Source organism: Variovorax sp. CAN15 (assembly GCF_030462475.1).
Taxonomy (GTDB): Bacteria; Pseudomonadota; Gammaproteobacteria; order Burkholderiales; family Burkholderiaceae_C; genus Variovorax.
Genome location: NZ_JASMRZ010000009.1, coordinates 1 through 114,930, shown reverse-complemented (window position 1 = coordinate 114,930; position 114,930 = coordinate 1). Strand labels below are relative to the sequence as shown.

At 66.4% G+C, this 114,930-nt stretch carries 100 protein-coding genes, 1 other RNA gene and 2 pseudogenes (1 of these 103 only partly in view); 68 read left to right on the top strand and 35 right to left on the bottom strand.

From position 1 onward, the window contains the following. Positions 1-265, bottom strand: the start of a protein-coding gene (locus QMO14_RS09780) for a ferredoxin--NADP reductase (RefSeq protein ID WP_301506508.1). It extends 509 nt beyond the left edge of the window; the window shows 265 of its 774 coding nt (coding positions 1-265); the start codon lies at positions 263-265; its stop codon lies off the left edge, out of view. Positions 266-589: 324 nt separating this feature from the next. On the opposite strand from QMO14_RS09780, the gene QMO14_RS09775 reads away from it, so the two are divergent. The 28 genes from QMO14_RS09775 (at position 590) to QMO14_RS09640 (ending at position 36,248) form a co-directional block, all read left to right on the top strand. Beyond that, entirely contained in the window at positions 590-2,203 is a 1,614-nt protein-coding gene (locus QMO14_RS09775) for a 6-hydroxynicotinate reductase (protein ID WP_301506506.1), read from the top strand. A gap of 2 nt (positions 2,204-2,205) precedes the next feature. Then, positions 2,206-3,123 (top strand): UPF0280 family protein, encoded by a 918-nt coding sequence (locus QMO14_RS09770; protein ID WP_301506504.1) that lies wholly within the window; start codon positions 2,206-2,208, stop codon positions 3,121-3,123. A gap of 21 nt (positions 3,124-3,144) precedes the next feature. After that, a complete protein-coding gene (locus tag QMO14_RS09765; RefSeq protein WP_301506502.1) occupies positions 3,145-3,786 on the top strand; it encodes an amino acid synthesis family protein in 642 nt (213 codons plus the stop codon). Positions 3,787-3,943: 157 nt separating this feature from the next. Beyond that, on the top strand, positions 3,944-4,531 hold the full coding sequence (locus QMO14_RS09760; protein WP_301506501.1) for an amino acid synthesis family protein: 588 nt from the start codon (positions 3,944-3,946) through the stop codon (positions 4,529-4,531). A 79-nt stretch (positions 4,532-4,610) separates the two neighbouring features. Continuing rightward, positions 4,611-5,816 carry an ABC transporter substrate-binding protein gene (locus QMO14_RS09755; RefSeq protein WP_301506499.1) on the top strand — a complete coding sequence of 402 codons (1,206 nt, stop codon included), beginning with the start codon at positions 4,611-4,613 and terminating at the stop codon, positions 5,814-5,816. 148 nt (positions 5,817-5,964) lie between these two features. After that, positions 5,965-7,905 carry an ABC transporter permease gene (locus tag QMO14_RS09750; protein ID WP_301506497.1) on the top strand — a complete coding sequence of 647 codons (1,941 nt, stop codon included), beginning with the start codon at positions 5,965-5,967 and terminating at the stop codon, positions 7,903-7,905. Next, complete coding sequence (locus QMO14_RS09745) at positions 7,902-8,690, top strand: ABC transporter ATP-binding protein (RefSeq protein WP_301506495.1); 789 nt, start codon at positions 7,902-7,904, stop codon at positions 8,688-8,690. Before QMO14_RS09750 ends, QMO14_RS09745 begins: the two co-directional genes overlap by 4 nt. Beyond that, the gene (locus QMO14_RS09740; RefSeq protein WP_301506493.1) at positions 8,687-9,421 is read left to right on the top strand and encodes an ABC transporter ATP-binding protein; all 735 of its coding nucleotides are present in this window, start codon (positions 8,687-8,689) and stop codon (positions 9,419-9,421) included. Before QMO14_RS09745 ends, QMO14_RS09740 begins: the two co-directional genes overlap by 4 nt. A gap of 28 nt (positions 9,422-9,449) precedes the next feature. Further along, complete coding sequence (gene pncA / locus QMO14_RS09735) at positions 9,450-10,175, top strand: bifunctional nicotinamidase/pyrazinamidase (RefSeq protein WP_301506490.1); 726 nt, start codon at positions 9,450-9,452, stop codon at positions 10,173-10,175. 53 nt (positions 10,176-10,228) lie between these two features. Further along, positions 10,229-11,389 carry an ABC transporter substrate-binding protein gene (locus tag QMO14_RS09730; RefSeq protein ID WP_301506488.1) on the top strand — a complete coding sequence of 387 codons (1,161 nt, stop codon included), beginning with the start codon at positions 10,229-10,231 and terminating at the stop codon, positions 11,387-11,389. Further along, positions 11,367-11,867 (top strand): (2Fe-2S)-binding protein, encoded by a 501-nt coding sequence (locus QMO14_RS09725; RefSeq protein ID WP_301506486.1) that lies wholly within the window; start codon positions 11,367-11,369, stop codon positions 11,865-11,867. Before QMO14_RS09730 ends, QMO14_RS09725 begins: the two co-directional genes overlap by 23 nt. Before the next feature lie 139 nt (positions 11,868-12,006). Beyond that, complete coding sequence (locus QMO14_RS09720; RefSeq protein WP_301506484.1) at positions 12,007-15,771, top strand: molybdopterin cofactor-binding domain-containing protein; 3,765 nt, start codon at positions 12,007-12,009, stop codon at positions 15,769-15,771. Positions 15,772-15,861: 90 nt separating this feature from the next. Further along, a complete protein-coding gene (locus tag QMO14_RS09715) occupies positions 15,862-17,043 on the top strand; it encodes a fumarylacetoacetate hydrolase family protein (RefSeq protein ID WP_301506482.1) in 1,182 nt (393 codons plus the stop codon). Between the two features lie 152 nt (positions 17,044-17,195). Then, positions 17,196-18,293, top strand: coding sequence for a type VI secretion system protein TssA (tssA, locus tag QMO14_RS09710; RefSeq protein ID WP_301506480.1), 1,098 nt, complete (start codon positions 17,196-17,198; stop codon positions 18,291-18,293). Between the two features lie 84 nt (positions 18,294-18,377). Then, positions 18,378-18,947 (top strand): type VI secretion system contractile sheath small subunit, encoded by a 570-nt coding sequence (gene tssB, locus QMO14_RS09705; RefSeq protein WP_184640478.1) that lies wholly within the window; start codon positions 18,378-18,380, stop codon positions 18,945-18,947. 30 nt (positions 18,948-18,977) lie between these two features. Then, positions 18,978-20,486 (top strand): type VI secretion system contractile sheath large subunit, encoded by a 1,509-nt coding sequence (gene tssC, locus QMO14_RS09700; protein ID WP_301506476.1) that lies wholly within the window; start codon positions 18,978-18,980, stop codon positions 20,484-20,486. 50 nt (positions 20,487-20,536) lie between these two features. Continuing rightward, the gene (locus QMO14_RS09695; protein ID WP_301506474.1) at positions 20,537-21,019 is read left to right on the top strand and encodes a type VI secretion system tube protein Hcp; all 483 of its coding nucleotides are present in this window, start codon (positions 20,537-20,539) and stop codon (positions 21,017-21,019) included. Between the two features lie 137 nt (positions 21,020-21,156). Beyond that, on the top strand, positions 21,157-22,020 hold the full coding sequence (locus tag QMO14_RS09690) for a type VI secretion system accessory protein TagJ (RefSeq protein ID WP_301506472.1): 864 nt from the start codon (positions 21,157-21,159) through the stop codon (positions 22,018-22,020). 8 nt (positions 22,021-22,028) lie between these two features. Continuing rightward, entirely contained in the window at positions 22,029-22,556 is a 528-nt protein-coding gene (gene tssE / locus QMO14_RS09685; RefSeq protein WP_301506553.1) for a type VI secretion system baseplate subunit TssE, read from the top strand. Further along, positions 22,557-24,428, top strand: a complete 1,872-nt coding sequence (gene tssF, locus QMO14_RS09680) for a type VI secretion system baseplate subunit TssF (protein ID WP_301506470.1) — start codon at positions 22,557-22,559, stop codon at positions 24,426-24,428. Continuing rightward, positions 24,425-25,672 carry a type VI secretion system baseplate subunit TssG gene (gene tssG, locus QMO14_RS09675; RefSeq protein WP_301506468.1) on the top strand — a complete coding sequence of 416 codons (1,248 nt, stop codon included), beginning with the start codon at positions 24,425-24,427 and terminating at the stop codon, positions 25,670-25,672. The genes tssF and tssG overlap by 4 nt, the downstream gene beginning before the upstream one ends. A gap of 124 nt (positions 25,673-25,796) precedes the next feature. Next, entirely contained in the window at positions 25,797-28,544 is a 2,748-nt protein-coding gene (tssH, locus tag QMO14_RS09670) for a type VI secretion system ATPase TssH (RefSeq protein ID WP_301506465.1), read from the top strand. Positions 28,545-28,564: 20 nt separating this feature from the next. Further along, positions 28,565-30,934, top strand: a complete 2,370-nt coding sequence (locus QMO14_RS09665) for a type VI secretion system Vgr family protein (RefSeq protein ID WP_301506463.1) — start codon at positions 28,565-28,567, stop codon at positions 30,932-30,934. A gap of 14 nt (positions 30,935-30,948) precedes the next feature. Then, a complete protein-coding gene (locus QMO14_RS09660) occupies positions 30,949-31,377 on the top strand; it encodes a hypothetical protein (RefSeq protein WP_301506461.1) in 429 nt (142 codons plus the stop codon). Between the two features lie 19 nt (positions 31,378-31,396). Next, a complete protein-coding gene (locus tag QMO14_RS09655; protein WP_301506460.1) occupies positions 31,397-34,108 on the top strand; it encodes a DUF2169 domain-containing protein in 2,712 nt (903 codons plus the stop codon). Next, entirely contained in the window at positions 34,105-35,154 is a 1,050-nt protein-coding gene (locus QMO14_RS09650; protein ID WP_301506458.1) for a pentapeptide repeat-containing protein, read from the top strand. Before QMO14_RS09655 ends, QMO14_RS09650 begins: the two co-directional genes overlap by 4 nt. A gap of 53 nt (positions 35,155-35,207) precedes the next feature. Further along, positions 35,208-35,852, top strand: a complete 645-nt coding sequence (locus tag QMO14_RS09645; protein ID WP_301506456.1) for a DUF3540 domain-containing protein — start codon at positions 35,208-35,210, stop codon at positions 35,850-35,852. A 15-nt stretch (positions 35,853-35,867) separates the two neighbouring features. Then, positions 35,868-36,248: a DUF4150 domain-containing protein gene (locus QMO14_RS09640; RefSeq protein ID WP_301506454.1), complete on the top strand. Its 381-nt coding sequence runs from the start codon at positions 35,868-35,870 to the stop codon at positions 36,246-36,248. Positions 36,249-36,263: 15 nt separating this feature from the next. Here QMO14_RS09640 and QMO14_RS09635 read toward each other — a convergent pair whose 3' ends face one another. Genes QMO14_RS09635 through QMO14_RS09625 form a run of 3 tightly spaced genes read right to left on the bottom strand, consistent with a single transcriptional unit; the run spans position 36,264 to position 39,487 of the window. Continuing rightward, on the bottom strand, positions 36,264-37,070 hold the full coding sequence (locus QMO14_RS09635) for a PP2C family serine/threonine-protein phosphatase (protein ID WP_301506452.1): 807 nt from the start codon (positions 37,068-37,070) through the stop codon (positions 36,264-36,266). After that, a complete protein-coding gene (gene tagH / locus QMO14_RS09630) occupies positions 37,063-39,129 on the bottom strand; it encodes a type VI secretion system-associated FHA domain protein TagH (RefSeq protein WP_301506449.1) in 2,067 nt (688 codons plus the stop codon). Before tagH ends, QMO14_RS09635 begins: the two co-directional genes overlap by 8 nt. A gap of 58 nt (positions 39,130-39,187) precedes the next feature. Further along, positions 39,188-39,487, bottom strand: coding sequence for a TssQ family T6SS-associated lipoprotein (locus QMO14_RS09625; protein WP_301506447.1), 300 nt, complete (start codon positions 39,485-39,487; stop codon positions 39,188-39,190). Between the two features lie 249 nt (positions 39,488-39,736). Between QMO14_RS09625 and tssJ the strand changes: the two genes are divergently transcribed. From tssJ to QMO14_RS09590, 7 genes are all read left to right on the top strand, one after another. After that, on the top strand, positions 39,737-40,255 hold the full coding sequence (gene tssJ / locus QMO14_RS09620) for a type VI secretion system lipoprotein TssJ (protein ID WP_301506445.1): 519 nt from the start codon (positions 39,737-39,739) through the stop codon (positions 40,253-40,255). A 172-nt stretch (positions 40,256-40,427) separates the two neighbouring features. Then, positions 40,428-41,807 (top strand): type VI secretion system baseplate subunit TssK, encoded by a 1,380-nt coding sequence (gene tssK, locus QMO14_RS09615; protein WP_301506551.1) that lies wholly within the window; start codon positions 40,428-40,430, stop codon positions 41,805-41,807. Between the two features lie 8 nt (positions 41,808-41,815). After that, complete coding sequence (locus QMO14_RS09610; protein ID WP_301506443.1) at positions 41,816-43,219, top strand: DotU family type VI secretion system protein; 1,404 nt, start codon at positions 41,816-41,818, stop codon at positions 43,217-43,219. Next, positions 43,219-46,881: a type VI secretion system membrane subunit TssM gene (gene tssM / locus QMO14_RS09605; RefSeq protein ID WP_301506441.1), complete on the top strand. Its 3,663-nt coding sequence runs from the start codon at positions 43,219-43,221 to the stop codon at positions 46,879-46,881. Before QMO14_RS09610 ends, tssM begins: the two co-directional genes overlap by 1 nt. A 130-nt stretch (positions 46,882-47,011) precedes the next feature. After that, positions 47,012-47,725 carry a type VI secretion system-associated protein TagF gene (tagF, locus tag QMO14_RS09600; RefSeq protein WP_301506439.1) on the top strand — a complete coding sequence of 238 codons (714 nt, stop codon included), beginning with the start codon at positions 47,012-47,014 and terminating at the stop codon, positions 47,723-47,725. Positions 47,726-47,807: 82 nt separating this feature from the next. After that, positions 47,808-49,829 (top strand): serine/threonine-protein kinase, encoded by a 2,022-nt coding sequence (locus QMO14_RS09595; protein ID WP_301506437.1) that lies wholly within the window; start codon positions 47,808-47,810, stop codon positions 49,827-49,829. 205 nt (positions 49,830-50,034) lie between these two features. Next, positions 50,035-50,259, top strand: a complete 225-nt coding sequence (locus QMO14_RS09590) for a hypothetical protein (RefSeq protein ID WP_301506436.1) — start codon at positions 50,035-50,037, stop codon at positions 50,257-50,259. A 36-nt stretch (positions 50,260-50,295) separates the two neighbouring features. On the opposite strand, the pseudogene QMO14_RS09585 reads toward QMO14_RS09590, so the two are convergent. Further along, positions 50,296-50,904: pseudogene (locus QMO14_RS09585) on the bottom strand (ATP-binding protein); the annotation flags it as partial. 590 nt (positions 50,905-51,494) lie between these two features. Here QMO14_RS09585 and QMO14_RS09580 point away from each other — a divergent pair. Beyond that, a complete protein-coding gene (locus QMO14_RS09580) occupies positions 51,495-52,310 on the top strand; it encodes an HNH endonuclease signature motif containing protein (RefSeq protein WP_301506434.1) in 816 nt (271 codons plus the stop codon). Between the two features lie 69 nt (positions 52,311-52,379). On the opposite strand, the gene QMO14_RS09575 is transcribed toward QMO14_RS09580, so the two are convergent. Continuing rightward, on the bottom strand, positions 52,380-52,583 hold the full coding sequence (locus tag QMO14_RS09575) for a hypothetical protein (RefSeq protein WP_301506432.1): 204 nt from the start codon (positions 52,581-52,583) through the stop codon (positions 52,380-52,382). 147 nt (positions 52,584-52,730) lie between these two features. On the opposite strand from QMO14_RS09575, the gene QMO14_RS09570 reads away from it, so the two are divergent. Further along, complete coding sequence (locus QMO14_RS09570; RefSeq protein WP_301506430.1) at positions 52,731-53,273, top strand: hypothetical protein; 543 nt, start codon at positions 52,731-52,733, stop codon at positions 53,271-53,273. A gap of 231 nt (positions 53,274-53,504) precedes the next feature. Here QMO14_RS09570 and QMO14_RS09565 read toward each other — a convergent pair whose 3' ends face one another. The 5 genes from QMO14_RS09565 to QMO14_RS09545 form a co-directional block, all read right to left on the bottom strand. Further along, entirely contained in the window at positions 53,505-53,681 is a 177-nt protein-coding gene (locus tag QMO14_RS09565) for a hypothetical protein (protein WP_301506427.1), read from the bottom strand. A 142-nt stretch (positions 53,682-53,823) separates the two neighbouring features. Next, complete coding sequence (locus tag QMO14_RS09560; RefSeq protein WP_301506425.1) at positions 53,824-54,588, bottom strand: hypothetical protein; 765 nt, start codon at positions 54,586-54,588, stop codon at positions 53,824-53,826. 3 nt (positions 54,589-54,591) lie between these two features. Further along, positions 54,592-55,080, bottom strand: a complete 489-nt coding sequence (locus QMO14_RS09555) for a hypothetical protein (RefSeq protein ID WP_301506423.1) — start codon at positions 55,078-55,080, stop codon at positions 54,592-54,594. Then, the gene (locus QMO14_RS09550) at positions 55,080-56,393 is read right to left on the bottom strand and encodes a nucleotidyltransferase (RefSeq protein WP_301506421.1); all 1,314 of its coding nucleotides are present in this window, start codon (positions 56,391-56,393) and stop codon (positions 55,080-55,082) included. Before QMO14_RS09550 ends, QMO14_RS09555 begins: the two co-directional genes overlap by 1 nt. Positions 56,394-56,465: 72 nt before the next feature. Further along, positions 56,466-56,630 (bottom strand): hypothetical protein, encoded by a 165-nt coding sequence (locus tag QMO14_RS09545; protein ID WP_301506419.1) that lies wholly within the window; start codon positions 56,628-56,630, stop codon positions 56,466-56,468. Positions 56,631-56,888: 258 nt separating this feature from the next. On the opposite strand from QMO14_RS09545, the gene QMO14_RS09540 reads away from it, so the two are divergent. The 4 genes from QMO14_RS09540 (at position 56,889) to QMO14_RS09525 (ending at position 61,339) form a co-directional block, all read left to right on the top strand. Further along, positions 56,889-57,590, top strand: a complete 702-nt coding sequence (locus tag QMO14_RS09540) for a response regulator transcription factor (RefSeq protein ID WP_301506417.1) — start codon at positions 56,889-56,891, stop codon at positions 57,588-57,590. Further along, on the top strand, positions 57,580-59,730 hold the full coding sequence (locus QMO14_RS09535) for a sensor histidine kinase KdpD (protein ID WP_301506415.1): 2,151 nt from the start codon (positions 57,580-57,582) through the stop codon (positions 59,728-59,730). The genes QMO14_RS09540 and QMO14_RS09535 overlap by 11 nt, the downstream gene beginning before the upstream one ends. 164 nt (positions 59,731-59,894) lie before the next feature. Next, positions 59,895-60,335, top strand: a complete 441-nt coding sequence (locus QMO14_RS09530) for a DNA-binding transcriptional regulator (RefSeq protein WP_301506549.1) — start codon at positions 59,895-59,897, stop codon at positions 60,333-60,335. Positions 60,336-60,592: 257 nt separating this feature from the next. Beyond that, entirely contained in the window at positions 60,593-61,339 is a 747-nt protein-coding gene (locus QMO14_RS09525) for a hypothetical protein (protein WP_301506414.1), read from the top strand. Between the two features lie 225 nt (positions 61,340-61,564). Here QMO14_RS09525 and QMO14_RS09520 read toward each other — a convergent pair whose 3' ends face one another. Beyond that, the gene (locus tag QMO14_RS09520; RefSeq protein WP_301506412.1) at positions 61,565-62,035 is read right to left on the bottom strand and encodes a hypothetical protein; all 471 of its coding nucleotides are present in this window, start codon (positions 62,033-62,035) and stop codon (positions 61,565-61,567) included. A 65-nt stretch (positions 62,036-62,100) separates the two neighbouring features. On the opposite strand from QMO14_RS09520, the gene QMO14_RS09515 reads away from it, so the two are divergent. Then, complete coding sequence (locus tag QMO14_RS09515; RefSeq protein WP_301506410.1) at positions 62,101-62,346, top strand: helix-turn-helix domain-containing protein; 246 nt, start codon at positions 62,101-62,103, stop codon at positions 62,344-62,346. A 246-nt stretch (positions 62,347-62,592) separates the two neighbouring features. Here the strand turns inward: QMO14_RS09515 and QMO14_RS09510 are convergent, their stop codons facing one another. From QMO14_RS09510 to QMO14_RS09480, 7 genes and pseudogenes are all read right to left on the bottom strand, one after another. Next, the gene (locus QMO14_RS09510; protein WP_301506407.1) at positions 62,593-62,811 is read right to left on the bottom strand and encodes a hypothetical protein; all 219 of its coding nucleotides are present in this window, start codon (positions 62,809-62,811) and stop codon (positions 62,593-62,595) included. Positions 62,812-62,889: 78 nt separating this feature from the next. Then, entirely contained in the window at positions 62,890-64,515 is a 1,626-nt protein-coding gene (locus tag QMO14_RS09505) for an anti-phage dCTP deaminase (protein ID WP_301506405.1), read from the bottom strand. Between the two features lie 234 nt (positions 64,516-64,749). Further along, positions 64,750-65,064: a hypothetical protein gene (locus tag QMO14_RS09500; RefSeq protein WP_301506403.1), complete on the bottom strand. Its 315-nt coding sequence runs from the start codon at positions 65,062-65,064 to the stop codon at positions 64,750-64,752. 91 nt (positions 65,065-65,155) lie between these two features. Continuing rightward, positions 65,156-67,141: a hypothetical protein gene (locus tag QMO14_RS09495; protein ID WP_301506401.1), complete on the bottom strand. Its 1,986-nt coding sequence runs from the start codon at positions 67,139-67,141 to the stop codon at positions 65,156-65,158. Next, complete coding sequence (locus QMO14_RS09490) at positions 67,141-68,847, bottom strand: hypothetical protein (protein ID WP_301506399.1); 1,707 nt, start codon at positions 68,845-68,847, stop codon at positions 67,141-67,143. The genes QMO14_RS09495 and QMO14_RS09490 overlap by 1 nt, the downstream gene beginning before the upstream one ends. Further along, positions 68,829-70,070 carry a site-specific integrase gene (locus QMO14_RS09485; RefSeq protein WP_301506397.1) on the bottom strand — a complete coding sequence of 414 codons (1,242 nt, stop codon included), beginning with the start codon at positions 70,068-70,070 and terminating at the stop codon, positions 68,829-68,831. Before QMO14_RS09485 ends, QMO14_RS09490 begins: the two co-directional genes overlap by 19 nt. Positions 70,071-70,300: 230 nt before the next feature. Next, positions 70,301-71,245, bottom strand: a pseudogene (locus QMO14_RS09480) (YifB family Mg chelatase-like AAA ATPase); the annotation flags it as partial. A gap of 215 nt (positions 71,246-71,460) precedes the next feature. Here QMO14_RS09480 and QMO14_RS09475 point away from each other — a divergent pair. Beyond that, complete coding sequence (locus QMO14_RS09475; protein ID WP_301506395.1) at positions 71,461-72,339, top strand: TorF family putative porin; 879 nt, start codon at positions 71,461-71,463, stop codon at positions 72,337-72,339. A 157-nt stretch (positions 72,340-72,496) separates the two neighbouring features. On the opposite strand, the gene QMO14_RS09470 is transcribed toward QMO14_RS09475, so the two are convergent. Continuing rightward, positions 72,497-73,507, bottom strand: a complete 1,011-nt coding sequence (locus tag QMO14_RS09470; RefSeq protein WP_301506393.1) for a tripartite tricarboxylate transporter substrate binding protein — start codon at positions 73,505-73,507, stop codon at positions 72,497-72,499. A 139-nt stretch (positions 73,508-73,646) separates the two neighbouring features. Here QMO14_RS09470 and QMO14_RS09465 point away from each other — a divergent pair, with 139 nt between their 5' ends. The 3 genes from QMO14_RS09465 (at position 73,647) to QMO14_RS09455 (ending at position 76,720) form a co-directional block, all read left to right on the top strand. After that, positions 73,647-75,317 carry an MBL fold metallo-hydrolase gene (locus QMO14_RS09465; RefSeq protein ID WP_301506391.1) on the top strand — a complete coding sequence of 557 codons (1,671 nt, stop codon included), beginning with the start codon at positions 73,647-73,649 and terminating at the stop codon, positions 75,315-75,317. Then, complete coding sequence (locus tag QMO14_RS09460) at positions 75,314-76,033, top strand: RNA pseudouridine synthase (protein ID WP_301506389.1); 720 nt, start codon at positions 75,314-75,316, stop codon at positions 76,031-76,033. Before QMO14_RS09465 ends, QMO14_RS09460 begins: the two co-directional genes overlap by 4 nt. A gap of 144 nt (positions 76,034-76,177) precedes the next feature. Beyond that, complete coding sequence (locus QMO14_RS09455) at positions 76,178-76,720, top strand: hypothetical protein (protein WP_301506387.1); 543 nt, start codon at positions 76,178-76,180, stop codon at positions 76,718-76,720. Here QMO14_RS09455 and QMO14_RS09450 read toward each other — a convergent pair. The 7 genes from QMO14_RS09450 to rnpB form a co-directional block, all read right to left on the bottom strand. Then, positions 76,710-77,939, bottom strand: coding sequence for a multidrug effflux MFS transporter (locus QMO14_RS09450; RefSeq protein WP_301506385.1), 1,230 nt, complete (start codon positions 77,937-77,939; stop codon positions 76,710-76,712). The two genes, QMO14_RS09455 and QMO14_RS09450, sit on opposite strands and share 11 nt — an antisense overlap. Beyond that, positions 77,936-79,411, bottom strand: a complete 1,476-nt coding sequence (locus tag QMO14_RS09445; protein ID WP_301506383.1) for an efflux transporter outer membrane subunit — start codon at positions 79,409-79,411, stop codon at positions 77,936-77,938. The genes QMO14_RS09450 and QMO14_RS09445 overlap by 4 nt, the downstream gene beginning before the upstream one ends. Continuing rightward, complete coding sequence (locus tag QMO14_RS09440; protein ID WP_301506381.1) at positions 79,408-80,349, bottom strand: HlyD family secretion protein; 942 nt, start codon at positions 80,347-80,349, stop codon at positions 79,408-79,410. Before QMO14_RS09440 ends, QMO14_RS09445 begins: the two co-directional genes overlap by 4 nt. Positions 80,350-80,365: 16 nt before the next feature. Beyond that, positions 80,366-80,572: a DUF1656 domain-containing protein gene (locus tag QMO14_RS09435; protein WP_019658367.1), complete on the bottom strand. Its 207-nt coding sequence runs from the start codon at positions 80,570-80,572 to the stop codon at positions 80,366-80,368. Next, complete coding sequence (locus QMO14_RS09430; RefSeq protein WP_301506375.1) at positions 80,569-82,695, bottom strand: FUSC family protein; 2,127 nt, start codon at positions 82,693-82,695, stop codon at positions 80,569-80,571. The genes QMO14_RS09435 and QMO14_RS09430 overlap by 4 nt, the downstream gene beginning before the upstream one ends. Continuing rightward, positions 82,696-83,163 (bottom strand): MarR family winged helix-turn-helix transcriptional regulator, encoded by a 468-nt coding sequence (locus QMO14_RS09425; protein ID WP_301506547.1) that lies wholly within the window; start codon positions 83,161-83,163, stop codon positions 82,696-82,698. Between the two features lie 158 nt (positions 83,164-83,321). Then, an RNA gene (gene rnpB, locus QMO14_RS09420) (RNase P RNA component class A) lies at positions 83,322-83,650 on the bottom strand. 100 nt (positions 83,651-83,750) lie between these two features. Between rnpB and cysK the strand changes: the two genes are divergently transcribed. The 4 genes from cysK to QMO14_RS09400 all read left to right on the top strand — a co-directional run bounded on the left by cysK (position 83,751) and on the right by QMO14_RS09400 (position 88,093). Continuing rightward, positions 83,751-84,671: a cysteine synthase A gene (cysK, locus tag QMO14_RS09415; RefSeq protein ID WP_301506373.1), complete on the top strand. Its 921-nt coding sequence runs from the start codon at positions 83,751-83,753 to the stop codon at positions 84,669-84,671. Positions 84,672-84,743: 72 nt separating this feature from the next. Beyond that, complete coding sequence (locus tag QMO14_RS09410; protein ID WP_301506371.1) at positions 84,744-86,423, top strand: NAD(P)/FAD-dependent oxidoreductase; 1,680 nt, start codon at positions 84,744-84,746, stop codon at positions 86,421-86,423. A 65-nt stretch (positions 86,424-86,488) separates the two neighbouring features. Further along, a complete protein-coding gene (locus QMO14_RS09405; protein WP_301506546.1) occupies positions 86,489-86,986 on the top strand; it encodes a VUT family protein in 498 nt (165 codons plus the stop codon). A gap of 120 nt (positions 86,987-87,106) precedes the next feature. Next, positions 87,107-88,093, top strand: a complete 987-nt coding sequence (locus QMO14_RS09400) for a ProQ/FINO family protein (RefSeq protein WP_301506369.1) — start codon at positions 87,107-87,109, stop codon at positions 88,091-88,093. A gap of 114 nt (positions 88,094-88,207) precedes the next feature. Here QMO14_RS09400 and htpX read toward each other — a convergent pair whose 3' ends face one another. From htpX to QMO14_RS09370, 6 genes are all read right to left on the bottom strand, one after another. Then, on the bottom strand, positions 88,208-89,083 hold the full coding sequence (gene htpX, locus QMO14_RS09395) for a protease HtpX (RefSeq protein ID WP_301506367.1): 876 nt from the start codon (positions 89,081-89,083) through the stop codon (positions 88,208-88,210). A 184-nt stretch (positions 89,084-89,267) separates the two neighbouring features. After that, positions 89,268-90,029 (bottom strand): DUF3025 domain-containing protein, encoded by a 762-nt coding sequence (locus tag QMO14_RS09390; RefSeq protein ID WP_301506365.1) that lies wholly within the window; start codon positions 90,027-90,029, stop codon positions 89,268-89,270. Then, entirely contained in the window at positions 90,026-90,841 is an 816-nt protein-coding gene (locus QMO14_RS09385) for an NYN domain-containing protein (protein WP_301506363.1), read from the bottom strand. The genes QMO14_RS09390 and QMO14_RS09385 overlap by 4 nt, the downstream gene beginning before the upstream one ends. After that, complete coding sequence (pyrC, locus tag QMO14_RS09380; protein ID WP_301506361.1) at positions 90,838-91,869, bottom strand: dihydroorotase; 1,032 nt, start codon at positions 91,867-91,869, stop codon at positions 90,838-90,840. Before pyrC ends, QMO14_RS09385 begins: the two co-directional genes overlap by 4 nt. Beyond that, a complete protein-coding gene (locus QMO14_RS09375) occupies positions 91,866-92,408 on the bottom strand; it encodes an RNA polymerase sigma factor (RefSeq protein WP_301506359.1) in 543 nt (180 codons plus the stop codon). Before QMO14_RS09375 ends, pyrC begins: the two co-directional genes overlap by 4 nt. Positions 92,409-92,411: 3 nt before the next feature. Further along, positions 92,412-92,630, bottom strand: a complete 219-nt coding sequence (locus tag QMO14_RS09370; RefSeq protein ID WP_301506357.1) for a DUF2892 domain-containing protein — start codon at positions 92,628-92,630, stop codon at positions 92,412-92,414. A 218-nt stretch (positions 92,631-92,848) separates the two neighbouring features. Here QMO14_RS09370 and QMO14_RS09365 point away from each other — a divergent pair, with 218 nt between their 5' ends. The 6 genes from QMO14_RS09365 to QMO14_RS09340 are packed head-to-tail and all read left to right on the top strand — an operon-like array spanning position 92,849 to position 99,705. After that, the gene (locus tag QMO14_RS09365) at positions 92,849-94,510 is read left to right on the top strand and encodes an ABC transporter substrate-binding protein (protein WP_301506355.1); all 1,662 of its coding nucleotides are present in this window, start codon (positions 92,849-92,851) and stop codon (positions 94,508-94,510) included. A 10-nt stretch (positions 94,511-94,520) separates the two neighbouring features. Further along, on the top strand, positions 94,521-95,474 hold the full coding sequence (locus tag QMO14_RS09360; protein ID WP_301506353.1) for an ABC transporter permease: 954 nt from the start codon (positions 94,521-94,523) through the stop codon (positions 95,472-95,474). Positions 95,475-95,514: 40 nt separating this feature from the next. Then, positions 95,515-96,420, top strand: coding sequence for an ABC transporter permease (locus QMO14_RS09355; RefSeq protein ID WP_301506351.1), 906 nt, complete (start codon positions 95,515-95,517; stop codon positions 96,418-96,420). Positions 96,421-96,439: 19 nt separating this feature from the next. Then, positions 96,440-97,480 carry an ABC transporter ATP-binding protein gene (locus tag QMO14_RS09350; RefSeq protein ID WP_301506349.1) on the top strand — a complete coding sequence of 347 codons (1,041 nt, stop codon included), beginning with the start codon at positions 96,440-96,442 and terminating at the stop codon, positions 97,478-97,480. Between the two features lie 11 nt (positions 97,481-97,491). Next, complete coding sequence (locus QMO14_RS09345; RefSeq protein WP_301506544.1) at positions 97,492-98,493, top strand: ABC transporter ATP-binding protein; 1,002 nt, start codon at positions 97,492-97,494, stop codon at positions 98,491-98,493. A 33-nt stretch (positions 98,494-98,526) separates the two neighbouring features. Then, positions 98,527-99,705, top strand: coding sequence for an amidase (locus tag QMO14_RS09340; protein ID WP_301506347.1), 1,179 nt, complete (start codon positions 98,527-98,529; stop codon positions 99,703-99,705). Between the two features lie 10 nt (positions 99,706-99,715). Here the strand turns inward: QMO14_RS09340 and QMO14_RS09335 are convergent, their stop codons facing one another. Continuing rightward, the gene (locus tag QMO14_RS09335) at positions 99,716-100,243 is read right to left on the bottom strand and encodes an ureidoglycolate lyase (protein ID WP_301506346.1); all 528 of its coding nucleotides are present in this window, start codon (positions 100,241-100,243) and stop codon (positions 99,716-99,718) included. A gap of 91 nt (positions 100,244-100,334) precedes the next feature. Between QMO14_RS09335 and QMO14_RS09330 the strand changes: the two genes are divergently transcribed. From QMO14_RS09330 to QMO14_RS09315, 4 genes are all read left to right on the top strand, one after another. Continuing rightward, positions 100,335-100,682, top strand: a complete 348-nt coding sequence (locus QMO14_RS09330) for a Rieske 2Fe-2S domain-containing protein (protein ID WP_301506344.1) — start codon at positions 100,335-100,337, stop codon at positions 100,680-100,682. A 128-nt stretch (positions 100,683-100,810) separates the two neighbouring features. Then, positions 100,811-101,413 carry a YbhB/YbcL family Raf kinase inhibitor-like protein gene (locus QMO14_RS09325; protein WP_301506343.1) on the top strand — a complete coding sequence of 201 codons (603 nt, stop codon included), beginning with the start codon at positions 100,811-100,813 and terminating at the stop codon, positions 101,411-101,413. 85 nt (positions 101,414-101,498) lie between these two features. Beyond that, entirely contained in the window at positions 101,499-103,001 is a 1,503-nt protein-coding gene (locus tag QMO14_RS09320) for a GGDEF domain-containing protein (RefSeq protein WP_301506341.1), read from the top strand. A 45-nt stretch (positions 103,002-103,046) separates the two neighbouring features. Further along, the gene (locus QMO14_RS09315) at positions 103,047-103,358 is read left to right on the top strand and encodes a hypothetical protein (protein WP_301506339.1); all 312 of its coding nucleotides are present in this window, start codon (positions 103,047-103,049) and stop codon (positions 103,356-103,358) included. On the opposite strand, the gene QMO14_RS09310 is transcribed toward QMO14_RS09315, so the two are convergent. Then, positions 103,334-104,248, bottom strand: coding sequence for a LysR family transcriptional regulator (locus QMO14_RS09310; protein ID WP_301506337.1), 915 nt, complete (start codon positions 104,246-104,248; stop codon positions 103,334-103,336). The two genes, QMO14_RS09315 and QMO14_RS09310, sit on opposite strands and share 25 nt — an antisense overlap. Before the next feature lie 141 nt (positions 104,249-104,389). Between QMO14_RS09310 and QMO14_RS09305 the strand changes: the two genes are divergently transcribed. The 8 genes from QMO14_RS09305 to QMO14_RS09270 form a co-directional block, all read left to right on the top strand. Further along, entirely contained in the window at positions 104,390-106,528 is a 2,139-nt protein-coding gene (locus tag QMO14_RS09305; protein ID WP_301506334.1) for a 3-hydroxyacyl-CoA dehydrogenase NAD-binding domain-containing protein, read from the top strand. A gap of 31 nt (positions 106,529-106,559) precedes the next feature. Continuing rightward, a complete protein-coding gene (locus QMO14_RS09300; RefSeq protein WP_301506332.1) occupies positions 106,560-107,750 on the top strand; it encodes an acetyl-CoA C-acyltransferase in 1,191 nt (396 codons plus the stop codon). A gap of 134 nt (positions 107,751-107,884) precedes the next feature. Continuing rightward, positions 107,885-109,102 carry an acyl-CoA dehydrogenase family protein gene (locus QMO14_RS09295; protein WP_301506330.1) on the top strand — a complete coding sequence of 406 codons (1,218 nt, stop codon included), beginning with the start codon at positions 107,885-107,887 and terminating at the stop codon, positions 109,100-109,102. Positions 109,103-109,267: 165 nt separating this feature from the next. Beyond that, entirely contained in the window at positions 109,268-110,410 is a 1,143-nt protein-coding gene (locus QMO14_RS09290; RefSeq protein ID WP_301506328.1) for an acyl-CoA dehydrogenase family protein, read from the top strand. Then, positions 110,407-111,219, top strand: coding sequence for an oxepin-CoA hydrolase, alternative type (locus QMO14_RS09285; protein ID WP_301506326.1), 813 nt, complete (start codon positions 110,407-110,409; stop codon positions 111,217-111,219). The genes QMO14_RS09290 and QMO14_RS09285 overlap by 4 nt, the downstream gene beginning before the upstream one ends. 72 nt (positions 111,220-111,291) lie before the next feature. Then, positions 111,292-112,500, top strand: a complete 1,209-nt coding sequence (locus tag QMO14_RS09280; RefSeq protein ID WP_301506324.1) for a CaiB/BaiF CoA-transferase family protein — start codon at positions 111,292-111,294, stop codon at positions 112,498-112,500. Between the two features lie 40 nt (positions 112,501-112,540). After that, entirely contained in the window at positions 112,541-113,542 is a 1,002-nt protein-coding gene (locus QMO14_RS09275; RefSeq protein ID WP_301506322.1) for a tripartite tricarboxylate transporter substrate binding protein, read from the top strand. A 43-nt stretch (positions 113,543-113,585) separates the two neighbouring features. Continuing rightward, a partial coding sequence (locus QMO14_RS09270) for an AMP-binding protein (RefSeq protein WP_301506320.1) occupies positions 113,586-114,930 on the top strand: 1,345 nt, incomplete at its 3' end.

The window sequence follows — 114,930 nt, the reverse complement described above, 5'->3', positions numbered from 1 at the left end:
TGGTGTCGCCCACCTGGATGTGCTGCAGCTTCGAGGTCAGCGGGCCGTCTTCCACCTTGATGCTCAGGAACTCGAGATGCTCCTCGTAGTTCGGGCTGACGATGCTGTAGGCGCGCAGCAGCGGCTTGTTGTTGACCTTCAGGCCGATCATCGTGAAATGACCGTTCGAGAAGCGCAGCGCCGGGTCGCGCGTGGTGGTGAAGGTGAACAGGCGATCGGTCCAGTGGTGGACGCTCAGGACGCGTTCTTCGCTGAATGCACTCATACGGAACTCAAGAGTTGGTTGGTAACAGGGGAGGTTGGCTGAGCCTGGGTGCACGCCTTTGGGGCGCAAGCCGCCGGCCGGCTCCGAACCCTCCATTGTCGTTGGTCGGAGAAACCCCGATGCACACCGCGAGAAAACACCATTGCAAGCATCGGGCCCGTTTGCTACATTGACCTTTGATGTAGTGAATGCAACATGAAAGTGTAGGGAATGCTACACAAACGGCAGTCGATGCACAAGCAGGCGGGCGGCACGTTTGTTGCAAACCCCGGCAGCCTGGATCTGCCCCCTTGCACACCACCGAACGCCCACGAGATCGCCCCGATGACAGAACACACCAAGACAGATGGCCTCCCCGGCATGGACATGCCCGTGGTGGCCGAAGCCGGCAGCAGTGCCTTCGGCAAGGCGCCGCTGCGCAACGAGCGCATGAGCACGGCGAAGGTCGAGTGCAACGCCTGCCCGGTGCTGTGCCAGATCTCCGACGGCCGCACCGGCGCCTGCGACCGCTATGCCAACAAGGAAGGCGTGCTGGTGCGCGTCGATCCCGTCGTGCTGCTGCGCCGTACGGTCGAAAGCGAGAAGCCCGCGCTGGTTCCCTTCAACCGCCCCGGCGCCGAGGAAGCCCCCGCCAGCCCCGACTGGAACGGCGACCTGCTGCACGCCGACGAAGTCTTCGTCACCGGCGTGGGCTCTTCCACCACCTATCCCGACTACAAGCCCGCGCCCTTCATCGTGGCTTCCAAGGCCCAGGGCGTCGACATGGTCACCGTCGTCACCGAAGGCATCTTCAGCTACTGCAGCTTCAAGGTGAAGATCGATACCGACCGCTTTCTCGGCCCCGAGCAGGCGAACGTGCGCTACCGCGGCGAGGTCGTGGGCCATGTGACCACGGCCGAATACGGCTCGCAGATGCTCTCGCTCGGCGGCGTGCACCACCTCACCGGCGGCAGCAAGAAGGAAGGCCGCATGACGGCCGAGCTGATGCAGCTGCTGGGCAACAAGAAGGCGGTGGAGTGCACCATCGACGGTGGCTCCACCCTCGTCATCCAGGCTGGCAGGGCGCCCATCGTCAACGGCGTGGAAGAGCAGCGCATGCGCGTGGGCTGCGGCTCGGCCGCGGTCGGCATCTTCGCGCGCCAGTTCGCCGGCGTGGCCGACGAAGTGGTGGTGGTCGACGACCACATCACCGGCGTGCTCACCGAGCACCAGGCCGGCCGCTGCCTCGACATGGCGCCTTCGGGCATCCAGATGCTGGGCCGCAAGTCCACGCCGGGGCGCTACTTCCAGGTGGCGAATCCGGGCAACGGCTGGGGCGGCACCGACATCGCCGATCCGCTCGCGATCATCGAAGGCTGGGAAGAGGGCGTCGCCCGCCCCGGCCTGCGCCTGCTCATGACGTCGACCACCGGCGAGCACGCGCAGTGGTACGTGCTCGACGATGCACTGAAGCCCGTCGAACAGCCCATGCCGCCGGAAGTGAAACGCATCGTCGACCGCATCGGCGAGAACTGCGAACCGTCGCTGTGCACCGTGCTGTTCCTCGGTGGTGCGGGCGGCAGCCTGCGCGCGGGCGTCACCGAGAACCCGGTGCTGCTCACGCGCGCCATCAAGCGCGCGCTGGTCAATGTCACCTGCGGCGGCGCGCCGGCCTATGTGTGGCCCGGCGGCGGCATCACCGTGATGGCCGACGTCATGCGCATGCCCGACAACAGCTTCGGCACCGTGCCCACGCCGGCCATCGTCGCGCCCATCGAGTTCAGCATGCGGCGCGACGACTACGAGGCGCTCGGTGGCCACATGGAACACATCTTCCCGCTCGAGCAGGCGCTCGCGCGCGGTGCATGGCAGGAAGACGGCGCGCCGCTCGCGCGCCAATGGCTCGCGGTGGACGACTCCAACCCGTGGCCCCTGGGCCACGCCCCGATGCTGGGCTGATCATGTCCGCCCAACGCAGTGCGCTCGACAAGAGCCGCTGGCACTTCAGCCACGGCCCGATCGACATCGTGGCCGAGGCGCACGGCGATCCGTATGCCGTGGGTGCGGCGCACGACGCGGCATGGGCGCGCTTCGTCCACGTGCTCGATGAACTGGTGCGCGAGCTGCCGTTGCTGCGCCTGCCCGTCACCGACAGGATGCGCCCGCGCAACGTGGTGGCGCGCCGCATGTGGGACGCATGCGCGGCGTTCTCGCCGACCTTCATCACGCCGATGGCGGCGGTGGCCGGCTCGGTCGCGCAGGAGCTGATCGCGTTCTACGAACGCCCCGGCATCGAGCGTGCGTGGATCAACAATGGCGGCGACATCGCGCTGCATCTCGCGCCCGGCCAGTCCGCGCGCGTGGGTGTGTTCGCCGACATCGCGCGCTTCGACCTGCGCAGCCATCTGGCCGGCGAGGGCGGCATCCTCACCACCGACGGCCAGTTCGAGCTGCGCGCAGACCAGCCCGTGCGCGGCGTCGCCACCAGCGGCTGGCGCGGGCGCAGTTTCTCGCTGGGTATCGCCGACAGCGTGACGGTGCTGGCCGCCACCGCAGCGCAGGCCGATGCCGCCGCGACAGTGATCGCCAACGCCGTCGACGTGGACGACGAGGCCATCGCGCGCCGCCCCGCGAACGAGTGCAAGGACGACAGCGACCTGGGCGACACCCTCGTCACCGTCGACGTGCCCACGCTGGCCCCCGCGCAGGTGCGCAGCGCACTCGATACGGGCGCGATATGCGCCAAGGTCCTGCAAAAAGGAGGGCTCGTGTGGGCCGCTCTACTCGTTTGCCAGGGGCAGTGGAGACTTGTCGAGCCCTTATGCTCGAAGGCGCTCGATGCAGAGTCGCCGAAATCCGTTGGTTCAGTATTTGCTTAACGAAAAGCAAGGTTCTTTTTCATGATCGAAATCCGCCGCGTCTTCACCCAGGTCGAGCACATCCACCACGAGTTCGGACCGCGCGCCGACACCCCGCTGGTGCGTGGTGCCATCGGCGCGGTGCTGACCAATCCGTTCGCCGGCCGCTACGAGCCCGACATCCTGCCGATGATGGCGCTGCTCGACCCTGTGGGCGTCGACATGGCGCACCGGCTGCACGCCGCCATGGACGTGCCGCTGGAGCAGATCGCTACCTACGGCAAGGGCGCCATCGTCGGCGCCGACGGCGAGCTGGAGCATGGCGCGCTGTGGCACGTGCCCGGCGGCTACGCGATGCGCGAACTGCTCGGCTGGAAAGGCAGCCGTGCCGCGTACACCGCTGGCAAGGCTGAAGAGAAAACCGGCCAGCCCGGCAACGCGCTGTCGATCGTGCCCTCGACCAAGAAGGTCGGCCCGCCCGGCGCCGCGCTCGACGTGCCGCTGACCAACATCAACGCCAGCTACGTGCGCGGCCAGTTCGATGCCATCGAGGTGCGCGTACCCGGCGCGCCGGCGGCCGACGAGATCGTCTTCATCCTCGCGATGAGCACGGGCTATCGCATCCATGCCCGCGTGGGCGGCCTGCTCGCGAAAGACATCAGCAAGTGGGACGGCCTGCGCTGAAAAAAAGGACTATGACCATGACCAACTCCTCGCAAACCAACCTGGGCCTCATCGATTCAAGAACACCGCGGAACCGGCTTTACCGGGCCGCAGGTGTTGCCCCCTGCAAGGGGGTTGGCGTAGCGACACGCAGTGCGCGCAGCCTGGGGGTGTGCCAATGACTACCGCCAACATCCGCAAGCTCGTCATTCAGGTCGATGAAACCCGCAAGGAAATGGGCCAGGACATCACGCCGCCCACGCGCCGCGCCGTCGCCATCGCCGTCATCGAGAACCCCTATGCCGGCCGCTACAGCGAGAACCTCGACGAGCTCATCGCCATCGGCGAGGAACTCGGCGCGCTGCTGGGCCAGAAGGCCGTGAAGGCGCTGGGCATCGAGCCCGGCCAGGCGCAGAGCTACGGCAAGGCCGCCATCGTGGGCGAGCGCGGCGAGCTCGAACATGCCGCCGCCATCCTGCATCCCAAGCTGGGCGCACCGTTGCGCGTGGCGGTCGAGAAGGGCGCGGCGCTCGTGCCCTCGGCCAAGAAGCAGGGCACATTGGGCACCGCCATCGACGTGCCGCTGGGCCACAAGGACGCCGCCTTCGTGCGCAGCCATTTCGACGCGGTGGAAGCCCGCGTGAGCGACGCGCCGCGCGCCAACGAGATCGTCGTGGCGGTGGCCGTCACCGACAGCGGCCGTCCGCTGCCGCGCATCGGTGGCCTGCAGGTCTCCGAGATCAAGGGCGAAGATGGACTGCGCTGAGTAGCGCCGCATCGTCCAGCCAGAGCCTCGCGCCCATACAACTCGAATTCTTTCTGCCTTAACCCCTAGGAGCTTCTCGATGAATCCATTGCGCCATGTTTTCTGCGCCGCTTCCGTCGTCACGCTGGCCACCGCCCTTGTTCCCGCGCATGCGCAGGGCGTGATCAAGATCGGCGAAATCAACAGCTACAAGGCGCAGCCCGCCTTCCTCGAGCCCTACAAGAAGGGCATGGAGCTCGCGGTCGACGAGATCAACGCCAAGGGCGGTATCAACGGAAAGAAGATCGAGCTCATCAGCCGCGACGACAACGCCAACCCCGGCGACGCGGTGCGCGTGGCCGAAGAACTCATCTCGCGCGAAAAGGTCGACGTGCTGGCCGGTGCCTTCCTGTCGAACACGGGCCTGGCGCTGACCGACTTCGCCAAGCAGAAGAAGTTCTTCTATCTCGCCGCCGAGCCGCTCACCGACAAGATCGTCTGGAGCAACGGCAACAAGTACACCTACCGCCTGCGTCCCTCGACCTACATGCAGGTCGCGATGCTGGTGCCCGAGGCCGCCAAGCTCAAGAAGAAGCGCTGGGCGCTCGTGTACCCCAACTACGAATACGGCCAGTCGTCGGTCGCTACCTTCAAGACGCTGCTGAAGGCCGCGCAGCCCGACGTGGAGTTCGTCGCCGAGCAGGCTCCGCCGCTGGGCAAGGTCGATTCGGGCAGCGTGGTGCAGGCCCTGGCCGACGCCAAGCCCGACGCCATCTTCAACGTGCTCTTCGGCGCCGACCTCTCCAAGTTCGTGCGCGAAGGCAACACGCGTGGCCTCTTCAAGGACCGCGAGGTGGTGAGCGTGCTGACAGGCGAGCCCGAGTACCTCGACCCGCTGAAGGACGAGGCGCCCAACGGCTGGGTCGTCACCGGCTACCCGTGGTATGGGGTGAAGACGCCCGAGCACAAGGCCTTCCTCGATGCCTACCAGGCCAAGTTCAAGGACTATCCGCGCCTGGGCTCGGTGGTCGGCTACAGCGCCATCCACTCGATAGCGGCCGGCATCAAGAAGGCCGGCAGCACAGACACCGAAAAACTCGTGGCCGCCTTCAAGGGCCTGCAGGTCGACACGCCCTTCGGCAAGATCAGCTACCGCGCGCAGGACAACCAGTCCACCATGGGCGCCTACGTCGGCAAGACCAAGAACGACGGCGGCAAGGGTGTGATGGTCGACTACGTCTACCTCGACGGCGCGAAGTTCCAGCCGTCCGACGACGAAGTGAAAAAGATGCGCCCAGCAGACTGAGCGCAAGCCAACCCCTGACACCTATACCAAAGCGGACCATTCCAGGAATACCGCGGAACCGGCTTTGCCGGGCCGCAGGTATTGCCCCCGGTAGGGGGTGGGCGGCCACACGAAGTGGGCAAGCCTGGGGGCGAGCAAAGGATCTTTGATGAGTTTTTCAGGTTTTGTTGTTCAGTTGCTCAACGGGTTGGCCGGCGCGTCCTCGCTCTTCTTCGTGGCGGCCGGGCTCTCGTTGATCTTCGGCGTGACGCGCATCGTCAACTTCGCCCATGGTTCGTTCTTCATGGTGGGCATCTATCTCGCGTACACGCTCGTCGACAAGCTGGGCTCGAGCCTGGGCTTCTGGCCCGCGCTGCTGATCGCCGCGCTGGCGGTGGGCGTGCTCGGCGCCATCATCGAGGTGGTGCTGCTGCGCCGCATCTACAAGGCGCCAGAGCTGTTCCAGCTGCTGGCCACCTTCGCGCTGGTGCTCGTCATCAAGGACGCGGTGCTGTGGCTTTGGGGCCCCGACGAACTGCTCGGACCGCGCGCGCCAGGCCTCAGGGGCTCGGTCGAAATCCTCGGGCGGCAGTTTCCTTCCTATGACCTGTTCCTGATCGTCGTCGGCCCGGTGGTGCTCGGCCTCGTGTGGCTGCTGCTCACCCGCACGCGCTTCGGCACCCTGGTGCGCGCCGCCACCCAGGACCGCGAGATGGTCAGCGCGCTGGGCGTCAACCAGGCCTGGCTCTTCACGGCCGTGTTCGCGCTGGGTGCGCTGCTCGCGGGCCTCGGCGGCGCGCTGCAGCTGCCACGCGAACCCGCCACGCTCGAGATGGACCTGAACACCATCGGCGCCGCTTTCGTGGTCGTGGTGGTGGGCGGCATGGGCTCGCTGCCTGGTGCCTACATGGCCGCGCTGCTCATCGCCGAGATCAAGGCCGTGTGCATCTGGCTCGGCGTGGTGCAGATCTTCGGCATCGACGTGTCGTTCTCCAAGCTCACGCTGATGGTCGACTTCCTCGTGATGGCCATCGTGCTGGTGTGGCGCCCGTGGGGCCTGTTCGGCCGGCCGCAGGCGCCCAGCCGCTACGTGGGCATGCAGGAAGAGCCGCTGCGCCGCCCGGGCAAGGCCTATGTGGTGGCCGCCGCCGTGTTCGCGCTGGTGCTGGCGGTGCTGCCGTTCCTGACGGTGAACTCGCCCTACACCACGGTGCTGATGATCGACCTGATGATCGCGGCCCTGTTCGCCGCCAGCCTGCACTTCATCATGGGCCCGGCCGGCATGCACTCCTTCGGCCATGCCGCCTACTTCGGACTCGGCGCCTACGGCGCCGCGCTGCTGGTGCGTGCGCTGCACCTGCCGATGGAGCTTGCGCTGATCGTCGCGCCGCTGGTGGCCGCGCTCGGCGCCTTCGTCTACGGCTGGTTCGCGGTGCGGCTGTCGGGCGTGTACCTTGCCATGCTCACGCTGGCCTTCGCGCAGATCACCTGGGCCATCACTTACCAGTGGGACAGCTTCACCGGCGGCAGCAACGGCCTGACGGGCGTTTGGCCCTCCGAGTGGCTTTCCGACAAGCAGGCCTACTACTGGCTCACGCTGGTGCTGGTGGGCGCGGGCGTGTGGTGGCTGCGGCGCGTGCTGTTCTCGCCCTTCGGCTACGCGATGCGCGCGGGCCGTGACTCGGTGCTGCGCGCCGACGCCATCGGCATCGACGTCAAGCGCATGCAGTGGGTGGCGTTCATCATCGCCGGCACCGTAGCGGGCCTGGCGGGTGCGCTCTTCGCATTCTCGAAGGGCAGCATCTCGCCGGAGACGCTATCGGTCGGCAAGTCGGTCGACGGCCTCGTGATGGTGCTGCTCGGCGGCATCCAGACGCTCGCGGGCCCGGTGGTCGGCGCCGTCACCTTCACCTGGCTGCACGACACCGTGGCGCGCAACACCGACTACTGGCGCGCGATGCTCGGCGCCATCATCCTGATCCTGGTGCTGCTGTTCCCGCAGGGCATCGCGGGCTCGATCAAGCAGCTTGCCGATCGCTGGCGAGGGCCCAGGGCCGAAGACGAGGCAAAGGCCGAAGCCAAGGCCAAGCTCGAGGAGGTGAAGGCATGAGCACGACGCTCCTCAAGGTCGAGAACCTCGGCAAGTCCTTCGGCGGCGTGAAGGCGGTGGACGGCATCAGCTTCGAGCTGCCGCCCGGCGAGCTGCTCGCGCTCATCGGACCCAACGGCGCCGGCAAGTCCACCACCTTCAACATGGTCAACGGCCAGCTGAAGGCCGACCAGGGCTCCATCACACTCGACGGCCAGGAACTCGTGGGCCGCAAGCCGCGCGAGATCTGGCGCATGGGCGTGGGCCGCACCTTCCAGATCGCCGAGACCTTCGCCTCGCTCACCGTGGTCGAGAACGTGCAGATGGCGCTGCTGTCGCACGACCGCAAGCTCTTTTCCACCTGGCGCCGCGCCGCCGACCACAAGCGGGAGGAAGCGCTGGCGCTGCTCGACCAGGTCGGCATGAAGTCGCAGGCCGACCGGCCCTGCAGCGTGCTGGCCTACGGCGACGTGAAGCGCGTCGAGCTCGCCATCGCGATGGCCAACTCGCCCAAGCTGCTGCTGATGGACGAGCCCACCGCCGGCATGGCGCCCAAGGAGCGCAACTCGCTCATGGCGCTGACCAAGGACCTCGTCATCCAGCGCGGCATGGCCGTGCTGTTCACCGAGCACAGCATGGACGTGGTGTTCGCATATGCCGACCGCATGATCGTGCTGGCGCGCGGCCGGCTCATCGCGCAGGGCAAGCCGCTGGAGATCCGCGACCATCCCAAGGTGCAGGAGGTGTACTTCGGCACGGGCAAGACATTCGAGAAGAAGGCAGCAGCCGTTGGAGAAGCCGCATGAGCACCCGGGAACCCCTGCTGCAGGCCAAGGCCCTGTGCGCCTGGTACGGCGCCGCGCAGATTCTTTATGACGTCGACCTCGACGTGCGTCGCGGCGAAGTGGTCGCGCTCATGGGCCGCAACGGCGCGGGCAAGTCGACCACGCTGAAGGCGCTGATCGGCATGCTCGCCAAGCGCCGCGGCGCGGTGCGCTTCCTGGGCCACGACATCTCCAAGAGCGAGCCGCATCACGCGGCGCGCCTGGGCCTGGGCTTCGTGCCCGAAGACAGGCGCGTGTTCACCGACCTCACGGTGATGGAGAACCTCGAAGTCGGCAAGCAGGCAGCGCGCCGCTGGGCCGACGGCACCGACGCGCCGCTGTGGACGCCCGAGCGCCTGTTCAAGCTGTTCCCCAATCTCGGCGAGATGCCCAATCGCCCGGGCGGGCGCATGAGCGGCGGCGAGCAGCAGATGCTGACCGTGGCGCGCACGCTGATGGGCAACCCCTATCTCGTGCTGCTCGACGAGCCTTCCGAAGGCGTGGCGCCGGTGATCGTCGAGCAGATGGCCAACATGATCCTGGAGCTCAAGGCGCAGGGCGTGAGCATCCTGCTGTCGGAGCAGAACATGCATTTCGCCGAGCTGGTGTCCGACCGCGCCTATGTGCTCGAGAAGGGGCAGATCCGCTATCACGCCACGATGGCCGAGCTTGCGGCCAACGACGAAGTGCGCCGCGCTTACCTCAGCGTCTGATTTTTCTTCAACCCCTGGAGTCCACGCCATGCATCGCAGAACCCTCGTGAAATCCGCCGCAGCCCTCGGGCTGGCCGGCGGCCTCGGCAGTGTCGGTTTCAACGCCTTCGCGGCGGGCAAGATCAAGCCCGGCGACAGGGCCGCGCTGATCGTGGTCGACGTGCAGAACTGCTTTCTCGACGGCGGCACGCTGGCGGTGAAGGGCGGCAACGAAGTCATTCCGGTCATCAACGCGCTGGCTCCCGCGTTCCAGAACATCGTCGTCACGCAGGACTGGCACACGGCGGGCCATGCATCGTTCGCCAGCACCTACAGCGGCAAGAAGCCCTTCGAGACCACCAAGCTCAGCTACGGCACGCAGGTGCTGTGGCCCGACCACTGCGTGCAGGGCACCGACGACGCGGCGCTCGGCAAGGAGCTGAAGGTGCCCACCGCGCAGCTCATCATCCGCAAGGGCTTCCACAAGGACATGGACAGCTACTCGGCCTTCGAGGAAGCCGACCACAAGACGGCCACGGGCCTCGCCGGCTACCTGAAGGCGCGCGGCATCAAGACCGTGTTCGTCACCGGCCTTGCCACCGACTTCTGCGTGGCGTGGACCGCCATGGATGCGCGCAAGGCCGGCTTCGAGGCCTACGTGATCGAAGATGCCACGCGCGGCATCGACCTCAACGGCTCGCTGGCCGCGGCCTGGAAGCAGATGACGGCCAAAGGCGTCAAGCGCATCCAGTCGGCGGACATCCAGACCGCCTGAGCGCGCATCCGCGCAAGTCGGAAAGAGCAACAAGAATACGGAACCCACGACGCATGAAGCCCTCGATCTCAAGGCGTGCCATGGTGGCGAGCGCCGCTGCCCTTGCACTCGGCCCCGGCCTGCTGCGCACGGCGCGCGCGGACAACGGTGTGACCGACACCATCATCCGCATTGGCCAGTCGGCCGTGTTCAGCGGACCGGCCAAGGACTTCGGCATCGACTACCGCGCGGGCATCAAGCTCTACTTCGACCGGGTCAACAAGTCGGGCGGCGTGAATGGCCGCAAGATCGAGCTGGTCACCTACGACGATGCCTACGATCCCGCGAAGACGGCCGTCAACACCGCCAGGCTGATCGATGAAGACAAGGTCTTCGCGCTCACCGGCTACGTGGCCACCGGCAACCTCGCGGCGGCGATGCCGCTCGCGGAAAAAGCCGGCGTGCCGATGTTCGCGCCGCTGGTGGGCACCACCTCGTTCCGCACCAAGGTCAACCGCTACCTGTTCCACGTGCGCGCGGGCTACGACCTGGAGCTGCGCAAGATCATCAGCCACCTCTCGACCATCGGCATCCAGTCGATCGCGGTGGTCTACCAGGACAGCGCCTTCGGCAAATCGAACCTCGCCACCTGCGAGGAGCTCGCCGCCGACTACAAGGTGAAGGTGCTCAAGACCTTCCCGCTGGCCATCGCGGCCGAGGACGCGAAGCAGGTCGCCACCGGCCTGGCCGACGCGAAGCCGGGCGCGGTCGTGATGATCATGGCCGGGCGCATGGTGGAAGTGTTCATGCGCGACTACCGCGCGAACGCCGTGGGCGCGCCGCTGTACACGCTCTCCGTCGGCATCACCGACGCGGCAGGGTCCGCCAAGCGGCTCGAAGGCAAGCTCGCGGGACTGGTCACGGCCAGCATCGTGCCGCCGCCGCAGGCGCTGCGCGTGCCCATCGTGGCCGACTACCAGCGCGACCGCGCCGAGTTCGGCGAGAAGATCGACAGCTACACCGCGCTGGAGGGCTACATCGTCGCGCGCGTGATGGTCGAGGGCCTGCGCCGCGCGGGCAAGACGCTCACGCGCGACGGCTTCATCGCCGGGCTGGAGAGCATCGGCAGCACGCGTTTCGGCGACTTCCCCATCGAGTACAGCGCGAAGAACCACAACGGCTCGACCTTCGTCGATCTGGAGATGTACACCCGTGACGGCCAGCTGCGGCGCTGAGCCGCTGCGCCTGCTGGTCAACGGCCGGGCGCAATCGATAGCAGGCGTGCCGCGCGAGGCGACGTTGCTGCACCTGCTGCGCAACGACCTGGGGCTGAACGGCCCCAAGTACGGCTGCGGGCTGGGGCAGTGCGGCGCATGCACCGTGCACGTCGACGGCGTGGCCGCGCGCTCGTGCGTGATTCCCGCGCACGGCGTGGCGGGGCGCGCCATCACCACGCTCGAAGGGCTGGGCTCGCGCGGCGAGTGGCACCCGGTGCAGGCCGCATTCGAGGAAGCGCAGGCTGCGCAGTGCGGCTACTGCCTCAACGGCATGGTGATGCAGGCCGCCGCGCTGCTCGCGCGCGACCCGCAAGCCAGCGAGGCGCGCATCCGCAGCGAGCTGTCGGGCAACCTGTGCCGCTGCGGCACGCACATCGAGATCCTCGACGCGGTGCAGCGCGCGGCGGTGCGCATGCGCGAGGAGCCGAACCCATGAGCCGCTGGTCTTGTCCCCTCTCCCGCTCGCGGGAGAGGGCCAGGGTGAGGGCATCGGCCTTCGCAAGAGCACAGCTCCAACCGTCGCTGCCGGCCCTCGCCCCAACCCTCTCCCGCAGGCGGGAGAGGGAGCAAATGCCATGACGCGCCGCGCAGATCTGCCTCAGACGCGCGCCGAGTTCCTTGCCGCCACCGGCGTGCTGCTGGTGCTGCGCGAGACGCCGCCACCACCGCCGCCGGCCAAGGGCCAGCCTGCCTTCATCGCCAGCAACCCCGCCGAAGGCGACGAGGTGCTGCTCGCGGTGTGGGACGACGGCAGCGCCTCGGCGCTCAACGGCCACGTCGACCTGGGCACCGGCATACAGACCGCGCTCGGCCAGATCGTGGCCGAGGAGCTCGACCTCGGCATGCCCTGCGTGCGCGTGATGCTCGGCGACACCGCCCGCGCGCCCAACCAGGGTGCGACCATCGCCAGCGCGTCGATCCAGATCCACGCGCAGCCGCTGCGGCTGGCCGCGGCGCAGGCGCGCGCATGGCTGCTGGCGCGTGCGGCCGAGCGGCTGGGCGTGACCACAGATGCGCTGCAGATGCGCAATGGCGTGGTGCGCGTCGCCGAGGCGCCGGACCGGCACCTCAGCTATGCCGAGCTCGTGGCCGGCCAGCGCACCGTGCTGCGGCTCGATCCGCAGGTGAAGCCGAAAGACCCGGCCGACTACCGCGTCGTCGGCACGCGGCAGGCGCGCGTCGACATCCCGGCCAAGCTCGCGGGCGAGCTCGTGTTCGTGCACGACATGCGCGTGCCCGGCATGCTGCATGGCCGCGTCGTGCGCCCGCCGTATGCGGGGGCGGACCACGGCGAGTTCATCGGCAACACGCTGGAGTCGGTCGACGAATCGTCGATTGCGCACATACCCGGCATCCGCGCGGTGGTCGTCATCCGCGACTTCGTCGGCATCGTGGCCGAGCGCGAGGAGCACGCCGAGCAGGCGCTGCGCGAACTGCGCGTGCAGTGGAAGCCATGGCCCGGCATGCCCGACCTCGGCGACCTCGCCCAGGCCCTGCGCGACAACCCCTCGACGCAGCGGCTGCTGGTCGACGAGGGCGACGTTGACGGCGCCATCGCGTCGGCTGCGCAGCCCATGCACCGCACCTATGTGTGGCCCTACCAGATGCATGCGTCCATCGGCCCGTCGTGCGCGCTGGCCGATTGGCAGCCCGCCGACGGCAGCGGCATGCAGCTGCGCTGCTGGACCGGCTCGCAGAACCCGCACGTGCTGCGTGCCGATCTCGCCAAGCTCATGGGCGTGGCCGACGTGCAGGTCGACGTGGTCCGCATGGAGGCCGCGGGCTGCTACGGCCGCAACGGCGCCGACGACGTGGCCGCCGATGCCGCGCTGCTCGCGCGTGCGGTCGGCGCGCCGGTGCGCGTGCAGCTCACGCGCGAGCAGGAGCATGCGTGGGAGCCCAAGGGCGCCGCGCAGCTCATGGAGATCGACGGCGGCCTCATGGCTGACGGCAGCGTCGCCGCCTACGACTTCGAAACCTCGTACCCGTCGAACGGCGCACCCACGCTGGCGCTGCTGCTCACGCGCACCATCGAGCCGGTGGCGCAGGCCTTCGAGATGGGCGACCGCACGGCGCGCCCGCCCTACAGCTACGACAACCTGCGCGTGATGGTCAACGACATGGCGCCGATCGTGCGCGCCTCGTGGCTGCGCGGCGTGTCGGCGTTGCCCAGCTCGTTCGCGCACGAGTCGTACATCGACGAACTGGCGACGGCGGCGGGTGTCGACCCGGTGCAGTTCAGGCTGCGGCACCTGGAAGATCCGCGCGCCGTCGAGCTCGTGCAGGCCACCGCGCAGAAGGCCGGCTGGCGCATGCGCACCGGGCCGCAGGAGAACGCCGACGGCGGGCTGGGCGAGGGCGGCGACATCCTCTTCGGCCAGGGCTTCGCGTACGCGCGCTACATCCACAGCAAGTGGCCGGGCTTCGGCGCGGCGTGGGCCGCGTGGGTGGCCGACGTGGAGGTCAACCGCAAGACCGGCGAGGTGCATGTGCGCCGCGTGGTGGTGGGGCACGACGCGGGGCTGCTGGTCAATCCGGCGGGCGTCGAGCACCAGGTGCACGGCAACGTGATCCAGACCACGAGCCGTGCGCTGAAGGAGCGCGTGCAGTTCGCGCCGCAGCAGCAACAGCAACAGCAGCAGCAGGGTGCGACGACGGGTGCGCAGCTGCCGGGCGTACTGCCTTCCGGCGTGGTCGCGAGCCGCGAGTGGGGCGGCTACCCGATCATCAACTTCCGCGAAGTGCCGGTGATCGAGGTGATGCACATGCCGCGGCCGGGCGAGCCATCGCTGGGGGCGGGCGAGTCGTCGTCGGTGCCGGGCACGGCGGCGATCGCGAATGCGATCTTCGATGCGACCGGGGTGCGGTTCAGGGCGCCGCCATTCACGCCGGAGACGGTGCTGGCGGAGTTGAACAGGGGTTCGCTTCCTCCGGCGCCTCCGGGAGATGGTGGGGGAGGCGAGCTGCGTGGGAATGGTGATGCCGTCGTGCCCCCATCCCAGCCTTCCCCCAGTGGGGGAAGGAGCAATGCGGTCTGGCCTCGGCGAAAGGGGCTGTGGGCCACCGGTGCGGCGCTGGTCGTCGGCGGCGTCGGCGTCATCGCTGGCCTGCTTGGCTGGCGCTCGGCCATCGCGCCGGTGTCTCTCACCGCGCCGGTCTACAGCCAGGCCACCATCGAGCGCGGCCGCGTGCTCGCCGCAGTCGGCGACTGCGCGGTGTGCCATACCGCTCCCGGCGGCACGGCCAACGCTGGCGGCCGCGCCATGGACACACCCTTCGGCACGCTCTACACCACCAATCTCACGCCGGATGCAGAGACGGGCCTCGGCCGCTGGTCCTTCAGCGCCTTCCAGCGCGCGATGCGCGAGGGCGTCTCGCGCGACGGCCACTATCTGTATCCCGCGTTCCCGTACACCGCCTTCGCGAAGACCAGCGACGACGATCTGCAGGCGCTGTATGCGTACTTCATGTCGCTGCCCGCGGTGCGAGCGGAAACGCCGAAGTCCGAGCTCAAGTTCCCGTTCAGCATTCGTCCGCTGATGGCTGGCTGGAACGCGCTCTTTCATGACCCGACGCCGATGCAGCCCGTGGCCACGCAGAGCGCGCAATGGAATCGCGGTGCCTACCTGGTCAACGGCCTGGGGCATTGCGGCGCTTGCCACACGCCGCGCAATGCGCTGGGCGCGGAGCAAGGCGGCAGCGCCTTCCTGTCGGGCGCGATGGTCGATGGCTGGGAGGCGCCCGCGCTCACGCAGCTGGCGTCGAAGTCGGCGGTGCCGTGGGATGCCGACGAGCTGTACCGCTACCTGCGCAACGGCCACACGCAGCGCCACGGCATCGCGGGCGGGCCGATGGCCGAGGTGGTGCGCGAACTCGCGCAGGTGCCGGATGAAGACATCCGCGCGATGGCCACATATCTGGGCTCGTTCAATCCTGTGCCGGCTGCGGAGCCCTCCGTCGTTGCGCTGCAGGTTGTAAGCAACGCGGCGCGCACGCAAGGGCAACTGCTCGGCCCCGCGCAGCGCATGTTCGACAGCGCCTGCGCGTCCTGCCATCACGATGGCAACGGCCCCACGCTGCTCGGTGTCAACACGCCGCTCGCGCTGAACAGCAATCTCACCAGCGCGCGGCCAGACAACCTGCTGCGCACCATCCTCGATGGCGTGCGCGAACCAGCGAGCCGCGACATCGGCTTCATGCCCGGCTTCCGCGAAGTGCTCGACGACCGGCAGATCGCCGAGCTTGCCGGCTATATGCGCGCACGCTTCGCGCCGCGGGAGCCCGCGTGGACCAACCTGCCGGCCGAAGTGGCGCGCGTGCGCGCGGCGCCGGGTCACTGAAGGCCACAAGAGAAGAACCGGCCGCGTCGTCTTCCCCGTGCGCCGCTACGATGCAACGTAGCGCACACATTCACCACGGAGACACACGCCATGCCGCTCGATCTTTCCATCTCTTCCAGCCTGCCCCGCGATGCCGGACGCGCCACCCTCGTCGGCCGTCTCTGGCAACCCGGCGTGGGCCCCGTACTGGTCGCAGTTCACGAAGGTGGCCTGCACGACCTGTCGAAGCTCGCTCCCACCATGAGCGATCTGCTCGAAGGCAACAAGCCGCCTGCGGAAGCGGTTCGCAGTGCATTGAAGAACGCACCGCGCATCGCCGCGCTCGACGAAGCCCTTGCCAACAGCGACGAGACCACGCGCGACACGGGCAAGCCATGGCTGCTCGCGCCATGTGATCTGCAGGCCATCAAGGCCAGCGGCGTCACATTTGTTGCGAGCCTGCTCGAACGCGTGATCGAGGAACAGGCGCGCGGCGATGCATCGAAGGCCGAAGCCACGCGCGCGGCCATCGGCAGCGTGCTCGGCGACAACCTCGCGGACATCGTGCCGGGATCGCCCGAGGCGATGAAGGTCAAGGAAGTGTTGATCGCGCAGGGCGCGTGGTCGCAGTACCTCGAGGTCGGCATCGGCCCCGACGCGGAAATATTCACAAAGGCGCCGGTGCTTTCGGCCGTCGGTACCGGCGCGGATGTCGGCATCCATTCGGGCTCGGTGTGGAACAACCCCGAGCCGGAAGTCGTGCTCGCCGTCAACAGCCGTGGCGAAACGCTGGGCGCGGCACTGGGCAACGATGTCAACCTTCGTGACTTCGAAGGCCGCAGCGCACTGCTGCTGGGCAAGGCGAAAGACAACAACGCCTCGTGCGCGATTGGTCCGTTCATCCGGTTGTTCGATGAACACTTCGCCATTGCGGACGTGCGGCGCATCACCGTCGTGCTGGAAGTGACGGGGCCTGAGGGCTTCAAGCTGGAGGGATCGAGTTCGCTGTCGAAGATCAGCCGCGATCCGCTCGACCTCGTCGCTCAAACAGTAGGAAAAAATCACGGTTACCCCGACGGATTCATGTTGTTTCTTGGAACGATGTTCGCGCCGACACAAGATCGTCATGGACCGGGACAAGGATTCACCCATGTGGTGGGAGACCGCGTGCGCATTGCTGCACCGGAACTCGGTGCGCTGCTCAATCGCGTAGTACATGCCGACAAGGCGCCGATGTGGACTTTTGGTATCAGTGCGTTCATGCGCAATCTGGCTGCTCGCGATTTGCTGTGAACGATGTGTAGTCGTTCCGTTTGAATTTCAAAAGAGGTTGTACTTCTTAGTAATTCATACGCTTCGTGTTGCACTCTGTTGCTGTTGACCGCATCACTTGTTCCCCTCAAGATTGCTGTTGTTAGGAAACGTTTGAACGAGGGGAGTAGAGGTTGGCGCAGACCGAGATCGATCTATTGCAGGAGCCCGTTGAAGGCCCGTTACCTTGCGGTGAAGACCTGGAGTACGACCCCGATTTCATGGCGTTGCATCAGGCAACGGCGGGTAAGCGCGAACAGCAGTTCGGCTCGACGATCATCCCCGCGGAGCCGCCCGACTGGGCCCGCGTGGAGCGCATCGCGAAGCAGCTTTGCGCTCGCACGCGCGATCTGCGCGTGCTGGTGCCACTCACGCTGGCCTGGACCGAGAGCCGCGGCTTGCCCGGCTATGTCGAAGGCCTGCAACTCGTCGACGTTGTGCTTCGGAAATTCTGGGACGACGTGCATCCGCGCGTTGTCGACGACGGCTTCGAAGACCCGTTGCCGCGCATGAATGCGCTGGCCGCACTGGCCGAAGCCGAAGGACTCGGACGCAGCGTGCGCGATGCGCGGCTGCTCGACGAAGGCGGCGCATCGATGAGCCTGCGCCAGGTCGAGGCCTTGCTCGATTCGAGCAAGACAGATCATCAGATCGATTACCCGGGCGGTATCGGCCGGCTGAAGGACGCGGTGCGGCGCGCGCAGGAAAAGGCGGCGCCTCCGGTGGTGGCATTGCGCACGGCGCTGGAGTTGCTGCAGCGCATTCGCGAGACGAGCGAGCGCGCACTCGGCCAGAGCTGGGCGCCCGACTTCTCGCGGCTCGAACGCTCGCTGCGCACTGTTGCCCAACTGTTGCCGGAGCAGGTGCAGGCTGAAGAGGCGGCAGCAGGTGAGGCCCAGTCCGGAGCCGATCCGCAAGGGGGGAGCGTCGGCGGGGCCGTGGCGAATGGCGCTGTTGGTGGTACTGCAGCAAATGGCGGTACCGGCCTACGTCAGGTGCTTGTTAAGGATATTGAAATATCGAGCCGTGAAGATGTCCAGGTGTTGCTCGAAAAGGCTTGCCAGTTCATGGAGCGCACGGAGCCCAGCCATCCGGCGCCCATGCTCATACGCAGAGCGCAGCGGCTGCTGGACCTCAACTTCTTCCAGATCATCGAAGAGCTCGTGCCAGAGGGATTGCAGAAGATAGAGAGCCTTGCGGGACGTCCGTTGAACGGGGGCAGCGCGGAGTAGCAGGCGAAGGCCGTCGCGGGCCCCGCGAGCCGAGAGGCCGGCCGGGGTCGCACCCACACGCATTACAGATTCAAGAGGAAGCTTATGGCAGACAACCGTGTCAGAAACAGTGGTCAGAAGTTCATTGCGCGCAACCGCGCGCCGCGTGTGCAGATCGAGTACGACGTCGAGATCTACGGCAGCGAACGCAAGATCCAGCTGCCCTTCGTGATGGGCGTCATCGCCGATCTCGCGGGCAAGCAGATCGACCCGATGCCCGACCTTGCCGAGCGCGAGTTCATGGCGGTGGACATCGACAACTTCGACGAGCGCATGAAGGCCATCAAGCCGCGCGTCGCCTTCCAGGTGCCCAACACGCTCACCGGCGACGGCCAGATGAACGTCGACATCACCTTCGACAGCATGGATGATTTCTCGCCCGCGCGCATCGCCCGCCAGGTCGGCGCGCTGCAGCAGCTGCTCGAAGCACGCACCGAGCTGTCGAACCTGCTTTCGTACATGGACGGCAAGAACGGCGCCGAGCAGCTGATCGCGCAGGCACTGCAGAACCCGGCACTGCTGAAGTCGCTGGCGTCGGCACCGAACCCGGCCGTCGCCAAGGCGGTGGAAGCCGCGAACGAAAAGGCCGGTACGCCCGGCACGTCTTCCGAGTAAGCGCGAGCAGCAGCAAGGACCGCCATCATCATGAGCACCGCCCCCAAACAGACCACCGCGCGCGCACCGGCCTCCATCGAGACGCTGGAGCCGAACGAGTTCTCGAACCTGCTGCAGCGCGAGTTCAAGCCCAAGACCGACCAGGCCCGCGAGGCGGTGGAAAACGCCGTCAAGACGCTGGCCGTGCAGGCGCTGGAAAGCACCGTCACCGTCTCCAACGATGCCTACCGCACGGTGCAGGCCATCATCACCGAGATCGACCGCAAGCTCTCCGAGCAGATCAACCAGATCCTGCACCACGAGGAGTTCCAGCAGCTCGAAGGCGCGTGGCGCGGGCTGCACTACCTCGTGAACAACACCGAGACCGACGAGCAGCTCAAGATCCGCGTGATGTGCGCATCGAAGCGCGAGGTCGCGCGTTCGCTCAAGCGCCACAAGGGCATCGGCTGGGACCAGAGCCCGCTGTTCAAGAAGATCTACGAAGCCGAATACGGCCAGTTCGGCGGCGAGCCCTTCGGCGCGCTGATCGGCGACTTCCACTTCGACCACAGCCCGCCCGACGTCGAGATGCTCGGCGAAATGGCCAAGATCGCCGCGGCCGCGCACTGCCCCTTCATCGCGGGCGCGTCGCCCACGGTGATGCAGATGGATTCGTGGCAGGAACTGTCGAATCCGCGCGACCTGACCAAGATCTTCCAGAACACCGAGCACACCGCGTGGCGCTCGCTGCGCGACTCGGAAGACGCGCGCTACATCGGCCTGGCCATGCCGCGCTTCCTGGCTCGACTGCCGTACGGCGCGCGCACCAACCCGGTCGACGAATTCGAGTTCGAGGAAGAAACCGATTCGGCCGCGCACAACCGCTACACCTGGGCCAACTCGGCCTATGCGATGGGCGTGAACATCAACCGCTCGTTCAAGCAGTACGGCTGGTGCACGTCGATCCGCGGGGTTGAATCGGGCGGCGCGGTGGAAAACCTGCCCACGCACACCTTCCCGACAGACGACGGCGGCGTGGACATGAAGTGCCCGACCGAGATCGCCATCAGCGACCGGCGCGAGGCCGAGCTCGCCAAGAACGGCTTCATGCCGCTGGTGCACCGCAAGAACTCCGACTTCGCGGCCTTCATCGGCGCGCAGTCGCTGCAGCTGCCGGCCGAGTACTACGACGCCGACGCCACGGCCAACGCGAACCTCGCGGCACGCCTGCCGTATCTCTTCGCATGCTGCCGCTTCGCGCACTACCTGAAGTGCATCGTGCGGGACAAGATCGGTTCGTTCCGCGAGCGTGAGGACATGGAGCGCTGGCTCAACGACTGGATCATGAACTACGTCGACGGCAGCCCCGGCACCTCGTCGCAGGACACGAAGGCAATGAAGCCACTGGCGGCGGCGGAAGTCCAGGTGGAAGCCATCGAGGACAACCCTGGCTACTACGCCGCCAAGTTTTTTCTCCGGCCGCACTATCAGCTCGAAGGGCTGACGGTGTCGTTGCGGCTGGTTTCGAAGCTGCCATCCAACAAGAAGGACAGCAGCTAATTCAACAGCGTTCCGGAATCGGGCGCAAATAACTCTGGGGGTTTCAAATCATGGCAGTAGACATGTTCATGCGCGTTGAAGGCGCAAACGGCGAATCGAAAGACTCGAACCACAAGGAGTGGACGGACATCAAGTCGTTTTCGTGGGGCGCAACGCAGCCTGGCAACATGGTCAGCGGTGGTGGCGGCGGTGTTGGCAAGGCCAGCTTCAACGACCTGCAGGTTCTGGCGCGCATCGACAAGGCGGCCCCGTCCGTCATGAAGAACTGCGCGAGCGGCAAGCACCTGAGCAAGGTGGAAGTGTCGGTGTGCAAGGCCGGCGGCTCGCAGATCGAGTACACGCGCGTCACGCTCGAAGAGGTGCTGGTCACCTCGGTGCAGTACACGGCCGAGCAGGGTTCTGACGCCGTGTTCGTGCAGTACGCCTTCCAGGCCGCGAAGGTCAAGCAACAGTACTGGGAACAGACCGACAAGGGCGGCAAGGGCGCCGAGACGGTCCTGGCCTGGAACATCAAGGAAAACAAGGAGTCCTGATCTCCTTTTCCCGATGCGCGGCCGGCCTTTCGGGCCGGCCGCGACGTTTTTCCCGACGGCCTCCACGGCCGTCCTTCGCACAGCGGCCTTCTCGACAGAGTTCGCGCCGCGTGCCAGCCAGTCAGCGAGGAAGCTTCATGGGCGATGGGTTTGCAGTGCTGGGCGAGCGCTCGGTGGCCGAGCACACCGAATGGGTACAGCGGCAGATCCGCTCCAATCCCCAGAATGCAGGCCTGCGTCTTGCCTTGTGCCACTTCCTCGCGTTGCGCGGCGAGTGGCAGCGGGCTGAAGACCAGCTCAAGCTCGCTACCAAGCTGGACCCCACTTTCACACCCGCCAGCGTCACCTGTTCGATGGCGCTGTCGGGCGAACGCCACCGCAGCGAATTCTGGTCGGGCGGGCGTGCGCCGGCCATCGTCGGCGGCAACGCCGAATGGGTCGAGCAGCTGATCGCTGCCGCGGCCCTGCCGGCCGACCGCGCTGAAGAAGCCGCGGCCCTGCGCGAGAACGCGCGGCAGGCCGCGCCCGCATCGCACGGCAGGCTCACCAGCGTGGACCGCTCCGATTCGCGCGCCGTGCAGGCGCTCGACGGCGAGCCCGTGCAGCGCGGAGATTTCGAATGGCTCTGCGACGGCGACGTGCGCATCGGTACCGTGTTCGAATTGCTCACGCCCTCGGGCTACGCATGGCTGCCGCTGACCGAGGTGCGCCGCGTCAAGTTCTCGCGGCCGCAGCATCTGGTGGACCTGCTGTGGGCGCCCACCGAATTCGAGCTGCATGACGGGCGTGCGCTCAACGGCCTGGTGCCGGTGCGCTATCCGGGCCAGCTCGAAGCTCTCGACGACGAGGCCGCTCTGGGCCGCCGCACGGACTGGCTGCCGCTGGCGGGCGAAGAGCAGTACGCCGGCCTGGGCCAGCGCACGCTGATCAGCGAGGCCGGCGACCATTCGCTGCTCGACCTGCGTCTCATCGAGTTCTCGCGCGAGGGCAGTGCTGGATGAGCGGAATGATGGACACCGACGGCGACCAGCAGGAAAGCGTCGCGCGCGACCGCCTGCAGCCGGTACTGCTCGACCGCCTCACCGACAAGGCGCCGCAGACCCGGCAGGAACGCGCGGGTGCCTTCCTCATGAGCGGCAGGCTGCTGCGCGACTCGGTATTGCGCGACCTGCAATGGCTGCTCAACACCACCAACTTCGGCGCCGACCACAACATCAACACCATGCCGCGCGCGCGCCGTTCGGTGCTGAACTTCGGCGTTCGAGGCTGGGCCGGCGGGCGCATGTCGGAGGTCGACTTCGCGGACGTCGAGGCAGCCATCCGCTCGGCCATCATCGACTTCGAGCCGCGCATCATGAAAGACAGCATCGACGTGCGCTGCGTGACCGATGCCACCGACCTCGAGCACCACAACCTGCTCGCGCTGGAGATCCGCGGCACCCTGTGGTCGGTGCCGTACCCCATCGAATTCATCCTGCGCTCGGAGCTCGACCTCGAAAGCGGGCACATGGTGCTGCGGCCCACCGGAGGTCTCTGAATGGATGCCAGGCTGCTCGAGTACTACAACCGCGAGCTCACCTACATGCACGAGCTCGGGGCCGAGTTCGCGCAGCGCTACCCGAAGATCGCCGGCCGCCTCGGCATGCGCGGCATCGAGGTCAGCGACCCGTACGTGGAGCGCCTGCTCGAGGGCTTCAGCTTTCTCACCGCGCGCATCCAGCTCAAGATGGACGCCGAGTTTCCGCGCTTCTCGCAGCGGCTGCTCGAGGTGGTGTACCCCAACTTCCTCGCGCCGCTGCCCGCCATGGCGGTGGTGCAGATCGACGGCAACCTCAACGAAGGTTCGCTGAAGGCGGGCTACGAACTGCCGCGCCACACCATCCTGCGCGGGCGGATGATCAAGGGCGAGCAGACGGCCTGCGAGTTTCGTACCGGCCATGCCGTCACGCTGTGGCCCATCCGCATCGCGGACGCCGGCATCGGACCGGTGCCGGCCGAGATCGCGCATGCGATGCCCATGGTCGCGCGGCAGGCGAAGAGCGCCATCACCATCAAGCTCGAAGCGGTGGGCGGCGCGCGCTTTGCCGACATGCCGCTGGACCGGCTCGAATTCTTCCTCTCGGGCGCGGAGCTGCACGCCCTGCGCATGCTCGAACTCGCGACGCACCATAGCGTCGGCGTGGTGTGCCGCAGCGGGCCGGGCACCACGGCGCGCATCGTGCCGCTGGGCGACGAGGCCATCCGGCACGAGGGCTTCGAGCCCGACCAGGCGCTGCTGCCCTACGACGCGCGCTCGTTCCAGGGCTATCGCCTGCTGCACGAGTACTTCGCGTTCCCCGACCGCTATCTGTTCTTCAGCGTGAACAAGCTGCGCGCGGCGGCCGCAGCGATGGGCGGCACCACGATGGAAATCGTGATCCTGCTCGACCGCGCCGACGCCGACCTCGAACGGCTGGTCGACGCCAAGCACTTCTCGCTGTTCTGCACGCCCATCATCAACCTCGTGCCGCGCCGCAGCGACCGCATTCCGGTGGGGCCGGGCCAGCATGAGCACCATGCGGTGATCGACCGCACGCGCCCGCGCGACTTCGAGATCTTCACGGTGGAGCGCGTCACCGGCCACATGGCCAACGGCTCGGAAGAGCGCGAGTTCCGGCCCTTCCTCGGCTCCTTCGCGGCCGACGACGGCGACTTCGGCGCCTACTTCTCGCTGCGCCGCGAGCCACGCCTCGTGTCGGACCGCGCGCGCGCCCAGGGCACGCGCACCAGCTACACCGGCAGCGAGGTCTACGTGTCGCTCGTCGACCAGCACGACGCGCCGTTTCCGCACAGCCTGCGCCACATCACGCTCGACGCGCTGTGCACCAACCGCGACCTGCCGCTGCTGCTGCCGACCGGGCTCGAATCGGACTTCACGCTGCGCGTGTCCGCGCCCGTGCGCTCCATCCGCATCCTGCGCGGCCCCTCGCGGCCCTACCCGGCGTTGGCCGAGGGCGCGCTCACCTGGCGCCTCATCAGCCACCTGGGCCTCAACTACCTGAGCCTCACCGACGTCGACCCCACGCAGGGCGCTGCCGCGCTGCGCGAGATGCTCGACCTGTACGGCAACCTCGCCGACCCCTCGGTGCGCCGCCAGATCCAGGGCGTGCGCTCGATGGCGCTGGCACCGGTGTTCCGCCGCCTGCCCGAGCCCGGTCCCATCGTGTTCGGGCGCGGCGTGGAGATCGCGCTCAAGATCGACGAGGTCGCGTTCTCGGGCGCGAGCCCGTATCTCTTCGGCGCGGTGCTGGAGCAGTTCTTCAGCCGCCACGTGTCGCTCAACGCGTTCACCGAATTCGCGCTGGCCAGCCTGCAGCGCGGCGAAATCGCGCGCTGGAGCCCGCGCGTGGGACGCCGACCCGCCGTATGAGCGAAACCGGCTTCACCGACGCGGTGCAGCAGCACCAGGAGCAGCATGAAGCCGCACCGGCCGCGCATGCGGAGGACGTGGTGCTGCACGCGGCGGAGATCCCTGTCGATCGCGAAGTTGTGCAGCCGGCGGCGCAAGGTAGCCCGTCACCGGCACGGGGCATTCCGCAGGCCGACCCGGAACTCTGGGCCAGGCTGCTCGAGCAGCCCTTCGAGCACGATCTTTTCATGCTGTTGCGCCGCCTCGATGCGCAGGACGACCATCCGCTGCTGGGCCGTGCGCCCCGCCCGATCGACGAGCCGCTGCGCCTCGGGCAGGAGCCTTCGATGGCCTTCGCGCCCTCGAACGTCTCGGGCGTGGAGGCCGACGGCGACGGCCCGCCGCGCATCTCGATCTACGGCTTCGGCCTGTTCGGCCCCAACGGCCCGCTGCCGCTGCACCTGACGGAGTACGCGCGCGAGCGCAAGCGGCACCACGCCGACAACACCATCAGCGCGTTCGCCGACCTGTTCCATCACAGGCTCATCCTGCTGTTCTACCGGGCCTGGGCCGACGCGCAATCGGTCAACAGCCTGGACCGCACCGACGGCCACCGCTTCGTCGACTACGTCGCCAGCCTCATGAACATGGGGCAGCCCGGCCTCAAGGGGCGCGACCGCATCGCCGACCATGCGCGCACCTTCATGGCGGGCCACCTGGTGCGCCAGACGCGCAACCCCGAGGGGCTGATCCAGATCCTCAAGCTCTACTTCGACGTGCCCGTGCGCGTCGAGGAGTTCGTGAGCGACTGGGTGATGATCGACGAGCGCCAGGTCAGCCGCATCGGCGTGCTCGGCCGCAATCACCGGCTTGGCGGCGGCGCCACCATCGGCCTCGCGGTGCGCGACGCGCAGAGCAAGTTCCGCCTCGAACTCGGGCCGCTCTCGCAGGAGGAGTACCGCGAGTTCCTGCCGGGCAGCAAGCGCCTGCAGCAGGTGGTCGACTGGGTGCGCCAGTACGTCGGCATCGAGTTCGCGTGGGAGCTGCGGCTCGTGCTCAAGAAGCAGGACGCGCACGGCATGCGGCTCAACAGCAACCAGCGGCTCGGCTGGGGCAGCTGGCTGGGCACGCGCCTTTCCGACACCGACGCCGGCGACATGCTGTTCCAGCCCGAGGCACTGTTTTCCCGTTCCGCATCGGCGGCTTCTTCCGATGCATTTTTTACCCGGTCTTCCGCGACCTCGCGCGAGACGCCGACGACATGACTGCATCGCAGTTTTTTCGGAGAACACCGTGGAACCGGCTTCGCCGGGCCACCGGAGTTGCCCCCCGCAAGGGGGTCGGCGTAGCGACACGAAGTGCGCGAAGACTGGGGGTTAGCTTTAATCCATGACCGACATCCGCCGCGTCTCTTTGTTTTCGAAGCTCAATCCGATGCTCTACAAGGCATTGGAGACCGCCACCGCCTTCGCCAAGCTGCGCGGCAACGCCTACGTCGAGCTGGTGCACTGGCTGCACCAGATCCTGCAGCAGCAGGACAGCGACATGCTGCGCATCATCAGGCGCGCGGGGCTCAATCTCGACGCAGTCGAGCAGGACCTGGTGCGCGCGCTCGACAGGTTGCCGCACGGCGCCACCTCGATCAGCGACATCTCCGAGCACGTCGACAACGCCGTCGAACGCGCGTGGGTCTATGCGAGCCTGCGCTTCGAGGCCACCTCGATCCGCGGCGCCTACCTGCTCGCGGGCATCATCAAGACGCCGGGGCTGCGGCAGGTGCTCTCGGGCATCTCGCGCGAGTTCGACAAGATCGTGCCCGACGTGCTGGTGGCTCAGCTGGCCTCTTGGACCGAAGGCTCGCCCGAGGACGACTTCGACGCCGCCGCGGCTGGCGCAGCCGGCGGCGTGCCGGCCACGGCGCATCACCAGGGCGACGGCCCCGCTGCCGGCGGCTCCGCGCTCGCCAAGTACGCGAGCGACCTCACCGCCAAGGCGCGCGCTGGCGAACTCGATCCGGTCTACGGCCGCGACGACGAGATCCGCCAGATCATCGACATCCTGATGCGTCGCCGTCAGAACAATCCGCTGCTGACCGGCGAGGCCGGCGTCGGCAAGACGGCGGTGGTCGAAGGCCTGGCCTCGCGCCTCGCCGCGGGCGACGTACCGCCTTCGCTGAAGGACGTGTCGCTGTGGGTGCTCGACCCCACGCTGCTGCAGGCCGGCGCCGGCGTGAAGGGCGAGTTCGAACAGCGGCTGCGCCAGGTGATCGACGAAGTCGAGAAGAGCCCGAAGCCCATCGTGCTCTTCGTCGACGAGGTGCACACGCTGGTGGGCGCGGGCGGCCAGGCCGGCACCGGCGACGCGGCCAACCTGCTCAAGCCCGCGCTCGCGCGCGGCCGGCTGCGCACCATCGGCGCGACCACCTGGTCGGAGTACAAGAAGTACATCGAGAAGGATCCGGCGCTCACGCGGCGCTTCCAGACCATCCAGGTGCACGAGCCCACCGAGCCCAAGGCAGTGCTGATGCTGCGCGGCATCTCGGCCGAACTCGAGAAGCACCACGGCGTGCTCATCCTCGACGCCGCGCTCGAGGCGGCCGTGAGCCTGTCTCACCGCTACATCCCGGCGCGCCAGTTGCCCGACAAGGCCGTGAGCCTGCTCGACACCGCATGCGCGCGCGTGGCGCTGAGCCAGCACGCGCTGCCCGCCGCCATCGAAGACCTGCAGCGCCGCATCGAGGTGCTGGGCATCGAGTCGGGCATCGCGGGGCGCGAGGCCGCCATCGGCGTGGGCGAGCATCAGCGCGTGGAGGACATCGCGGCGCAGGTCGAGCAGGCGAAGGCAGAGCTCGAAGTGCTGGAGAAGCGGCGCGTGGAAGAAAGCGCGCTGGTCGAGCGCATCGTCGCGCTGCGCAAGCTGCTCTCGCCGGCCGCCGTGCCGCAGTTGCAGACGCAAGCCGATGCAACGGACGCAGAAGCTGCCGAAGAAGCGGCGAATGCCGACGTGGACCCCGACACGCCTCCGGCCGAACCCCAGCGCACGCCCGAGGAGATTCGCGCCGAGCTCAGCGAGGCCCAGGACAAGCTCTCGCAGCTGCAAGGCGAATCGCCGCTGATCCTCGCGGCCGTCGATGCGCAGGCCATCGCCACCGTGGTGGCCGACTGGACCGGAATTCCCATCGGCCGCATGGTGCGCGACGACGCGCAGTCGGTGTTGAAGCTCGGCGAGATCCTGTCGGCCCGCGTGGTCGCGCAGCCCGACGCGCTGGAGACCATCTCGCGCCGCATCCGCACCGCGCGCGCGCGGCTGGACAACCCCAACAAGCCCGTCGGCGTGTTCCTGCTGTGCGGCCCTTCGGGCGTGGGCAAGACCGAGACGGCGCTGGCGCTTTCGGAAGCGCTGTACGGCGGCGAGCAGAACCTCGTCACCATCAACATGAGCGAGTTCCAGGAGTCGCACACCGTCTCCACGCTGAAGGGCGCCCCGCCCGGCTACGTGGGCTACGGCGAAGGCGGCGTGCTCACCGAGGCCGTGCGCCGCAGGCCCTACAGCGTGGTGCTGCTCGACGAGATCGAGAAGGCGCACACCGACGTGCACGAGATCTTCTTCCAGGTCTTCGACAAGGGCTGGATGGAAGACGGCGAAGGCCGCCACATCGACTTCCGCAACACCGTGATCATCATGACCTCCAACGTCGGCACCGACCTGGTCATGCAGCTGTGCGAAGACCCGACCCTGCGCCCCGACCCCGAGCCGCTGGCCGCCGCCCTGCGCGAGCCGCTGCTCAAGGTGTTCGCGCCCGCGCTGCTCGGTCGCCTCGTTGTAGTGCCTTATTACCCGTTGCACGCAGAGGCGTTGCATCGCATCATTCGCCTGCAGCTCGATCGCATCGCGACGCGCCTGCAGGCGAACCACGGCATCGCGCTGGCCTACGACGACAGTGCCGTCGAACTCTTGGCGCGCCGTTGCACCGCCATCGAATCGGGCGGCCGGATGATCGACGCGATCCTCACTCACACCATTCTTCCGAGGCTGAGCGAGGAAGTCATCGGGGCCACGGTCAGTGCGCGCAAGCTTGCGAGTGTGCAACTGAGTGCGGCGGATGACGACTTCCGCTACGAATTCTCCGAACATTGAGCGCAGAAAGGGAGCACCACATGGCCAGAGTCGTCACTGCACACACGCCGCTTGCACCGGACCAGCTGCTGTTCCGTTCGATGCACGGCAAGGAAGGGCTGTCGGAGCTCTTCGAGTTCGAAGTGGACCTGCTGAGTCCCAACACTTCCGTCGACATGAAGGCGGTGCTCGGCAAGCCGCTCACTCTCGAGATCGTGACCATCGACGGGACGCCGCGCTACCTCAACGGGCAGATCACGCGCTTCACGATGATCGGCCGCGAGGAGAGCTCGTCACGCTATGTGGTGTACCGTGCCCTTGTGCGGCCCTGGCTCTGGTATCTCACGCGCACCAGCGATTGCAAGATCTTCCAGAACAAGTCGGTGGTCGACATCCTGGACGAAGTGCTCGGCGAGTACGGGTTCGCGTTCGAGAAGAAGCTCGGCGCCACCTACCGCCAGCGCGACTATTCGGTGCAGTACCAGGAGACCGACTTCGCATTCGTGAGCCGCCTGATGGAGCACGAGGGCATCTACTACTACTTCAAGCACGAGAAGAACCAGCACACGCTGGTGCTGGCCGACGACATGGGTGCGCACGATACGCTGCCGGGCTACCCACGCATCGGCTATCTCGCCACCGATCGCGCAGGCGAGACGGGCCGCGAGGTGATCGACCAGTGGGAGGTGACGGAGGAGATTCGTCCCGGCACCTTCGTGGTCGACGATTTCGACTTCAAGAAGCCCAAGGCCGACCTGCTCAACGCGCGCAGCCAGCCGCGCGAAAACGACCACGGCCGCTACGAGATGTACGAATGGCTCGGCGGCTACAGCGATGCCGGTGATGGTGAGCACTACGCGCGCATTCGGCTAGAGGAAGCCCAGGCCCGGGCCGAGCTGGACACAGGCCACTCCAACGTGCGCGGCATGGCACCGGGCTACCGCTTCAGCATGCAGAACGCGCCACGCGACGAGGACAACAAGGAATACCTGATCGTCTCGGTGACATACAACCTGCGCGAGGGCGGCTATGCCACGGGCAGCCCCGACGGCCTCTACAGCTTCGACTTCGACGTGCAGCCCACGTCGTTTCCGTTCCGCGCGCCGCGCGTCACGCGGATGCCGACCACGCACGGCCCGCAGACCGCCACGGTCGTGGGCCCGCCAGGGGAGGACATCTGGATCGACAAATACGGCCGCGTGAAGGTGCAGTTTCGCTGGGACCGCTACGGCCAGCGCAACGAGGACAGCTCCTGCTGGGTGCGTGTGTCCAGCGCATGGGCAGGTTCGAACTTCGGAGCGGTGAATCACCCGCGCGTGGGGCAGGAAGTGATCGTCGATTTCATCGCCGGCTGCCCCGACCGGCCGATCATCATCGGCCGCGTCTACAACGCCGACCAGATGCCGCCGCTCGAGCTGCCGGCCAAGGCAACGGTCAGCGGCTTCATCAGCCGCACCATCAAGGGCGACGGCGAACTGGCCAACCATTTCGTGATCGACGACGATCCCGGCAAAGAGTCGATCAAGATGCACGCGCAGAAGGATTTCGGCGTCAGCGTCGAGAACAATGAGACGCACACCGTGGACGGCACGCGCGACACGGTGATCGAAGGCGCGGACACCTACAAGACCAATACCTCGCTCGACGAGACGGTCAACGGGCCGCACACGCTGACGGTCAACAAGGGCGGGCCGCAGAAGATCACCGTCAACGGCGGAGACCAGTTCATCAAGGTGGATGGCGGCAACCAGCAGGTCGATGTCATCGGGAACCAGACCATCCATGTCACCGGCAAGCGCACGGACACGGTAGACAGCGGTGAAGAGCGAATCATCGGCAAGTCGCTCAAGGAGGACATCGCGGGTCCGCAGACCACTAAGGTGGTCGGCCTGTACACCGAGGAAACCAAGGGGAAGAAGGTGACGGTCCACGGCGACGAGGACTATCTCGTCGAGGGGGCACAAAAGGTGCACGCGAACACGTCGTTGAGTGCGACGACGGACGGGCCCATGAACCTGGAGAGCACCGCGGCGGACATCACGGTCAAGTCGCCGACCAAGATCATCCTGGACGCACCTCACGTGGAGGACAAGTCGGCCAAGAAGGTGACCTTCACGGACTGGGGCATTGCCTTCAAGGGCTTCAACATGGGGATCAACGGGATCAACGTGAGCATCAACGGGCTAGCCGTCTTCGCCAACGGGCGGGTGATCAGCGTTGCCGCTCAGAACCTGGGCTTCAACGCCTACTCGATCACGGGCGCCATCAACAAGTTCGACATGTATTCCGCCAGCGGTGCGATCGGCCTCTTCACCACCACCCAGACGGTTTTCACGGCGGACAACAAGGCGACAAAGATCGACCTGTCCCAGGTCAAGGTGAACCCCAGAGGCATCACCGTCTATCTCTGAGCCTGGAGCGCGTGTTGGACCTTTTCGTCGTGTGGTTCACCAAGTATTGGTATCTGGTTGTCATCATCGCTGTCGTCCTGCTGCTGCCGTCCGTGCTGACTACGCTGGCCAAGCGCTATGTATTCCGCGTGATAGATCAGCAGAGTGTGGTCAACCGCCAGGTGATGGGGACGGATCGCGCCGAGCGAGTGCTTCGTACGGGCCAGCCGGCCACAGGATTGGTGCTCGAGAGCTACGACACGGGCACGCGGGTCGAGCGCATCTACATCCTCGTGCGGCTCAAGTTCCAGGTACGGCCTGAAGGCGGATCGCCCGCCTACGAGGCCGAACTGGTCGCCCCGATCAGCCCGGTGAAGCTCGCCGACTTCGCACCAGGGCGCTCCGTGAAGCTGCGCTTCGACCCGGCCTCGCGCGAGATCGCCATCGATCAGCCGGTGCGCTGAAGCAGGTGCGCTGCCCCCGATGAAGACCATCAAGCCCTTTCGCCTGAGCATCATCACCCGGCCCTTCCGACGGCAGCGGCGAGACTTCCTGGGCGTCTCGGTCTTCGCGATGGCCAGCCTGGCGCCCGAGCCCCTGCTGATGCCCGACCAGGATCTCTGGAAGCTGGCGGCCGACGAGATCGGGCCCGGCAACGTGCTGGACATGGGCGTGCCCAAGATCGAGCCGGAGTGGCTGGTCAGCGGCTATGCGTACACGGCGCATCAGGAGGACAAGACACTGTGCGCGGCCCAGGCCGTCTTCCATGGCCAGGCCAAGTCGTTGCTGGTGAGCGGTGATCGCTACTGGCTCGACGGCCGCGCCACGCCCGCGCAGCCTTTCGAGCGCCTGAGGCTGGATTGGGCGCATGCCTATGGCGGCCCGGGCGAGCCCGAAAACCCGGAAGGCATCGGCAGCTTCGATGAAACGATCAACGGCGTACAGACGCGCCGGCTTCCCAACGTCGAGGTGCCCGGCGCGCGTCAGGACGTACCCGGGCGGCGCATCGTGCCTGCGGGTTTCGGCGCCATACCCCCCGACCGGCCGCAGCGGCTCGCGCTGATGGGGCGCGCCTACGACCAGCAGTGGCTGCAGCACGAGTACCCGGGTTTCGCCGAGGACATGGACTGGCGCTACTTCAATGCCGCACCTGCCGACCAGCGCCTACCTGGCCAGAGCGAATTGCCTCCGGGCGCCGCCTACGAACTGTGGAACATGCACCCCCGGCAGCCGGTGATGCGCGGCCAGCTGCCCGATTGGCAGGCGCGCTGCTTCGCCAGCTTCCAGAAAGACGGTGGCGCGCTGTCGGAAATTTCGCTGCGCATGAGCACGGCCTGGTTCTTTCCGCACGCCGAGCGCGTCATCCTGGTCTGGCACGGTGTATCGCCCATCGCAGAGGATGACGCGGCCGACGTCAAGCACATCATGCCCGCGCTCGAGTTGCGCGGGCAGCCGCGGCCGCTCGCCCACTACCAGCAGGTGCTGCAGCAGCGCATCGATCCGGCCAAGGCGGTGCTGGTCCTGCGCGACAGCGACCTGGTCCCCAAGGCGATCATGGGGCCATGGGCAGGCGACCAGATGCCCGATATCGCTTCGCTTCCGCTGGCGCGCAACCTGCGCGCAGGCCGGCAGCGCGAGCACGAACGCCTGCGCGCCCGCCTGCTGGAGCAGGGCCTGGATCCCGAGCAGTATCTGCCGCCCCTGTCCGAACCGGATTTGCATCCGCCTGCCTCCATGGACGATCTGCCAGACTTTGCCGAGAAGGCCGATCGAGCCCTCGAGCAGATGCGCGAGTCGGCCCTTGCCCGCGGCGCCGAGGGGCGCGCTCAGGCCGTCGCACGCGGGATGCCCGCTGCCATTCAACCCGATATCGATATCCCGCCGCTGTCGCAGATGGAACCGCGCCAGCTGTCCGACGAGATCAAGGCGAGCATCGACAAGGCCATGACCGAGGTGGAGGCGCGGACCGGCAAGCCTGTGCAGCGCCGATTCGACCCGGACAGCCTGCTGCGTGACCTCGCGCGCCTCGAGGAAGAAGCGGCGCGAGAGCGCCGGACTCCCCTCACATCCGACGAGGCCGCCGAAAACGCGCGGCTGCGCGAGCAGGCCGGGCGCAGCGCGCGCATGGGGCACCTCTACGGCGCACACCTGCTCGAGCCGGCGCCGCCGGCCAGCAGCCTGCGCTCCAGGCGGCTGCGCCGGCGCCTCGAGGCCGCAGCCAGCGGCGAGCGTCGTTTCGCAGGCATGAACTTCGTCGGCGCCAACCTCTCGGGTCTGGATCTGCGCGGTGCCGACTTCACGGAAGCGAACCTCGAAGATGTCGACTTCAGCGACGCGCGGCTCGATGGCTGCAACTTCACGCGCGCGGTGCTTGCGCGGGCGCGGCTGGTCCGGGCTTCGCTCACCGATGCGCGCCTGGACGAGGCCAATCTGGGCGGCGCGCAATGCGAAGGGGCGAACTTCACGGCGGCCAGCTTCGTGCAGACGCGTTGCAGCAAGACCATTTTTCGTTCCTGCGTGCTGGCGAAGGCCGCGTTCAATCAAGCCGATCTGTTCGAAAGCGAATGGGCGCGCTGCGATGCGCGCGGCTCGCACTGGGAGCAGATGGCGATGGTCAAGCTGGCACTGGAAGACATCGCTTTCGACGACGCCGCGTTCAAGCAGGTGAGCTGGGTCGAGTGCAGCTTCAAGGGAACATCCTTCGTACGCGCCTCGCTGAACGCCTGTGCTTTCGTCGCCGTCGATGCGCGGGAGGGGGTCGACTTCACCGAGGCCAGCCTCGTCACCTGTTCCTTCGTCCATGGCTGCAGCCTGGTGCAGGCGGTGTTCTGCGCCGCTTCGCTCAGGCAGTGCGGCCTGCGCGGAGCCATATTGGTCGGCGCCGATCTCGCGAGGGCGCGCCTCGAAGGCTGTGATTTCTCCGAGTGCGACCTGCGGCGCGCGCGGCTCGAGGGACTGCATGCCGGCGAGAGCCTGTTCATTCGCGCGGACTTTCGCGAAGCCTCGTTGCGCGGCGCCAATCTCATCGACGCCAATCTTTCCAAGGCCGACCTGCGCTTTGCCAGCCTGCAGGATGCCAATCTGTTTCGCGCCGACGTGTCGCAGGCCGCCATCGACGGCTCGACCACTTTCATCGGCGCCTACACCCAAGGAGCCAAGACCTTGCCCGCACGAAGGACTGAGCCGGTTCGATGACAGTCGAAGAACTTCTGGACAAGATTCGGCATGGCGAACCGGTGGTCAACGCGAGTCTCGCGGGTCAGGACCTCAGCGGCGTCGACTTGTCGGGGGCGCAGATGGAGCACGTCGACCTGAGCCGGGCGAATCTGCGTGGCGCCAGCCTCGACGACAGTTCGCTGACGCAATGCAACTTCGACCGGGCAGACCTGTCGGCGGCCAGCTTGAGAGGCGTGCGCGTGTTTCGGTGTCGGTTGGAGGCTGCGCAACTCGGCCGCGCGTTCATGCAGGACACCAACTTCTTCGAATCTTCGCTGGCTCATGCGGATTTCGGGAAAGCCCAAATGGAACGCGTGGCCTTTGCCAGATGCGAACTCGGGAATGCCGTGCTGAAGCCGAGCATTTGCGATCAGATCGTCGTCACCGAATCAAGGGTCGATCAGCTCGATTGCCGCGGGGCACAGCTGTTGCACCTGATGTTGTTTCGCATGGATCTGCGCACGGTGGAGTTCGCTCAGGCCCGATGTGAAGGTTCGATCTTGATGGAGTGCAATCTCGAAGGTCAGCGCCTGCCGCACACCACCTTCCTGCGCTGCCAGTTCACCGACAGCGCGATGGCAGGCGTCGATTTCAGCGGCGCCGTGCTGACCCAGAGCAATTTCAAGGGCGCCACGCTGACCCATGCGAACTTCAGTGGAGCGGATGCCGCCCAAGCCATGTTCCCGCAGGCCGATCTGCGTGGAGCGAATTGCAGCGATGCCGTCTTCGATCAGTCGATCTGGTCCGACGCCAAACTCGAAGGTACCGATTTCAGCCGCTCACGCCTGCCGCTGAGCGTGTTCCATCGCGCGCGGGCGAGGGGTGCCAGCTTTCGCGACGCGGATCTGCACGATGCCGATCTCTCCTATGCCGATCTTCATGACGCCGATTTGCGCAATGCACGCTTTTTGCGTACCCGCTTTCATCGGGCCGCGCGCGAAGGTGCGCGTTTCTCGGGAAGCGGTGGCATCATCGAAAACGATTCGGAGCTGTTCAAGGCCCAAGAGATCCGTCCGCCGAGCTGATGCCGCCAGGCCTGCCCGTTCCACTGTCTACCCATCGAAACAAGGAGATCTCCATGTCAGTCGTTTCACTGCGCAAAGCCTCGTTGCTGACGGCTCCGGTTCACTTCCAAGGGGTGGTCGCCGCATTGCTGCCGGATGGACGTATCAGCGTCGACGACGAACAGGGTACCGTCTGGGTTTGCCGGCGCGCGGCGAGCTGCCTGCTCAAACCGGCGATCGGCGACACCGTGCTGATTTCCGGTCCCGACAGTGCGCGGGCCTACCTGATCGCCGTGATCGAGCAGGTGGATGCGTCGTCAAGCTGCATCGAGGCGGCGGGAGACGTCACCTTCGCGTCTGCCGGCAACGGCCATGTGACCATCGCGAGTGCCTCGGAGCTCAGGCTTCGCGCAGACAAGCGCTTCGTGCTCAAGACGGAAGAGAGCGAGTGCGACGTCGGTGAACTGCGGCTGGTGACACGCTCCGTGCAGGCGGCAGCCGGAAGCGTGCGGCTGGTGGGCAAGGTATTCGAGACCGTGGCCGATCGCATCGTGCAGATGGCGCGCCAGACGCTGCGCCTCACGGATGAAGTCGACCAGGTGCGAGCGGGCCACTTGGACTACAAGGCCAGCGAGACGGTGCGCATCCACGGCCATCACACGGTGGTCACCGGCCAGGAGTTGGTGAAGGTGGACGCGGCCCAGATCCACATGGGTTAGGCCAGGAGGTACCAGATGTTTGCCAATTGTCAGCTCATGGGAATGGACCTGGCATTCCCCGACGTCTGCAAGTCGCCGGTGCCCATTCCATACCCGAACATGGCCATGGGGCCGATGGCCGTTCCGAATGCCTGGAACATCCTCTTCATGGCGATGCCGGCACACAACATGGCGACGACCACGCCAATCACCCTGGGGGATCAGCCCGGGGCGCTGGGCGGCGTCGTGTCGCAGACGTTCATGCAGCAATCGCGGCACGTGACGGGCGCTTTCACCGTGCTTCTCAAGGGGACGCCGGCGACGCGGGTCACCAGCATCACGATGCAGAACCGTTGCAACATCGTCGGCATGCGCATCGTGCCGAGCCAGTTCAAGGTGCTGATGCTGGCGCCCTGACGAGGGCGCGTCGATTCAGACGGTTCCCGCCAGCGTCACCTGCTGCGGAAACCCCACCCACACCGCCAGCGCCGAGTAGTTGTCCCGCGAATCGTCGGCCTTCGCCTCGGCGGCCCGGCGGATCAGCGCCAGCCATTCCTCCGCGCTGTCGGCCAGCTGCAACGACCGCTCCATCACCTGCTGCGAAATAAGCTGCCAAAGACCGTCAGTGCAGAGCAGGAAGGCATCGCCATCGGCCAGGCGCTGCGGCGCGGTGATGGTGGCCTCGGCCGTTGCGCGCGCACCGAGTGCGCGGTACAGCAGGTTGGTCTTCACGAGGCGCTCGCCGCCGTGGTGCTGGCTCGCGGCCGCATCGCCGGAGCGCTCCGACAGGCTGTGGTCTTCGGTGCGCTGCATGAGCGCGCCGCGGCGGAACCAGTAGAGGCGGCTGTCGCCTACGTGGGCCCAGCAGGCCTGGTTGGTGATGCGGTCGACGAAGAGCGACACGAAGGTCGCGCTCATGCGGCTCTGCTCGGTCAGCTCCCGTTGTTTGGCGAGGATGGCGTCGTTCGCCGCCTTCACGCAGCGCTGGATGTTGTCGGCGGCCAGCGAAGGTCCGGCCACGAAGGTGTTGAGGGCGGTGTCGACCGCGATGCGCGAGGCCAACTCGCCGCCCGCGTTGCCGCCGACGCCGTCGCTCACCACGAAGCAGCCGTTGCGTTCGTCGAGGTGGTAGCCGATGGCGTCCTGGTTGCCGCTGCGTTCTCCCACGCAGGAGAACTGCGAGGTCGAGATCGGCACGGCGAAAGAGGAAGACGACGAGGAGCGTGTGGCCTCAAGCACGGCGCATCTCCTTGAGCCGTTCCATTTCCTTGTCGTAGGCCTGCTGGAAGGCGCGGCCGAACACGGCCTGGAAGTCGTCCTCGACGGCCGCGGTGGTCTCGGTGTGCAACTGCTGCAATTCGCGCCACAGGCGGGCCTCGCGGCCGCCTGGCAGCAGCTTCTCGCCCAGGCTGCCGTCATTCGGCGTCTCGCGGCTGAGGGCGGCGGGGTCGAAGCGCTTCAGCAACGTGAGCAGCGCGGCGCGCATGCCGGCGACCATGCCGAGCTGGTGCGACTGCAGGTCGCCGAGCGCGTCGTGCACGGCGGCCTCGGGCGGCAGGAAGCCAGGCATGCGCGCGCCGAACATCTGCATCAGCACGGCGCGGCCATTGGGCAGGATCTTGAACGGGTTGTTCTCCTCGTCCACGATCATGGTGATCTCGGCGCGCACCTCGCGCTTGAGCATGGCGCGTGAAGAGAGCAGCTCGATCGTGCCGTCGGTGAAGGCACGCATGATGCGGCCGAGCCGCTGCATGGCCTCGATGTCCATCGGCTGCTGGCCGGCGACTTCGGGCACGCCTGCGCCTTCGAGGAAGGCCTTGAAGAGGGCTTCCGCCGACGACGAAGAAGCCGCTGCGGTCTCGGCCGGTGCAGGCGATGGTGTCGGCGTGGGTACTGCGGCTTGCGGCGATGCCGGGGTGGCCGCTACCGGTGCTGCGATGGGCAGTGCTGCCGGAGGCTGCTCCAAGACGGGAGGCGGCTCGGGCTTGACCTCCTGTACGGCTGGCGGAGGCGGCGTTGCGGGAGGGGGTGGGGGAGGCGGTGGTGGAACCGGCGCGGGCGGCGGCGGCTCCACCCTCGGCGGTTCGACGACGGGGGGCGGTGCAGGCATCGCCACCGGATTCGGCGGACGGAATTGCGCCGCCACTTCGCGCGTGTGGTTCGCATGGCTGTAGCCCTGCACCGCCGGCCTGTTGTTCTGCAGCAGGTCGAGCGCCGGGTGCGTGTCGCCCGGCAGTAGCGGATCGGTGTGGGGCAGCGCGGTGGGACGCGGATCGGAGAGCGGCGAGTGCGCGCTCTCGTCGGAGGCGAAGAAGGACAGCGGATCGACGCCGCGCTTGAGCGCCACACCCGACATGTCCCTGGCCGCATCGGGATTCAGCTCCGCGAGCGGATCGACCGGATTGCGGCGTGCCTGCGACGGCAGCTCGAAGGGCTCGTGCGCCATCGGGTCGGGCATGGGCGCGGGCGTGCCGTCGACGCGGCGCGGCGCATTGGCGAGGATGGCGTCCCAGTCGGCTGCGGAAGGCATCTGCGACGAACCGGTGCCCGCGGTCGGGGCGGGGCTCGGCTTCGGCGGTGCCGATGGCGCGAGCGCGGCCCAGGGGTCAGGCTGGGGCGCCGGTGCAGGCGGCTGCTGGTACGTTTGCTGCAGGGGCGCAACAAAGGCAGGGCTGGGCGGTGGCGGTGGTGCGAAAGCCGTTGGTGGCGGCACCGGCGCGGCCTGGCGCGGGGGGGGCGGCATCGCCACCGTGGGCTGCATGTCGCCGATGGGCAGGGCGCCTTCGCCGAACAGGTCGGAGAAGACGTCGGAGGCGCCGGAAGAAGGCAGCAGTGCGTCGATGGGGCCCGTTGCTGTCTGCATCGGCGGCGCGGCCATCGCCGGCGGCGGCATGTAGGGGGGCGGTGCCGGCTGTGCGGGATGAGGCTGCGGCGGTGGTGGAGATGGAGGCGCAGGCACCGGAGAAAGCGGGCGCGCGGCATGTTGTGCGCTCGAGGCCTCCAGCACGTAGCTGCCGATCGTGACCCTGTCGCCGTCGGCCACGCGCGATTCCTGGTCGTGCGCGAGCGGGCGTCCGTTCACGCTGATGGGCAGCACCGCGCTCATGTTGCGCAGCACGGCGACGCCGTCGTCGTCGTAGCGCACGGTCGCCTGCAGGCGGGAGATCTGCCGCTGCTCGTCGGGCAGCACGAGGGTGTTGTCGGGGCTGCGTCCGATCGTTCCTCCGGGTGCGGCGAGCAATGCAGAGGGGCCCGTGGCCACCGGCCTGCCCGCGTGTTCGATCACTGTCCAACGCATGGCTTCTCCGTGTTGGTCTTCTCGCGTCGCGGCGCCGGTGCGGCCGCGATGTTCTTCATCAACGCTTCATTCGCTTGGCGGCCTCGAATGCGGGGCCCCACACCGGATGCTTGCGCTCCGCCACGTTGAGCTCGAAGGTCGGGAACGCATCGAGGATCTTGCGGAACTGCAGCCGGCACTCCGGGATCTGGTTGAGCACGCAGTAGCTGAAGGCCTCGAGCTTCATCGCATCGAGGCGCGTGTCCGGCTCCGCGCCTTCGAACACCGACACACCGCCGCTCTTGAGTGTGCTGAGTGCCTTGGCATAGTCGCCTTCGTCATACGCCTGCTGCGCTTTCTCGAGCGTGGCGCGCGCCACTTGCTGGCTCAGTCGTTCGGGTTGGGGCGCGGGCTCCGGCGGCGGCGTGGTCGTGCAACCGGCGACCGCAAGAAGAGCTAACGCCAGAGCAGGCAGACATGACTTCAATCTTCTCTCCTACCTTGCAGAAGGCAATGAAAATGCAATGCTTGAGATAGTGTGCAGCTCTGTTGCGGCATGCACGCCATGCACCATCGTAAAGGCGCATGACTTCGATAATATAAGCCGCGAACCTCACGGGAGATTTCAATGCATCGACGAAGCTTGCTACAAGGCGCACTTGCGACCACACCGTTGTTCGCGGGTCTCATCAGCGGATGCGCATCCACGGCGAAGTCCATGCCCACGCCCTACGCCATCACCATCAGGATCGACGATGGCGTCAATCCCGACGGCCGAGGCCAGGCCGCTCCGATCCTCGTGAAGGTCTTCGAATTGAAATCTTCCGGTAACTTCGAGACCGCAGACTATTTCGCACTACAGGACCGTGACCGCGAGGCACTCGGCACCGAACTCGTGAACGCCGACCAGGCCATCATGCGCAGCGGTGAAGAACGGGTGTTCAAGCGCGAGGCGGGCCTCGACTCGCGTGCCATCGGCATCATCGCGGGCTATCGCAAGCTGGAGGCAGCGCGCTGGCGCATCGTGCTGCCATTGAAGGAACCCAAGCAAACCAACCTCTACAAGGTATGGCAGTTCTCGCCAAGCGAACAGGCCGTGAGCGTCGCAGTCCGGAAGTCCGGAATAGAGTTGCTACCAAGTCGTTAACTTTGAACGCAAGGTATTGAATCGCTAGTACGAAAGTGCGAGAAATTCGTTGGCGAAATGCGGTGCTAAACGTAAGACGCGCCGTGTAGCATCGAGAGCAAAACAAGTGGACCGGGAGGCCGCTCATCAGCGCATCTCCCGCTTCGACGTGAGCACTCCCCAGGAGGTCTTTTTGGTGACAGTTCGCAATCCGGGCGCCGCAAAGCATGGCGCTCATCCGCAGGCATTGGCGAATCGCGTTGTGTGGTCGGAGGGCATGTACCTTCGCCCGCAGCACTTCCAGCAAATGGAACGCTATGTCGAGCAGTACGTGACGCGGCGCACCGCGGGCCTGCAAGGCGCCTACTGGGGTTGGCTGCACCTGGACATCGATCGCGACGCATATGCACTCGGCCGCGTGTCGCTGCTGGGCGGCGCGGGCGTGATGCCCGACGGCACGCCTTTCTCGTTCGGCGCCGAAGACGCACCGCTTCCTTATGAAGTGCCCAACGAGCTCACCGACGAACTCATAGTTCTCGCGCTGCCTTTGCGCAGGCCCGGCAGCGAGGAAGTCATCTTCTCCGAGGACGAAGGCTCTGCCGCGCGCTTCGGCGTGATCGAGCGGGAGGTGAACGACGGCAATGCCATCGCGCTGGGCCCCGCCGTGCTGCAGCTTGCCGCGCCGCGTCTGCGGCTTGCGCGCGCTTCATCGCTCACCGCCGAATGGCAGGCCATCGGCGCGGTGCGCGTGATCGAGCGTCGCACCGACCACAAGCTGGTGGTCGACGCCAACTACATTCCGCCCGTGCTCGACGCATCCGCGCATGCCATGCTGCGCAGCATGATTGCGGAGCTGCACGGCCTGCTCACGCAGCGCTCCGAAGCTCTGGCCTCGCGCCTTTCGCAACCGGGGCGCGGCGGCGTGAGCGAAGTCTCCGACTTCCTGCTGCTCGAACTGGTCAACCGCTATCTCGCACTCACGTGGCATGCGCAGCAGGCCGTGCAGGTGCACCCCGAGGCGCTCTTCGTCGACTGGCTCAAGCTGGCCTGCCACCTGGCCACGCACACATCGCCCACGCGGCGGCCGGTGCTGTGGCCGATCTACGACCACGACAACCTCAACGAATGCATCCGACCGCTGCTCGAGGAGCTGCGGCGCTCGCTTTCCGCCGTGCTCGAGCAGAGCGCGATCGCCATCGAACTCGAAGAGCGCAGCCACGGCGTGCGCGTGGGCCGCATGCCCGACCCGGTGTTGGTGCGCAACGCGGGTTTCGTGCTGGCGGTGCATGCCGACCTGCCGGCCGATGCCATTCAGCAGCGCTTCCCCACGCAGGTGAAGATCGGTTCGGTCGAGCGCATTCGCGACCTTGTGCAACTGCAGCTGCCGGGCGTGGTGGTGCGTCCGCTGCCGGTTGCGCCGCGGCAGATCCCGTACAACGCGGGCTACCACTATTTCGAACTCGACAAGAGCGGCGACATGTGGCGCCAGCTCGAGAAATCGGGCGGCGTGGCGATGCACCTGGCCGGTGACTTTCCCGGGTTGGCCATGGAGTTCTGGGCCATCCGTCCGTGAGGGACTCTATGAACGGTGTCAACGACATGGCCGTCGGCCCGGGTGGCTTCGTGCCGCCGAATCCCGGCGGCGGCAACGCCAATGGCGGCATGGGCGGCATGCCGCCGGCCTCGCGCGGTGCCGGCATGGGAGGCGGCCTGGGCGCGCAGCCCGATTCCTTCACCGCCTGGCACGACGCGCGGCGCCCGCATGCGGGCGACACGGCGCTCGCGGGCAACAATCCGCTCGTGGCCGCGGCCAATCCGCTGCTCGACCTGATCCCGCAGATCCGCGCCACCGGCCACCATCCCGCGCCCTCGCAGCTGCGCGAGCATCTCGTCGACGAGGTTCGCCGCTTCGAAACGCGCGCGCAGCAGGCAGGCATCTCGCCCGAGGTGATCATCGGCGCGCGCTACTGCCTGTGCACCGCGGTCGACGAGGCCGCCGCGCTCACGCCGTGGGGCGGCAGCATCTGGTCGTCGCAGAGCCTGCTGGTGATGTTCCACAACGAGACCTGGGGCGGCGAGAAGTTCTTCCAGCTTCTGTCGCGCCTGGTACAGAACCCGCAGCAGCACCTGCACCTGATCGAACTCATCTATTTCTGCCTGGCGATGGGCTTCGAAGGGCGCTTCCGCGTCATCGACAACGGCCGCTCGCAGCTCGAGACGCTCAAGCAGCGGCTGCTGCAGATCATCCGGCAGACGCGCGGCGAGATCCCGATGCCGCTGTCGCCGCACTGGCAGGACGGCAGCGCGCCGGTGCGCCGCTCGCGCAACTGGCTGCCCGTGTGGGCGGTGGGCGCGGTGGCGGCGGTGCTGCTGGTGGCCGTGTTCGCGTTCCTCACCTTCAATCTCGCGGGCCACTCCGACGGCGCCTTCGCGGCTGTCAACGCGGTGCGCCTGCCGCAGGCCGAGCGTGCCGTCGTCATGCCGGCGCCGGTGCCGCGCCTTCAGCGCTTCCTCGAACCCGAGATCCGCGAAGGCCTGCTGACCGTGCGCGACGAGGCGGATCGCAGTGTCGTGGTACTGCGCGGCGACGGGCTCTTCGCCTCGGGCTCCGACCGCGTGCTAGACCGCTACGCGCCGGTGCTCACGCGCGTGGCCGACGCGCTCAATTCCGTGGAAGGCAACGTGCTGGTCAGCGGCTTCAGCGACGACCAGCCGATCCGCAGCGTGCGCTTCCCCTCCAACTGGCAACTTTCCCAGGCCCGCGCCGACGCGGTGAAGAAGATGATCGCAGCGCGCCTTGCGCGGCCCGAACGCCTGCGCGCCGAAGGCCGCGGCGACGCTGACCCGCTCGTGCCCAACGACTCTCCAGCGAATCGCGCGCGCAACCGCCGCGTCGAGGTGACGCTGCTGGTGGCGCCGGTGGCTCCCGCGCCGCTGGCCGTACCGGCCCCCGCCCCCGCACCGCGGCCCGGAGGCACCCGCTGATGCTGCGCGCCATCTTCCGTTTTCTCATCAGCCGCGACCTGTGGGTCTTCCTGGGCCTGGTCGCGCTCGCCTTCCTGATCTGGGTCATCGGCCCGGCCATCGCGGTGGGCCGCTATCGCCCGCTCGAAGACGAGATCGTGCGCATCGTGGTCATCGTGCTGATGTTCGCGATCTGGCTCGTGCGCGTCATCTACCGCAAGTGGCGCGAGCGCCGGCTCAACGCGCAGCTGCTCAACCAGCTGCGCACGCCTTCCAAAAGCGAGAAGGAGGCCAAGCCCGAGGACGCGCCCGAGATCAAGGAGCTGCAAAGCGGCTTCACCGACGCCACCAACATCCTGAAGAACATGCGCTTCGGCGCGGATGCCGACGGCAAGCCCGCGAGCCGCTTCTCGCTGTTCGACCGGCAGTACCTCTACCAGCTGCCCTGGTACATCTTCATCGGCGCGCCGGGCTCGGGCAAGACCACCGCGTTGGTCAATTCCGACCTCGACTTCCCGCTGGCCGACCAGCTCGGCAAGGCCGCGGTGCGCGGCATCGGCGGCACGCGCAACTGCGACTGGTGGTTCACCAACGAGGCGGTGCTGATCGACACGGCCGGGCGCTACACCACGCACGAGAGCAACCGCGAGACCGACGAGGGCGAGTGGAAGGGCTTCATCGAGCTGCTGAAGAAGTTCCGCCCGCGCCAGCCGATCAACGGCGCGATCCTCACCATCAGCATCGCCGACCTGCCGCTGGCCGACGACGCCCAGCGCGCACGCCACGCGATGGCGCTGCGCAAGCGGCTGCTGGAGCTGCGCAACGACCTGGGCATCGACTTCCCGGTGTACGTGCTGGTCACCAAGACCGACCTGCTGGCCGGCTTCAACGAGTACTTCGGCTCGCTGGGCCGCACCGAGCGGCAGCAGGTGTGGGGCTTCACCTTCCCGATCCAGGGCAATCCGGCGAAGGCCGCCAAGGGCAACAAGGGCGCGGCGCCCGTGGGCGCCGACCTGCGCGAGCGCTTCCACCAGGAATACAAGCTGCTTCACCAGCGCCTGGACGAGCGCCTGCCCGAGCTGCTGGCGGCCGAGTCCGACCCGATGCGGCGCGCGCAGGCCTACCTGCTGCCGCAGCAGTTCGCGAGCTTCGAGGACATCCTCGGCACCTTCCTGGCCGACGTGTTCAACCCCTCGAAGTTCGAGGCCGCGTCGATGCTGCGCGGCGTGTACTTCACCAGCGGCACGCAGGAGGGCACCGCCTTCGACCGCGTGATGGGCGCCATCAAGCGCTACCTGCAGGTCAACGCGCCGCCGGCACCGCCGCCGGGCCCGGGCAAGAGCTACTTCCTGAAAGACCTGCTGCAGCAGGTGATCTTCCGCGACGCGGGCGTGGCCGGCACCAACCTGCGCTGGTACCGGCGCAAGCGGGCGATCGACATCGCGGGCTACAGCGTGATCGGCGTGCTGCTGGTGCTGCTGCTGGGCGCTTGCGTGAACAGCTGGCGCAACAACAAGGACTACGTGGCCGAGGTCGACACCAACGCCAAGGCCTTCAACAAGGCCGCCGCGCGCGGCGAACTGCCCACGGTGGTCGACACCAGCGGCGACATCGCGAGCTCCCTGCTCATCCTCGACCGGCTGCGCGACCTGCCGAAGTCCAGCCACTTCGACATCACCGATCCGCCAACCTCCTACCGCTTCGGCCTCTACCAGGGCGAGAAGCTGCAGGCCGCGACCGACGGCGTCTACCAGCGCGCCCTCGAGACCGTGCTGCTGCCGCAGGCCGCGCAGCGCGTGGAGCAGTCGCTGCGCGAGGCTGCCAAGAACGACGCCGAATACAGCTACGAAGCGCTCAAGGCCTACCTCATGCTGTACGACGCCGAGCGCTACGACGCCGACTTCCTGCAGGCCTGGCTGCTCACCGACGTGGACCGCAAGATCGGCGCCTCGCTCACGCGCGAGCAGCGCGCCAACCTCGAGTCGCACCTGAAGGCGCTGTTCTCGGGCCGCGTGGTGACTTCGCCTTTCGCCAAGGACGACAAGCTCATCACGCAGACGCGCGAGCGCCTGGCCGGCGTGCCGCTGGCGCAGCGCTCGTACGCGCGGCTGCGCCGCATACTGTTGCAGACCAGCCCGCCCAACGCCTTCAGCATCGCCGAGGCGGGCGGCGCCGAGTCCGCGCTGGTCATCCGGCGCGCGAGCGGCAAGCCGCTGACCGACGGCATTCCCACGCTCTTCACCTACCGCGGCTACTGGGACATCTTCGACAAGCGCATGGCCGAGACGGCGCTGTCGCTCGAGCAGGAAGACCGCTGGGTGCTGCAGATCCGCGCGCCCGGGATGGCCGACATCACCTCGCGCGAACTGCTGCTGCGCGAGGTGCGCCGGCTCTATCTCACCGACTACATCAAGGTGTGGGACGACTACCTCGTCGACATCCGCCTGGCCGACAGCCGCTCGCTGCTGCAGAGCATCCAGATGACGCGCGTGCTCTCGACGGCGGAGTCGCCGATGTCGCGCATCATCCGCGGCGCCGCGCGCGAGACCGACCTGCTGCGCAACCACGACGAAGCCGCGCGCAGCCTGCTCGACCAGGCGCAGAACCGGGTGCAGAGCACGCGCGAGCGCATCGAGCAGCTCATCGGCCAGCCCGACGGCAGCCAGCGCCGCAACACGCGCCTGGACCGCCCCGAGTCGCTGGTGGACAACCACTTCGAGCCGCTGCGCCGCATGGTCACCGCGCCCAAGCAGGGCGGGCAGGCGCCCATCGATGCGACGGCCGCGCTCATCAACGAGCTCTACAACTTCCTCACCGCCACCGACACCGCGCTGCGCAGCGGCAACATTCCGCCGACCAGCGACGCGGTCACCAAAGTGCAGGCCGAGGCGGGCCGCCTGCCGGTGCCGTTCCAGGGCATGCTGAACGACCTCTCGGCCACCGCCTCGTCGAAGGCGGCGGCGGTGACGCGGCAGAACATCGGGCAGAGCGCGGCGGCCAGCATCGGCACCTTCTGCAACCAGGCGATCGCGGGGCGCTACCCGTTCAAGCGCGGATCGAGCCGCGACGTGGCCTCGGGGGACTTCGCGCAGCTGTTCGCACCGGGCGGAATGATGGACGACTTCTTCCAGAAGAACCTCATCACCCAGGTCGACACCTCGGTCAACCCGTGGGCCTTCAAGCGCGGCGTGGACGGCAGCGCGGCGGGGCGCTCGGCCTACCTCGATTCCTTCCAGAAGGCGCAGGCGATCCGCGATGTGTTCTTCTCGGGCATGGCGGGCGGGCGCACGCCCTCGTTCACCATCGACATCCGGCCCGAGGACATGGACGCGGCGCTCACGCAGTTCACGCTCGACGTCGACGGCCAGACGGTGCGCTATGCGCACGGCCCGCAGGCGCCCAGCACCATCAAGTGGCCGGGCCCGCGCAACAGCAACCAGGTGCGCCTGCAGGTGACCACCGCCAACGGCACGCCGGCCGGCGGCATCGTGACCGAGGGGCCGTGGGCGTTGCACAGGCTCTTCGACAAGGCTTCCATCTCCGCGGGCAGCTCGCCCGAATCCTTCAACGCCAGCTTCGACCTGCAGGGCAAGAAGGTGGTGCTCGCGGTCACGGCCAACAGCGTCTACAACCCGCTGCGCCTGCCGCAGATGAACAGCTTCTCCTGCCCCGGGAAATCATGAACACCCCCAGGCTTCGCGCACTTCGTGTCGCTTCTCCTGCGCCCTTGCAGGGGGCAACACCAGCGGCCCGGCAAAGCCGGTTCCGCGGTGTTCCTGGCATATGCCGCGATGTTGTCTTGAGGCATATGCAATGAACAGCAGCATTCCACCGCAGGCCTGGGTGCCCGTCGATGAGCAGATCGGCTGGTACGGCAAGCTGCCGTCCGCCGGCGACTTCCTCTATCGCCGCATGCCGCGCGAGCTGCAGGCCTGGTGGGACCGCTGGATGCAGAACGGCCTGGGCAGCTTCAAGCGCTGGCCCGACGCCATGACGCGCCACTACGCGGTAGCGCCCGTGTGGAACTTCGCGATTCCCGCCACGCAGGGCGTCGACGCGGTGCAGTTCGGCTGCATCGCTCCCAGCTGCGACCGCGTGGGCCGCTACTACCCCGTTTGCATCACGCTGCAGGTGGCCGCGCGCAACTACCGCCCCTCGGTGCTCGAAGGCTCGGCCGACTGGTACTGKCAGTGCGGCAGCGCAATGCTGCAGGCGATCCGCCATGGGGTGGCGCCGGACCAGTTCGACAGCCAGGTGCTGGCGGCCGGCCGCGCGGGCTTCCAGACCGCCAGTGGCGGCTCGGACGACATTCTTTCGATCCTCGGGCCTACGGCCGGTGGCGCCAGCGCCCAGCAGCGCCTGGCCTGGCCGGAGCTTCCACTGTGCTTCGACCCCTTCGGCAGCACCAGCTACTGGTGGACCAACCAGGCCGACGGGTCGCCGTTGCGCACCGCGGCCCATGGCGGCGGGCTCAACACGCCGCTGTTTTCCAAATTGTTTTCGCAGGGACATGTGCCATGGGCATGAACAAGAAGAACCAGGTCGGCCGATTGACCCGGGGGGACCATGAGGGCCATGGGGTCGGCCGTCCCGCAGGAGGAGCAGAAGCATGACAACCACGCACGGCATCGGAAGCCCGGCGTCCGGCGCGCAGGACGAGCGCCCGCATCCGCTGGGCGTGAACCACCGCCTCGACGAGTTCGAGCTGCTCGAGGTGATCGGCGAGGGCGGCTTCGGCATCGTCTACCGCGCCTACGACCATTCGCTGCAGCGCGAGGTCGCCATCAAGGAATACATGCCCTCGATGCTCGCGCGCCGCGTGGGCGACAACAGCGTGCACGTGCGCTCCGAGCGGCTCACGGCCACCTTCCAGGCTGGCCTGCGCAGCTTCATCAACGAGGCGCGCACGCTCGCGCAGTTCAGCCACCCGGCGCTGGTGCGGGTGCATCGCTTCTGGGAGGAGAACTCCACCGCCTACATGGCGATCCAGCTCTACAAGGGCCGCACACTGCGCCGCCTGGCGGAAGACGAGCCCGGCAGGATCACCGAGCCCTGGCTGCTGGGCATGCTGGGGCCGCTGTTGGGCGCGTTGGAGACGCTGCACCGCAGCCAGTGCTTCCACCGCGACATCGCGCCCGACAACATCTTCATCCAGCAGGACGACATGCCGGTGCTGCTCGACTTCGGCGCGGCGCGCAAGTCCATCGCCGACCTCGTCGACGAGGTGGCGGTGATGGTGAAGTCGGGCTACTCGCCCATCGAGCAATACGCCGACGACAACACCCTGCTGCAGGGCGCCTGGACCGACCTGTACGCGCTGGGCGCGGTGCTGTACCGCGCGGTCACCGGCCATCCGCCGCCCTCGGCCGTGGTGCGCAGCGTGCAGGACGCCTACGTGCCGCTGTCGTCCATGGGCCGCGACGACCTGAGCCCGGCCTTCTGCGCCGCCGTCGACCACACGCTGGCCGTGCACAGCAAGGACCGCACGCAGACCGTGGCGGCCTTCGCCGCCGAACTGGGGCTGGTGAAGCTGGGCGACATCTACGTGAGCGGCATGGGCGTGCCGGCGGTGATCATCCCCGCGGCGCCGGTCTCGGCCGCGCCGCCGCCTCCGCAGCTGACGCCGCAGCAGTTCTCGCCGGTGTCGGCGCCCGCGCCGCTGGAGCCGATGTCGATGCCCATGCCGGTGGCCGCGCCCGAACCGGTGCGCGCTCCCGCGCCGCAGCAAGACCGTGACAACCGTGCAAAGACGCAAGCGGCCGCTGCCCACAAGGCCGCGGCGGCACCCGCGCGCAAGCAGAAGCTCAGGCGCCCGCCATGGGGCATGGTCGGCGCGCTGCTGATCGCGCTCGTCGCCGTGGGCGCCTGGATCGGCCTGCGCCTCACCTCGGGCATGCAGCCGCAGGAGACCAAGACCGTGATGGTGCCGGTGCCGCCGCCGACCGATCCGATGTCGAGCAACACCGCGCCGCCGGCAGCGATGCCGCCTCCGGTCACAACAGGTGCCACGCCGTCCGCCACCGATGGCGTGCCGCCGGCTGTGGCTGGTGGGGCCGGCGCTGAGCCGCCGGCAGCCGCCGCCAGTGCGCCCTCCGCAGCCACGGGCCCGCTGGCGCCGCTCGATAACGTTCCGGTCGCCCCGGCCGGGACCGCACCGGCGTCGCCTGCAACGCCAGCCACGCCGCCCGAATCCGCGCTGGCCACCGCCGAAGCCGAAGACTGGAACCTCGCGCAGAGCGAGAACACGCGCGAAGGCTACGAGGCGTACCTGCGCCGCTATCGCCGTGGCCTGCACGCCCGCGAGGCGCGCAACGCCATCGCCGAGATCAACCGCGTTTCGCCCCCCTCGGTGCCCGTCGCTCCCGGCACGCAGCCGCCCGGAACCACCGTGGCCGGCACGGCTGCCGCGCCGGCGCCAGGCATGGGCCGCGTACTGTTCAACGTGCGGCCCTGGGGTCAGGTGTTCGTCGATGGCGCCGACCGCGGCGTGAGCCCGCCGCTGAAGTCGCTGTCGCTGCGCCCCGGCATCTACAACATCGAAGTGCGCAACGGCGACCTCGAGGTGTTCCGCCAGCGCGTGACGGTGCAGGACAGCAAGTCGGCGCCCGTGGTGAGCCACGAGTTCAAGTAGCGGACGCCGCCGCCGCGCCCGCTGCCGAGCGGGCCGTCTTCTCCATCTTCTGTTGGATTGAGGCTGCATTGATGAGAATGCAGCGCGAAGGCTTTCGCCATTCGACTGGTCATACGACTGATCGCCGCATTTCTCGATTTGTTATCGCGGCTGATGGGGTGTCGTCTGCGTTGAACAGGCCCCTACTTGCTTCTGCACGCCTGCATTGGGCCGCCTGCGCTCAGGGCTGAAGCCGTTTTCTAGCAAATTCCACGAGTACGCCGAAGCGGCCGTCGATGGGCGCTGGCGAGTCGTGGATGCTCAGAAGGGCGTCTTCCTGGTGAGAGAAACACAGTACACACCGTTGCGCTGCTACCGCGACAAGGCGGTGAATGGGGTGGGTTTGGCGCATGGCCATCGCATCGAAGGCGAGATGGAATTCGGCATCTGAAGCGCCGGCGTCGCTCAAACCCGGACGGCGCTTCGCTCAGGTGACGCCGCGCAACGCCCTGCGGTACTGCACCGCCTCCGCCAGATGCCCGATCTGCACAGTCTCCGACCCAGCCAGGTCCGCGATCGTCCGCGCCACCTTCAGCGCCCGGTGCGTGCTGCGCGCGGACCATCCCAACTTGGCGGCCGCGTTGAACATGAACCCGCGCGCCGCGTCGTCGAGCGCCGCGTGGCGGTCGATGGCCACGCCATGCAGCGACTGGTTGGCATGGCCCTGTCGCTGCATCGCGCGCTCGCGTGCGGCGACGACGCGTTCGCGGATGCTGTCGGTCGATTCGCCCGCGGGCGCTTCGAGCAGCAGCTGGGCCGACACCGGAGGCACTTCGATGTGCAGGTCGATGCGGTCGAGCAGCGGGCCGCTTAGCTTGCCCTGGTAGCGCGAAACCTGCTCGGGCGTGCAGCGGCAGGGTCTTGATGAGGAGCCACGATAACCGCAAGGGCATGGGTTCATGGCGGCGACGAGCTGGAAGCGCGCGGGGAATTCGGCGCGCCGCGTGGCGCGGGCGATCGTGATCGTGCCGGTCTCCAGCGGCTCGCGCAGTGCTTCCAGCGCGGAGCGGGCGAACTCCGGGAACTCGTCGATGTACCTGCGTCTTGCAGGGTATCGACATTCCTACTAGTTTGGGCACCGTCAAAGATAGACGAAATTCTCGTCATAGTTAGCCGCAATCGTCGACTTCGCTGGGCGTATTGACTGCCGGATGGTCAATTGGTCGCGCGCTTGATTCATCGTGCCCGGACCAGGCTACTTTCTTTTCGGCCTGTGGGAAATCAAAATTGGACGGTCTTGACCACTAGAGAAATCAATCACTTACGCACTTTCTATGTGGCTGCGCGTTCCCTCGGGTTTCAAAGTTAGCTAGCTTTCCCCACTATCGGATCAAAGTTATTTGACTCCCCAAGATTGGGCGCTGGTGTAGCCCAGCTTGCTGAACAACGAGGACCCAGATCTAAGCCGCGCGAGCCAGCCTCCGTCGAGATCTTCGGCGAACTGGGGCACGATCACACACGTCGGCAGACGGCATGCTCTGTGTGAAGTTGAGTTCCGAAGACGCATTCGCGCCCAATCTGGGAGTTCTCGAGGGCCACATCGTTTTTTGCGGTCCAATGGAAACCATGGCTTATTTCTTCGCTAATCAAGGCTCGTCCTTTGAGTTTCTACGCAATGAGGGGTACATGTTCACCACGTACCTCGACCGCGACGGCGTGCGAACACCGAATGTGCTGCCGCTTGAAAACATGGCGCCGGGCGACACGGTCATCATTAACTTTGATGGCCTCGTTGGCACAGCCAAGGTTATCTCCAAGGTGCCGGACTTCCCGATGACGAAAGAATTCGCGTTTGCGACCAACACGCTGGAGGGCCGGTTCCGTAAACCGGAATCGGCACAGTGGATGGCCGGAATGAAAGGGCTTCGCGTGAACGCCACATATGAGCCGCTCCCATCCAAGATTAGATACCAGGACTTCGCCGCGCAGATCCTAAAAGCACAAGCCGAATCCTCAAGATCGCGGCAGCCATTCGACGTTAACGGTAATGCCAACCAAGGAACCTTCTACTGGCTCGACATGCCGCTGGCGCGAGTGCTCTTGGAGATTGTTGGTCGGCCGCTGCCGACGATCCCTGGCCCGCCAACACCGCCTCCCGAGACACATGGCCCTTACGTGGCGAAGTTCGCTTCACACCTGATTCGTCCAGAGCAAAGCGCCTTTCGCGATCTTATGCTGAAGATCTGGAAGAAGTGCCCAGTGACGGGAATCCAGAATCCGGCTCTCCTTGATGCGGCGCACTTCGAGGATTGGCGCTATCACAACGGAGAGAGCGCTGGCATGCTGCTCAATACACTTATCCATCGTGCGGTAGATCGCGAGGTGATGGAGATTAAGCTCGATCCCTCGGGCAAGAAATGGCGCGTTCGCGTACTCGTGAAGGACGACGTGTACATCAACCAGTTTGATCGAGCCGAGTTTCCGAATCCGCTGACGCTGTAGGCGACTCGCTGACGCGCGACAATCAACCCATGCCAACCCGCACGAAAGTGTTCGTGGGTGGGGAAGAGGTTATGAGTTCGATCCCATGGCTTTCATGGCTTTTTTCAGGGCCATGAACTCCATACGCAGGGACTCGCGAATCTTGTCGCGGTCGAGTTCGACTGCGGTTTCATCCACCCATGTCTCGTACATGCTTTCGAGCCATGGCTGGCGGGTATCAAAGTTCTCGACTGCGTAGTGGAGCCAACTCTCGTAGCCCTTGGGTGGTGGCAATGGTTTCTGAATGGTGAAGAGGGATCTCCTTGATGCCACCGGACACTGGAAGGTGCCGGGGCACATACGGTAGCTAACAAGTGGGGCCTTTGCAATCATTGTCAGACGCAACACCCTTTTCGCAACGACCCACTGCAAAATCTGACCATGAAAGACAATAGCTCGCTGCGGCGCTTGGCGAATCGTGTGCACGTGGCGATCCACGATATCCAACAAGCTCAGAAGTTTGCCGAGATCTTCAAAGGGCTGCGTTCTAGCCCAGCTAGGCTCGCGACGAGTCACGCTGATGAGCTAGATAGCGCCTTGGGAATGGCTGCTATCGTCAGCTACGCTCGGCCTTTCAATACGTCAAGATCTGACGGGATAGCCGATCGGTACCTCAAGCCCAGCGAGCTGCAGCTCTTCGATGGCTACCCTGCGCATCAGGCGGAGCACGATCAAGCCATTCTGCTTCGCGACCAGGTTGTGGCGCACTCCGACTGGGCGCATCGTTTCTCTCTGGAAGGCGTTCCAGATAACTTTTCTGAATCCGTGCGCTATCTGGTGGTGTTTGACACCAAGCTGCTACTTGCAAACTTCCATTCGTTTCTCGATCTCACGCGGCATGTGGAAATGAGGCTCGTGTCGCTGCTCATGTCGCTTGAAAGGGAAATCCGAGAACCTCCGAGCCCGCCCGCCAGCACTTCATAGGTGCTGATGTCGATGCAACTGACGGGGCGAGGTCATGGACTCGAATGGATGCGCGCCTTATCAGCAGCCGTTGGTCTTTGCTGGAGCGCGTCCTTGGACGCGCTCTTGCTGGTTACTGCGAGATCGGCCGTTGATTTCCACTTCGAAGTGCCCCAGTTTTCCATGAGACCTTGAGCTGCATGCAGCACGCAATCTGCCTGATGAACAACGGCCGAAAGACATTGCGGCAGGTCAGCTCTCGATGGAAATTAGGATCAATCGAGCGCGGAAATTCAAAGCGTCGGTCTGGCAATCTTCTGCGGCGGCGGAAGCGTCAACGCGGGCAAGTTTCATGCAACCTGCTTTGCAGGCGCGGGCAAAGGATTCACACAATCGCCCAAATTGTTTGAGGGCGACGGTGGTGGACAAGACACAACCGAAATTTTTTCCTGGTAGGTCTCATGCCCACCTCGGGGCACTGAGCTCGCTTCCCGTTTGGATCGCGAACTTGCCTAAATTCACCTCCACCACTCAAGCTACTCAAGAGGCCTGTGTGCGACCACGTTCGCAGTCAGGGAATACCGAATGTCGCCTGGGTGCGGGTCCACTGCTCAGTAAGACTGGGGTTCATCTTGTCGAAGAGCTTAGAAGGAAAAGTGATCGAAGCATTTGCTTTCGCCGTTTCGTATATGAGCAACGCATCCAGGGTGATGGCCATGAAGCCGGTCTTGGTCGCGGTCGACTGGAAAAGTTGCTGCATCTTGTCGTAGACGCGCTCCGATTGAATGCGCAGCCACTCGAGCCGCAACAGCTTTGAAAGCATTTGCTCGCTGAACACTGCTTGGCAGGCAGCTACGACGATGCCGATTTCGACATCGCGCCACAGGAGGCAGACCAGCCATGCGCCAAAATACATCGCCACCTTTATCCTTTCGCGCACAGCCATTTTTCCAGTGATCGCCTTGGTAAACAGCGTGTTTTCAAAGAGCTGAGCAGCCGTACGTTTGAAAGGCTCGACGAAGGCGTTGTTGTAGTAGCCGTCCGTGCGTTCGACGGTCAGTCCGACATCAAATGCGGTACTGAAGAAATCGCCCCGCCGCGCTTGCTCTGCGCGAGGAATCAGGTACAGCCGCAAGGCCAACCCACAGATGAATGAAGCAAGAACGCATGCCGTGAAAACGACGTTCATGCCTTGATAGAGGCGAGGCGTAGTCTTGTCGACGAACAGCACTGCAAATGAGAGGAGGGCACTCAGCAGAAAGAGCAGGTCACTTGCTTTTTCAGCGCGTTCGACGTTGCTGTAGTAGTTGGAGCGAACGGGGTCAGATTTGGACATTCTTTAAGCTTTCCGGAATTTTTTCTTAGCCAAAGTTCGCGCAGCGGCCGCGGTCTTTTTGGGTGATGTTGGGTGCTCGCCACCACCCTCCCATGTGCCGGTCGCTAGCCAAAGCTCAAAATAGGCAAGCCACTCGGCGGTCCAAGGGATGTAGGTGTCTTTCAGCGTCATTTGCGACATCCACTCGCGCTGCTTGGGCCGCCAAAGGCACAACTTAACGGCGTTCGGCTCGCTCGAATACACGTGCGGCAACGACTGGCCCTTGGCCAGCGCGACCAAGTCCGGCTGCAGAACCCGCATTTCAGGCGAGGATGCATCGCGCGGGATGCGCAATTCGCATTCATAGAATCGACCGAACTCGCTTGGAGCAATCGTGAAGGTGAAGCGCAGCTCTGCGTTTCCCACGAAACGCAGCTTGGCGCCGTCCAGGCGCAAGGCTGCGAGTTCGGCATGGCGTTGCGCCAGGGTCGGAGGACGTGTTGGTGCAGGCATCAGCGTCCGAAAAACGTATGAGCGCGCGAACTGAGCGTGCGGGCAGTGGGTGCTGACACCGAAGAAGCAGACGCCGCCGTGACGGTGGACGCCGCAGACATTGTGCTTCCAGCCGCGGTCGTGAACACGGCCGTTTTCCCGGCTGCGCGCAGGGTCTGCTGCTGCGCCAGCTGCGCAGTGGCGACCGCTGCGCTGCCCCGGTCGCCGAAGGCATTCTTTACGGCCTTGAGTAGCGCGTCCATGCCGTGATTTCCATCGATGGCGTTCAGAATGCGGCCGATGTCTGTTATGAGCAGCTCATGCCATGCGAAGAATGCCTTCTGGTGACCCAGCGAATTCATGCCCTCGGCAAGGTTGCCCCGCGGGACGGCAGGGTCGGCGAGATACCATTCTTCTTGACCGCCGCTGCGCGGGATGCGCTGGAAATGCAGGGGCATGCGCTCCACGATATCCAGCAAGAGCTCCAAGGGACTCGCATGAGGCAGGGGTGCTTCGACACGGTACGCCTCTGCCACCAGCGTGGTCAGAAAGATCGACGTCGGTGCGACATCAGCGCCTTTAGCGGCTGGGGCGAACTTCGCGTTGCGGTGCAGTTTGACCAGTTGGACCAACCGGCACAGGATCTTTGCGAAAACCTCCTGCGGATTGGAGAGCGGCGCGATCGATGCTTCGCTCAGCGAGTCCATCGCGATGGTCCAGCCGGTCAGAAACCTCGGTGAAATGTCGCCCACTTCATTGAAGTATTTTGCATAGCCGCGGGGATTGGTGGACTCCATGCGATGAAGCTCACGGTCAGGGATCAACGCATGGCTTGCACCGTAGGCGCCAAGCACTGACGGATCGTCGATCACGGGAGCGATGTCCGCGCACATGCCGCCGGCATACTCCAGCGTGACGCACCGGTCGTGACGCTGAACCGACAGCCCGTGGGCGCTGGCGTACTTGCGCAACGCCGCTTCCAGGCGACTCAGCAACAGCGCCGGCCCCGCTGGACCGCCGTAGGTGCCCAGTGCCGAAGGGTGCAGCCGGGTGATGAGGTCGATATCGAATCCCTCACGGCTGCCGTCACGAGGGCGCACGATGGTGCCGAGTTGTCGCGAACCGTGCGCATGAATTTCGACCAAGTCGTTGGCGAACTCGGGCTGTTCGAGCAGAAATTCGCTCGTTGCGAAGTACGCCGAGGACAGGGCATTGAGCTGGGTGTCGGTGGGCTCGTGGGCCTGCGCCACGAGGTCGACCAGCCGGAAGGCTTGGACTGCTGTGCGGGTCGAGCGCGCAAGGCGTGCGGGTGGAAGTGTGAGATCTCGGTTCAAGGTGCTTGACTCCTGATGTTGTTTTCTGTTTTTTTGAAGGAGCCGCACAGTGACCTGTGCGGTTTGCCTCTTTCAGCGTTTGTGCTTGGTCGGATCCACGAGCGTGTAGCCCTGGCTGGGACGCGGCGTCGGAGGGAGAGGCTTGCCTTTGACGCCCGTGATCTCGGTTTTAGTCGTGCCGTTGCGGTACTGACCGGACGTGGGTGCCGGCGTACCGGGCTTGAGGGTTTTTGCCATTTGAGGCGCTCCTGGTTGCGGTTGAAGATCCCCGCCGTGCGACTCGGATTTTTCCAGAGCCTTGCGGGTTGCCCTCAGTGTGATCTTTAGCAGGCAAAAAGGGGTTAAGACGAGCTTCAACTTCACGAGTAGCGCTGACAGCGTTCGCGCACCGCAGGCAAGCATTTCTTAATAAGGGCAAGAGAAGCTGAATTTGCCCGAGTGTTTACGTGCCGCTTCCTGTGAGAAGCTCGCAGTCCCAGTTGTGGAGACCCAGATATGCATCGCATCGCACTCGTTGAGGACGACTTGCCCACCAGCAACGACCTTAGGAAATTGCTTGAGACCGTCCCCAACACAGCGGTGGAGGTGATCCAATTGTTCAACTACGACAGCGCGGTGGCAGCGATCAAGGCTGAGCGCTTCGACCTTCTCGTCGTCGATATCGAGCTGGGCAGCCAAGCGCAAGAACACCACAAAGGCCTTTCTATCCTTGCCGATCATGGGCGGGATTGCCCGACCATCATCGTCACCGGCATGCCAGAGGAGAACCTAGGGCCAGTTGCGTTCACATTGAGAGCCTACGATTTCATCCCAAAGCCCGTCGATGAACTGAAGTTCCAGCATCGCGTGTCCCAAGCCTTGAGTTTCGCAAGCAATAACCTTGCGGCCTTGGCCCGTGCGCCGGGTGGGTTGCCCCCGGGGTTGACGCCAGATCCGAACCGCTCGCCCCAGCTGCGGTGGAAAGACAAGCGGGTCAGTTTGACCCTCACGGAATTAAAGATCGTCAATCAACTGGCCGGTCGAGCTGGCAGCGTTGTGCCTCACTCCGATCTGGCGCAGGCAATGAAAACAGGGGACAACAAATCTCTGGCGGTCCACATGTCGCAGATACGTCGCAAGTTCAGTGACGTTGATCCGAGCTTCAATCACATCGAAACCGCGCCGGGCAAGGGCTACTTCTGGAGCCATGGTAGTTAGGCAGTTCAAACGCTGGGCGTCGCGCAGCGCTTTCACGATCGCGGCAGCCGTCGGCGCCGTCGCTTTGATTGGTGTCATCGGTTACGCGATCTATGACGTCGTGTCCTCTTCTAGAGAGTCCGACCAACAAGCCAAGAAGGCGGCGCTGGACGCCCAACTGGCCGATTTTGCGCTGGCCACCCGCGATAAGGATGGTTCGTCGCTGTTGGAAAACCCAGATGAGTTTTCGCGAATTCAGCGCACGCTGGGCTTTGTGTCGCTCAAGCGCTCGTTTTATTCGTACTTCCTCAATCGGGGTAATGCGAAGCAGTTCGATGTGGAGAAAGTCATTTTTGACTGGCCACGCCCTTGCGTGGTGACCTTCCGCAATGTGGCCACCGCAGGGCCAGGGGCTCCTGTTTTGGAAGCGTGCTTTGCGGTGGTTCCAGGCGATACGAGCGGGCGCTACCTTTACTTTGCAATCAGATTTCCGACACCGTCCATCCGTAGGCACGTGAGCGGCACGCCGATCGCCGAGGCTGATTACGTCACCTTGAAATTCTCGGGGCCCAGACAGACTGCGTTCGTGTTGACCTACGAAACGCCCAAACTCGCGCTGGAAAGGTATCCGTCATTCATCAGCCGGTACGACGGTACGCACGAGATCTCCGCCTTCTATGCAAACCGCGTAGATCGTTCGCTCAAGCAGATCAATGCGCAAGCTTTCGAGCGCCCATCGGATGCTAACGGACGCAATTCCGTCACGCTGGTCGGTCGTATCGATGCTGCGCTAATTGACGGTCAAGCCGTAGATGCCGCATCGTGGCCGAGTGCCTGGGTCAAAAGCTTGGGCATTGGCGTTGACGTGTACCAATGGGACGAGGCGGCAGGCAAGTCTATCAAGCGGTACGACATCGAGCCAGAGCGACAAGGCACAGCACTTATGTCCATCGAACAAGCGTACTTGCTGTCAGTGCCGTCGCGAGCAAAGTTGGAGATCAGAGATGACCCGGCCGCAGGATCCGTCTTGAGGTGGAGTTCCGACCAACTGTCGAACCTGCCGCAGGTCGACGGAAGCGCCTCCCCGCCAAGAGATCGAGAGGGTCAGGCGGCCTGGTTGACGCGAATGATCGATCGACAAACCAAGATCGTTCGGGCCTCACGTCCTATCGAGCTGGTGGGGTCGAGGAACACGTACGAAGTCGTGTTGACTTCTGGTCCACCGCCGCTGCCCGACTTCGCGCTGCGCACGATGCTGTGGTTTTTCGTCGCACTAATCCTTTCGGCGGTCTTGCTGGCGTTAGGCTTTTTTGCGTTGCTGAGGCTGCGGAAGGTGACCGCAGTGACATATGGTTTGATCGTCAATCGAGCACCGCATGGTTGGTCGGCGCCTCCGCGGCACGGTCATGGGGAGATGGCTGCCCTGAGCCGAGTGTTGGATGTACTGGTTCGACGCAATGTGACCCGCAGCGCGGCGCGCGATCGCCACATTCAGCTTCAACAAATGCAGGTCGCGCTTGAGCGAGAACTCTTGAAGCAGCGCAAAGCCATCCTGGACGCGCTTGGACACGAAATTCGATCCCCTCTGCATTCGTTGTTGACTCAAACAAAAGACAACCCGGAGATGAGGTCTAGGCTCGAACGGATGCGCCGAGCCGTCGAAGGGTTGTACAACGCAACATCGGTCGAGACGGGTCTGCTCAGTGGAATGGCGCAGACGCGGCCGGTCGACCTCGCAAAGTTTTTGAACGAATTCCTGAGTAACCTGAACGAAGCCCGAACTGACTACGTGTACTTCGGAGTCGCGCAAGGTGTCTTTGCCGAAGTCGACGACATTGCGCTGGAGACCGTCCTTGATCATCTGTTCAACAATGCGCTCGCTTTTCGATATGCGGGAACCTTGGTTCAAGTACGGCTGGGCCTGGTGGACAACTATGTGCAAATCGACGTGTTCAATCAGGGGCCGCTCATTGAAGAAGACCGACTGGAGTCGATTTTTTCGTTCGGCGTCTCGTCTCGCGCTAGCAGTACGAATCAGGGCCAAGGACTGTTTGTAGCCAAGTGGCAGCTGCTTGCAATGAAGGCGAGCATTCATGCTGAAAACCGAACGGACGGCGTTGCCATGGTCATCCGTTTTCCAAAAGCCATTGCAGCTGCTTGATGCGCTCCGAAGCGGGTTACTTGATGAAATGATGGGAGCGGAGGGCCTTCTGAAGGCCCCCCGGATACTCTGCTCTCGCTTTGGCAATCCAAGGAGGACTTCAAGTAACTCAAGGACGCCGAGAGCCCGCGATGATGGGGATGACGACGGGCACAATCTGCGCCATGCCAAATATTGCATCGATCCTCAAAGCTGAAATTTCACGCGTTGCTCGGAAAGAAGTTCGCGCTGAAATCGAAGTGCTCAGAAAGTCTTCTGTTGCGCACCGTGCATCCATCGCAGCCTTGCGTCGCCAAGTGGATGCTTTGGAGAAGGCCTTGCGCAGAGCCGTCAAGGGCTCCGCAGGCCGCTCGGTTGCGCCAGAAGCAGATACGGCAGTAGACGCCGGCGTCAAGCGCCGATTCAGCGTTAATCGGCTTGCCGCACACCGCGCCAAACTCGGTCTGTCAGCCGCGACGTACGGAAAACTCGTCGGCGTCTCCGGGCAGACGATCTATCACTGGGAGCAAGGCAAGGCACGCCCGCGTGCGGCGCAACTGGAGAGCCTTGCTTCGGTGCGTGAGCTCGGCGCAGGCGAGGTCGCGGAAAGGCTCGAGAGCCTGTAGCGCGCGGGCTGGGCGCCGATGCGTCGCAAGCCTGCGACGTGCTCTTGCTCAACGTTCTGCATGCGCTGTATGCTTGCGGCAGGCGACTTCCGGCGCCTGCTGCTCATCTTGGCAAACCCTTGCGGGACGGTCGCACCCATCCTCTTCCCTGGTTCCCTTTTTGCAAGCGGGCCTTGGCAGTGAGCACCTTGCGCTCGCATGCAGAAATGGAATTTCTCATGCGTTTCATTCCCACGTCTGCCTCCCAGGTGGACACCATGAAAAAAGCCGCCAAAAAGCTCCAACGCACCGGCGGTGGCAAGCACACCGACCTTCTCGACCGGATCGCACGGCGGAACGGATACAACCACTGGCATCACGTAATAACCTGCCAAGAGATGACGGAAGCGCCAGGTGGAAAGCCAGGCATCGACCCAACCGAAGTCTTGCTCCACGCTTGTGCTGACGCAGTGCGGCTTGCGCAGGCGGGTGAGGCAAAGATGTGGGTCGCGCCGAGCGACCTTTTTCAGAACGCGCGCCTTGTGTTGTTCACGACAACGGATGGTGATGCATGGCTTCTTGAACCCAATGATGAACTGGTCATGTGCCTTTGCTGGCACAGAAAGGCCATGCCCTACCGCATCCGGGATGACGGTCGTGAGGTCGAGATGCAGTGGGATGGCGAGTTCGAGTTGCGGGGGCCCTTTTTCGAGGTGTTCACCGAACTCCCAGATATCGGCACCCGGCTGATCGCTGGATACCCAGTCGAGGCCTTGCGCGAGCGCTTGGAAGAAACCTTCACTATCGAGCGGAAGATGGAACAGGTCATCTTCCAGATTGACAGCGTTCCGATCGATGAACAGATTGCTCAGCATCTGGTTCGCACGAAGGACTTCACCCTTGAAGAAGTGAAAAAGTTTCAGGCGGACGGCGGTCGATACTCCCCAAGCCGCGATTCGGTTCTTTTTGGTCCGTTCACGGACAAGGACATGGAAGACGACGAGGGTGCCGGAGCGCGCGCTTAGCGCTAACGGTCATCGAGGTGTTTGCTGGTCAGCCCGGCGGGCGGCGTTCGCCGGCTCGGCTGCCCACGCAGCCACACATTCGCATCGACGAATTGCTGCCGCACGGTTGGAAAGTCAAGTGCACCGCGATCAGTCTTGACTGACCTTCGAAGCCATAACGAATCGCCAGAGCTTTGCGGCCGAGGACGATGTGGCAAGTTGAAGCCGACTGCTTTTCAGATGTGATCAATGAGCTCCCCCGGGTTCATTCGCGATTTCAGGGTCACGCCACCTGATTTCACGCCTCTTCACTCTTGAGGTATCAAACTCGCCAAATTCTGGATCGAGAAAAGAACCGAGTGCAGTGTCGAACTGCCATGCGACTTGCTGCTCCTCACCTAAGCTGCACTCCCAAAGTGCGGTGCACCTGGACATCTTGATGGAGTTCGTTCGCGTCATGTACTCCGGCAACACGACATGAAGCTTCACGCGTTCCCATTGCTGTCCTACCAGTATGCCGAGCGCATCACCCGCACGTACCACCAGATAGCAACTCCATCGTTGAAATTCGTCTTTGGCAGCTAGAGGGAGAACCTGAACATGCCAGAGCGGCACGTTGAAGCACTGCTCAACAAGATGGAATTGTCGAAGTTCCGCGCTCTCACTTTCCAGAAAGGGCGGCATGTAGATTTCGAAGCGACTATCAACTCGGAACATGCCAAACCCCCTATGTGGAAGATCATCCGTGGTGTAATCGTACGCATTGGCGGACGATTTTGTCCATGCCAATTCCTTCGCCCAAACATGCGCTGGACCCAGCGCTTGTGGCGTTGGGACTGGCGATCAGGGCAACTCGGCAAGCGCGCGGGCTCTCGCAGGAAGAGTTAGCGCATCGGAGCCACGTCGATCGTTCCTACATGAGCAGTATTGAACGAGGAACTCAGAACCCTGGAATCATGGTTGTGATTCGGATCGCGTCTGGTATCGGTATTTCGTTGGAGGAGCTGGCCGCTCAAGCCGGCATATGAGAGTCCTTTTTGAGCGAGCCAATTCATGGGGAAGTCAAAGTGGGCAAACCACCATGCACCTCAACGCCCGACATAGCACTCAGGTTCTGGTCGATTGGGCACTTTGGTGTGGATGTCTTCAACGTAGTGCAGGTTGGAGCACATCCAAGAGCGCAACGCGTGAAGAGGCCCAGTACCCGTCGGGACTGAGCAGAGCGGCTCTCGACGGTTGGGAAGCAGCAAGGCCGGCGCGCATGCGCCAGCTAGCTACCAGCTAAGCTTTCTCGCCTGAGCCAGCACACTCTCGATGATCTTCGACTCTTCGACGCTGGTCGCACGCTCTGCAATACGTTGTGACAGCTTCGAGCCGAAGTGCACGTGGACAACCACGTTCGATTGCACTTCCACAGCACGTGGCACCGGCGGGGCCGATTGCTCCAGTGCGAGCAACAACTGACCTGGAGTTTCGCTGCTTGGTTTACGCATCACAGCCTCCATTAAGTTATCAACAAGCGTAGTTTCTCTAAATTGCTCGAACTTGTCAAGCGCATTTTTTATTTTTTGTCAAGCCGTTTTCAATTTTGAAAGTCTGGTTATTTCATTTTCTAAATGCTGAACAGCCTTGGCTTCAAAATCTTGATAGCTGTCAATATATTCTGGCAGAAATTTTTCTGCCGTCCTGGTCTCAATTGGTATAAATTTGCCGGATGAATCTTTTCGATTGACAGCTCGAAACATGTTCCCGAACTGCCTCGGTGCAACACCTTCAAAATGAAGAAACTCTACCCTTCTGGGTGTCTGCACTGTTGACTCCTCGACTTCAAACGCAATGGCGTCTTGGTGCAAATCTTTGGCTAAACTTTTTTCGTAAGGCTCAATGTAGAAGACCTTGGTTATTCCTGCAGCAACAATGTGTCGAGCGCAGTTGTGGCAGGGGAATGTAGTTGTATAGAGCGTCGCGCCTTCAAGGCCACCTCCACCTGTTCGGACCAGAGCTACGATTGCATCCATCTCGGCGTGAACAGAGCGAGAAAATTCAATCAAATCTTTCACACGAGTGTTTTCGTAAATTGCGTCAAGCAGTTGCGCCCGCTCGCCGGGAGCTAGCGTGATCGAGGTCTCGCCTCGCTTGAGATTTTTCAACTCTTTTTCAATCTCGTCGCCTAGTTCGGTCAGAAGCTTTTTCTTGTGAAAATCGTTGAAGCACACTTGACCGTCCTGATGAACACATCGCATGTCTACCGGCTGAGAGTCTGAGGTGTAGAGGCCTCCTCCTGCCTTCGGGACATCGTTGCACCCAGTTGAAATCACTTCACCGCCGCTTGCTGCGATGGCGGCACCAACTTGCCGAGACAAACAAGCCGAACGCAGCCCAGCAGCATAGGCGGCATACATTCCATGTTCAGCTTTGCTGGGGGTGACACTTTTGTCGCCGTGAATCAAATCCAAAAAGCGATCGACTTTTCGCCTCTTGTCATCGATCGTTTTAGCATCATTTCTTATGAAGTAATCGGCGAGCTGAAGCGTTTTGTCGAGTTGTTGTCCATTTTTTTCTCCTTCATTCTTGTCAATCTCGATGAGTCCTTCCACCTCATTTGCTCGGACTTTTTCGCGCACAAGTTCTTCAACCCGTCTGTCTTTGATTCGCGTAACGCCAGCGAGGTAAAATAAATTTCCATAGACGACTCGGAGAAGGGCAACTTCTTCCGGGCGCTTTACCTGGTCAATCAAGTAGGCGACCCTTTTGGGGACAATGGGTGCAGTTGATTCGAGCGATCCACCATCACTGGCAAATCTCTTGCGACGATCAATAGATATCTGACGTATTGCATACTCAGCAAGAATTGCTGGATTTTGGGTTTGGCTGCGAAGCTCCTTTCCGGCCTCTTGCAATCGACGATACCGTAAAAGGCGATTGGAGGAGCCAGCCGGAGGCTCCCATTCCTCCACAAAGCCGCTCTTGATTGCTTCTTCCAAGAATTCGCTCAACTTCACATGTACCACCTCGTAGCCACGCTCCTTGAGGCGAATGGTGCTCATTTCGACAACAGATTGGATTCCGCAGCCAATCGGTCCAGCAAAGGCTATCACCAGTTCGTGAGATTTTCGAGCTGCGAATTTCTCAATTAGTTGGCGATCGTCGGTCAGCAGAGTTCGCCTTTTAACCAGGGGCTTTGCAATTGCGGACATATCCTTCCTCCAGATTTTTTAACAGTTCAGCAGGCAAACATCTTGTCACTCTCTGCTGCCTTCAGTCCTCGGGGATTACCGCCCCCTCCCAAGAGAGTCGTCCCATCGGCGGCGCCTGTTTCGCTGGTCACCATGAATGGATTCGCACGACCTCGACGAAGAGGTCCTGCGAAAGCCGCAGAAGATCTGCCGACAACCCCGCTCATCTTGGTCGGGTCTGATGGGGCAAATGCGCTACCGTAAGGGCCTGATATTTCCCCGCAGCTCGGATTCCAGGATCTTGATTTGTCGCTTCAACTCCGCTGTCTCGGCAAGCAGGCTGAGCACACGGCTTGTTTGGAGGTCATACCGGTCGCGCAGTGCCGCCCTTTCCTGCAGAAGGAGTTTGTTCCGCTGCTCGGCGTGGGCTAGCCGTTCTCGGAGATCGTTGGGCGCCTTGGCTGACGGAGCAACAAAATCTTGGATCTGTTTCACCAGCTCAGGGAATCGCTCTTTTCGCAGTGCCGATGCCGTGCAGCCAGCTTCCTTCGCGACATTGTTCTGGGACACCGGCGTCCCTTTGGGAAGTCGGATCGGTCGATCCTCCCTGAGTCTGAGGAAGGCCGATGCGAACTCGCGTTCAGCGCCACCGCGGCCAGTTTCAGTCTGGTGATGAGATGGCATTCAGGGCTTTCAATGCTGCGTCGCGTTGAGCTTCGAGACTGCCACGAAGAACGACGTCGGCGGCGCGGCATGCCTCCAGATCAGCCTCGACGACATTAAGAAAAGCCTTGATCGCGACTTTATTGTTGCGATCTACCAGCGCCTTCGTGCAGTCCGCGCAGTGCGACACATCTTCCCATCCACCGTATGTGCACGGATCTGGATTCGTGCACACACCCAACGCCGTTCGCTTGAACGCAAGAGCACCCGCTTTTGCAGCCTTGACCAGAGATCGCTCGTCGTTCTCCGACAGCAGATGAACTGCAACTTGTTTCTTGCCCACAGCCGATACATAGTCGTCCTTGGTGAGTTCCAGACCACGCACGAGCAGCAATTCGATCTGTGCCATCTCGAACTCCCTACGCAGCGCCCGGTCAGCGGGTACGTTGAAGTAGTTCGTGCCGTAGTGCTGAGTCATCGCTACACCACAGTGCTTGAGCTGCCAGGCGAGCGAGGGCAGCGAGACTCCCGCGCCGAGCGCGAGGCAAACGAGCGTGCGTCGGAACTGATGCCAGGAGAGCCGCCAGATGGCACCTTCGTAGAAAACCGCCGTGTCAAGGTCTGGGGTAAGTCGCATCGCCTGTGCGACATCCTGCGTTGTCATTCGAAGCTGTTCGGTGTCGAGCATGTTCAGCATGTCCCTCGACAAGGTGCTCGACGAGACTGCAGCAGCATTCACGGACCTCGTATCTTCGCCGAGCAGCCGCGTCCATGGGTCCGTGCACCAGGGAAACAGTAGCGTCGGCCCTTTGGCTGGAGGGCTTCGTCGGGGATCTTTGCGTAACCCGTATCTGCGCAACGAGGAGACCGACTTGGCCGCCTCGATGGCACGGTCTGCTGGCGCGGAGGTAATCCAATAGGTGCTCTTGTCTCGGAGAGTCTTGGTTGTTTCACCCCTCACGAGAAGCACCTCGCCGAGCAATGCGTCCGTGCGGCGCTCTAAACAGTCCGTGTGAAGTGTGCCGTGTTCGGTTCTTCGCATACCACTGAGGGCAGCGAGGAGCAGCCGGCAAGCCAGTGATACAGATTTCAGATAGGTACCTATTGTCCTGACGCCCGTGGTCTTATGAAGGTTGCGAGAAAGTGTCTTTTCGAGGACGTCCTTAATGCCTAACTTCATCGCATGCTCGAGGAAGCTTCTCCCCGTGACGCATTCCAGAGCAGTGTTGCGCGAGGTGCTGCTTGCGCGGCGCCCGCGCCAAGGCCCGGTGCGCTTGTTTCTGCGCGAAGGGAAATCAATGGCAGCCTTGACACACTCTTTGTAGAGTTCCGCGATCGGCTCTTGGTGCTGCAAATACATCTCTACTACTTCGGTGCACCGGTTGATGATGTAGAAATAGATTCGCTCAGGAATGAACGCGGTCTGCACCTGGCGATAGGGTCCCATTTGCCTGGCGATCTCTTCTGACTGGGCCTCATGAAGAACTCGAAAGTCGAGCAGGTCGGCATCCCGCGAGAGCCGCGACATCAGGCGACGGAAGACCTGCTTCTGCGAGATGGGGATGCAGGTGGCTAGTTGCTCATATACGGCAGGGTAGCGAAAAAGCTCGGAAGCAAGCACGCCGTTTCTTGTGCAAAGCGCGATGATTTTCCGGAAGACGTGGAAAAGGCCCAGCACCGAGTTGACCGAGCAGCGCACACCCATGCCGTACAAAGACCAGAAGGCGACTCGCTTCTGAAGACCCACGTTGCGGATTGACACCGCTGCGCTGGCTCCATCGACAAGAGGCAGAAATCTCATGCGCGTGGCCGTGGTCGCATAGGGGGTCAGGTCCCAGACGTCGTCTTGATATCGGGACAGTACCCGACCCTCAGACGTCACGGATATCGGAAAATCCTCCGGCGGCTGGAGTGTCTGAGTTCGATGATTGAGCGCTCGGACATCGAGTGCACCTTGATGATCAAGGCCCAGGGTATATGACATCAGCGGATTCCCTGATCGTTAGCGAGAAGCTCGATCCAACCTACCCAGCGAGCATGAAACTTGCCCGCGTCGATGAAACCGCGCACTTCCTCCATCTGTTCGCGAAGCCGCTCACTGGTTTCAGCGACCTTGCAGACGAAGGCGTCGATGCGCTCCATGGTGGGGCGAATGGATGCTGTCCAGACCTGCGACTCCAGTGGGGTAGTTCCTGCGCGAAGCCGAAGAAATTCCTTGTAAGAGAGCACCGAGTGCAGATAGTCCTTGCTAGCGATTCCACGGTAGTTCTCGCAGAACAGGCATCCCGCCGGATTGCGGCAATCGGGCGCTGGCACCCTGTCTGTAGCGATCGTGATGAGCTGCGGATGGTCGGGATCGGCACATGAGCCGCCATCGCGCAATCGCTGCTGACTTGCCTTCGGCGCAATGGTCTTGATGAACGAACCTAGTTCCACTGTGGCCATCTGTTGGGAGCCACGCATATAGCTTCTGTACAGCGTGCCCAGTTCGTTCTGCAGCTCTCCCGCGACGGTTTTTAGATTTCCGTCGATTGCTTCCAGCCTGAGCAACCGCTGGCTCTTTGCGAACCTCAGGAGCGCAGCAGAAACACAAGGCCGGCCTGCCAGTTTCAGAAGCGCACGCAGTTGCTGGAAGCCGCGCTCGCCTTTGGCGGTCGACTCCTTTCCCTCTTTGCTCCAGAGTGGGAAAAGCCTAAGTACAGAGCTGTCCGGATAAAGATCTGCGCGAAACGAGAGCCATCGCTCGAAGGTCGAGCGATACGTTCTCGGAATTCGAACATCGACCTGATCATGACGGCGGTTCTTCAAGCCGCGCACACGGTAGCTGCCACTCATGCTTTCGAAAGAGATATCTTCGGTTCGAAGATCCAAAGCTACTTGCAAATTCGCTCCGGTCATCCCGATAAAGCGAAGGCACTCGGCCTGTGTGCGGATGGAGACGGCTTTGGCTTTGGTCGTCGCATCCGCCAGATAGCTATTCGAAGTTTGTGACGGTCGCCCCGAGCCGCGATAGCGCAGCACAGCGCCCGATCGAAAATCTATCTTCAAAGGCCAATTACCCTCCAACGATTCGCGCGTGATGGCTGAAGCAATGTCGGCTAGATCCTCGATGAACTGGTCGATCACCGCAAGGTCGATTTTCTCGTGCCTTGGCGGTGCCCCCCGACTGGCATTGATTCTTGGCATCACTGTGCGGCCTACGATTGAAGCGGGGGACACTTCAAGCGCTCGGGCCAGTACTCCGGCAACACCCCATGATGCAGCACCTGCTGAGCGTTCGGCGAGCTTTCCGCATCTGACCTTCTGCCAGAGCGCATCGACCCAATGCGACAGCGAGGCTGACCAGCCGGCTTGCGAATCTTTCAACGGAAAAAGCCGGTGCTCCTCACAGTGTGCCCAGAACGTTCGCAGGCTCACCAAACTGTTGCCCAACGTGCGCAACGATGTGCCTTCTGCTTGGGCAGTGCGATATCCCCTCTGTATGGCTTCAAGGATCGGATAGGACTGCTCTCTGACCGAGCCAGATGCGCTTCGGTGTGCTCCTGATCGGCTCCACCTGGGCCCTAACGCGTGCCCATTGCGCCAGAACAATGCACGCAGGTCGTATTGGGTACAACTGGTGCCGGGATAGGCGACTTCGATCAACAGCGCCGGCCTTGACGCTTCGAGATTCAGGATGTGGTCGACCATGCTTCCAGTTCCCGGTCAATCGCTTCGCTTGTCTTCAATTCCTCCACAAAGGAGATGTACCTGAATGACGAACTCGCGTGCCGGTGTCCGAGCAGTTCCATAAGGCGTCGGACAATCCGGTCTTTTCTTTCTCCGGCCGCTAAGCCCGCGAGGACTACCGCCGTCCCAAAAGTCGCTCGCGTGCAGTGAAAATAAAACTGCCGAAGATCAGCGTGTGGAAGATGGGCCTTTAAGCGCTGCAAAAGCTGACTGATCGAATTTGCTCCGTGGCGGTTGAGGTCCACATAAGGACGGCTCCATCGATTGAGAAAAAGCAGATGCTTGCTTTCTCCAACGGCTCCTGCTGTTCGTTTCAATCGTCGAGCGCAATCTTCATATTGCTTCAACCGAACGAAGAGATCTCTCGGAATTTGCGGGCCGTAGTTGACGCCTTGCTTGGTAGGCACGCCGTGTGCCGGCCCCACCTTGATGTAGTAGGTTTCACCGCTCTCATTCGACGTTGCCTTGGCGAGACTCTCCACGGTGAGTCCGCAGATGGTTTCGATGCGCATTCCAGATCTGAAGCCCAGATCTAGTATCAGCGCGAACTCTGGGCTCGCATGGCGATATCCGGCGGCAATGAGTTCGTCTCGCAGTGCTCGGGACACCGGAGTCAGACCGCCCTCGAGAGAAGCGCGCTCTCGACTCGACTTTCTGATGGAAAGATCCGAAGTCGAGATCGCGATCCGCCGGGAAAACCCGACCAGGTCTTGAACTTGGGTGTGAGTAGACGTTTCGATGTACGGTTGTGCCGACGCAGGCAAGATCCCGCATTTCAGAGTCCAGGAAAAAAACTGTTTGACCGCATTCATGCGCGCGGATGCGGTGCTGGGCGAAATGACTCGGCGCCTCTTTTGGTCGATGACGAATCCACGAAACCCGTAGGTCGGCTTGTCTTGCCGCCGGGCCCCGAATTCCATTGCAGAAAGTGAATGAGATTCACAGTATTCGAGGTAGGCGCGCAGATGCTTGGCATTGCTTTCCACCGTTCGGATGTCCAATTCTCTCGACCATACAAGTCGAAGCCTTGATGCGAGGTAGGCGGCAGCTTCTTCCCAAATCACCTCATCTTTACCGTAGATGACCGGCGCTCCCGTCAAGGTGCCGAGAGGAACGAGCGACGGTGTGGCCATCTCGTAGGTCACGTCGTGGACCGTGAAATCGATGTGCTTGACGATCGCCATTTGACTAGCGGATGTACCGCGCGAAGCATGCAGTATCGAAGTGGGAATCGGATGAAGTCCGCATTTCAACCATCTTCGCGCGATACGTTGAGCTAGTCACCATCCCCACCTCACCACATAGCCCTGTTGAGAGCCGATAGTTGAAAACGCCGAACTCTAAGTACTTCGCCCGGTAGTGTCCGTCGATGGTTAATGTTTAGGGTGCATGTCGATGGGCCCATGACAACGGTATCCAGAAACAGAACGCCATGGTGGGCACGCGAGATTTCTCCGGGGCGGGGCGGAGAGCCTCCGCCAACCAGCGCCACGGCACTGCAAGTGTGATGAGGCGCACAGGTAGGTCGAACCCGCCACCCCTCGGTCGCGAAGCGCCCACCCAGGCTGGCCACGGCCGCGCTCTCCAGCGCCTCGTCGATGTGCATCGAGGGCAGCAGCCCCGCGAAGCGTTGCGCGAGCATCGACTTGCCCGAGCCCGGCTCGCCCACCATCAGCAGGCTGTGGCCGCCCGCCGCGGCGATCTCGAGCACGCGCTTGACGCCCGTGTGCCCCTTCACTTCGGACAGGTCGGCGTACCGGGGCGGGGCCGCATCGGGCGTGGCCTGGATGCGCGCCCAGCCGTCGTCGGTGGTGTCGGGCAGCAGGGCGGCGGCCTCGTCGGCGGACACGAACTGGCGCACCACGTCCAGCAGATGCTTCGCGCCGTACACCTCGCCGCCCGGGACCAGTGCGGCCTCCTGCGCACTTTCCAGGGGCAGCACCAGCCGCGTCGCGACGCCGCGCGTATGCAGCGCCAGCGCCATGGCCAGCGCACCGCGAACGGGCCGCAGCTCGCCCGACAGCGAGAGTTCGCCGGCGAACTCATGGCCGGCGAGCCTGGCGTTGTCTATCTGGCCGCTGGCGGCGAGGATGCCCAGCGCGATGGGCAGGTCGAAGCGCCCGGAGTCTTTCGGCAGGTCGGCCGGCGCGAGGTTGACCGTGATGCGCTTGTTATTGGGGAATTCCAGCCCCGCGTTCTGGAGCGCGGAGCGCACGCGCTCGCGGGCCTCCTTGACCTCCGTTTCGACGAGGCCGACCAGCGTGAAGCTGGGCAGGCCGTTCGCCAGATGCACCTCTACCGTGACACTGGCCGCTTCAAGACCCAGCAAGGCGCGGCTTTGCACCAAAGACAGTCCCATTTCTCTCCCTCTCCCCAAGATGGTGCGCACTTTTTGGGCATTCCCGCGGTGGTGCGGCGCACCGTTCTTCTGCAACCACCCGCAACAGGTGTTGTAACGATTTGGCTCTCAACCGCGACGTGGAGGGGGTTGCAAGCGACGGTATTCGTGCACTTTGGCACGCTCCCTGCTTTGAACCCTCCGGTCCAACAACACACTTGCGAGGAGTTCTCCCGATGACGCACCGTACCGCCGCCCAGGCGCTGATCGTTCTGGCCACCGCATTGACCGCGTCCGGCGCGGCCCTGGCGCAGACTGCAACGACCGACGCCGCAGCAGCGCCTGCGGCAGCTCCCGCGCCGAACCTGACCGGCAACATCTCCATCACCACGAACTACAAGTTCCGTGGCCAGGACCAGGACATGATCGGCAAGAACGACTACGCCAAGACCAAGGGCTTCAAGCCCGCGATCCAGGGCGGCCTGGACTATGCCTTCGGCGACAGCGGCTTCTACGTTGGCAACTGGAACTCCAGCGTCAACTGGCTCAAGGGCAACAGCATCGAGATGGACGTGTACGGCGGCTACAAGTTCAAGGCCGGCCCGCTGGACATGGACGTCGGTGCGCTCACCTACATCTACCCGGGCAACTCGTCGGGCAACACCACCGAGCTGTACGTCGGCGCCACCTACGCGAACGACAGCCTCGGCTCCTTCACCGCCAAGTACTCGCACACCGTGTCGAAGGACTACTTCGGCTACGCCGGCAACAAGGCCGGCTCGGGCCTGAAGGGCACGAACACGGGCTATCTGAACCTGTCGTACAGCAAGGAGATCGTGCCCAAGGTCACGCTGAAGGCGGCCATCGGCTACACGAACATGTCCAGCGACATCCGCAGCCTGGGCTACAAGAGCTACGTCGACTACAACGTCGGCGCGAGCTACGACTTCGGCAACGGCCTGTCGCTGACCGGCTCGATCCAGGGCGCCAACAAGAAGAACTCGTACCTCGCCGTGAGCAACCCGGGCGTGGACTACGGCTTCGGCACCTTCGGCACGACCTACTACTCGCCGAACAAGGCGCGCTTCATCCTCACGCTGACGAAGACGCTCTGATCGGCAGCGCACTCATGCCGGCAGCGACCCGACAGCGTGCTCCGTGCGCAGGGCGTCGGGTGCTCCCCGCAGCGAAATAAAGGAGGAGGCCGCAGGCCGGGGGACATTCGCGGAGGGGAGTACCCCGCGGCCTGTGCACGCGCCCTGAACGCAACCGTCAATCGATGCTGATGTTCGCCGCCTTCGCAACCTCGGCCCACTTCACGCGGTTGTCGTGCACGGTCTTCTTGAACTGTGCCGGCGACTCGATGCGCACGGTGTTGCCCTGGCTCTCGAAGCGCTCGCGGACCTCGGGGGTCTCCAGCACGGCCTTCACGGCGGCGTTGAGCTTGTCGACGATCTGCGGGTCGGTGCCCTTGGGCGCGAAGATACCGAACCAGATCGAGCTGTCGAAGCCCTTGGTACCGGGCAGGCCGCTCGATGCGATGGTGGGCACCTCCTTCACCGCGGGCACGGCCGCGGCGGTGGTCACGCCCAGCAGGCGCACCTTGCCGGCCTTGTAGTGCGGCAGCACGGTCTGCACCTGGTTCATGATGCAGCAGGTCTCGCCGCGCACCACCGAGGTGATGGCCTCGGGGCCGCCCTTGTACGGCACGTGCACCATCGTCAGGCCCAGGCGCGAATTGAACTCGGCAAAGGCCATGTGCGTGCCGGCGCCGTTGCCAGTAGACGCATAGTTGTACTTGCCGGGGTTGGCCTTGACCAGCTCGACGAATTCCTTCAACGTCTTCACGTTGATCACGTCGGGATTGATGGTGAGCACGTTCGACACGTCGAGCACCGGGGCCACGGGCACGAAGTCGGCCTCCACGTCGAAGGGCAGCTTCCTGTAGAGCGCGGCGTTGCTGCCGTGGGTGGCGGCAGTGCCGAACGAGAGCGTGTAACCGTCGGGCTTCGAATGAGCCACATAGTCGCTGGCGATGTTGCCCGCGGCGCCCGACTTGTAGTCGATGATGACCGGCTTGCCCAACTGCCTGGCCAGCGGCTCCTGGATGGTGCGGGCCACCACGTCCACGCCCGAGCCGGCCGGGAAGCCCATGATCAGCGTGACGGGTTGCTGCGGCCAGTCGTGCGCGGCGTGCTGGGCGAAGGCGGCGGGCGCCGCAAGCGAAGCCGCTGCCAGCAGCAACGTGTGGCGAGCGAATCGGGTGAATGGAGAATGAGCCATGGCAGTCTTTCGGTCGTTCAATCTTTTGTCTTCAATGCAGACGGTGCAGCCGCGCATTGTGGCGCGCGGCTGATGCCCGATTCCATATGAGCTTATGCGCGACATGCAGGTATCGCGCCTGCTCCCGATAATCGACCCCATGGTCCGCCCCACCCAACAACTACACGCCCCACGCGAGCCCGCGCCCCTGCGCCCGGCCGCCACGGTGCTGCTGCTGCGCGACAGCGCCGCCGGCATCGAAGTGCTCATGACCCGCCGTTCCGCCACCGCCAGCTTCGCGCCCGGTGCCTACGTGTTTCCCGGCGGCCACATCGACGAAGCCGACGAGGCCGCCAAGCGCATCGCCACGCGCCGCCCCACGCAAAGCCGCGTGCAGCGCACGCAGGCCATCGCCGCCATCCGCGAGGCCTTCGAGGAGCTGGGCATCCTGCTCGCACACCGCCAGGCCGACGGGCTGCCCGTGAGCGCCGACGAGGTCGCGGCGATGGACCGCCGCGACACCGCCGGCACCGCCTTCGCCGACCAGTGCGCCGCGCGCGGCCTGGTGCTCGACTCCGACCGCGTCTTCACCTTCGCGCACTGGATGACCGACCGCGACCTGCCCCGCCGCTTCGACGTGCCCTTCCTGGTGGCTCGCATGCCCGAGGGACAGGTGCCCACGGCCGACGAAAGCGAGCAGTTCGAGCCCTGCTGGGTGCGCCCCGCCGATGCGCTCGCGCGCCATGAGGCGGGCAGCTTCTTCATGATCTTCCCGACCGTGCGCACGCTGCAGCGCATGGCCGCCTACGCCACCGTCGACGCGCTGCTCGCAGCCTGCGCCGGCGAGGCGCCGCTGTGGACCAGCTGCCCGCGCGCCGGCCTGCTCAAGGGCGAGGACGCGCGCTACATGGAGCACGAATCGCCCTACGGCGAGCTCGCGATGGTGTGCCCCGACGGCCAGGTGCTGCACGCGCTCGACTGGCAGAGCGAAACCCCGGTGCCGCTGCTGAAGAACGTGATGCGCCTGACCGCACCCAACCCGAGCGCCATGACCGGCCCCGGCACCAACAGCTACATCGTGGGCGACGCGGCCACCGGCTACATCGTGATCGACCCGGGCCCGAACGATTTCGACCACATCGGCCGGCTGTGGCGCGCCACGCATGGCGACATCCGCATGATCGTCTGCACGCACTCGCATGCCGACCATTCGCCGGGCGCGGCGCCGCTGCAGGCGCTGTGCACGAAGGGCGGCAAGCCGCCGATCCTCGGGCTGGCATCGAAGCCCACGGCGCGCGCCACCGCCCGCTTCGCACCCGAACGCGAGCTGGCCGACGGCGAACGCCTGGTGCTCTCGGGCACCACCGAAGCCGGCGAGTCCGCCACGCACACGCTGCGCGTGATCCACACGCCCGGCCATGCGGCCAACCACCTGTGCCTGGTGCTGGAGGAAGACGGCCTGCTGTTCTCGGGCGACCACATCCTCAACGGCAGCACCACGGTGATCGATCCGCCCGATGGCGACATGAACGCGTACCTCGATTCACTGGACACGCTCGACAAGTCCTGCGAAGCCGGTGGCGTCGGGTTCATCCTGCCCGCGCACGGCTACGTGATCGGCTTCGCGCGCACCGCCATCGGCATGCTGAAGGCGCACCGCCTGAAGCGCGAGGCCAAGATCGCCGCCGCGATGCGGAAGCTGCCCGAAGGCACGCCCGACGACTGGCTGCCGCTGGCCTACGACGACGTACCCGAACGCATGTGGCCGGTGGCCGCGCGTTCGCTGGCCGCGCACGTGGCGCGTATCCGTCAACTGGCGGCGGCCCGATGAACGCGAGCGCTCCCGCCGAAGACGAAGGCATCCGCCTCGCCAAGCGCGTGGCCGCGCTCGCCGGCGTATCCCGCCGCGAAGCCGAGCTGCTGATAGAGAACGGCGCGGTGCGCGTGGATGGCGTGCCGCAGATGCTGCCGCAGTCGCGCGTGCTGCCGCACCAGAAAGTCGAGATCGAGGCCGGCGCCAGGCCCGAGCCCGTGGTGCCCGTCACACTGCTTCTTTACAAGCCTGCCGGCATGCCTACCGATACCGCGCACCGCCTGCTGATCGCCGGAAACCACCACGAACCCGAGCGCGCCGGACTGCGCTTCCTGCCAGCGCATGCGAAGGGCCAGCGCTGCATGACGCCGCTGGAAACAGGCGCCAGCGGGCTGGTCGCGTTCACGCAGGAATTCCGCATCGAACGCAAGCTGCAGGAAGACGCCGCCATCCTCGAGCACGAAGTGATGGTGGACGTGGCCGGCCCGGTGAGCCCCGAGGTGCTGGCGCGGCTCGAACGCTCGCCGGCGCGCGTGAGCATCGGCCGGCAGACCGACGAGCAGACTGGCCTGCGCTTCGCGCTCAAGGGCGCGCGGCCGGGGCAGATCGCCCACATCTGCGACGGCGTGAACCTGCGCATCCTGGCGATGCGGCGCATCCGCATCGGCCGCGTGCCGCTGGCGGGGCTGCAGCGCGGGCAGTGGCGCTACCTTGCACCCCACGAACGCTTCTGAAAACAACAGCAAGAACGAAGAAGAAAAAAAGAAAACCGTCGAGAAGAGAAGACAGAGGACGACAACGACGATGCACCGCATTCTTGCGGCCCGCAATTTTCAGCCCGCGGCCTCCAGGGGCCGCCCTCAGGGAGAGACTGAGTCATGAAGTTCGCAACACCGGGCGCCGCCCTCGCCTGCACCGTGCCGCTGGCGCTGGTGACGGGTTGCTCCTACCTCACGCCCGCGCCGCCTGCGCCGCCACCGGCGCCACCGCCGCCCGTGGTGTCGAAGGACGGCCTCGCGCCCATCACCGAAGAGCAGGTCGAACGCATCCGCGAGGCCATCGCCAGCAAGCCGCCGAGCCCGGCCGTGCGCAAGGTGGTGCGCAGCGCCTCGCCGACCATCGAGTCCTTCGTGCGCACCGAAGGCTGCATCACCGCGCGCAACGGCGCGGTGCTCAACCCCTTCGCAGCGCCCGGACGCCTGTTCGACGGCACCGGCTTCCAGGGCGGCCCGATGGCAGAGATGCAGTACCACGACAAGACCGCCTGCGTGACCGTGAAGCGCATCCAGAACTGGAAGATGGTCTCGCCCAAGCTGCTGCGCTTCGAGGTGGTCTACGTGGGCGACGACGGGGAGGAACGCGCAGTCAAGCGCCACGAACTGGTACGCCAGCCCAAAGGCGGGTGGCTGTTCAGGCGCTGAGGCTTGCTGCCTCTGCTGCTGCGCGCTTCTGCGCGCGCAGCGCCATGGCGAACGACAGCTGCGCCACGATGCCCGCTCCCGCGAGCACGATGGCCGAGGCCAGCGCCGGGTTGCCGTGCCCCATGCCCGCGAGCGCGGTGCACAGCGCGCCCACGGCCATCTGCGTGAAGCCGTAGAGGCCCGAGGCCGAGCCGATGACCTGCGGGTTGACGCTGATCGCCTGCGTGAGCGCGGCCGGCGAGGCCATGCCGGCGCCCACGGTGAACAGGAACATGCAGACCACGATGAGCGGCACCGAGAGATGGCCGCTCAATGCCGCGCCGAGCAACACGAAGGCCGCGGCCACGCTCAGCGCGTTGGAACGGATCATGAGCCGGTCGACGCGCACGCGCGAGATCAGGTGGCTGGTGAGAAAGCTGCCGAGCCACACGCCCGACACCAGGATCGCGAGGTAGATGCCCGCCTCGTGCGCCGGCCGGTGCAGCTGGTCGACGAAGATGAAGGGTGCCGAGGCGATGAAGGCATACATCGACGTGGTGGCGCAGCCGCCGCCGACGGAGAAGCCAAGGAAGGCCGGCGAGGCCAGCAGCTTGCGGTAGTTGCGCCCGAGTTCACGCGCGCTCACGGCGGCACCGGGCGCACCGGTCTCGGGCAGCATGCGCCAGGTGAAGAGGAAGCCCACCACGCCCAGGCCGAAGAGCGCATAGAAGATCGAGCGCCAGCCCAGTGCCGTGGCGAGCGCACCGCCGATCAGCGGTGCGAGGCTGGGGCCGATGGTGACCATGAGATTCATCAGCGCGAGGCGGCGCGTGGCTTCCAGCGGTTGCGCTGTGTCGCGCACGATGCTGCGGCCCAGCACGAGGCCCGAGCAGCCGCCGATGGCCTGGAACAGCCTCGCGGCGATGAGCGAATGCACCTCGGGCGCGAGCGCGGCGGCAAGCCCCGCCACGCAGTAGATGCCCAGCCCGCACAGCAGCACGGGCCGCCGCCCGAAGCGGTCGGCCAGCGGGCCGTACACCAGCTGGCCCACCGCGAGACCGAAGATGTAGAGACTCACCGTCATCTGCATGGCGGCGATGCCGGCACCCAGGCTCTGGGCCGCGATGGGCAGCGCGGGCACGAAGACGTGCATGGCCAGCGTGCCGCTGAAAGTGACCAGCGCGAGCAGCCACAGCGGCGCGTGCGGGCGGCTCGATGGCTGCGCGGATGCCGGTGTCATTGCCTGATGCCGGCCGGCGTCGAGCCCTGCGCGAGATGGGCTTCGTCAGGCTCCCAGCCGCCGCCGAGCGCCATGAACAGCACCACCTGGTCGTCGGCCAGTTGCGCCTCGCTGGCCGCGAGCGCGGCTTCGCTGGCGGCCAGCGAGCGCTCGGCGTCGAGCGCGTCGAGGTAGGCGGTGCGCCCGTTCCGGTAGAGCTGGCGCGCCTGCGCGGCGACCTTGGCGCTCTCGTCGCGCGAGGCCTGAAGCGCGGCGCGGCGGTCGAGCTCGCGCGCGTAGGTGGCGAGCGCGGTCTCGGTTTCGCGCAGCGCGGTGAGCACGGTGCCGTCGAACCTGGCGAGCGCTGCGCGCGTGCCGGCCTCGGCCTGCGCGATGCGGGCCTGCGCGACGCCGGTGTTGGGAATGGTCCAGGAGATCAGCGGGCCCAGGCTCCAGGCGAAGGTGTCCTTGCGGCCGAAGCCGTCGGCATGGCCCACCGACGAGCCAGAGAGCCCCAGCGTGACTTTCGGATAGAGCTCCGCCGTGGCCACGCCGATGCGCGCGGTCGATGCGGCGAGGCTGCGTTCGGCCTGGCGGATGTCGGGGCGGCGGCGCAGCAGCGCGGCACCGTCGCCCACGGGCAGCACGCCGGCCACGCGCGGCGGCACGGTGCAGTCGGCCACCTCGCGCGGAAAGTCCTGCGGCAGCGCGCCCGTGAGCGTGGCGAGGCGGTAGAGCGCGCCCTGGCGCTCGGCCTTCAGCGGCGGCAGCGCCGCGTTGAGCTGCTGCAGCTGCGCGCGTGCGCGGTTCGCGTCGATGGCGCCGGCGCGGCCCGCGTGCTGCAGGCGGTCGGTGACGTTGACGGCGTCCTGCTGCAGCGAGACGGACTTCTGCGCGATCTGCAGCCGCAGGCCGGTGGAGCAGGCCTCGGCGTAAGCGCGCGCTGTGCCGGCCGCGACATTCACGCGAACCAGGTCGAGCGCGGCTTCGGCGGACTGCGTGCTGGCCTGCGAGGCCTCGATGGCGCGGCGAATCTGGCCGAACAGGTCGACCTGGTAGGACAGCGATGCACCCGCGCTGTAGTTGAAGGTGCTCGGCGGCTCGTAGCCCTTCTGCAGCAGCGACAGGCCCGAGACGTGGCCGAACGAGGGGCCGCCGTTGACGCCGATGGTGGGGTACTTGGCGCCGGAGGTTTCGTCCTCGATGGCGCGCTCGCGCTCCAGGTTGGCCACGGCCTGGCGCAGGTCGGTGTTGTGGGCCAGCGCCTGCTCGACCAGCTTGTCGAGCAGCGGGTCGTGGTACAGGCGCCACCAGTGCGCGGGCAGCGGCGCGGCGTTGGCGGGTGCCTCGGCGAAGGGCTTGCCGGCGGCGGCCTGGCTGGCCAGCGCCTCGGGCGGCTGGTGGTAGTCGGGGCCGACCGCCGCGCAGGCCGCGAGCGCGGCGGCAGCAGCCAGCGATGCGATGCGGAATGCGAAGCTGGTCATGTCGTTCATCCCTTCTGTGGCGTGGAAGCCGTTGCCGCCGTCTTCTGCGCCGGCTTGTTCTCCAGCACCTGCACCGTGACCGTCTGGCCCGCGACGAGGCGCGCGCCCTGCGGCAGCGGGTCGAGCTTCACGCGCACCGGAATGCGCTGCGCGAGCCGCACCCAGTTGAAGGTGGGGTTCACGCTGGGCAGCAGGTTGGCGCTGGTGGAGCGGTCGTGGTCGGCGATGCCGGCAGCCACGCTCTCGACCGAGCCTTCGAGCACCGCGCCGCCGCCCATGGGGGTGACGCGCACGCGGTCGCCGAGGTGGATGCGCGGCAGCTTGGTTTCCTCGAAATAGCCTTCGACGTAGAAGGACTGCGCATCGACCAGCGCAAGCACCGGCCGGCCCGCCGCGGCGTAGCTGCCCTGGCGCAGGTCGAGGTTGGTGACCAGGCCATCGGCCGGCGCGCGCACCTGGGCGCGCTGCAGGTTGAGGCGGGCCGAGTCGAGCGCCACTTCGGCCTGCGCGACCGCCGCCTGCATCTGTTCGACGCGCGAGCGGGTCTGTTCGCGCGACTCCTTCGACACCAGCTCGTCGAGGCCGGTGTTGCGCGCGTTCTCGCGCTGGGCCTGCGCGCTCACGGCGCGCTGCGCGGCGAGCGCGGCCTGGGCCTGGCGCACGGCGAGGTCGTAGCGCGCGCGATCCACCTCGAAGAGCAGCGTACCGGCGGCCACGGGCTGGTTGTCGTGGATGGGCACTGCCGTGACCAAGCCCGACACGTCGGGCGCGATCTGCACGACGTTGGCGCGCACGCGGCCGTCGCGCGTCCACGGCGCGAGTTCATAGTGGTCCCACAGGCGCAGGCCGGCCCACACGGCGGCGGCGACCACGGCCAGGGTGATGAGGACGCGGCCCAGGCGCTGGGCCCACGGATTGCTGTCGTCGGGAGTTCGGGCGGCTTTCATTGGAATCTCGTTGTTGTCATTGGAGGTAAGCGCTGGCGCGGCTGAGCGCGTAGAGCAGCAGCAGGTAGAGCGCCATGTCGAAGAGGGCCGGATGCCACACCCAGCGATAGGCGCCGGTGGCCGCGAGCAGGCGGCGCACGCCCCACAGCACGAGCAGTGCCGCGAGCGCGAGCACCATGATCCAGGGCAGGTACAGGCCGTAGAAGCTGGCTTCGCCGATCATGCGGAAGCTCCTTGTCGGGTGATGGGTGTCGCGCTCGCCAGCGCGGGCGGCGCATCGGGAAAGAGGTTGCGGCGCAGGCCCACCAGCGCGGTGACGGCCGAGCGCGATGCGGCGCAAGAGCCGACGTCGCGCGCGCCGAGCACTGCGTCGAGCGCCTCGTCGATCTGCGGCAAGAGGCCCGGCGGGCGCGGGTTCAAGCGGCCCTCCGCGCGCTGGCGGAAGAAGCGTGAGATGCCGCCCAGCAGCGCGGCCGAAGTGGCCAGCGGCAGCTGAGCGCGCACGCGCTGCAGCACGGCGATGTCGGCGCCCATGCGCAGGTCGCGCAGCGCGTCGTTGGCGGCCACGCCCTCGACGGTGCCGCCGGCCTGCGCGATGCGCGGCGCGAGCAGGCCGATGCGGTCGAGCATGCGCACGGCGTAGGCATCGCTCTGCGCGTACTGCGGCTGCGAAGACGCGGCCATGTCGCCCAGCTCGCGCCAGGTGGCGCGCTGGATGCGCCGCGCGCTCCAGTCGGCGCCCACCGAACGCACCAGCCGCGTGACGCGAGCCGCGACGACCACGCCGACGATCTGGCCGATCATGCTGTTGAGAAAGCTCACGAGATCGGCACTGGCGGTGTCGTGCATCGCGAGCGTGCCGGCCACGCCGAACACCAGCGCCATCGCGGGCATGAAGTGCGTGGGGCGCGGCAGGTAGAAGCCCAGCACCAGGAAGAGCGGCGCGCAGATGAGCACCAGCATGCCGAAGTCCTGCACCGTGGGCATGAGCACCAGCACGTAGACGGCCGAGATCGGGATGGACCACAGCGTCCACTTCAGGAAGCCGTGGATCGCCGGGACCGGGTCGTCCATGGTGGCGAAGAAGCAGCAGAAGACGGCGGCCATCATGGTCGCGGCCGAGCCCATGGGCCAGCCGGTGACGATCCAGAACGCGCCGCACAGGCAGATGGCGATGACGGCGGCAAGCGCCGACAGCAGCGCCATGCCGTAGTCGCGGTGCAGCACGCGGCTGCCGAGCGCGGCCGTGCGGCGCAGCGGCGCCCCCTTCAGGCCTTCGTCGATGTCCTGGCGCAACTGGGCGCAGGCGGTCCAGCCGTCGACGAGCTCTTCGAGACGGCCTGCGAGGCCGATGCGCAGGGCGCGGCCCCAGCGGGTCTGCGGCTCGGCGTTCGGCGGCGTGGCGCTCAAAGCGTCGATGGCGCGGCGCAGGTCCTGCAGGCGGCCGGCGCGGGTCGCCGCATTACCGGAGGCATCGGCTTCTTCGCGCAGCCACTGCGCGGCCTTGGCGAGCACTGCGGCCACGTCGTGGGCGATGGCGCCTTCGGCCTGTTCCAGCGCCAGCAGGCGGTCTTCGACAGCCGAAAGCGCGGGCGTGAGCGCGGCGACGCGGTCCTGCATCGCGCGGATGGCACCGGCGGTCCAGCGCAGGTGCGTGGTGTCGAAGGGCACGTGGGTGGAGAGCAGGCGCAACTGGGTGATGTCGCCGGCGAGGCGGCGGCGGTCATCGTCCAGGCGCCTGGGGTCGGCACCGTTGCCGCCGCTGCGGCCGGCGGGCTGGAAGAGATCGCCCAGCCACTTGCGCGCGTCCTGCAGCGTGCGGTCGAGCAGGCCCAGCACGGTCGGCGCGAGCCCCGCGGGCAGCACGAGGCTGTGGACCAGCGTGGCGCAGAAGATGCCCAGGCCGATTTCCTCCACGCGGGCCACGGCGGTGTCGAACAGCGCGAGCGGCGTCTGCACCGACGGAAAGCCGATCAGCGCCGCCGTGTAGCCCGCGAGCATGAAGACGTAGGAGCGCGGCGTGCGGTCGAAGAGCGAGATGCACAGGCAAAGCCCGACCCACAGCGCGAGCACCAGCGTGAGCAGCTCGGGCGCATTGGACAGCGCCGGCACCAGCAGCACGGTGGCGGTGCTGCCGATGAGCGTGCCGAGGAATCGGTAGACCGCCTTGGAACGCACCGCGCCGGCCAGCGGATGGGCGACGACGTAGGTGGTCATGAGCGCCCAGAACGGGCGCGGCAGGCCGGCGCGGCTGGCGAGGTACATCGCCAGCATGGCGGCCGCGAAGCTCTTGCCGGAAAAGAGAAGCTCCGCGCGGCTGAAGCGCGGAAGAGAGAACGCGGGCATCTACCCCCGCCCTTCCTGTGCCGGCGCGGAAGACGGCGGGGGGCTCTGCATCGAGCGCACGCCCATGCGCTCTTCGAGCACGGCGAACACGCGCAGGCAGGCGGCGACGTCTTCGTCGGAAACGCCCTCGAAGAGCGACGCGCGCATCAGCGTGAGCGCGGCCTCGATGGGTGCGCAGGCAGCTTTGCCGGCTTCGGTGAGATGCAATGTCTTGGCGCGGCGGTCGGCCGGGTCTTCGCGGCGTTCGATGAGGCCGGCTTCCACGAGCTGGTCGACCGAGCGCACCAGCGAGGGCCCCTCGATGCCCATCGCCTCGGCCAGCATGCCCTGGCGCACATCTCCGCTCATGCGCCCGAGCATCACGATGGGGTAGGCCAGCGTCTGCGACACGCCCACGTGCGCCACCGCCTTGTCCGCCGAGGCACGGTAGCCACGCTGCAGCACCGCGAGGGAGGTGCCGAGCCGCATCAGCGCCTGTGCGCGCGTGGCCGGGATCTGGGAGGAGTCGTTCACGATAGCCGCCTATTAATTAGCAGGCTATCTATTCTAGGGGTAAATACCGATCCGTGCAGGCGACGGCGTTTTCAGGGAACGGTTGGGAGAGGGAAACCGGGAAAGAAAGAAAAGTGTGAAGCTCGCCGATAAGCCGGATTCTGTGCACCGCAGGCCCCTTGCGGAACCTGCGGCGTGACCGCCATTACTCTGGGCCGCCTGTCACCAGACGGCTCGATGCCACCTACCCGCCAGCTCAGCGGAACCACCTCGATACTGGCCTACTTGGTGTTGCTGCGCGCAGAGATTGCCCGTTTCACCCGAACTCAATCGGCTCGTCTCTGTTGCTCTGATCCTCACCTCACGGTGGAGAGTCGTTAACTCCTGCGCTGTCCTGTGCAGTCCGGACGTTCCTCCAGTGCGGCCTTTCGGCACTTGCACCAGCGGCGGTCTGGCGTGCTTCACGGGGTGGATTATCGCCTGTGCCCGGGCGCGCTCTCGGGCTGGTCTCACAATGTGCGCTGTCCGTCCGACAAACGCATCGATCCAAGGAGATTGCATCCATGAAGGCCCAGAACATCCTCCAGACCATCGGCAACACGCCGCACGTGCGCATCAACCGCCTGTTCGGCAATGCGAAGCAGCAGGTCTGGATCAAGTCCGAGCGCGCCAACCCCGGCGGCTCGATCAAGGACCGCATCGCGCTCGCGATGGTGGAAGACGCCGAGAAGAGCGGCGCGCTCAAGCCCGGCGGCACCATCGTCGAGCCCACCTCGGGCAACACAGGCATCGGCCTGGCCATGGTGGCGGCCGTCAAGGGCTACAAGCTGATCCTGGTGATGCCCGACAGCATGTCCATCGAACGCCGCCGCCTGATGCTGGCCTACGGCGCCACCTTCGACCTGACGCCGCGCGCCAACGGCATGAAGGGCTCCATCGCCCGCGCCGAGGAAATCGTGGCCGGTACGCCCGGCGCGTGGATGCCGCAGCAGTTCAACAACCCCGCCAACGTCGACGTGCACGTGCGCACCACGGCCGAAGAAATCGCGGCCGATTTTCCTGACGGCATCGACGTGCTCATCACCGGCGTGGGCACGGGCGGCCACATCACCGGCGTGGCGAAGGTGCTGAAGAAGAAGTGGCCGAAGCTGCAGGTGTTCGCCGTGGAGCCAGTGGCCTCGCCGGTGATCTCCGGCGGCCAGCCGGCGCCGCACCCCATCCAGGGCATCGGCGCGGGCTTCATTCCGAAGAACCTCGACACCTCGCTGCTAGACGGCGTGCTGCAGGTCGATGCCGAGCCGGCGCGCGAAATGGCCCGCCGCTGCGCGCAAGAGGAAGGCATCCTGGTCGGCATCTCGTCGGGCGCGACGCTCGCGGCCATTGCGCAGAAACTGCCCTCGCTGGCGCCCGATGCGGTGGTGCTGGGCTTCAACTACGACACGGGCGAGCGCTACTTGTCGGTCGAAGGCTTCCTTCCCGCCTGACCCGCTATCCCTTTCATAGCGCCCCTGGCGCTTAAAATCCGTGGTCTGCTTGATAACTACAAGCCCCACGCCATGCTGAGAATCTCCGAACTCAAACTCCCGCTCGACCATGCCCCCGACGCGCTGGCCGCACTGATCGTCAAAACGCTCGACATTCCGCTCGACGCGATCGCCTCCCACAACGTCTACAAGCGCAGCTTCGACGCCCGCAAGGTCGAGCTGCTCACCGTCTACATCTGCGACGTGCAGCTGTCGGACGCGAAGCTCGAAGCCGCGCTGCTCGCGAAGCATGCGGGCCATCCGCATATCCAAAAAGCGCCCGACATGCGCTACACGCCGCCGGCCAATGCCCCCGAGGGCACGTCCCGGCCGGTGGTCATCGGCTTCGGCCCCTGCGGCATCTTCGCGGCGCTGATGCTCGCGAAGATGGGCTTCAGGCCCATCGTGCTCGAACGCGGCAAGACCGTGCGCCAGCGCACCCGCGACACCTGGGGCCTGTGGCGCAGGAGCGTGCTCAACCCCGAGTCGAACGTGCAGTTCGGCGAAGGCGGCGCCGGCACCTTCTCCGACGGCAAGCTCTACAGCCAGATCAAGGACCCGCGCTTCCTCGGCCGCAAGGTGATGGAAGAGTTCGTGAAGGCCGGCGCGCCGCCTGAAATTCTTTACGTCGCGCATCCGCACATCGGCACCTTCAAGCTGGTGAAGGTGGTGGAGAACATCCGCGAGCAGATCGTGGCGCTGGGCGGCGAGATCCGCTTCGAGCAGCGCGTGACCGACGTGCGCATCGAGGACGGCCCCGACGGCAAACATCTGCGTGGCCTCACCGTGCTCGACCAGACGACCGGCCAGAGCCACGAACTGCGCGCCGACCACGTGGTGATGGCGCTGGGCCACAGCTCGCGCGACACCTTCGAGATGCTGCACAAGCGCGGCGTGCACATCGAGGCCAAGCCCTTCTCCATCGGCTTCCGCGTGGAGCATCCGCAGGGCCTGATCGACCGCGCGCGCTGGGGCCGCCATGCCGGCCACCCGCTGCTGGGCGCGGCCGACTACAAACTGGTGCATCACGCGAGCAACGGCCGCTCGGTCTACAGCTTCTGCATGTGCCCCGGCGGCACCGTGGTCGCGGCCACCAGCGAGCCGGGCCGCGTGGTCACCAACGGCATGAGCCAGTACTCGCGCAACGAGCGCAACGCCAACGCGGGCATCGTGGTGGGCATCGACCCGCGCGATTTCCCAGGATGGGAATCCAGTTCCCCGGGCGACGCGCTCGCCGGCATCGCCCTGCAGCGAGAGCTCGAGAGCAACGCCTTCGTGCTCGGCGGCGGCGACTATCGCGCGCCCGGCCAGCTGGTGGGCGACTTCATCGCCGGCAAGCCCTCCACCGAGCTCGGCAGCGTGATCCCCTCGTACAAGCCGGGTGTGACGCCGACCGACCTGCACAAGGCCCTGCCCGCCTACGCCATCGAGGCGATGCGCGAGGCCTTCCCCGCCTTCGGCCGCAAGATCAAGGGCTTCGACACGCACGACGCGGTGCTCACCGGCGTCGAGACGCGCACCTCGTCGCCCATCAAGATCACGCGCGGCGACGACTTCCAGAGCCTCAACGTGCGCGGCCTCTACCCCGCCGGTGAAGGCGCGAGCTACGCGGGCGGCATCCTGTCGGCCGGCGTGGACGGCATCAAGGTGGCCGAGGCCGTGGCGCGCAGCGTGCTGGCCGAGTCGGAGCGCGAACGCACCGCGAGCGTCTGATGCAGCAGTCGTCCTTCCGCTTCGAGCGCCCCACGCCGGGCCACCTGGTCGCCGCCACGCTGGCGATGGCCGCCGTGGTGCTCGCCTCCAACATCCTCGTGCAGTTCGCCATCAACGACTGGCTGACCTGGGGCGCCTTCACCTATCCGGTGGCCTACCTCGTGAGCGATCTCGTCAACCGGCGCTTCGGCCCCGGCATGGCGCGGCGCGTGGCGTGGGTGGGCTTCGCGGTGGCGGTGGGCGTGTCGCTGCTGCTGGCGCCGGTGCGCATCGCGGCCGCCTCGGGGCTGGCCTTCATCGCATCGCAGCTGCTCGACATCGGCGTCTTCGACCGCCTGCGCCGCGGCCTCTGGTGGCGCGCGCCGCTGGTCGCCACGGTGATCGCCGCGGTGCTCGACAGCATCGTGTTCTGGGGCATCGCCTTCGCGGGCACCGAAGGCCCGTGGTTCACCTGGGCGCTGGGCGACCTCGCGGTGAAGCTGGCCGTGGGCGTGCTCATGCTGCTGCCCTTCAGGCTGCTGATCGGCCGCCAGGCCGCGCGCACTTCGGCAGCGCCGGGCTGACGACGACGACCACAGAAACGACAATGCGCCCAGCGCCCCCTTCCGCCCGCCGCGCCGCACGCGCGAGCGCACTCCACTGAATACCTTCCTGCTTTCGTGCCCTCGCGCCGAATCTCCAGAATGACCGAAGCCACCACCGCCAACCCGAACAACAAGTCGCGCCGCCCCCGCGGCGAGCGCCTGGACATGGCGCAGCAGCTGCAGGCCCTGCGTGCCGGCACGGACGGCGCAACGGCGTCCGAAACCGCCACCGCGGAAGCCCCCGCGCAATCCAGGCAGCGCCCCCCGCAGCAGCAACAGCACCAGCAGCGCAAGCCGAAGAAGCCGCAGCAGGCGCAGGGCCGGCAGCAGCCTTCTCAGCAGAAGCAACAGCAACAGCCGCAACAACCCGCGCGCCCGCAACGCAAGGTGCACCCGGCGCTCGAGCGCCTGTTCGAGCTGTACCCGAACCTCTTCGGCGCGCGCTTCCTGCCGCTGAAGCTCGGTGTGTACGAGGAGCTGATCGCCCGCCACCCCGACGACTTCAAGGCCGAAGACCTGAAGGTGGCGATGGGCCTGCATGCACGCTCGACCCGCTACCTCGAGAGCGTGGCCGCCGGCCATCCGCGCCATGACCTCGACGGCAACGTCGCCGAGCCGGTCGCGCCCGAGCATGTGCACCACGCCATCCTCGAACTGCACCGCCGCCGCTCGCAGCGTACCGGCGAAGACCTGCGCCCGCAGCTCGTGGCCCGCCTGGCCCGTGCCGTCGAAGCCTCGGGCCTGGACCGCGAGGCTTACGCCGTGCTGGTGCGCTCGCGCGACGCGAACAACAACGCCGTGCTCGACGAAGCCCTCGCCCAGCTCGCGGAGCAGGCCGCCAAGCGCGAAGCGCTGCTGCGCGCCTTCGAGGCCAGCGGGCGCAGCGAGAAGGAGTTCGCGGACATGTACGGCATGACGCAGGCCGATGTCACGCGCACCCTGCAACGCGCGCGCGCCGACCGCGAGGCGGCCGCCGCTGCGCCGCAAGCGCCCGAAGCGCCGGAAACCTCGGAAACACCGCAGGCCACGGCGACGCCCGAAGCCGCGGAGACCCCGGCGCCCCCCGAAACCCCGGCCGCGGGCTGACCCGGAAAGCCGACACCCTCGTCGCACTGCGCCTGCCTCCAAATGAAAAAGCCGCCACGGTGACGTGGCGGCTTTTTCTTTGTCGATCCGCGCGGGCCGGATGGCCCGCCCCGCTCAACGCTGCGCGTTCTGCAGCGCGGCGATGCGCTCCTCGATCGGCGGGTGCGTGGCGAACAGCTTGCCGATGCTGCCGGTGATGCCCATCGCCTCAACCGCCTTCGGCAGTTCGCCGGCCGGCAGTCCGCCCAGGCGGGCGAGCGCGTTGATCATCGGCTGCTTCTGGCCCATGAGCGCGGCGGCGCCGGCGTCGGCGCGGAACTCGCGGTGGCGCGAGAACCAGGCCACCACCATCGCGGCGGCGAAGCCGAGCACGATGTCGAGCACGATGGTGCTCACGTAGTAGCCGATGCCGGGGCCCGAGGAGCGGTCGTCGCCGCGGCGCAGGAAGCTGTCGACGGCATAGCCGATCACGCGCGACAGGAACACGACGAAGGTGTTCATCACACCCTGGATGAGCGTCATGGTGACCATGTCGCCGTTGGCGATGTGCGCCACCTCGTGGCCGATGACGGCCTCGACCTCTTCGCGCGTCATGTTCTGCAGCAGGCCGGTGGACACCGCCACCAGCGAGGAGTTCTTGAACGCGCCCGTCGCGAAGGCATTGGGCTCGCCTTCGAAGATGCCGACCTCGGGCATGCCGATGCCGGCCTTGTCGGCGAACTTGCGCACGGTGCCGACGATCCAGGCCTCGTCGGGCGTCTGGGGGTTGTCGATCATGTGCAGGCCGGTGGTCCACTTGGCCATTGGCTTGCTGATGAGCAGCGAGATGATCGCGCCGCCGAAACCCATCACCAGCGCGAAGCCGAGCAGCGCGCCCAGGTTGAGACCGTTGGCCGTGAGGAAGCGATTGACGCCGAGCAGGCTGGCGACCACGCCGAGCACCGCGACGACCATCACGTTGGTCAGGACAAACAGAAGGATACGTTTCAAGTTGAATTCTCCGTGGGGAAACCTGCCACCCAGATGAGGGCCCCGAGGCCCCCTTCAAGCCGTTTTCAAGCCGTTTTCAAGCCGTTTTTCAGGCGGTTCGCGGCATGGAAGCCCTGGGTGTTGTGTGTGTTCTGGGAGCTCCGGTCGGCGGCAGCCGGGTGGAGCCATGATAGGAGCAAAAGTTCTAGGCTCCCGGTATTCCCCGACCAGCCAAGGGCCTGAAGACCCGCGGATCGTCATAGAACCGCGCTACCTCGTTGTCGGCGCACCAGCCGGGCACGCCGAGCACCGGCAGCGGCACGAAGGGCTTGCGTCCGAGATGCTCCGGGTCGAGCGCCCGCGCCACACGCGCGTCGTCGAGCGCCGCCGGCGCGGCTTCGCCTTGCACCGGCAGCAGCACGTGCGCGGTGATGGGCTTGCGCGGCGTGACGAGTTTTTCGAGCAGCGCATGTCCGAAGAGCACCAGCCGCGCCTCGCTCCACAGCCCGCGCTGCTCGACGAAGAGCGTCTGCCAGTCGCGCGCGACCAGCGCCCGCCACAGCGCCGGCGGCGCATCGAGCAGCGCGCCGTTCTCGTCGAACAGCGTGAGTGCGTCGCGCAGCGGCCCGCGCGTGGCACCGACGCCGTCGCGGGCGATCGCTGTGGCCTGCAGTTCGTTCAGGCGTCGCTTCGCCTGGGGAAAGGCGAGCCAGACCAGGCCGTTGAAGAAGTCGTGCAGGTTGTCACGGGTCGGGACCGTGCGGGTCTGGAAGATGTGGGCCTCGTAGGCCTGCCCGGCGGGCAGTTCGTGCTGCCTCACGAAGTCGGGGGCCGATCCGGACCCGATGCCCCGCAGGGCGGCCGCCACGCAGCCGTCGCCGCGCGCGACGGCCTGCGCTGCCGCCTCGCCGTCGGCACGATAGGGCGCGAGCCAGGGCTGCGTCCAGTCGATCGCCGGCAGGGTCAAGGCGCGGAGGCGCCGGTCCAGCGGATGCGGTCCGGGTGCTGCATCAGCACGAACTCCGCCGGAAGCTTCTCGAAGAGCTTGAGCGAGCTGCTGTTCTTGCCGAGCAGGCCGGCGGTGCGCAGGGCCTTGGCCACGTCGTTGAGCGGCACGTCCTTGCCGCTGCGCAGCGCGGGAGCTGCCTGGAGGATGAACTCGGCTGCCTCCGATGGCTGCGGCTGTTGTCGCAGTTCCTGCGGAGGCTCGGCCTTGCTGGCGGCCTTCGCCGCGGTCTTGCGCGCCGTCTTCGCCGGAGTCTTCTTCGCTGCGGGCGCTGCCTTGGCGCGCGTGGTCTTGGCAGCGGCCGTCTTCTTCGTGGGCACCGTGCGGGCTGCCGGCTTGGCGACCGCGTTGTGGGCGATGTCGGTGAAGGCGTCGTAGATGCCGACCGTCTCTTCGCCCGTCTTGCCCTGCTGGCCGATGCCGCAGACGCGGCAGCCCTTCTCGCGCAGGCGGATCACCAGCGGCGCGAAGTCGGAGTCGGAAGACACCAGCACCACCACGTCGGGACGCTCGGCGATGGCGAGGTCGATGGCATCGACCGCAAGCGCGATGTCGGTGCTGTTCTTGCCGGTCGACAGATTCACCATCGGCCGCACAGAAAGGCGCTTGAAAAGCGCCTGCCGGTTCACCGCCATCTCGGCGTTGCAGTACGCGCGGCGCACGTGGATGGCGCCGTATTCGTCCATGGTGCGCTGCACCGCCTGCTCGATGACTTCGGCCGACACGTTGTCGGCGTCGATCAGCACCATCACGCGAAGCGTGGGGACCGTCATGCCAGCTTCCAGTTGACGGTCTCGCCACCGCGCAGCGGCTTGAGCGTGGCGTCGCCGTAGGGCACGGTCTCGGGCACGGTCCAGCTCTCGCGCTTGAGGGTGATGGTGTCGGTGTGGCGCGGCAGGCCGTAGAAGTCGGGGCCGTGGAAGCTCGCGAAACCTTCGAGCTTGTCGAGCGCGCCCGCGTTGTCGAAGGCCTCTGCGTAGAGCTCGATGGCGGTGAGCGCGGTGTAGCAGCCCGCGCAGCCCAGCGCGTGCTCCTTCAGGTGCGCCGGGTGCGGCGCGCTGTCGGTGCCCAGGAAGAAACGGTCGCTGCCGCTGGTGGCGGCCTCCACCAGCGCCACGCGGTGCGTCTCGCGCTTGAGCACGGGCAGGCAGTAGTAGTGCGGGCGGATGCCGCCGGTGAAGATGGCGTTGCGGTTGTACAGCAGGTGGTGCGCCGTGATGGTGGCTGCCGTGAAGCGGCCGGCGTCGCGCACGTAGTGGGCGCCTTCCTTGGTGGTGAGGTGCTCGAACACCACCTTGAGCTCGGGGAAGTCGCGGCGCAGCGGGATCATCACGCGGTCGACGAACACGGCCTCGCGGTCGAACAGGTCGATGGCCGGGTCGGTCACCTCGCCGTGCACCAGCAGCAGCAGGCCGTGCTTCTGCATGGCTTCCAGCGTCTTGTAAGTCTTGCGGATGTCGGTCACGCCGGCATCGCTGTTGGTGGTGGCGCCTGCCGGGTAGAGCTTGAGCGCGCGAACGCCGGCAACGGCTGCCAGCGCGATTTCCTCGGCGGGCAGGTTGTCGGTGAGATAGAGCGACATCACCGGCTCGAAGCCCGTGCCCGCGGGCACCGCGGCGCGGATGCGGTCGCGGTAGGCCACGGCCTGCGCGGCGGTGGTCACGGGGGGGCGCAGGTTCGGCATGATCAGCGCGCGGCCGAACTGGCGGGCGCTGTGGGGAACGACGGCTTCGAGGGCGGCGCCATCGCGCACGTGCAGGTGCCAGTCGTCGGGGCGGGTGATCGTGAGGGTGTCTGTCATTGCGGGCCGATTGTCGCATCGGCCCCCAGAAGGTACTCCCGCACCAGCGAACGGGCGCGGTGCAGCCGGCTCTTCACGGCGCCCGCCGGCTCGCCGAGGCGCTCGGCGATTTCCGCGATGGTCAGCTCCTCGAAATCGCGCAGCAGCACCACTTCGAGATAGTGCGCGGGCAGCGATTCCAGCGCGTGGGTCAGGTCCAGCCGCAGCGCGGCATCGCCCCGGCTGGCCAGTTGCCGCTCGGCGACTTCATCGTCGAGCGGATCGTGGCGGAACATCGCACGCTGCAGCCTCAGGCATTCGCGCCGGATCACGGTGAAGAGCCACGACGAGAACGCCGCCGCGGCCTTCAGCCCCCGGACCTTGCGCACGATGACCAGCAGCGACTCCTGCACCGCGTCGTCGACGTCGCTGGCCTGGCAGTGCCGCCCGGCGTAGCGGCGCGCGTCGGCCTGGCAGACCGCGAGCAGGCTGGCGATGGCGGCCGGGTCGCCGGTCTGCGCGGCGTGGATCAGGCCGGTGCGGTCGGTGCCGGAGGCCATGGCTCAGCGCCCTTTTCCGTCGAGCTTGCGCCCGGCCATGGCGCACATCGGGCAGAAGCCGAACAGGCCGGTCAGCGCGAGCATCGCGCCCATGAGGGCGATGGCCACGGCGAGCCCGAAGCCGGCGGTGCTCCAGCCGATGGCGGCGAAAGCGAAGCCAGCGAGGCCCATGGCGATGCGCAGCGCGCGTTCCCAGCCGGGGAGATTCTTTGCGTAGAGCATGGTGATTCCTTCGATCCTTCTTGAGTGTTGAGGAAGACCCTCGGACATGAAGAGGCATCGCGCCCGCCAAACGGTTCGCGGGAATGCAGGAATTTTTCCATGCGAGGCAAAAGGTGCGCACGAGCGGCTACCCGTGCCGGCTGGCACATGTCGTGCTTGAGCGGTTCCTTCGAACGAATCCCTTGGTCAGTTCATCCATCCATTCACCGGAGTTCCATGTGAAGCGTGCCGCCCCCGCCCTGTTCCTGAAACCCCTGGCCGCCTGCGCGGCGCTCGCCGCCACGATGCTTGCCGCGCCCCACGCGATGGCACAGGAGAAAACGCTGCGCATCGCCATGACGGCGGCCGACATTCCGCGCACGCTGGGCCAGCCCGACCAGGGCTTCGAGGGCAACCGCTTCACCGGCATCCCGATCTACGACTCGCTCACGCAGTGGGACCTGTCGAAGGCCGACGCGCCCAGCGTGCTGATTCCAGGCCTGGCCGTCTCCTGGGCGGTCGACGCCAAGGACAGGACCAAGTGGGTCTTCAAGCTGCGCCCCGGCGTGAAGTTCCACGACGGCTCGGCCTTCAACGCCGATGCGGTCGTCTGGAACGTGCAGAAGGTGCTCGACAAGGAGGCCGTGCAGTTCGACCCCAGCCAGGTCGGCGTGACGGCCTCGCGCATGCCCACGCTCAGGTCGGCGCGCAAGGTCGACGACACGACGGTCGAATTCACCACCAGCGAGCCAGACGCCTTCCTGCCGATCAACCTCACGAACCTGTTCATGGCCTCGCCCGCCCACTGGCAGAAGAAGTTCGACGCCGCCGCCGGCGCCACGCCCGCCGACAAGGCCAAGGCCGCCTGGACCGCCTTCGCCGCCGACCCCGCCGGCTCGGGCCCGTTCAAGGTCACGCGCTTCGTGGCGCGCGAGCGGCTGGAGCTGGCCGCCAACAAGGCGTACTGGGACGCCAGGCGCGTGCCGAAGATCGACAAGGTCGTGCTGCTGCCCATGCCCGAGGCCAATGCGCGCACCGCGGCGCTGCTGGGCGGGCAGGTCGACTGGATCGAGGCGCCCGCGCCCGACGCCATGGCGCAGATCACGCAGCGCGGCTTCAAGATCTATTCGAACGCGCAGCCCCACGTGTGGCCCTGGCAGCTCTCGTTCGCCGAAGGCTCGCCCTGGCTCGACAAGCGCGTGCGCCAGGCCGCCAACCTGTGCATCGACCGCGCCGGCATGAAGCAGCTGCTGGGCGGCATGATGGCCGAGCCCAAGGGCACGGTGCCGCCTGGCCACCCGTGGTTCGGCAAGCCCACCTTCGACATCCGGTACGACGTGAAGGCCGCCCAGGCGCTGATGACGCAGGCCGGCTACTCGGCCGCCAAGCCCATCAAGGTGAAGGTGCAGATCTCGGCCTCGGGCTCGGGCCAGATGCAGCCGCTGCCGATGAACGAGTTCGCGCAGCAGTCGCTCAAGCAGTGCTACTTCGACGTGCAGTTCGACGTGATCGAATGGAACACGCTCTTCACCAACTGGCGCAAGGGCGCGAAGGACCCCTCGGCCAACGGCGCCAACGCGGTCAACATCAGCTTCGCGGCCATGGACCCGTTCTTCGCGATGGTGCGCTTCGTGAGCACCAAGGCCTTCCCGCCGGTGTCGAACAACTGGGGCTACTACGGCAGCCCCGAGGTCGACAAGCTGGTGGCCGACGCGCGCACCAGCTTCGACGAGAAGGCACGCGACGCCGCGCTGGCGAAGCTGCACGCCCACATCGTGGACGACGCGCCCTTCGTGTGGATCGCGCACGACGTGGGCCCACGCGCCATCTCCGCCAAGGTGAAGAACGTGGTGCAGCCCAGGAGCTGGTTCATCGACATCGCCACGATGAGCATGGACTGACGAGCCCCCGATGCTCGCCTACCTGCTGCGCCGCGTGCTCTACGCCTTGCCGATCATGATCGGCGTGGCGCTCGTGTGCTTCCTGCTCGTGCACATCGCGCCGGGCGATCCGCTGGTATCGATACTGCCGCCCGATGCCTCCGCCGAGCTGCAGGCGCAGCTGCGCGAGCTGTACGGCTTCAACCGCTCGCTGCCCGAGCAGTTCGCCATGTGGCTGTGGCGCGCGCTGCACGGCGACCTGGGCGTGTCCATCGCCAGCAACCGCGCGGTGGCCGGCGAGGTGTTCACCGCCGTGGGCAACACGCTGCGGCTCGCGGTGGTGGCCACCTTCATCGGCTTCGTGCTGGGCTGCCTCTTCGGCTTCGTGGCGGGCTACTTCCGCGGCTCCTGGGTCGACCGGGCGGCCTCGGTGTTCTCGGTGCTGGGCGTGAGCGTGCCGCACTACTGGCTGGGCATGGTGATGGTGATCGTGTTCTCGTCTCAGCTCATGTGGCTGCCGGCCACCGGCGCGGGGCCCAGCGGCTCGGACGACTGGGCCTGGGACTGGGCGCACCTGCAGTTCCTGCTGCTTCCGGCGCTCACCATGTCGGTGATACCCATGGGCATCGTCGCGCGAACGGTGCGCGCGCTGGTGGCCGACATCCTCGAGCAGGAATTCATCATGGGCCTGCGCGCCAAGGGACTCACGCACGCCGGCGTGTTCCGCCACGTGGTGAAGAACGCGGCGCCCACGGCGCTGGCGGTGATGGGGCTGCAGCTGGGCTACCTGCTGGGCGGCTCGATCCTGATCGAGACGGTGTTCTCCTGGCCCGGCACCGGCTTCCTGCTGAACTCCGCCATCTTCCAGCGCGACCTGCCGCTGCTGCAGGGCACGATCCTGGTGCTGGCGCTGTTCTTCGTCGTGCTGAACCTGCTGGTCGACGTGCTGCAGACCCTGCTCGATCCGCGCATCGCGCGGGCCTGAAGAGCCACAGGAAAAGAGAAGAAGAAAAGAGCCCCACGCCATGTCCTCCGTGCTTCCCGCCTCTTCCGCCATCGCGGCCGAGCCCCTGCCGGCGCAGCAGCGCTCGCGCGGCTACTGGGCCTCGGTCTGGCTGCGCCTGCGGCGCGACCCCGTGGCCGTCGGTGCCGCCGTCGTCGTGCTGCTGCTGATCGCGCTCGCCATCTTCGGCCCCTGGCTCGCGCCGTCGGACCCCTACCAGTCGTCGATGCTCAAGCGCCTCAAGCCCATCGGCACCGAAGGCCTGCCGCTGGGCAGCGACGAACTGGGCCGCGACATGCTCTCGCGCCTGATCGTCGGCGCGCGGCTGTCGCTCTTCATCGGCATCACGCCGGTGCTTTGCGCCTTCGTCCTGGGCACGGTGATCGGCATCGTCGCGGGCTACGCGGGCGGCCTGACCAACACGCTCGTCATGCGCACCATCGACGTGTTCTACGCCTTTCCCTCGGTGCTGCTGGCCATCGCGCTGTCGGGCACCCTGGGCGCGGGGGTGGTCAATTCGCTGATCTCGCTGACCATCGTTTTCATTCCGCAGATCGCGCGGGTGGCCGAGAGCGTGACCACGCAGGTGCGCACGCGCGACTACGTGGAGGCGGCGCGGGCCTCGGGCGCCGGGGCCTTCACCATCGTGCGGGTGCACGTGCTGGGCAACGTGCTCGGGCCGATCTTCGTGTACGCCACCAGCCTGATCGCGGTGTCGATGATCCTGGCCTCGGGCCTGTCGTTCCTGGGCCTGGGCGTGAAGCCGCCGGAGCCCGAGTGGGGCCTGATGCTCAACACGCTGCGCACCGCCATCTACGTGCAGCCCTGGGTGGCCGCGCTGCCGGGCGTGATGATCTTCGTCACCTCGATCTCCTTCAACCTCCTCTCCGACGGGCTGCGCTCGGCGATGGACAACAAGGGCGGCTAGGGGAAAAAGAATGGGAAGAATGGAAAAACCCGTCGACATCGGCGGCCCCGGTCAGCCGCTGCTCACCGTCACCGGCCTGGTCAAGCACTTCCCGCTCAAGAAAGACCCGCTGGGCCGCGGCGGCGGCATGGTGCGCGCCGTGGACGGCGTCGACTTCGAAGTGCTCAAGGGCGAGACGCTGGGCGTGGTCGGCGAGTCGGGCTGCGGCAAGTCGACCACCGCGCGCCTGCTGATGCAGCTGATGGAGCCCACGCGCGGCGAGGTGGTGTTCGACGGCCGCGAGGTGGGCGGGCGCGACCTGCCGCTGAAGGAGTTCCGCCGCCAGGTGCAGATGGTGTTCCAGGACAGCTACGCCTCGCTGAACCCGCGCCTCACCATCGAGGACTCGATCGCCTTCGGGCCCCGCGTGCACGGCGTGCCCCGGCGCGAATCGGTGGAGCGCGCGCGCGACCTGCTCGCGCGCGTCGGGCTGGCGCCGCAGCGCTTTGCCGAGCGCTATCCGCACGAGCTCTCCGGCGGCCAGCGGCAGCGCGTGAACATCGCGCGCGCGCTGGCGCTGCAGCCGCGCATGGTGATCCTCGACGAGGCGGTCTCCGCGCTCGACAAGTCGGTGGAGGCGCAGGTCATCAACCTGCTGCTCGACCTGAAGGCCGAGTTCGGCCTGACCTACGTCTTCATCAGCCACGACCTCAACGTGGTGCGCTACGTGAGCGACCGCGTGATGGTGATGTACCTGGGCCAGGTGGCCGAGATCGGCCCGGCCGACGCGCTCTACGAGGCGCCCGCGCATCCGTACACCCGCGCGCTGCTGTCCTCCATGCCGTCGATGGACCCCGACCATCGCACCGAAGAAGCGGCGCTCGCGGGCGACCCGCCCAACCCCATCGATCCGCCATCGGGCTGCCGCTTTCATCCGCGCTGCGCGCTGGCCGCGCCGGTGTGCGCCAGCGTGGTGCCCGAGCGCATCGCGATCGGCTCGCGGCACGCGGCGAGCTGCCTGGTCCACGAGGCGGGCAGCGGGCATCCGATGGCCATCCAACCCCGGAGGCAGGCAGCATGAGCAACGAACCGATGGTGCGCCTGCGCGACCTCAGCGTCAGCTTCGACGGCGGCCGCAAGCCGGTGCAGGCCGTCAGCGGCGTGAGCCTCGAAGTGCAGCGCGGCGAGGTCGTCGCGCTGATCGGCGAATCGGGCTCGGGCAAGAGCGTGACCCTGCGCACGCTGCTGCGCCTGCACCCCGAGCGCCGCACCCGCATGGGCGGCACGGTGCAGGTGGACGGGCGCGACGTGCTCGCGATGTCGCAGCGCGAGCTGGCGGGCTTTCGCGGCAAGGTCGCGTCGATGATCTTCCAGGAGCCGCTGCTGGCGCTCGACCCGGTGTACCCGGTGGGCGCGCAGATCGCCGAGTCGATCCGCCGGCACGAGCCCGTCACGCAGGCCGAGGCGTGGCGGCGCGCCCTGGCGCTCTTCGAGCGCGTGCGCATTCCGAGCCCCGAGCGGCGCCTGCAGGCCTATCCGCACGAGATGTCGGGCGGCATGCGCCAGCGCGCCATGATCGCGCTGGCGCTGGCCTGCAACCCCCAACTGCTGCTGGCCGACGAGCCCACCACCGCGCTCGACGCCACGGTGCAGATCCAGATCCTGCTGCTGCTGCGCGAGCTGCAGCGCGACCTGGGCCTGTCCGTGATCTTCGTCACGCACGACATCGGCGCCGCCGTCGAGGTGGCCGACCGCATCGCCGTGATGTACGCGGGGCGCATCGTCGAGGAAGGCACGGCGCGCGAGCTGATCCGCTCGCCGCGCCATCCGTACACCATCGCGCTGCTCAAGAGCCGCGCGCATGGCGCGCTGGCGCGCGGCACGCGGCTGGAAACCATCGGCGGCGCGCCGCCCGACCTCTCCGCGCTGCCGCCCGGCTGCGCCTTCGCCGAGCGATGCGCGCTGGCCGACGAGGCCTGCCGTGCCGCCCAGCCTCCGGCGGCAGAGCCCGCGCCGGGCCATCGCGTGCGCTGCATCCGCACCGATGCGGCAGCGGCCATGGCACCCGTGCTCTCGCCGGTGCCCGCCTCCTGACAGACAGCCTCCTCTTCGACATCATTCATCGCCATGCCTCTGCACGACCCCGCCCACGCCTTCGTCCCCTACCCCGACGCCCCCGTGCCGCGCGCCGCCACCGGCCCTCTCGCCGAGCTGAGCTTCGCCGCGAAGGACCTGTTCGACGTTGCCGGCTATCCCACGGGCGGCGGCAACCCCATCGTGCTGGCGATGTCTGGCATCAAGACGCGCACCGCGCCGACCGTGCAGAAGCTGCTCGATGCCGGCGCGCGCTTTGCCGGCAAGACGGTGACGGACGAGCTCGCGTTCTCGATGAACGGCAACAACGCGCACTTCGGCGCACCCGTCAACGGCGCCGCACCGCTGCGCATCACGGGCGGCTCGTCTTCGGGCTCGGCCTCTGCCGTGTCGTCCCGCCTGTGCGACTTCGCGCTGGGCACCGACACCGGCGGCTCGGTGCGCGCGCCGGCCAACCACTGCGGCCTGTACGGCCTGCGCCCCACGCACGGCCGCGTGAGCCTCGAAGGCGCGCTCGACCTCGCGCCCAGCTTCGACACCTGCGGCTGGTTCGCGCGCGACATCGGCACCTTCGCGCGCGTGGCCGACGTGCTGCTCGAAACCGACGCCGCGCCGCTGCCCGAGCGCGTGCGGCTGCTGCGGCCCGACGACGTCTGGGCGCTGGCCGAGCCGGCGGCCGCCGACGCGCTGCAGGCCGCGGCCGACCGCGTGCAGGCCCTGCTCGGCCCCGCCACGGGCACCACGGCGGCGCTGGAATCCTTCGACACGATGTACTGGAACTTCCGCTACCTGCAGTCGCGCGAGGCCTGGCTCACCGACGGCCCGCTCATCGAGCGCCATGCACCGCCGCTGGGGCCGGGCGTGGCCGAGCGCTTCGCATGGTCGCGCGAGGTCACCGACGCGCAGGTCGCCACCGCCCGCGTCTTCCGCGCCGCTTTCCGCGAGCACCTGGCCGCGCTGCTCGGCACCGACGGCGTGCTGCTGATGCCGACCATGCCCGACATCGCACCGCTGCGCAGCGACAGCGAGGCCGCGCTGGAGGACTACCGCAACCGCGCGATCCGCATGCTGTGCATCGCGGGGTTGGCGGGCTTTCCGCAGTTGTCGATGCCGCTGGCGACGCGCGAGGGCGCGCCGCTGGGCATTTCGCTGCTCGGGCCTGCGGGGTCGGACCGGTCGCTGATCGCGCTGGCGCAGCGGATCGCGGACTGAAACCGGGGCTTCAGAGCCGCACGATGCCGGCCTGGCGAAGGTGGCAGATGTCGCAATCGACACCGCTTGCGGCGCGCTCGATGACCACGAAGTCGCCCCCGTCCACCGCCAGCAGCGCGTGATGCCAGGTGCCCGGCGCGAGCACGATGCCCTGGCGCCCGTCGGTGACGAAGGCCGAGAGCTGCCGTGCCGACACAGGCGCTTCTCCCGCGCGGGCGACCACGATCACGAAGCGCCTTTCGCCCAGCGGCACGAAGGTCTGGCTGCCGAGAGCGTGGCGCTCCATCTCCGAGACCTCGTGCGGAAAGTGCCGCGCCTGCGCGCGGAACAGCGCCAGCATCGGGCGGCCGCCTTCGGCGTCCAGCCGCATGTCGTCGAGCAGGTCGAAGCGGCGCGCGTTGCCTGCGTTGATCGGCCGGCCCTCGCCCGCGCTGTCGGCTGCGGGTGCCGCGATCACGGTGCCGAAGGGCGCGAAGGCCTCGGGCGTCAGCGGCTGCGCCACGAGTGCCGCGGCGCCGTTCTGGGGAGCATCGTTCATGGGGCGATTGCAGCAGAAAGTGTGCCGTGGGCCTACGCGGGGTCGGGCATGCGGACGGCCCTGCCCCGCCGTGCAGGAGATACTGTCCGGCATGAGCATCACAGAGCAGCAGCAACCATTGCCCATAGCCCCGGCGCTCGCCGAAGGCGGCCTCGCCGCGCTGTTCACCGCGCCCGACGGCGCCAAGGCCTTCGCCGTGCGGTGGCAAGGCGAGGTGTACGGCTATCTCAACCAGTGCCCCCATGCGGGAGGCCCGCTTGATTTCGAAGGCCAGGTGCTGGAAAGTTCAGGCCGCTTTCTGATGTGCGCGCGGCACGGCGCCATCTTCGAGCCCGACACCGGCAAGTGCGTGGGCGGCCCCTGCCGCGGCGCGCGGCTCACGCCGGTGGCCGTGCACGCGAAGGCCGACGGCAGCGTCTGGCCCGGCGCGGCCGGTTGAAGACAAGACAAGACAAGACAAGACAAGACAAGACAAGACAAGACAAGACAAGACAAGACAAGACAAGAGAAGAGAACAGAAGACAGACGACAGACGACAGACAGGACAACGTTCAGGAGAAAAAAGACATGCGCAACTGCAACACCCGATTCCGCACTCTCCCGCATATGGCGCTGCCCGCCGCGGCGCTCGCGCTGGCCGGCCTCCTGGCGGGCTGCGCGAACATGGCCTCTCCCGTGGGCAGGGGCTCCACGGGCATGAAGGTCACTTCCAGCGCGTTCAGCGACAAAGGCACCATCCCGGCAGAGCACGCGGGCGCGGGCGAATGCGGCGGCAAGAACATCTCGCCGCCGGTGGCCTGGAGCAACCTGCCGGCCAGGACGAAGTCGGTCGCGGTGCTGGTGTTCGACCCGGACGGCGCGGCCGGCCTGGGCGTGTCGCACTGGGTGGCCTACAACATCGCGGCCGAGCGCGGCGAGCTCAAGACAGGCGAAGGGCAGGCCGGCTCGAACTTCGACTTCACCATGGGCCCGAACGTGGCCGGCGCGCCCGCCTACCGCGGCATGTGCCCACCAGTGGGCGACCGGCCGCACCACTACGTCATGACGGTGATCGCCACCGAACTCGCGCCGGGCAGCCTGCCCGCCGGCCTCGGCCGCGACGCCCTGCTGGCCGCGCTCAAGGGCCGCGCGCTCGGCGGCCAGAGCGTGGTGGGCCTGTACAGCCGCTGAGCCGGATTGGCCGCAGTTAATAATTAAGACCTCCTCGCGCCAGCCCGCCTGCATTGGCTGCAGCCGCTTCCACGAAAGCTCATCGATGGCCCTGCCCGCCGCCACCTCCGGCTCCACGCCGGCATCACCTTCCGCCGCCGGCGACCTCGACGCCATGTTCGACCTGGCGCCGGTCTCCCTCTGGATCGAGGACTACGGCGACCTCAAGCGCAAGCTCGACGGCTGGCGCGCCGAGGGCGTCACCGACCTGGTGGCGCACCTGTCGGCCGATGCGGGCCGGGTGAGCGAATGCATGGCGCTGCTGAAGGTGCTGCGGGTCAACCAGCACACGCTCAAGCTCTTCGGCGCCGACAGCGAGCAGACCCTGCTGGGCGCGCTCGACCGCGTGTTCCGCGGCGACATGTCGGCCACCGTGGTGCACGAGCTCGACCAGCTCTGGCGCGGCCAGCTCAGCTTCGAGAGCGAGACCGTCAACTACGCGCTCGACGGCCGCCGGCTCGACGTGCGCGTGCGCGCCCGCGTGCTGCCGGGCTACGAAGACAGCTGGAGCCGCGTGCTGGTGGCGCTGGACGACGTCACCGAGCGCGTGGCCGCGCAGCGCCTGCGCGACGAGAGCGCGACATACGCGCGCAGCCTCTTCGACCGCTCGCCGGTGTCGCTGTGGGTGGAAGACTTCAGCGCCGTTCGCGCGCTGCTGGAGACCATCCGCTCGCGCGGCATCACCGACTTCGCCACCTTCATCAAGGTGCACCCCGACTTCGTGACGCGCTGCATGCAGGAGATCCGCGTCATCGACGTGAACCACGAGACGCTGCGCATGTTCGGCGCGCCCGACCTGCAGACCCTGCTGGGCAACCTCTCGCGCATCTTCCGCGACGAGATGCGCGAGTCCTTCGCCGAGCAGCTGCAGGACCTGTGGAACGGCAAGACCGTACAGCACCGCGAGGTGCTCAACTACTCGCTGTCGGGCGAGGTGCTCAACATCCACATGCAGTTCGCGGTGCAGGACGACCGCCTCGACACCTGGGACCTGGTGCTGGTGTCGCTGGTCGACATCACGGCGCGCAAGAAGGCCGAGGCCTACCTCGAGTACCTCGGCAAGCACGACGTGCTCACGCAGCTGTGCAACCGCACCTACTACACCGAGGAGCTCAACCGCCTCTCGCGCAAGGGCCCGTGGCCAGTGTCGATCGTGGCCATCGACCTCAACGGCCTGAAGCAGGTCAACGACCAGGAAGGCCACGCGGCGGGCGACTCGCTGCTGCGCCGCATGGGCGAGGTGCTGGACAAGGCCGTCGACCTGCCCGCCTGGCCCGCGCGCATCGGCGGCGACGAGTTCGCGGTGCTGCTGCCCATGACCGACGAGCGCGGCGCCGAGGCGATGCGCGAGCGCATCCTCACGCTGCTGGAGATGAACAACCAGTTCCACGCCGGCCAGAGCGGCCACGCCCTGAGCCTGGCCATCGGGCTGGCGACCTGCCATGGCGACGAGGCGCTGGAGGCCGCGATGCAGCGGGCGGACCGGGCAATGTATGTGGACAAGGCTCGGTATTACGAGAGCGAGCAGGCCGACCGGCGGCAGCCATAGCCATCTACAAGACCAGCCCAACCAGCAGCAGTCCGTAAAGAACCGATGCCCCTTGAAGGTCTTGCCGAAGCTCTGATCCGGCCGGTGGTCGAACTGGTGCTGCAGCCCGTCGCGGAGGCCGCGATACACCTGATCGGCTACCTCACCGGACTCGTCGTCGTTCCGGTCGCCACGCTGGGGCGCGTGGTCGTCGAGCAGCACGAGGAAGGCGTCGAAGCGATGACAGCCAAGTGGGTGCAGGCGCCCAGCGGACGCATCGTCATCAACGCGAATCTGGGCAGCATGGTGGGCTTTCTCACCTGGCTCCTGATCGGCGGGGCAGCCCTCATGATCTATTTCATGTCGGGGCCTTCGTAGCCCGTCCCCCTCACCCGCTCCAGCACGAAGTCGATGAACGTCCGGATCGCCCGCGTGTGCTGGCGGTTGGGCATGTAGAGCATGAACATCTGCGTGCCGAAGATGCTCAAGCGCCAGTCGTCCAGCGTGGTCACCACCTCGCCCCGGCGCACGTCTTCCTGCACCACGTAGTCGGGCACGAGGCCGATGCCCAGGCCCGCGAGGATGGCCTGGCGCAGGAACAGGAAGTTCTCGGAGATGAGCGTCGGCTCCAGGATCACCTCGCGCCGCGTCTCGCCCTGGTAGGCCGACACGCGCAGCTGCCGGCCGATGACGGCGGCCGTGACCACCGGCGCGCCCTGCAGCGCGTCGAGCTGCACCGGAAGCGGGTTCCTCGCGGCGTATTCAGTGGAAGCGCAGGCCACGTAGCGCACCGGGCCCATGGCGCGCGCCACCAGGTTCTGCGGCGGCTCGGGAATCACGCGGATGGCGATGTCGACCTCGTCGCGCAGCAGGTCCTCGATGCGGTTCTCGAACACCACGTCGAGCACGATCCCGGGGTACTGGCGCTTGAAGTCGATCAGCCAGTCGGCCATGACCAGCTGCCCGTAGCCGCTGGGCACGCTCAGGCGCACGCGGCCCTGCAGGCCCTGGCCCAGCGTGGTGACCGATTCGCGCGCCGCCAGCAGCTCGGCCTGGATGGCGATGCCGTGCTGGTACAGGCGCAGGCCGATCTCGGTCGGCTCGGCGCGCCGGGTGGTGCGCCGCACCAGCTGCGCGCCCACCGAGCGCTCCAGCTGGTTCAGGTGGTAGCTGACGTTGGCGCGGGTCATCTTGAGCCGGCGCGCCGCCGCGCTCAGGTTGCCGGCATCGAGGATTTCCACCAACAGGGTGAGCGACTGGAGGTCCATGGGCCGATTGTGTCAAAAATCCTTTGACAGTCTGTCAACCGGCTATGCAATTGTCAAAGCGGCGATGCGGACCAAGAATGCGGGGTTCACCCCCAGAGCCTCGGACCCGACTGGTCCGCAACGCGAGAGACAAGCAAGCACATGGCCACCAGCGACACTTCCAGCCCTTCCACGTCCACCGGTCCCGTCACCTTCGAACGTCTTGGCGACGTGTTCGTGGTGACCATCGACAACCCGCCCGTCAACGCCCTGGGCGTGGACGTGCGCCGCGGCCTCGTGGGCGCCATCGACGCGGCGGAAGCCGACAGCGCGGCCAAGGCGGTGCTGATCGTCGGCGCGGGCCGCAACTTCATCGCCGGCGCGGACATCCGCGAGTTCGGCAAGACGCCGCAGCCGCCGTCGCTGCCCGAGGCGTGCCTGAAGATCGAGAACTGCACCAAGCCGGTCGTTGCCGCCATCCACGGCGCAGCGCTCGGCGGCGGGCTGGAAGTGGCGCTGTCGGCGCACTACCGCATCGCCTCGCCCACCGCGAAGCTGGGCCTGCCCGAAGTGGCGCTGGGCCTCCTGCCCGGCTCGGGCGGCACGCAGCGCACGCCGCGCCTGATCGGCGTGAAGCCCGCCATCGAACTCATGCTCAGCGGCCGCCACGCGGGCGCGAAGGAAGCGCTGTCGCTCGGCCTCGTCGACCGCCTGGCCACCGACGCCGACGCGCGCGCCGAAGGCATCGCCTACGCGCAGGAACTGGTCGCCGCCAAGGCCCCGGTGCGCCGCACCCGCGAGGCCGGCGCGCTGGCCGACGAGGAAGCCGCCCGCGCCGCGCTCGAAGCCGCGCGCGCCGACACCGCCAGGAAGAGCCGGGGCCTGTTCTCGCCGATGAAGATCGTCGAAGCCGTCGAAGCCGCGCTCACGCTGCCCTTCGACGAAGGCATGGCGCTGGAGCGCAAGCTGTTCCTGCAGTGCATCGACAGCCCGCAGCGCGCCGGCCTGATCCACGCCTTCTTCGCCGAGCGCGAAGTGCTCAAGGCGCCAGAAACCAAATCGGCCAGCCCCCGCGCGCTGGAATCGGCCGGCATCGTCGGCGGCGGCACCATGGGCGCGGGCATCGCGGTGGCGATGCTCGACGCCGGCATGCCGGTGACCATGATCGAGCGCGACGACACCCAGCTCGCACGCGGCCGCGCCAACGTCGAGAAGGTGTACGACGGCCTCATCAAGAAGGGCCGCATGACGCCCGAAGCCAAGGACAGCGTGATGGCGCGCTTCTCTGGCTCGACCAGCTACGACGCGCTCGCGCAGGTCGACATCGTGGTGGAAGCCGTGTTCGAGGACATGTCGGTCAAGAAGGCCGTGTTCGCCGAACTCGACCGCGTGTGCAAGCGCGGCGCGGTGCTGGCCACCAACACCTCGTACCTGGACATCGACGAGATCGCCGCCAGCATCTCGCGCCCGCAGGACGTGGTGGGCCTGCACTTCTTCTCGCCGGCCAACATCATGAAGCTGCTGGAGATCGTGGTGCCCGCCAAGGTGAGCGCCGACGTGGTCGCCACCGGCTTCGAGCTCGCGAAGAAGCTGAAGAAGGTGCCGGTGCGCGCCGGCGTGTGCGACGGCTTCATCGGCAACCGCATCCTGGCCGTGTACCGCCAGGCCGCCGACCACATGATGGAAGACGGCGCGTCTCCGTACCAGATCGACGAAGCGGTGCGCAACTTCGGCTACCCGATGGGCCCGTTCCAGGTGTCCGACCTGGCCGGCGGCGACATCGGCTGGGCCACGCGCAAGCGCAAGGCCGCCACGCGCGACCCGCAGGCGCGCTACGTGCAGATTGCCGACCGCATCTGCGAACGCGGCTGGTTCGGCCAGAAGACGCAGCGCGGCTACTACCTCTACCCCGAAGGCGCACGCACCGGCCAGCCCGACCCCGAGGTGCTGGCCATCATCGACGCCGAACGCGAGCGCGCGGGCATCAAGCCGCGCGCCTTCACCGAGGAAGAAATCATGCGCCGCTACATGGCCGCCATGATCAACGAGGGCGCCAACGTCGTGCTCCAGCGCATCGCGCTGCGCCCGCTGGACGTGGACGTGACCTTCCTCTACGGCTACGGCTTCCCGCGCCACCGCGGCGGCCCGATGAAATACGCCGACACCGTGGGCCTGCCCAAGGTGCTGGCAGACATCCAGGAGTTCGCGAAGGAAGACCCGGTCTTCTGGAAGCCCTCGCCGCTGCTGGTGCAGCTGGTCGAGCGCGGCGCCGACTTCGCGAGCCTCAATCAATCCGAGTAATCACAGAGCCAGCCGTCCAGGAGACACCCCCATGCGTGAAGCCGTCATCGTTTCCACCGCCCGCACCCCGCTCACCAAGGCGCACCGCGGCGAATTCAACATCACCCCCGGCCCCACGCTGGCGGCCTTCGCCGTAAAGGCAGCGGTGGAGCGCTCCGGACTCGACCCGGCGCAGATCGAGGACGCGATCCTCGGCTGCGGCTACCCCGAGGGCACCACCGGCCGCAACGTGGCGCGCCAGGCCATCATCCGCGCGGGCCTGCCGATCTCCATCGCCGGCACCACCGTCAACCGCTTCTGCGCCTCGGGCCTGCAGGCGATTGCCATGGCCGCGGGCCGCATCGTGGTGGACGGCGCGCCGGCCATGATCGCGGGCGGAGTGGAAAGCATCTCGCAGATCCGCTCGCGCAGCGCCACCGATGCCGGCGACAGCGGCATGGACCCGTGGATCGTCGAGCACAAGCCCGAGCTGTACATGGCGATGATCGAAACGGCCGACATCGTCGCCCAGCGCTACAACATCAGCCGCGAGGCGCAGGACCGCTTCTCCGCCGAGAGCCAGCGCCGCACCGAAGAAGCGCAGATCGCCGGCCGCTACAAGGACGAGATCGTCTCGTGCACCACCACGATGGCCGTCACCGACAAGGAGACGAAGGAGGTCACCTACCGCGAAGTGACGGCCACCGAAGACAACTGCAACCGCCGCGGCACCACCTACGAAGCGCTCGCCAAGCTGAAGCCCGTGATGGGCGAAGACAAGTTCATCACCGCCGGCAACGCCTCGCAGCTGTCGGACGGCGCATCGGCCTGCGTGCTGATGGAGGCCAAGGACGCCGAGCGCGCCAACCTCAAGCCGCTGGGCGCCTTCCGCGGCCTCGCGCTGGCCGGCTGCGAGCCCGACGAGATGGGCATCGGCCCGGTCTTCGCCGTGCCCAAGCTGCTCGCGCGCCACGGCCTGAAGGTGCAGGACATCGACCTGTGGGAGCTCAACGAAGCCTTCGCCTCGCAGTCCATCTACTGCCAGGAGCGGCTGGGCATTCCGTCGGAGCGCCTGAACGTGAACGGCGGCGCGATCTCCATCGGCCACCCTTTCGGCATGACCGGCGCGCGCCTCACGGGCCACGTGCTCATCGAAGGCAAGCGCCGTGGCGCCAAGTACGCCGTGGTCACGATGTGCATCGCGGGCGGCATGGGCGCCGCGGGCCTGTTCGAGATCTACTGAACGACTCTCCCCCAGGCTGCGCGCACTTCGTGTCGCTTCGCCAACCCCCTTCCGGGGGCAACACCTGCGGCCCGGCAAAGCCGGTTCCGCGGTGTTCCCGATGAATACGTCCAAACGAAACCGAGAGATACAACATGGACCTGAACTTCACGACCGAAGAAGAAGCCTTCCGCAGCGAAGTGCGCGCCTTCCTGGCGGCCAAGCTGCCGGTGCGCCTTGCCGAAAAAGTGCGCGGCGGCAAGATCCTCGAGAAGGCCGACATGCAGGAATGGCACGCCATCCTGAACGAGCGCGGCTGGCTCGCCAACCACTGGCCCGAGCAGTACGGCGGCCCGGGCTGGACGGCGGTGGAGAAGTTCATCTTCGAGAACGAATGCGCCCTGGCCTTCGCGCCGCGCATCGTGCCCTTCGGCGTGAACATGCTCGGCCCGGTGCTCATCAAGTACGGCAACGAGGCGCAGAAGAAGCATTGGCTGCCGCGCATCCTCGACGGCGCCGACTGGTGGTGCCAGGGCTATTCGGAACCCGGCGCGGGCTCCGATCTCGCGGCCGTGAAGACCACCGCCGTGCGCGGCATCGACGCGCAGGGCGACCACTTCATCGTGAACGGCCAGAAGACCTGGACCACGCTGGGCCAGCACGCCAACATGATCTTCTGCCTGGTGCGCACCAACCGCGAGGCGAAGAAGCAGGAAGGCATCAGCTTCCTGCTGATCGACATGACCTCGCCCGGCGTGGAAGTGCGCCCCATCATCACGCTCGACGGCGAGCATGAAGTCAACGAAGTGTTCTTCTCCGACGTGCGCGTGCCCGCCGAGAACCTCGTGGGCGAAGAGAACAAGGGCTGGACCTGCGCCAAGTACCTGCTGACGTATGAGCGCACCAACATCGCGGGCGTGGGCTTCTCGGTGGCCGCACTCGAACAGCTCAAGGGCATCGCGGCCACGCAGACCAAGAACGGCAAGCCGCTGGCGGAAGACCCTGCCTTCGCCGCGCGCATGGCGCGTGTCGAGATCGACCTGGAGAACATGAAGACCACCAACCTGCGCGTGATCGCGGCGGTGGCCGGCGGCGGCGTGCCGGGCGCAGAAAGCTCGATGCTGAAGATCCGCGGTACCGAGATCCGCCAGGAGATTTCTTCGCTGGCCCGCCGCGCGATGGGCGTCTATGGCCGCCCCTTCATCGCAGAGGCGCTGAAGGACGGCTATACCGAGAACGGGGGCGAGACCTTCGGCCCCGACTACGCATCGGCCGCCGCCTCGCGCTACTTCAACAACCGCAAGCTGTCGATCTTCGGCGGCTCGAACGAAATCCAGAAGAACATCATCTCCAAGATGATCCTGGGCCTGTGATGGCTCTCCCCCAGGCTTGCCCACTCCGTGTGGCCGCCACCCCCCTTCCGGGGGCAACGCCAGCGGCCCGGCAAAGCCGGTTCCGCGGCGTTCCTGGAATCACCCTTTGATAGCCGCACTTTTTTCATGCGACGCGTGTCTTGGCGGATGCGCAGGAGACTTGAAATGAATTTCGAACACACCGAAGACCGGCGCATGCTCGCCGACAGCCTGAACCGCTTCATCAGCGAGCAGTACGCCTTCGACGCGCGCGACCGCATCGCGAAATCGGAGCACGGCTTCAGCAAGGAAATCTTCCAGAAGTTCGCCGAACTGGGCGTGATCGGCGCGCTGTTCAGCGAGGCCGATGGCGGCTTCGGCGGCGGCGGCTTCGACATCGCCGTGGTCTTCGAGGCACTGGGTCGCGGCCTCGTGGTCGAGCCGCTGCTGGGCGCGGTGATGGTCGGCGAGGCGCTCAGCGCCGCCGGAAGCGACGCGCAGAAGGAAAAGCTCGGCGACATCATCAACGGCGCCATGGTCGCGGCCTTCGCGCACGACGAGGCCGACACGCACTACGAACGCACCCGCGTGGCCACCAAGGCCGAACGCAATGGCGATGGCTGGGTGCTGCACGGCGCCAAGGCCGTGGTGCCGCAGGGCGAGCAGGCCGACCTGTTCCTGGTCTCGGCCCGCACCTCGGGCAACGTGGACGACGAGGCCGGCATCTCGCTGTTCCTCGTGCCCGCGAAGACGGCCGGCCTGACGGTGCGCGGCTGCCCCGCCATCGACGGCGGCCGCGTCGCCGAACTTTCCTTCGACGGCGTAAAGCTGGGCGCCGACGCGCTGCTCGGCAACGAAGGCCAGGGCCACGCCGTGCTGGAACGCGCCATCGGCCGCGGCGTGCTCGCGCTGTGCGCCGAGGCACTGGGTGCGATGGAAGCCGCCAAGGCCGCCACGCTGGAATACCTGCGCACCCGCAAGCAGTTCGGCATGCTGATCGGCAGCTTTCAGGCGCTGCAGCACCGCATGGCCGACCTGCTGCTGGAGATCGAACAGGCCCGCTCGGCCGTCATCAACGCGGCGGCGGCCATCGACACCGGCGACCGCCTGACGCGCGAGCGCGCGCTGTCGGCCGCCAAGTTCAGCATCGGCCGCATCGGCGCGCTGGTGGCCGAAGAGAGCATTCAGATGCACGGCGGCATCGGCATGACGTGGGAGCTGCCCCTGCCCCACTACGCCAAGCGCCTCGTGATGATCGACCACCAGCTGGGCGACGAAGACCACCACCTGCAGCGTTACATCACCCTGGGCAAGGAGGTTGCGGCATGACGAACAAGACCGTTCTGATCTCGCAGGAAGGCGCGGTCCGCATCCTGACCAACAGCAACCCCGCCTCGCGCAACGCGATCACGCCGACGCTGTACGCCGAGCTCTCGGCCGCGCTGGCCGAAGCGCAGGCCGACCCCGAGGTGGGGGCCATCGTCTTCACCGGCGCAGGCGACTTCTTCTGCTCGGGCGGCGACCTCAACCTGCTGGCCAAGCGCCGAGAGCTGCCCGCGTCGGAGCGCCGCGAGAAGCTCGAAGGCCTGCACAACCTGATCCGCGCCATTCGCGACTGCGGCAAGCCGGTGATCGCTGCCGTCGAGGGCGGCGCTGCCGGCGCGGGCCTGTCGATGGCGCTGGCCTGCGACATGCTGGTGTCGGCGCGCGACGCCTTCTTCACCGTGGCCTACGTCAAGGTCGGCCTCACGCCCGACGGCGGCGCCACGGCCTTCCTCGCGGAGTTCGTCTCGCGCCAGGTCCTCACCGAGCTGTGCCTCACCGGCGACCGCATGACGGCCGAGCGCCTGAACGCGCTGGGTGCGGTCAACCGCCTCACCGACAAGGGCGCCGCGCTGGCCGAGGCCATCGCACTCGCTGCGAAGGTGGCGAACGGACCCGAGCGCGCCAGCGCCCGCATCAAGTCGCTGTGCCGCCAGGCGCACCGCGCCACGCTGGAAGAGCAGCTCGACGCCGAGGCCGTGTTCATGGTCGAGTCGCAGGCGGACGCCGAAGCCGCCGAAGGCATCGGCGCCTTCCTCGGCAAGCGCAAGGCCGACTTCGCGGCGCTGCGCGGCCGGAAGCAGGACGCATCCTGACGCGGGCCGCCCGACCCGCCTTTGCGCCTCGCACGCCGTGCGGGGCTTTCTCGTTTCCAGGGAGCTGATTTCATGCCTTTGCCCAATTCATCGCTGCCGCTTGCCGGCGTGCGCGTTCTCGATCTGTCCCGCATCCTCGCGGGCCCCTGGTGCGGCATGGTGCTGGCCGACATGGGCGCCGAGGTCATCAAGGTGGAGCACCCGGGCCGTGGCGACGACACGCGCGACTGGGGCCTGCGCGTGGGCAAGACCGAGACCGCCTACTTCAACAGCGTGAACCGCAACAAGCGCTCCGTCACGCTCGATCTGCAGACGCCCGAGGGCCAGCAGCTCGCGCGCGATCTCGCGAAGCAGTGCGACGTGGTGATCCAGAACTTCAAGTTCGGCGGCATCGACAAGCTGGGCCTGGGCTACGAGCAGCTCAGCAAGGAACAGCCGGGCCTCATCTACTGCTCTATCTCTGGCTACGACCGCACCGGCCCCGAGGCCGCGCGCCCCGGCTACGACCTCGTGGTGCAGGGCGAGGCCGGCCTGATGGCGCTCAACGGCGAGGCGAACCAGCCGCCGCTGAAGTTCGGCGTGGCCGCCGTCGATCTGTTCACCGGCATGTACTCGGCGCAGGCCATCCTCGCGGCGCTCTACCAGCGCGAGAAGACAGGCAAGGGCCGGCACGTGGAGATGGCGCTCTTCGACTGCGGCCTGATGATCACCGCCTACTACGGCCTCGAAGCGCTGCTCATGGGCGAAGACCCGCCGCGCTACGGCAACTCGCATCCGTCGATCGTGCCGTACGGCGTTTTCGACGCGGCCGACGGCCCGCTGGTCATCACCGTGGGCAACAACTCGCAGTTCGCGCGCTTTTGCACCGAGGTGATCGAGCGGCCCGACCTCGCGGCCGACGAGCGCTTCAAGACCAACATCCTGCGCTCGGCCAACCGCGCCGCGCTGCTGCCCGAGCTGCACGCCGAACTGGCCAAGCGCCAGCGCGCCGACCTGCTCGCGAAGCTCACCGCAGCGGGCATTCCGTGCGGCGAGGTGCTGGGGCTGCTGGAGGCACTGCAATCGAAGCGCGCCACCGAAGCCGGCCTGGTGACCACGCAGCCGCACCCCGTGGCAGGCACGGTCAACGTGCTGGCGCCGCCCTACCGTTTCGATGGCGAGCGCCTGCCCGTGCGCAGCGCGCCGCCCACCCTGGGCGAAGGCACGCACGACGTGCTGCAGTCCCTGCTCGGCCTGTCGGATGAAAAGCTGGCGGCGCTGAAAACGAGTGGCGTCGTCTGAAGAAGACAGGCGTCCGAATTTCCAAAGTAGACAAGACCCAATGGCATCCCTCTCTCTTCGCAGCTCCCTTCGCAGTCCCGTTCGCCGCGCGCTCCTCGCACTCGCCCTGCCCCTCGTCACCGGCGCAGCCTTCGCCCAGGCCTGGCCCGCCAAGCCGATCACGCTGATCGTGCCCTTCCCGCCCGGCGGCCCCACCGACGTGGCCTCGCGCATCGTGGCGCAGAAGATGTCGGGTGCGCTCGGCCAGAACATCGTCATCGACAACCGCAGCGGCGCCTCGGGCACCGTGGGCGCCGCTGCCGCCGCACGCGCGCCGGCCGATGGCTACACCTTCGTGATGCTGGCCACGCCGACGCTGCTGGCCGCGCACCTCTACGGCCCCGCCGGCTACGACATCTTCAAGAACTTCACGCCCGTGGGCAGCGTGTACGACCTGCCGATCGTGCTGGTGGTCAACCCGAAGTCGCTGCCCGACGTGACCGGCGTGCAGGGCCTGATCGCCAAGGCCAAGGCCGAGGGCGGCAAGCTCAACTACACCAGCGCGGGCGCCGGCAGCTTCGGCCACCTGACGACCGAGCAGCTCAAGACCATCGGCAAGTTCGACATGCAGCACGTGCCCTACCGCGGCAGCGCGCCGGCCGTGACCGACCTGATCGGCGGCCAGGTGCCGGCGATGTTCTCCGACCTCGTGGGCGTGCTGCCGCACGTCAAGGCCGGCAAGCTGCGCGCCATCGCGGTCGGCTCCGGCCAGCGCGTGAGCCTGCTGCCCGACGTGAAGACGGTGGCCGAGCAGGGCTTTCCCGGCTTCGACGCCACCTCGTGGGGCGGCCTGCTGGCACCGGCCGGCACGCCCAAGGACATCGTCGAGCGCATGAGCGCCGAGCTGAAGAAGGCGCTGGCCGACAAGGAAGTGCAGGACAAGCTGCAGAGCGTCGGCACCTTCGCGGCCTACCGCACGCCGCAGCAGACGGGCGTGCGCATGCGCGAGGATTTCGAGCGCTGGGGCAAGGTCATTCGCGACAACCACATCACGAACCAGTAGAACAACCGGGCCGGCAGGGCGACAGCATCAAGGAGACAAAGACATGACGCAGAAATACGAGAACAACTACAGCACCCCGGTCGGCGCGCCATTTCGCCCCGCCCTGCCCGTTCGCAGCCTCGCCGACATCCGCAAGCTCGAGGAGACGCCGCTGGAGCAGGCGCTCACGGTGCGCAGCACCTACGAGATCTTCCGCAACGCGGGCCATGCCTTCGGCGACAAGACCGCGCTGACCTTCCTGCGCACCGGCAACCCGGCCGACGAGCCGATCCGCTGGTCGTATGCCGAACTGCTCTCGCGCCTCCACCAGACCGCGAACGTGCTGCACACGCTGGGCGTAGGCCCCGACGACGCGGTGGCGGTGCTGCTGCCCGGCTGCCTGGAGTACCACCTCGCGCTCTGGGGCGGCGAGGCCGCCGGCATCGTGCAGCCGCTGAACCCGCTGCTCACCGACGAGAAGCTGGTCGCGCTCATGACCGCCGGCCGCGCCAAGGTGCTGATCGCCTACGGCTCGGATGCCGAATCGGGCATGTGGTCGAAGGCCATGCGCCTGCGCGGCCAGGTGCCCACGCTCACCACCGTGCTGCGCGTGGCGCCGCATGACGAGGCGCCGGGTACCGCGGGTGCACTGCCCGAAGGCGTCGCCGAGTTCGACGTGCTGCGCGCCGCACAACCTAGCGACCGCCTCGTGAGCGGCCGCGACATCGCACCCACCGACATCGCCGCCTACTTCCACACCGGCGGCACCACGGGCGCGCCCAAGCTCGCGCGCCACAGCCACGGCGCGCAGGTGTTCACCGCATGGGCCAGCGTGCAGGTGGCGGGCATGAACGAGAACGGCATCTCGATCAACGGCTATCCGCTGTTCCACGTGGCGGGCGTGCTGCCGGCCTCGCTGTCGTCGCTGTCGGCGGGCGTGGAAGTGATCATTCCCACGCCCTCGCTGCTGCGCAACAAGGAGGTGCTGGCCAACTACTGGAAGCTGGTGGCCAAGTACCGCCCGACCTCGCTGTCGGCCGTGCCCACCGTGCTCGCGGCACTGGCCAACGTGCCGCTGGACGGCGCTGACATTTCCTCCATCACCTACTGCCGGACCGGCGCCGCCGTGCTCGCGCCAGAGCTTGCCGCGCGCTTCGAGCGCCTGTTCGGCCTGCACGTGCACGAGAGCCTGGGCATGACGGAGATGGCCGGCATCTCGACCATCACGCCGCCCGGCGTGAACGGGCCCGCGGGCTGCGTCGCGGCCCTGAGCGGTGAACAGGCCGGGTTTCAGCGTGAGGAAGGTGATGCAGGTGCGGATCGATGCCTGCGATTGGCTGGCGCCTTGAGGCAGTGTGCCGGTATCCGCGTCCAGGCCCGAGGGCGTATCCGCGTCCAGGCCCGAGGGC

What these genes read in the sequence shown, in the direction of transcription:
- QMO14_RS09775 (WP_301506506.1), top strand. Translation starts at nt 590, where the DNA reads ATGACAGAACACACCAAGACAGATGGCCTCCCCGGCATGGACATGCCC.
- QMO14_RS09770 (WP_301506504.1), top strand. Translation starts at nt 2,206, where the DNA reads ATGTCCGCCCAACGCAGTGCGCTCGACAAGAGCCGCTGGCACTTCAGC.
- QMO14_RS09765 (WP_301506502.1), top strand. Translation starts at nt 3,145, where the DNA reads ATGATCGAAATCCGCCGCGTCTTCACCCAGGTCGAGCACATCCACCAC.
- QMO14_RS09760 (WP_301506501.1), top strand. Translation starts at nt 3,944, where the DNA reads ATGACTACCGCCAACATCCGCAAGCTCGTCATTCAGGTCGATGAAACC.
- QMO14_RS09755 (WP_301506499.1), top strand. Translation starts at nt 4,611, where the DNA reads ATGAATCCATTGCGCCATGTTTTCTGCGCCGCTTCCGTCGTCACGCTG.
- QMO14_RS09750 (WP_301506497.1), top strand. Translation starts at nt 5,965, where the DNA reads ATGAGTTTTTCAGGTTTTGTTGTTCAGTTGCTCAACGGGTTGGCCGGC.
- QMO14_RS09745 (WP_301506495.1), top strand. Translation starts at nt 7,902, where the DNA reads ATGAGCACGACGCTCCTCAAGGTCGAGAACCTCGGCAAGTCCTTCGGC.
- QMO14_RS09740 (WP_301506493.1), top strand. Translation starts at nt 8,687, where the DNA reads ATGAGCACCCGGGAACCCCTGCTGCAGGCCAAGGCCCTGTGCGCCTGG.
- pncA (WP_301506490.1), top strand. Translation starts at nt 9,450, where the DNA reads ATGCATCGCAGAACCCTCGTGAAATCCGCCGCAGCCCTCGGGCTGGCC.
- QMO14_RS09730 (WP_301506488.1), top strand. Translation starts at nt 10,229, where the DNA reads ATGAAGCCCTCGATCTCAAGGCGTGCCATGGTGGCGAGCGCCGCTGCC.
- QMO14_RS09720 (WP_301506484.1), top strand. Translation starts at nt 12,007, where the DNA reads ATGACGCGCCGCGCAGATCTGCCTCAGACGCGCGCCGAGTTCCTTGCC.
- QMO14_RS09715 (WP_301506482.1), top strand. Translation starts at nt 15,862, where the DNA reads ATGCCGCTCGATCTTTCCATCTCTTCCAGCCTGCCCCGCGATGCCGGA.
- tssB (WP_184640478.1), top strand. Translation starts at nt 18,378, where the DNA reads ATGGCAGACAACCGTGTCAGAAACAGTGGTCAGAAGTTCATTGCGCGC.
- tssC (WP_301506476.1), top strand. Translation starts at nt 18,978, where the DNA reads ATGAGCACCGCCCCCAAACAGACCACCGCGCGCGCACCGGCCTCCATC.
- QMO14_RS09695 (WP_301506474.1), top strand. Translation starts at nt 20,537, where the DNA reads ATGGCAGTAGACATGTTCATGCGCGTTGAAGGCGCAAACGGCGAATCG.
- QMO14_RS09690 (WP_301506472.1), top strand. Translation starts at nt 21,157, where the DNA reads ATGGGCGATGGGTTTGCAGTGCTGGGCGAGCGCTCGGTGGCCGAGCAC.
- tssE (WP_301506553.1), top strand. Translation starts at nt 22,029, where the DNA reads ATGGACACCGACGGCGACCAGCAGGAAAGCGTCGCGCGCGACCGCCTG.
- tssF (WP_301506470.1), top strand. Translation starts at nt 22,557, where the DNA reads ATGGATGCCAGGCTGCTCGAGTACTACAACCGCGAGCTCACCTACATG.
- tssG (WP_301506468.1), top strand. Translation starts at nt 24,425, where the DNA reads ATGAGCGAAACCGGCTTCACCGACGCGGTGCAGCAGCACCAGGAGCAG.
- tssH (WP_301506465.1), top strand. Translation starts at nt 25,797, where the DNA reads ATGACCGACATCCGCCGCGTCTCTTTGTTTTCGAAGCTCAATCCGATG.
- QMO14_RS09665 (WP_301506463.1), top strand. Translation starts at nt 28,565, where the DNA reads ATGGCCAGAGTCGTCACTGCACACACGCCGCTTGCACCGGACCAGCTG.
- QMO14_RS09655 (WP_301506460.1), top strand. Translation starts at nt 31,397, where the DNA reads ATGAAGACCATCAAGCCCTTTCGCCTGAGCATCATCACCCGGCCCTTC.
- QMO14_RS09650 (WP_301506458.1), top strand. Translation starts at nt 34,105, where the DNA reads ATGACAGTCGAAGAACTTCTGGACAAGATTCGGCATGGCGAACCGGTG.
- QMO14_RS09645 (WP_301506456.1), top strand. Translation starts at nt 35,208, where the DNA reads ATGTCAGTCGTTTCACTGCGCAAAGCCTCGTTGCTGACGGCTCCGGTT.
- QMO14_RS09640 (WP_301506454.1), top strand. Translation starts at nt 35,868, where the DNA reads ATGTTTGCCAATTGTCAGCTCATGGGAATGGACCTGGCATTCCCCGAC.
- tagH (WP_301506449.1), bottom strand. Translation starts at nt 39,129, where the DNA reads ATGCGTTGGACAGTGATCGAACACGCGGGCAGGCCGGTGGCCACGGGC.
- tssJ (WP_301506445.1), top strand. Translation starts at nt 39,737, where the DNA reads ATGCATCGACGAAGCTTGCTACAAGGCGCACTTGCGACCACACCGTTG.
- QMO14_RS09610 (WP_301506443.1), top strand. Translation starts at nt 41,816, where the DNA reads ATGAACGGTGTCAACGACATGGCCGTCGGCCCGGGTGGCTTCGTGCCG.
- tssM (WP_301506441.1), top strand. Translation starts at nt 43,219, where the DNA reads ATGCTGCGCGCCATCTTCCGTTTTCTCATCAGCCGCGACCTGTGGGTC.
- QMO14_RS09595 (WP_301506437.1), top strand. Translation starts at nt 47,808, where the DNA reads ATGACAACCACGCACGGCATCGGAAGCCCGGCGTCCGGCGCGCAGGAC.
- QMO14_RS09580 (WP_301506434.1), top strand. Translation starts at nt 51,495, where the DNA reads ATGTTCACCACGTACCTCGACCGCGACGGCGTGCGAACACCGAATGTG.
- QMO14_RS09570 (WP_301506430.1), top strand. Translation starts at nt 52,731, where the DNA reads ATGAAAGACAATAGCTCGCTGCGGCGCTTGGCGAATCGTGTGCACGTG.
- QMO14_RS09560 (WP_301506425.1), bottom strand. Translation starts at nt 54,588, where the DNA reads ATGTCCAAATCTGACCCCGTTCGCTCCAACTACTACAGCAACGTCGAA.
- QMO14_RS09555 (WP_301506423.1), bottom strand. Translation starts at nt 55,080, where the DNA reads ATGCCTGCACCAACACGTCCTCCGACCCTGGCGCAACGCCATGCCGAA.
- QMO14_RS09545 (WP_301506419.1), bottom strand. Translation starts at nt 56,630, where the DNA reads ATGGCAAAAACCCTCAAGCCCGGTACGCCGGCACCCACGTCCGGTCAG.
- QMO14_RS09540 (WP_301506417.1), top strand. Translation starts at nt 56,889, where the DNA reads ATGCATCGCATCGCACTCGTTGAGGACGACTTGCCCACCAGCAACGAC.
- QMO14_RS09535 (WP_301506415.1), top strand. Translation starts at nt 57,580, where the DNA reads ATGGTAGTTAGGCAGTTCAAACGCTGGGCGTCGCGCAGCGCTTTCACG.
- QMO14_RS09530 (WP_301506549.1), top strand. Translation starts at nt 59,895, where the DNA reads ATGCCAAATATTGCATCGATCCTCAAAGCTGAAATTTCACGCGTTGCT.
- QMO14_RS09525 (WP_301506414.1), top strand. Translation starts at nt 60,593, where the DNA reads ATGAAAAAAGCCGCCAAAAAGCTCCAACGCACCGGCGGTGGCAAGCAC.
- QMO14_RS09520 (WP_301506412.1), bottom strand. Translation starts at nt 62,035, where the DNA reads ATGTTCCGAGTTGATAGTCGCTTCGAAATCTACATGCCGCCCTTTCTG.
- QMO14_RS09515 (WP_301506410.1), top strand. Translation starts at nt 62,101, where the DNA reads ATGCCAATTCCTTCGCCCAAACATGCGCTGGACCCAGCGCTTGTGGCG.
- QMO14_RS09510 (WP_301506407.1), bottom strand. Translation starts at nt 62,811, where the DNA reads ATGCGTAAACCAAGCAGCGAAACTCCAGGTCAGTTGTTGCTCGCACTG.
- QMO14_RS09505 (WP_301506405.1), bottom strand. Translation starts at nt 64,515, where the DNA reads ATGTCCGCAATTGCAAAGCCCCTGGTTAAAAGGCGAACTCTGCTGACC.
- QMO14_RS09495 (WP_301506401.1), bottom strand. Translation starts at nt 67,141, where the DNA reads ATGTCATATACCCTGGGCCTTGATCATCAAGGTGCACTCGATGTCCGA.
- QMO14_RS09490 (WP_301506399.1), bottom strand. Translation starts at nt 68,847, where the DNA reads ATGGTCGACCACATCCTGAATCTCGAAGCGTCAAGGCCGGCGCTGTTG.
- QMO14_RS09485 (WP_301506397.1), bottom strand. Translation starts at nt 70,070, where the DNA reads ATGGCGATCGTCAAGCACATCGATTTCACGGTCCACGACGTGACCTAC.
- QMO14_RS09475 (WP_301506395.1), top strand. Translation starts at nt 71,461, where the DNA reads ATGACGCACCGTACCGCCGCCCAGGCGCTGATCGTTCTGGCCACCGCA.
- QMO14_RS09470 (WP_301506393.1), bottom strand. Translation starts at nt 73,507, where the DNA reads ATGGCTCATTCTCCATTCACCCGATTCGCTCGCCACACGTTGCTGCTG.
- QMO14_RS09465 (WP_301506391.1), top strand. Translation starts at nt 73,647, where the DNA reads ATGGTCCGCCCCACCCAACAACTACACGCCCCACGCGAGCCCGCGCCC.
- QMO14_RS09460 (WP_301506389.1), top strand. Translation starts at nt 75,314, where the DNA reads ATGAACGCGAGCGCTCCCGCCGAAGACGAAGGCATCCGCCTCGCCAAG.
- QMO14_RS09455 (WP_301506387.1), top strand. Translation starts at nt 76,178, where the DNA reads ATGAAGTTCGCAACACCGGGCGCCGCCCTCGCCTGCACCGTGCCGCTG.
- QMO14_RS09450 (WP_301506385.1), bottom strand. Translation starts at nt 77,939, where the DNA reads ATGACACCGGCATCCGCGCAGCCATCGAGCCGCCCGCACGCGCCGCTG.
- QMO14_RS09445 (WP_301506383.1), bottom strand. Translation starts at nt 79,411, where the DNA reads ATGAACGACATGACCAGCTTCGCATTCCGCATCGCATCGCTGGCTGCT.
- QMO14_RS09440 (WP_301506381.1), bottom strand. Translation starts at nt 80,349, where the DNA reads ATGAAAGCCGCCCGAACTCCCGACGACAGCAATCCGTGGGCCCAGCGC.
- QMO14_RS09435 (WP_019658367.1), bottom strand. Translation starts at nt 80,572, where the DNA reads ATGATCGGCGAAGCCAGCTTCTACGGCCTGTACCTGCCCTGGATCATG.
- QMO14_RS09430 (WP_301506375.1), bottom strand. Translation starts at nt 82,695, where the DNA reads ATGCCCGCGTTCTCTCTTCCGCGCTTCAGCCGCGCGGAGCTTCTCTTT.
- QMO14_RS09425 (WP_301506547.1), bottom strand. Translation starts at nt 83,163, where the DNA reads ATGCGGCTCGGCACCTCCCTCGCGGTGCTGCAGCGTGGCTACCGTGCC.
- cysK (WP_301506373.1), top strand. Translation starts at nt 83,751, where the DNA reads ATGAAGGCCCAGAACATCCTCCAGACCATCGGCAACACGCCGCACGTG.
- QMO14_RS09410 (WP_301506371.1), top strand. Translation starts at nt 84,744, where the DNA reads ATGCTGAGAATCTCCGAACTCAAACTCCCGCTCGACCATGCCCCCGAC.
- QMO14_RS09405 (WP_301506546.1), top strand. Translation starts at nt 86,489, where the DNA reads ATGGCCGCCGTGGTGCTCGCCTCCAACATCCTCGTGCAGTTCGCCATC.
- QMO14_RS09400 (WP_301506369.1), top strand. Translation starts at nt 87,107, where the DNA reads ATGACCGAAGCCACCACCGCCAACCCGAACAACAAGTCGCGCCGCCCC.
- QMO14_RS09385 (WP_301506363.1), bottom strand. Translation starts at nt 90,841, where the DNA reads ATGACGGTCCCCACGCTTCGCGTGATGGTGCTGATCGACGCCGACAAC.
- pyrC (WP_301506361.1), bottom strand. Translation starts at nt 91,869, where the DNA reads ATGACAGACACCCTCACGATCACCCGCCCCGACGACTGGCACCTGCAC.
- QMO14_RS09375 (WP_301506359.1), bottom strand. Translation starts at nt 92,408, where the DNA reads ATGGCCTCCGGCACCGACCGCACCGGCCTGATCCACGCCGCGCAGACC.
- QMO14_RS09370 (WP_301506357.1), bottom strand. Translation starts at nt 92,630, where the DNA reads ATGCTCTACGCAAAGAATCTCCCCGGCTGGGAACGCGCGCTGCGCATC.
- QMO14_RS09360 (WP_301506353.1), top strand. Translation starts at nt 94,521, where the DNA reads ATGCTCGCCTACCTGCTGCGCCGCGTGCTCTACGCCTTGCCGATCATG.
- QMO14_RS09355 (WP_301506351.1), top strand. Translation starts at nt 95,515, where the DNA reads ATGTCCTCCGTGCTTCCCGCCTCTTCCGCCATCGCGGCCGAGCCCCTG.
- QMO14_RS09350 (WP_301506349.1), top strand. Translation starts at nt 96,440, where the DNA reads ATGGAAAAACCCGTCGACATCGGCGGCCCCGGTCAGCCGCTGCTCACC.
- QMO14_RS09345 (WP_301506544.1), top strand. Translation starts at nt 97,492, where the DNA reads ATGGTGCGCCTGCGCGACCTCAGCGTCAGCTTCGACGGCGGCCGCAAG.
- QMO14_RS09340 (WP_301506347.1), top strand. Translation starts at nt 98,527, where the DNA reads ATGCCTCTGCACGACCCCGCCCACGCCTTCGTCCCCTACCCCGACGCC.
- QMO14_RS09335 (WP_301506346.1), bottom strand. Translation starts at nt 100,243, where the DNA reads ATGAACGATGCTCCCCAGAACGGCGCCGCGGCACTCGTGGCGCAGCCG.
- QMO14_RS09330 (WP_301506344.1), top strand. Translation starts at nt 100,335, where the DNA reads ATGAGCATCACAGAGCAGCAGCAACCATTGCCCATAGCCCCGGCGCTC.
- QMO14_RS09325 (WP_301506343.1), top strand. Translation starts at nt 100,811, where the DNA reads ATGCGCAACTGCAACACCCGATTCCGCACTCTCCCGCATATGGCGCTG.
- QMO14_RS09320 (WP_301506341.1), top strand. Translation starts at nt 101,499, where the DNA reads ATGGCCCTGCCCGCCGCCACCTCCGGCTCCACGCCGGCATCACCTTCC.
- QMO14_RS09315 (WP_301506339.1), top strand. Translation starts at nt 103,047, where the DNA reads ATGCCCCTTGAAGGTCTTGCCGAAGCTCTGATCCGGCCGGTGGTCGAA.
- QMO14_RS09310 (WP_301506337.1), bottom strand. Translation starts at nt 104,248, where the DNA reads ATGGACCTCCAGTCGCTCACCCTGTTGGTGGAAATCCTCGATGCCGGC.
- QMO14_RS09305 (WP_301506334.1), top strand. Translation starts at nt 104,390, where the DNA reads ATGGCCACCAGCGACACTTCCAGCCCTTCCACGTCCACCGGTCCCGTC.
- QMO14_RS09300 (WP_301506332.1), top strand. Translation starts at nt 106,560, where the DNA reads ATGCGTGAAGCCGTCATCGTTTCCACCGCCCGCACCCCGCTCACCAAG.
- QMO14_RS09295 (WP_301506330.1), top strand. Translation starts at nt 107,885, where the DNA reads ATGGACCTGAACTTCACGACCGAAGAAGAAGCCTTCCGCAGCGAAGTG.
- QMO14_RS09290 (WP_301506328.1), top strand. Translation starts at nt 109,268, where the DNA reads ATGAATTTCGAACACACCGAAGACCGGCGCATGCTCGCCGACAGCCTG.
- QMO14_RS09285 (WP_301506326.1), top strand. Translation starts at nt 110,407, where the DNA reads ATGACGAACAAGACCGTTCTGATCTCGCAGGAAGGCGCGGTCCGCATC.
- QMO14_RS09280 (WP_301506324.1), top strand. Translation starts at nt 111,292, where the DNA reads ATGCCTTTGCCCAATTCATCGCTGCCGCTTGCCGGCGTGCGCGTTCTC.
- QMO14_RS09275 (WP_301506322.1), top strand. Translation starts at nt 112,541, where the DNA reads ATGGCATCCCTCTCTCTTCGCAGCTCCCTTCGCAGTCCCGTTCGCCGC.